General features: G+C 63.3%; 106 protein-coding genes and 1 pseudogene (1 of these 107 cut by a window edge). 58 read left to right on the forward strand and 49 right to left on the reverse strand.

What is annotated here, in order from left to right; genetic code table 11:
• The first annotated feature begins 279 nt into the window (after positions 1–279).
• Together DEIDE_RS08210 and DEIDE_RS08215 are read left to right on the forward strand one after the other, a co-directional pair.
• Positions 280–1,110, forward strand: coding sequence for a CPBP family intramembrane glutamic endopeptidase (locus DEIDE_RS08210; RefSeq protein ID WP_012693490.1), 831 nt, complete (start codon positions 280–282; stop codon positions 1,108–1,110).
• A gap of 162 nt (positions 1,111–1,272) precedes the next feature.
• Positions 1,273–1,923: a hypothetical protein gene (locus DEIDE_RS08215; protein WP_041227181.1), complete on the forward strand. Its 651-nt coding sequence runs from the start codon at positions 1,273–1,275 to the stop codon at positions 1,921–1,923.
• Between the two features lie 986 nt (positions 1,924–2,909).
• On the opposite strand, the gene DEIDE_RS08220 is transcribed toward DEIDE_RS08215, so the two are convergent.
• The 5 genes from DEIDE_RS08220 to DEIDE_RS19375 all read right to left on the reverse strand — a co-directional run bounded on the left by DEIDE_RS08220 (position 2,910) and on the right by DEIDE_RS19375 (position 4,363).
• Positions 2,910–3,146, reverse strand: coding sequence for a hypothetical protein (locus tag DEIDE_RS08220; protein ID WP_041227182.1), 237 nt, complete (start codon positions 3,144–3,146; stop codon positions 2,910–2,912).
• An 83-nt stretch (positions 3,147–3,229) separates the two neighbouring features.
• Positions 3,230–3,514 carry a hypothetical protein gene (locus DEIDE_RS08225; protein ID WP_242402890.1) on the reverse strand — a complete coding sequence of 95 codons (285 nt, stop codon included), beginning with the start codon at positions 3,512–3,514 and terminating at the stop codon, positions 3,230–3,232.
• Position 3,515: 1 nt separating this feature from the next.
• Entirely contained in the window at positions 3,516–3,926 is a 411-nt protein-coding gene (locus DEIDE_RS08230; RefSeq protein WP_012693493.1) for a hypothetical protein, read from the reverse strand.
• A 42-nt stretch (positions 3,927–3,968) separates the two neighbouring features.
• The gene (locus tag DEIDE_RS08235; protein WP_012694513.1) at positions 3,969–4,190 is read right to left on the reverse strand and encodes a hypothetical protein; all 222 of its coding nucleotides are present in this window, start codon (positions 4,188–4,190) and stop codon (positions 3,969–3,971) included.
• A 2-nt stretch (positions 4,191–4,192) separates the two neighbouring features.
• Positions 4,193–4,363, reverse strand: coding sequence for a hypothetical protein (locus tag DEIDE_RS19375; protein WP_193589554.1), 171 nt, complete (start codon positions 4,361–4,363; stop codon positions 4,193–4,195).
• Positions 4,364–4,453: 90 nt separating this feature from the next.
• On the opposite strand from DEIDE_RS19375, the gene DEIDE_RS08240 reads away from it, so the two are divergent.
• Positions 4,454–5,443, forward strand: coding sequence for a polyprenyl synthetase family protein (locus DEIDE_RS08240; RefSeq protein ID WP_012693494.1), 990 nt, complete (start codon positions 4,454–4,456; stop codon positions 5,441–5,443).
• A gap of 158 nt (positions 5,444–5,601) precedes the next feature.
• Here DEIDE_RS08240 and DEIDE_RS08245 read toward each other — a convergent pair whose 3' ends face one another.
• A complete protein-coding gene (locus DEIDE_RS08245; RefSeq protein ID WP_012693495.1) occupies positions 5,602–6,390 on the reverse strand; it encodes an N-formylglutamate amidohydrolase in 789 nt (262 codons plus the stop codon).
• Positions 6,391–6,461: 71 nt separating this feature from the next.
• On the opposite strand from DEIDE_RS08245, the gene recF reads away from it, so the two are divergent.
• The 11 genes from recF to DEIDE_RS08300 all read left to right on the forward strand — a co-directional run bounded on the left by recF (position 6,462) and on the right by DEIDE_RS08300 (position 17,855).
• Positions 6,462–7,553 (forward strand): DNA replication/repair protein RecF, encoded by a 1,092-nt coding sequence (gene recF / locus DEIDE_RS08250; protein ID WP_012693496.1) that lies wholly within the window; start codon positions 6,462–6,464, stop codon positions 7,551–7,553.
• Positions 7,550–8,425, forward strand: a complete 876-nt coding sequence (locus DEIDE_RS08255; RefSeq protein WP_012693497.1) for a DciA family protein — start codon at positions 7,550–7,552, stop codon at positions 8,423–8,425. The genes recF and DEIDE_RS08255 overlap by 4 nt, the downstream gene beginning before the upstream one ends.
• 728 nt (positions 8,426–9,153) lie before the next feature.
• On the forward strand, positions 9,154–9,879 hold the full coding sequence (locus tag DEIDE_RS08260; RefSeq protein WP_012693498.1) for a MogA/MoaB family molybdenum cofactor biosynthesis protein: 726 nt from the start codon (positions 9,154–9,156) through the stop codon (positions 9,877–9,879).
• A 4-nt stretch (positions 9,880–9,883) separates the two neighbouring features.
• A complete protein-coding gene (locus DEIDE_RS08265; RefSeq protein WP_012693499.1) occupies positions 9,884–10,681 on the forward strand; it encodes a hypothetical protein in 798 nt (265 codons plus the stop codon).
• 46 nt (positions 10,682–10,727) lie between these two features.
• Entirely contained in the window at positions 10,728–11,810 is a 1,083-nt protein-coding gene (truD, locus tag DEIDE_RS08270; protein WP_012693500.1) for a tRNA pseudouridine(13) synthase TruD, read from the forward strand.
• Between the two features lie 5 nt (positions 11,811–11,815).
• Complete coding sequence (locus DEIDE_RS08275) at positions 11,816–12,175, forward strand: hypothetical protein (protein WP_041227184.1); 360 nt, start codon at positions 11,816–11,818, stop codon at positions 12,173–12,175.
• Positions 12,176–12,216: 41 nt separating this feature from the next.
• Positions 12,217–12,657: a DUF3293 domain-containing protein gene (locus tag DEIDE_RS18425; protein WP_012693502.1), complete on the forward strand. Its 441-nt coding sequence runs from the start codon at positions 12,217–12,219 to the stop codon at positions 12,655–12,657.
• A gap of 4 nt (positions 12,658–12,661) precedes the next feature.
• Positions 12,662–14,425, forward strand: a complete 1,764-nt coding sequence (locus DEIDE_RS08285) for an AlbA family DNA-binding domain-containing protein (protein ID WP_012693503.1) — start codon at positions 12,662–12,664, stop codon at positions 14,423–14,425.
• 134 nt (positions 14,426–14,559) lie between these two features.
• On the forward strand, positions 14,560–15,822 hold the full coding sequence (locus DEIDE_RS08290; RefSeq protein WP_012693504.1) for an ABC transporter substrate-binding protein: 1,263 nt from the start codon (positions 14,560–14,562) through the stop codon (positions 15,820–15,822).
• 235 nt (positions 15,823–16,057) lie between these two features.
• The gene (locus DEIDE_RS08295; protein ID WP_012693505.1) at positions 16,058–16,990 is read left to right on the forward strand and encodes a carbohydrate ABC transporter permease; all 933 of its coding nucleotides are present in this window, start codon (positions 16,058–16,060) and stop codon (positions 16,988–16,990) included.
• A gap of 13 nt (positions 16,991–17,003) precedes the next feature.
• Entirely contained in the window at positions 17,004–17,855 is an 852-nt protein-coding gene (locus DEIDE_RS08300) for a carbohydrate ABC transporter permease (protein WP_012693506.1), read from the forward strand.
• 282 nt (positions 17,856–18,137) lie between these two features.
• Here the strand turns inward: DEIDE_RS08300 and DEIDE_RS08305 are convergent, their stop codons facing one another.
• From DEIDE_RS08305 to DEIDE_RS08370, 14 genes are all read right to left on the reverse strand, one after another.
• On the reverse strand, positions 18,138–18,560 hold the full coding sequence (locus tag DEIDE_RS08305; RefSeq protein ID WP_012693507.1) for a hypothetical protein: 423 nt from the start codon (positions 18,558–18,560) through the stop codon (positions 18,138–18,140).
• Between the two features lie 249 nt (positions 18,561–18,809).
• Positions 18,810–19,064: a hypothetical protein gene (locus DEIDE_RS08310; protein ID WP_041227185.1), complete on the reverse strand. Its 255-nt coding sequence runs from the start codon at positions 19,062–19,064 to the stop codon at positions 18,810–18,812.
• A gap of 94 nt (positions 19,065–19,158) precedes the next feature.
• Positions 19,159–20,280, reverse strand: a complete 1,122-nt coding sequence (locus tag DEIDE_RS08315; protein WP_012693509.1) for a DUF58 domain-containing protein — start codon at positions 20,278–20,280, stop codon at positions 19,159–19,161.
• Positions 20,281–20,283: 3 nt separating this feature from the next.
• Entirely contained in the window at positions 20,284–21,270 is a 987-nt protein-coding gene (locus tag DEIDE_RS08320; protein WP_012693510.1) for an AAA family ATPase, read from the reverse strand.
• The gene (locus DEIDE_RS08325) at positions 21,267–22,730 is read right to left on the reverse strand and encodes a DUF4129 domain-containing protein (protein WP_162485423.1); all 1,464 of its coding nucleotides are present in this window, start codon (positions 22,728–22,730) and stop codon (positions 21,267–21,269) included. Before DEIDE_RS08325 ends, DEIDE_RS08320 begins: the two co-directional genes overlap by 4 nt.
• Before the next feature lie 160 nt (positions 22,731–22,890).
• Positions 22,891–24,534, reverse strand: a complete 1,644-nt coding sequence (rpoD, locus tag DEIDE_RS08330) for an RNA polymerase sigma factor RpoD (protein ID WP_012693512.1) — start codon at positions 24,532–24,534, stop codon at positions 22,891–22,893.
• Between the two features lie 184 nt (positions 24,535–24,718).
• Positions 24,719–25,927, reverse strand: coding sequence for a class I SAM-dependent methyltransferase (locus DEIDE_RS08335; RefSeq protein ID WP_012693513.1), 1,209 nt, complete (start codon positions 25,925–25,927; stop codon positions 24,719–24,721).
• A 205-nt stretch (positions 25,928–26,132) separates the two neighbouring features.
• The gene (locus DEIDE_RS08340; protein WP_012693514.1) at positions 26,133–27,287 is read right to left on the reverse strand and encodes a phenylacetate--CoA ligase family protein; all 1,155 of its coding nucleotides are present in this window, start codon (positions 27,285–27,287) and stop codon (positions 26,133–26,135) included.
• Positions 27,288–27,349: 62 nt separating this feature from the next.
• Positions 27,350–28,201: an ABC transporter ATP-binding protein gene (locus tag DEIDE_RS08345; RefSeq protein ID WP_012693515.1), complete on the reverse strand. Its 852-nt coding sequence runs from the start codon at positions 28,199–28,201 to the stop codon at positions 27,350–27,352.
• 71 nt (positions 28,202–28,272) lie between these two features.
• A complete protein-coding gene (locus DEIDE_RS08350) occupies positions 28,273–29,460 on the reverse strand; it encodes an ABC transporter substrate-binding protein (RefSeq protein ID WP_012693516.1) in 1,188 nt (395 codons plus the stop codon).
• A 115-nt stretch (positions 29,461–29,575) separates the two neighbouring features.
• Complete coding sequence (locus DEIDE_RS08355; protein ID WP_012693517.1) at positions 29,576–30,649, reverse strand: branched-chain amino acid ABC transporter permease; 1,074 nt, start codon at positions 30,647–30,649, stop codon at positions 29,576–29,578.
• A 30-nt stretch (positions 30,650–30,679) separates the two neighbouring features.
• Positions 30,680–31,576, reverse strand: coding sequence for a branched-chain amino acid ABC transporter permease (locus tag DEIDE_RS08360; protein WP_012693518.1), 897 nt, complete (start codon positions 31,574–31,576; stop codon positions 30,680–30,682).
• A gap of 58 nt (positions 31,577–31,634) precedes the next feature.
• Positions 31,635–33,635 carry an AMP-binding protein gene (locus DEIDE_RS08365; RefSeq protein WP_012693519.1) on the reverse strand — a complete coding sequence of 667 codons (2,001 nt, stop codon included), beginning with the start codon at positions 33,633–33,635 and terminating at the stop codon, positions 31,635–31,637.
• On the reverse strand, positions 33,632–34,432 hold the full coding sequence (locus DEIDE_RS08370; RefSeq protein ID WP_012693520.1) for an ABC transporter ATP-binding protein: 801 nt from the start codon (positions 34,430–34,432) through the stop codon (positions 33,632–33,634). The genes DEIDE_RS08365 and DEIDE_RS08370 overlap by 4 nt, the downstream gene beginning before the upstream one ends.
• Before the next feature lie 250 nt (positions 34,433–34,682).
• Between DEIDE_RS08370 and DEIDE_RS08375 the strand changes: the two genes are divergently transcribed.
• From DEIDE_RS08375 to DEIDE_RS08450, 16 genes are all read left to right on the forward strand, one after another.
• Entirely contained in the window at positions 34,683–36,224 is a 1,542-nt protein-coding gene (locus DEIDE_RS08375; protein ID WP_012693521.1) for an AMP-binding protein, read from the forward strand.
• 33 nt (positions 36,225–36,257) lie between these two features.
• Positions 36,258–37,874 carry a GGDEF domain-containing protein gene (locus DEIDE_RS18000; RefSeq protein ID WP_012693522.1) on the forward strand — a complete coding sequence of 539 codons (1,617 nt, stop codon included), beginning with the start codon at positions 36,258–36,260 and terminating at the stop codon, positions 37,872–37,874.
• A 34-nt stretch (positions 37,875–37,908) separates the two neighbouring features.
• Entirely contained in the window at positions 37,909–38,565 is a 657-nt protein-coding gene (locus tag DEIDE_RS08385) for a ribonuclease HII (RefSeq protein WP_012693523.1), read from the forward strand.
• Between the two features lie 350 nt (positions 38,566–38,915).
• The gene (lepA, locus tag DEIDE_RS08390; protein ID WP_041227510.1) at positions 38,916–40,730 is read left to right on the forward strand and encodes a translation elongation factor 4; all 1,815 of its coding nucleotides are present in this window, start codon (positions 38,916–38,918) and stop codon (positions 40,728–40,730) included.
• 133 nt (positions 40,731–40,863) lie between these two features.
• Positions 40,864–41,937 (forward strand): sensor histidine kinase, encoded by a 1,074-nt coding sequence (locus tag DEIDE_RS08395; protein WP_012693525.1) that lies wholly within the window; start codon positions 40,864–40,866, stop codon positions 41,935–41,937.
• On the forward strand, positions 41,934–42,518 hold the full coding sequence (locus DEIDE_RS08400; protein WP_012693526.1) for a response regulator transcription factor: 585 nt from the start codon (positions 41,934–41,936) through the stop codon (positions 42,516–42,518). The genes DEIDE_RS08395 and DEIDE_RS08400 overlap by 4 nt, the downstream gene beginning before the upstream one ends.
• Positions 42,519–43,680: 1,162 nt before the next feature.
• Entirely contained in the window at positions 43,681–44,538 is an 858-nt protein-coding gene (locus DEIDE_RS18005) for a GGDEF domain-containing protein (RefSeq protein ID WP_162485424.1), read from the forward strand.
• Positions 44,539–44,734: 196 nt separating this feature from the next.
• A complete protein-coding gene (locus tag DEIDE_RS08410) occupies positions 44,735–45,901 on the forward strand; it encodes a pyridoxal phosphate-dependent aminotransferase (protein WP_012693528.1) in 1,167 nt (388 codons plus the stop codon).
• A 399-nt stretch (positions 45,902–46,300) separates the two neighbouring features.
• A complete protein-coding gene (locus DEIDE_RS08415) occupies positions 46,301–47,071 on the forward strand; it encodes an AIM24 family protein (RefSeq protein WP_012693529.1) in 771 nt (256 codons plus the stop codon).
• 94 nt (positions 47,072–47,165) lie between these two features.
• Positions 47,166–48,314, forward strand: a complete 1,149-nt coding sequence (gene murG / locus DEIDE_RS08420; protein WP_012693530.1) for an undecaprenyldiphospho-muramoylpentapeptide beta-N-acetylglucosaminyltransferase — start codon at positions 47,166–47,168, stop codon at positions 48,312–48,314.
• Positions 48,315–48,462: 148 nt separating this feature from the next.
• Complete coding sequence (murC, locus tag DEIDE_RS08425) at positions 48,463–49,797, forward strand: UDP-N-acetylmuramate--L-alanine ligase (protein ID WP_041227513.1); 1,335 nt, start codon at positions 48,463–48,465, stop codon at positions 49,795–49,797.
• The gene (locus DEIDE_RS08430) at positions 49,794–50,675 is read left to right on the forward strand and encodes a UDP-N-acetylmuramate dehydrogenase (RefSeq protein ID WP_012693532.1); all 882 of its coding nucleotides are present in this window, start codon (positions 49,794–49,796) and stop codon (positions 50,673–50,675) included. The genes murC and DEIDE_RS08430 overlap by 4 nt, the downstream gene beginning before the upstream one ends.
• A 27-nt stretch (positions 50,676–50,702) precedes the next feature.
• Complete coding sequence (locus DEIDE_RS08435) at positions 50,703–51,476, forward strand: cell division protein FtsQ/DivIB (RefSeq protein WP_242402891.1); 774 nt, start codon at positions 50,703–50,705, stop codon at positions 51,474–51,476.
• Positions 51,473–52,789: a cell division protein FtsA gene (gene ftsA, locus DEIDE_RS08440; protein ID WP_012693534.1), complete on the forward strand. Its 1,317-nt coding sequence runs from the start codon at positions 51,473–51,475 to the stop codon at positions 52,787–52,789. The genes DEIDE_RS08435 and ftsA overlap by 4 nt, the downstream gene beginning before the upstream one ends.
• A gap of 165 nt (positions 52,790–52,954) precedes the next feature.
• On the forward strand, positions 52,955–54,022 hold the full coding sequence (ftsZ, locus tag DEIDE_RS08445) for a cell division protein FtsZ (protein WP_041227514.1): 1,068 nt from the start codon (positions 52,955–52,957) through the stop codon (positions 54,020–54,022).
• A gap of 288 nt (positions 54,023–54,310) precedes the next feature.
• Positions 54,311–55,465, forward strand: a complete 1,155-nt coding sequence (locus DEIDE_RS08450) for a branched-chain amino acid ABC transporter substrate-binding protein (RefSeq protein WP_012693536.1) — start codon at positions 54,311–54,313, stop codon at positions 55,463–55,465.
• Positions 55,466–55,572: 107 nt separating this feature from the next.
• On the opposite strand, the gene pfkA is transcribed toward DEIDE_RS08450, so the two are convergent.
• From pfkA to DEIDE_RS08470, 4 genes are all read right to left on the reverse strand, one after another.
• Positions 55,573–56,610 (reverse strand): 6-phosphofructokinase, encoded by a 1,038-nt coding sequence (gene pfkA, locus DEIDE_RS08455; protein WP_012693537.1) that lies wholly within the window; start codon positions 56,608–56,610, stop codon positions 55,573–55,575.
• A 68-nt stretch (positions 56,611–56,678) separates the two neighbouring features.
• Complete coding sequence (gene rsmI, locus DEIDE_RS08460; RefSeq protein WP_012693538.1) at positions 56,679–57,518, reverse strand: 16S rRNA (cytidine(1402)-2'-O)-methyltransferase; 840 nt, start codon at positions 57,516–57,518, stop codon at positions 56,679–56,681.
• A gap of 115 nt (positions 57,519–57,633) precedes the next feature.
• The gene (locus tag DEIDE_RS08465; protein ID WP_012693539.1) at positions 57,634–57,864 is read right to left on the reverse strand and encodes a hypothetical protein; all 231 of its coding nucleotides are present in this window, start codon (positions 57,862–57,864) and stop codon (positions 57,634–57,636) included.
• On the reverse strand, positions 57,861–58,289 hold the full coding sequence (locus DEIDE_RS08470) for a hypothetical protein (protein ID WP_012693540.1): 429 nt from the start codon (positions 58,287–58,289) through the stop codon (positions 57,861–57,863). Before DEIDE_RS08470 ends, DEIDE_RS08465 begins: the two co-directional genes overlap by 4 nt.
• Positions 58,290–58,415: 126 nt before the next feature.
• Here DEIDE_RS08470 and DEIDE_RS08475 point away from each other — a divergent pair, with 126 nt between their 5' ends.
• From DEIDE_RS08475 to DEIDE_RS08515, 9 genes are all read left to right on the forward strand, one after another.
• Positions 58,416–58,853, forward strand: coding sequence for a 23S rRNA (pseudouridine(1915)-N(3))-methyltransferase RlmH (locus DEIDE_RS08475; RefSeq protein ID WP_012693541.1), 438 nt, complete (start codon positions 58,416–58,418; stop codon positions 58,851–58,853).
• A 93-nt stretch (positions 58,854–58,946) separates the two neighbouring features.
• On the forward strand, positions 58,947–59,588 hold the full coding sequence (locus tag DEIDE_RS08480; RefSeq protein ID WP_012693542.1) for a GNAT family N-acetyltransferase: 642 nt from the start codon (positions 58,947–58,949) through the stop codon (positions 59,586–59,588).
• A gap of 53 nt (positions 59,589–59,641) precedes the next feature.
• Positions 59,642–60,115 (forward strand): hypothetical protein, encoded by a 474-nt coding sequence (locus tag DEIDE_RS08485; protein WP_242402892.1) that lies wholly within the window; start codon positions 59,642–59,644, stop codon positions 60,113–60,115.
• Between the two features lie 264 nt (positions 60,116–60,379).
• Positions 60,380–61,297 carry a phospho-N-acetylmuramoyl-pentapeptide-transferase gene (locus tag DEIDE_RS08490; RefSeq protein ID WP_012693544.1) on the forward strand — a complete coding sequence of 306 codons (918 nt, stop codon included), beginning with the start codon at positions 60,380–60,382 and terminating at the stop codon, positions 61,295–61,297.
• A gap of 92 nt (positions 61,298–61,389) precedes the next feature.
• Entirely contained in the window at positions 61,390–62,355 is a 966-nt protein-coding gene (locus tag DEIDE_RS08495) for a class I SAM-dependent rRNA methyltransferase (protein ID WP_242402893.1), read from the forward strand.
• An 80-nt stretch (positions 62,356–62,435) separates the two neighbouring features.
• On the forward strand, positions 62,436–63,083 hold the full coding sequence (abxC, locus tag DEIDE_RS08500) for a monothiol bacilliredoxin AbxC (protein WP_041227187.1): 648 nt from the start codon (positions 62,436–62,438) through the stop codon (positions 63,081–63,083).
• Positions 63,084–63,248: 165 nt separating this feature from the next.
• Complete coding sequence (locus tag DEIDE_RS08505) at positions 63,249–64,094, forward strand: hypothetical protein (RefSeq protein WP_012693547.1); 846 nt, start codon at positions 63,249–63,251, stop codon at positions 64,092–64,094.
• A 1-nt stretch (position 64,095) separates the two neighbouring features.
• The gene (locus DEIDE_RS08510) at positions 64,096–64,500 is read left to right on the forward strand and encodes a DUF8082 domain-containing protein (RefSeq protein WP_012693548.1); all 405 of its coding nucleotides are present in this window, start codon (positions 64,096–64,098) and stop codon (positions 64,498–64,500) included.
• Between the two features lie 64 nt (positions 64,501–64,564).
• Positions 64,565–66,223: a HAMP domain-containing protein gene (locus tag DEIDE_RS08515; protein ID WP_012693549.1), complete on the forward strand. Its 1,659-nt coding sequence runs from the start codon at positions 64,565–64,567 to the stop codon at positions 66,221–66,223.
• A 113-nt stretch (positions 66,224–66,336) separates the two neighbouring features.
• Here DEIDE_RS08515 and DEIDE_RS08520 read toward each other — a convergent pair whose 3' ends face one another.
• The 9 genes from DEIDE_RS08520 to DEIDE_RS08560 all read right to left on the reverse strand — a co-directional run bounded on the left by DEIDE_RS08520 (position 66,337) and on the right by DEIDE_RS08560 (position 76,001).
• On the reverse strand, positions 66,337–66,870 hold the full coding sequence (locus tag DEIDE_RS08520) for an SRPBCC domain-containing protein (protein WP_012693550.1): 534 nt from the start codon (positions 66,868–66,870) through the stop codon (positions 66,337–66,339).
• A gap of 105 nt (positions 66,871–66,975) precedes the next feature.
• The gene (locus DEIDE_RS08525) at positions 66,976–67,350 is read right to left on the reverse strand and encodes an ArsR/SmtB family transcription factor (protein WP_012693551.1); all 375 of its coding nucleotides are present in this window, start codon (positions 67,348–67,350) and stop codon (positions 66,976–66,978) included.
• A 186-nt stretch (positions 67,351–67,536) separates the two neighbouring features.
• A complete protein-coding gene (locus DEIDE_RS08530; protein ID WP_012693552.1) occupies positions 67,537–68,514 on the reverse strand; it encodes a hypothetical protein in 978 nt (325 codons plus the stop codon).
• 82 nt (positions 68,515–68,596) lie between these two features.
• Positions 68,597–70,879 (reverse strand): RelA/SpoT family protein, encoded by a 2,283-nt coding sequence (locus DEIDE_RS08535; protein WP_012693553.1) that lies wholly within the window; start codon positions 70,877–70,879, stop codon positions 68,597–68,599.
• A gap of 348 nt (positions 70,880–71,227) precedes the next feature.
• On the reverse strand, positions 71,228–71,959 hold the full coding sequence (locus tag DEIDE_RS08540) for an ABC transporter ATP-binding protein (protein WP_012693554.1): 732 nt from the start codon (positions 71,957–71,959) through the stop codon (positions 71,228–71,230).
• Between the two features lie 115 nt (positions 71,960–72,074).
• Positions 72,075–72,851 carry an ABC transporter ATP-binding protein gene (locus DEIDE_RS08545; protein WP_012693555.1) on the reverse strand — a complete coding sequence of 259 codons (777 nt, stop codon included), beginning with the start codon at positions 72,849–72,851 and terminating at the stop codon, positions 72,075–72,077.
• Entirely contained in the window at positions 72,848–73,870 is a 1,023-nt protein-coding gene (locus tag DEIDE_RS08550; RefSeq protein ID WP_012693556.1) for a branched-chain amino acid ABC transporter permease, read from the reverse strand. The genes DEIDE_RS08545 and DEIDE_RS08550 overlap by 4 nt, the downstream gene beginning before the upstream one ends.
• Positions 73,867–74,727 carry a branched-chain amino acid ABC transporter permease gene (locus tag DEIDE_RS08555; RefSeq protein ID WP_012693557.1) on the reverse strand — a complete coding sequence of 287 codons (861 nt, stop codon included), beginning with the start codon at positions 74,725–74,727 and terminating at the stop codon, positions 73,867–73,869. Before DEIDE_RS08555 ends, DEIDE_RS08550 begins: the two co-directional genes overlap by 4 nt.
• A gap of 113 nt (positions 74,728–74,840) precedes the next feature.
• Complete coding sequence (locus DEIDE_RS08560; RefSeq protein WP_012693558.1) at positions 74,841–76,001, reverse strand: ABC transporter substrate-binding protein; 1,161 nt, start codon at positions 75,999–76,001, stop codon at positions 74,841–74,843.
• 146 nt (positions 76,002–76,147) lie between these two features.
• Between DEIDE_RS08560 and DEIDE_RS08565 the strand changes: the two genes are divergently transcribed.
• The 4 genes from DEIDE_RS08565 to DEIDE_RS08580 all read left to right on the forward strand — a co-directional run bounded on the left by DEIDE_RS08565 (position 76,148) and on the right by DEIDE_RS08580 (position 79,435).
• On the forward strand, positions 76,148–77,179 hold the full coding sequence (locus DEIDE_RS08565) for a homoserine O-acetyltransferase family protein (RefSeq protein WP_012693559.1): 1,032 nt from the start codon (positions 76,148–76,150) through the stop codon (positions 77,177–77,179).
• On the forward strand, positions 77,172–77,960 hold the full coding sequence (locus tag DEIDE_RS08570; RefSeq protein ID WP_012693560.1) for an alpha/beta fold hydrolase: 789 nt from the start codon (positions 77,172–77,174) through the stop codon (positions 77,958–77,960). The genes DEIDE_RS08565 and DEIDE_RS08570 overlap by 8 nt, the downstream gene beginning before the upstream one ends.
• Positions 77,957–78,685, forward strand: coding sequence for a CoA transferase subunit A (locus DEIDE_RS08575; protein WP_012693561.1), 729 nt, complete (start codon positions 77,957–77,959; stop codon positions 78,683–78,685). Before DEIDE_RS08570 ends, DEIDE_RS08575 begins: the two co-directional genes overlap by 4 nt.
• A gap of 120 nt (positions 78,686–78,805) precedes the next feature.
• On the forward strand, positions 78,806–79,435 hold the full coding sequence (locus DEIDE_RS08580; RefSeq protein ID WP_012693562.1) for a CoA transferase subunit B: 630 nt from the start codon (positions 78,806–78,808) through the stop codon (positions 79,433–79,435).
• Here the strand turns inward: DEIDE_RS08580 and DEIDE_RS19525 are convergent, their stop codons facing one another.
• Complete coding sequence (locus DEIDE_RS19525; RefSeq protein WP_242402894.1) at positions 79,436–79,582, reverse strand: hypothetical protein; 147 nt, start codon at positions 79,580–79,582, stop codon at positions 79,436–79,438.
• On the opposite strand from DEIDE_RS19525, the pseudogene DEIDE_RS19865 reads away from it, so the two are divergent.
• Positions 79,547–80,001: pseudogene (locus tag DEIDE_RS19865) on the forward strand (diguanylate cyclase domain-containing protein). The gene DEIDE_RS19525 and the pseudogene DEIDE_RS19865 overlap by 36 nt on opposite strands.
• A gap of 45 nt (positions 80,002–80,046) precedes the next feature.
• Here the strand turns inward: DEIDE_RS19865 and DEIDE_RS08585 are convergent.
• Complete coding sequence (locus DEIDE_RS08585) at positions 80,047–80,535, reverse strand: GreA/GreB family elongation factor (RefSeq protein ID WP_012693564.1); 489 nt, start codon at positions 80,533–80,535, stop codon at positions 80,047–80,049.
• Positions 80,536–80,764: 229 nt separating this feature from the next.
• On the opposite strand from DEIDE_RS08585, the gene DEIDE_RS08590 reads away from it, so the two are divergent.
• The 5 genes from DEIDE_RS08590 to DEIDE_RS08610 all read left to right on the forward strand — a co-directional run bounded on the left by DEIDE_RS08590 (position 80,765) and on the right by DEIDE_RS08610 (position 88,429).
• Positions 80,765–81,337, forward strand: coding sequence for a hypothetical protein (locus tag DEIDE_RS08590; RefSeq protein WP_012693565.1), 573 nt, complete (start codon positions 80,765–80,767; stop codon positions 81,335–81,337).
• A 189-nt stretch (positions 81,338–81,526) separates the two neighbouring features.
• The gene (locus tag DEIDE_RS08595) at positions 81,527–83,200 is read left to right on the forward strand and encodes an acyl-CoA carboxylase subunit beta (protein WP_012693566.1); all 1,674 of its coding nucleotides are present in this window, start codon (positions 81,527–81,529) and stop codon (positions 83,198–83,200) included.
• A gap of 48 nt (positions 83,201–83,248) precedes the next feature.
• Entirely contained in the window at positions 83,249–84,451 is a 1,203-nt protein-coding gene (locus DEIDE_RS08600; RefSeq protein ID WP_012693567.1) for an acyl-CoA dehydrogenase family protein, read from the forward strand.
• A gap of 118 nt (positions 84,452–84,569) precedes the next feature.
• Positions 84,570–87,575 carry an AfsR/SARP family transcriptional regulator gene (locus DEIDE_RS08605; protein WP_012693568.1) on the forward strand — a complete coding sequence of 1,002 codons (3,006 nt, stop codon included), beginning with the start codon at positions 84,570–84,572 and terminating at the stop codon, positions 87,573–87,575.
• 71 nt (positions 87,576–87,646) lie between these two features.
• Positions 87,647–88,429 carry a 3-hydroxybutyrate dehydrogenase gene (locus DEIDE_RS08610; RefSeq protein WP_012693569.1) on the forward strand — a complete coding sequence of 261 codons (783 nt, stop codon included), beginning with the start codon at positions 87,647–87,649 and terminating at the stop codon, positions 88,427–88,429.
• A gap of 66 nt (positions 88,430–88,495) precedes the next feature.
• Here DEIDE_RS08610 and DEIDE_RS08615 read toward each other — a convergent pair whose 3' ends face one another.
• Together DEIDE_RS08615 and DEIDE_RS08620 are read right to left on the reverse strand one after the other, a co-directional pair.
• Positions 88,496–88,987, reverse strand: a complete 492-nt coding sequence (locus DEIDE_RS08615; protein WP_012693570.1) for a CAP domain-containing protein — start codon at positions 88,985–88,987, stop codon at positions 88,496–88,498.
• Between the two features lie 89 nt (positions 88,988–89,076).
• Entirely contained in the window at positions 89,077–91,125 is a 2,049-nt protein-coding gene (locus DEIDE_RS08620) for a M3 family metallopeptidase (RefSeq protein WP_012693571.1), read from the reverse strand.
• A gap of 85 nt (positions 91,126–91,210) precedes the next feature.
• On the opposite strand from DEIDE_RS08620, the gene DEIDE_RS08625 reads away from it, so the two are divergent.
• Complete coding sequence (locus DEIDE_RS08625) at positions 91,211–92,191, forward strand: GNAT family N-acetyltransferase (protein WP_041227188.1); 981 nt, start codon at positions 91,211–91,213, stop codon at positions 92,189–92,191.
• Positions 92,192–92,729: 538 nt separating this feature from the next.
• Here the strand turns inward: DEIDE_RS08625 and queA are convergent.
• Both queA and DEIDE_RS08635 read right to left on the reverse strand, forming a co-directional pair.
• A complete protein-coding gene (queA, locus tag DEIDE_RS08630) occupies positions 92,730–93,791 on the reverse strand; it encodes a tRNA preQ1(34) S-adenosylmethionine ribosyltransferase-isomerase QueA (protein ID WP_012693573.1) in 1,062 nt (353 codons plus the stop codon).
• The gene (locus DEIDE_RS08635) at positions 93,781–94,362 is read right to left on the reverse strand and encodes a LabA-like NYN domain-containing protein (RefSeq protein WP_012693574.1); all 582 of its coding nucleotides are present in this window, start codon (positions 94,360–94,362) and stop codon (positions 93,781–93,783) included. The genes queA and DEIDE_RS08635 overlap by 11 nt, the downstream gene beginning before the upstream one ends.
• A 237-nt stretch (positions 94,363–94,599) precedes the next feature.
• Between DEIDE_RS08635 and DEIDE_RS08640 the strand changes: the two genes are divergently transcribed.
• Complete coding sequence (locus tag DEIDE_RS08640; protein ID WP_012693575.1) at positions 94,600–95,871, forward strand: aspartate aminotransferase type Ic; 1,272 nt, start codon at positions 94,600–94,602, stop codon at positions 95,869–95,871.
• A gap of 49 nt (positions 95,872–95,920) precedes the next feature.
• Positions 95,921–96,409 (forward strand): MarR family winged helix-turn-helix transcriptional regulator, encoded by a 489-nt coding sequence (locus tag DEIDE_RS08645; protein ID WP_012693576.1) that lies wholly within the window; start codon positions 95,921–95,923, stop codon positions 96,407–96,409.
• A gap of 107 nt (positions 96,410–96,516) precedes the next feature.
• Here the strand turns inward: DEIDE_RS08645 and DEIDE_RS08650 are convergent, their stop codons facing one another.
• The 3 genes from DEIDE_RS08650 to lepB all read right to left on the reverse strand — a co-directional run bounded on the left by DEIDE_RS08650 (position 96,517) and on the right by lepB (position 98,420).
• Entirely contained in the window at positions 96,517–97,179 is a 663-nt protein-coding gene (locus DEIDE_RS08650) for a DUF2259 domain-containing protein (protein ID WP_242402895.1), read from the reverse strand.
• Between the two features lie 41 nt (positions 97,180–97,220).
• Entirely contained in the window at positions 97,221–97,727 is a 507-nt protein-coding gene (locus DEIDE_RS08655; protein ID WP_012693578.1) for a hypothetical protein, read from the reverse strand.
• Between the two features lie 66 nt (positions 97,728–97,793).
• A complete protein-coding gene (gene lepB, locus DEIDE_RS08660; protein ID WP_012693579.1) occupies positions 97,794–98,420 on the reverse strand; it encodes a signal peptidase I in 627 nt (208 codons plus the stop codon).
• Positions 98,421–98,550: 130 nt separating this feature from the next.
• Here lepB and DEIDE_RS08665 point away from each other — a divergent pair, with 130 nt between their 5' ends.
• Positions 98,551–98,883 (forward strand): FKBP-type peptidyl-prolyl cis-trans isomerase, encoded by a 333-nt coding sequence (locus DEIDE_RS08665; protein ID WP_012693580.1) that lies wholly within the window; start codon positions 98,551–98,553, stop codon positions 98,881–98,883.
• A gap of 78 nt (positions 98,884–98,961) precedes the next feature.
• Here the strand turns inward: DEIDE_RS08665 and DEIDE_RS08670 are convergent, their stop codons facing one another.
• A complete protein-coding gene (locus tag DEIDE_RS08670; RefSeq protein ID WP_012693581.1) occupies positions 98,962–99,168 on the reverse strand; it encodes a hypothetical protein in 207 nt (68 codons plus the stop codon).
• 103 nt (positions 99,169–99,271) lie between these two features.
• Here DEIDE_RS08670 and DEIDE_RS08675 point away from each other — a divergent pair, with 103 nt between their 5' ends.
• Positions 99,272–100,210: a nucleoside hydrolase gene (locus DEIDE_RS08675; protein ID WP_012693582.1), complete on the forward strand. Its 939-nt coding sequence runs from the start codon at positions 99,272–99,274 to the stop codon at positions 100,208–100,210.
• Positions 100,211–100,219: 9 nt separating this feature from the next.
• Here the strand turns inward: DEIDE_RS08675 and DEIDE_RS08680 are convergent, their stop codons facing one another.
• Positions 100,220–100,657, reverse strand: coding sequence for a M67 family metallopeptidase (locus DEIDE_RS08680; RefSeq protein WP_012693583.1), 438 nt, complete (start codon positions 100,655–100,657; stop codon positions 100,220–100,222).
• Between the two features lie 92 nt (positions 100,658–100,749).
• Here DEIDE_RS08680 and DEIDE_RS08685 point away from each other — a divergent pair, with 92 nt between their 5' ends.
• Both DEIDE_RS08685 and DEIDE_RS08690 read left to right on the forward strand, forming a co-directional pair.
• Complete coding sequence (locus DEIDE_RS08685; RefSeq protein WP_012693584.1) at positions 100,750–103,977, forward strand: FtsK/SpoIIIE family DNA translocase; 3,228 nt, start codon at positions 100,750–100,752, stop codon at positions 103,975–103,977.
• A 176-nt stretch (positions 103,978–104,153) separates the two neighbouring features.
• Entirely contained in the window at positions 104,154–105,773 is a 1,620-nt protein-coding gene (locus tag DEIDE_RS08690; protein WP_012693585.1) for a fasciclin domain-containing protein, read from the forward strand.
• A gap of 60 nt (positions 105,774–105,833) precedes the next feature.
• Here the strand turns inward: DEIDE_RS08690 and DEIDE_RS08695 are convergent, their stop codons facing one another.
• The 3 genes from DEIDE_RS08695 to DEIDE_RS08710 form a co-directional block, all read right to left on the reverse strand.
• On the reverse strand, positions 105,834–106,670 hold the full coding sequence (locus tag DEIDE_RS08695) for a metallophosphoesterase family protein (RefSeq protein ID WP_012693586.1): 837 nt from the start codon (positions 106,668–106,670) through the stop codon (positions 105,834–105,836).
• 225 nt (positions 106,671–106,895) lie between these two features.
• Positions 106,896–108,134, reverse strand: coding sequence for an ABC transporter permease (locus tag DEIDE_RS08705; protein WP_041227522.1), 1,239 nt, complete (start codon positions 108,132–108,134; stop codon positions 106,896–106,898).
• A gap of 16 nt (positions 108,135–108,150) precedes the next feature.
• On the reverse strand, positions 108,151–108,885 hold the full coding sequence (locus DEIDE_RS08710; RefSeq protein WP_012693588.1) for an ABC transporter ATP-binding protein: 735 nt from the start codon (positions 108,883–108,885) through the stop codon (positions 108,151–108,153).
• 300 nt (positions 108,886–109,185) lie between these two features.
• Here DEIDE_RS08710 and DEIDE_RS08720 point away from each other — a divergent pair, with 300 nt between their 5' ends.
• A complete protein-coding gene (locus DEIDE_RS08720) occupies positions 109,186–109,692 on the forward strand; it encodes a transcription initiation factor IIE subunit alpha family protein (RefSeq protein ID WP_012693589.1) in 507 nt (168 codons plus the stop codon).
• Between the two features lie 76 nt (positions 109,693–109,768).
• Here the strand turns inward: DEIDE_RS08720 and pulA are convergent, their stop codons facing one another.
• Positions 109,769–113,443 carry a pullulanase-type alpha-1,6-glucosidase gene (gene pulA / locus DEIDE_RS08725; RefSeq protein ID WP_012693590.1) on the reverse strand — a complete coding sequence of 1,225 codons (3,675 nt, stop codon included), beginning with the start codon at positions 113,441–113,443 and terminating at the stop codon, positions 109,769–109,771.
• Positions 113,444–113,564: 121 nt separating this feature from the next.
• Between pulA and DEIDE_RS08730 the strand changes: the two genes are divergently transcribed.
• Positions 113,565–113,894: a cyclic-di-AMP receptor gene (locus DEIDE_RS08730; RefSeq protein ID WP_012693591.1), complete on the forward strand. Its 330-nt coding sequence runs from the start codon at positions 113,565–113,567 to the stop codon at positions 113,892–113,894.
• 64 nt (positions 113,895–113,958) lie between these two features.
• Here the strand turns inward: DEIDE_RS08730 and polA are convergent, their stop codons facing one another.
• A protein-coding gene (gene polA / locus DEIDE_RS08735; protein WP_012693592.1) for a DNA polymerase I crosses the window boundary here: on the reverse strand, positions 113,959–114,054 show its end. Its footprint extends 2,676 nt past the window's final position; only the last 96 of its 2,772 coding nucleotides appear in the window; the start codon falls outside the window, past its right edge — the gene reads right to left on this strand; its stop codon occupies positions 113,959–113,961.

Raw genomic sequence — 114,054 nt, forward strand, 5'->3', positions numbered from 1 at the left:
GTAGTCTGCCGTGAGAGGTCCAGGCTGGACCCCAAAATGGGGCAGGCTCACGCTGCTGTTTGGGGACCCGGGAGACGAGCGGCACTGCTCGTTCCCGGAACAGAACAGTCACACGAATCAGGCAGAACCTTTCAAGGAAGACACTGGTGTCCAGGGCCAGGATCAGGGTGCGCGCGTCATGGAACACCGACACCTCCGTAAACGCCGCCCAGCAATATTCGTACGCGCAGATGGACGCGCTCAGCAGCCTGCAGCAAGAGGTGCGATGATGGGCTCATCATGAGCGCAGATACCCCGGCCGACGCTCCGGCAGCGCTCCCCTGCTTCCTCGCCGCTGCGCTCGTGTGCGGGTCGGCCATCGCGCTCTACGGCTTTCAGGAGCAGCTCGTCGGTGGCTCCCTCCTGGGAGCCGGGCTTCTCGTTGCTGCCCTTCTCGGCCCCAGCGCCTGGCCCCTGCTGCGACACCTCGCGCTCATCGGAGCGTCGCTGATTGTGATCGGCCTCGTGCCGCTCAAGGCCGAGCTCAGCAACGAGGCGATCCTGCGCTTCGCGGTGGTGCTGAGCCTCGCGGTGCTCATCCCCCTCGTGGTCTCGCGCCATGTCCTGCTCGAGGACGTCATCCGCTTCCCCGTGGGCAACACGCGGTGGACGCGATTCGAGTGGTCGTATCTCGCCGTGGTGGTCACCCTCGGTTACCTCGTGCTGCCCGTGTACTTCATCAGCAGCGGCGCATACCAGAATTGGCCGACGGTCACCGAGCCCGACGAGATCATCCGGCTGTTCGTCGGCGTCAATGCCGTAGGCCTGTGGGACGAGGTGTTCTTCATCTGCACCGTGTTCGCGCTGCTGCGCCAGCACTTCTCGTTCTGGCAGGCGAACGCGTTGCAAGCGACAGTGTTCGTGTCGTTCCTCTGGGAGCTGGGTTACCAGGCGTGGGGCCCGTTTCTCACCATCCCCTTCGCGCTGCTGCAAGGCTACATCTTCTACCGAACGAAGTCGTTTCTGTACGTCCTGGTCGTGCATCTCTCCTTCGACATCATGATCTGGATGATCCTGATTCACGCGCACACGCCACAGTGGTTCGACATCTTCGTCACGTCGCCTCGGTGACGATATGGCTGCGACACGAGCGGTCATCTCGGAGCGCAGATCTCCTGCCACTCTCGGAGACACGGCTCGTGCGGCGTTCGAGGGGTTGTTGCGAGGACACGTCAATGGAGCCGCTCGTGTTGGTCTTCCTCTCGCTGTGGCCAGGGCAGCCTCTTTGCCTCCATGCGCCAGGAGGTCGTTCACCTCGCCCTCTTTGTCGGCCATACGCGCTGCTCGGCATGTGGGGGGACGTTGCGCGTCTTCAGCAACAAAAACGTCAAGAAGAGCGGCGCAGTGACTGAGTACGCGTATTACCGGCGCCGGGGGGCCCGTGCCAGCACGACCCACTTCGTCCGGCAGGGCGGCACGCTGTGGACTCTGCGCAGAATGCGCTCCATTACCGTGATTGATCCGGTGGGCTGGGTGATGTTCTGCAAGCCCATGGCTTCCCCTGCATTCCTCCAGGCGGCTATGGCCCGGACCGCGCCGAATCGTCCGGATCACTCGCCGCGCATCCAAGAACTCAGGGGGATGATGGCGCAGCTGGTGCAGCGGTCGGTCACGCATAACCTGCCGGATGACGTCATGATGACCGCGCTGGAGCCGATGAGGCAGGAGCTGGAGATGCCGGAGCGTGACATGCGGCTGAACCTGACGCTGGCTGACGCCATGCGGAGTTACCTGCCAGGACTGACGAGCCTGGAGGAACGCAGGGTAGCCTTGGACACCTCGAAGGCGCGGTTGCTGATCAGGCTAGAGGGGGCGAATCACTGTTCAGAGCGGTTGATTTTTCTTGTGCCGACTTTAACGATATTCAATATCGTAGTTCGCTAAAGGGACGTTACTCGAAACAGGAAAAGCCCCTCCCTGGCTACCACCCAGGCGGGGTTCTTAGCTGAACATCACCACAAAAATGCCTGTTAAGGCTGCTGGCAGTGAGACGGGATTTATATGTATTTTCCTACTGGTAATCATGTTCGAAAACAAAAAAAGGGTGTCGCTGTCCGGTAAACGGCACCTGCTCACGTTTCGGACAGCCAACATAAAAACGCCCCACCCGCGAGCCACAGGGGCCAGGAGGTGGGGCTTCCCACGGAGCCGCTCCTCTCGGAAGGCTTACCTGAATCTTACGAACCAGAAAATGTGTTCTCTGGCTCCTTATCGCCAGTTTCTTGGACTGCACTTCATGAAATCTGCGGCCACTTCTTTCCCCACATCCTCACGACTCCATATTCAATAGGCGTGGCTGATCACTAGGTATACCTATGGAGAGCTGCCGGAAGAGAACCCTCCCAGATGATGTCTCGGCGTCTTTGCCTGAGTTTGCTGGTACTTCATTTCCCGGAGAAGTACATCACGGCTGCGACTTCATCTCATCACCCGCTTTCCTGTTATACCGATGATGTATACCGATCTAGGATGGGCTCCATCCGTAATTTCTACGGTAACTGGATCGGAAGGTGTCGTCGGGAGCAGACACAGTCAGGGAGCCAGTGTCCCACGTGGCGCCCGAGCCGTTGTCGACTTTGATACACGTAACAGAGGGCTTAAGGACCACACTCCTAATCATGATGCCACACTGGTGCACAGCTACCGTCTTTGTGCCGGAATTTTTATCATGGCGTTTCCTCTTGCTCTCTATCCATCGATTGTGCTTAAGACACGAAGCTATGAACTTACTGACCCAGTCCTACGGAAAAACAGACGAGTCTCAGGGTCTACCAGATCAGCAGCGCCTGGCTCGCCCGCCCTGAAGCAACCGAACTTAAAAAGCCCCCGCCTCGGCACTCGGCCTGGCGGGGGCGTCACATTGAATTGGTTCAGGGATAGAGGTCATACCCGCTTTCATCCAGGAGGCGCTCCAGGTGCTTTTTTGCCGCCTGAATTTCCGGCATGGTGGAGGCCTCGAAATACACCTTGATGGGACGGCCCGGGCGCGAGCGCGCCAGGTCCCATGTCACCCCTGAGATGTCTTCTTCCTCCCGGAGTTTGACCAATGCCGCTTTAACTACCTTCTCCGGGACGCCCGCATGGATTGCCATATCGTCTTTAAACACAGCTCAACGTACCAGGAATTTTTGAGAGTGCTGGATGGAAGAATCACCAAAGCCCTAAAGCACCAGCCGTGCAGCACGTTTCTCTATCCTCTGGAGGCAGGATTTCCAGATTCCCACTGCGCCAGAGCTGCCGAACCGCCGGGTGTCAGCTCGTAGGCAACAGCCGTGCGGCCTGCACCAGCCGAACGCGACACATACCTCAAACGCTCCAGATCCTTCAGCAGCGTCACGCTGAGCCGCCGCCCTCCCAGGGTGTAAAAGGCGCCGCGTTCAGTGCGGGTATGCATGATGAGCGCTGCGCCGTCACGCAACGCACCCAGCACCCGTGCCTGCGGGCCAGTAAGTCCGGCCGTCATCGGCTCCGTCACCTCAAGAGCGTGTGAGTACCAGGTCCGCCTCGACCCCCAGGCTGGTGGCATTCACGACCGTGCAGCGGCCCTCGAACAACGTGCGATTGGTGAACGTACCTTTACAGTCGATGTCAAGAGTGCGGCCTGTGGCCCGCAGAACCCCAGTATTGAGGTTACCACTCACACTCAGCAATTCGTTGCTGAGCCGCACCACATTCAGGTCCCCCACCAGCTGGCCAGGAGCAGGATCAAGGCGCTCATTGAAATTGGCGTTGACGACGAACGCCCCGGCAACCGGATGAGACAGCCGGCCGGTCCAGGTGCCGCTGGCGTCTGCAACAGCGGGAGGAGCAGAAGTCTTGCCCAGAATGGTGGCCGGAGCACAGGCAGTCAGGGCAAGCGCAAGGACAAGCAGCGGAGTGGCGTTCATGCCTCACTCTAGGCAGGACCTCTATGAGAAGGCATGAGGAGCTCAGGAGCTCTTAGACGTAACGGTCAGGAAGCCGTGCGGTCCACTGCGCTCTATACCCATTTCAGCCTCGATGGCCAGGACAATTCGGTTAACGCGGTTGGCCGTTTCTCCCAGTTCCCGTGCGAGGCTGCGGGCAGTCCAGGTTCCGGGCTCGGCCTGAAGCCGGAGCAGAACCCTGACGGCCAGACGTTCCAGACTGACACCCGTGCTGCTGCTCGGCATAACTAGCGGGTCGCCTCGAGCACCAGTTCGGCCCACTCCTTTCCAGTAAAATCCTCCGTGCGTGCACGGGGTTTTTCCAGCAGCAGTTCCCGCATCCGCCGCGCCTGCTCGATCGTCGCCCCGCCCATATGCTGGGCCAGTTCATTCAGATCCATGTGGTCATCTATGCGCATGGGCTCAGGGTGACAGACCAGCTTGAGCCATGGATGCCTGGGGCTTGAGAAAACATGGAGCTGGAGCCCGGGCCGCTACACTGGCCCCTGATGCGTCCCGATCTGCTTTCGCGTGTGCTGTCGCTGCTTCCGGACGGTGGCACACGGCCCGAACTGCGCCAGTTTTCCGAGATGCTGCGCGACTACCCCCAGCGCGGCGGCAAAGGTATTCGCAGCGAACTGCTGCTGGCCTCAGCCCAGGCACACGGCGTTGCGCACGATACCGACGCCTGGGATCAGGCGCAGTGGCTGGCTGCGGGCCTGGAGCTGTTTCAGAACTGGGTTCTGATTCACGACGACATCCAGGACGACAGCGAGGAACGCCGCGGTCAGCCGGCGCTGCACCGTCTGTACGGCGTGCCGCTGGCGATCAACGTGGGCGACGCGCTGCACGCCTACATGTGGGCTGCGGTCCACCGCGCAGGAGTGCCAGGTGCGATGGAAGAGTTCCTGACCATGATCCACCGGACTGCTGAAGGCCAGCACCTGGATCTGAGCTGGGTCGAACACCGCGAATGGAAGCTGCGGGAGGCCGACTACCTGGAAATGGTGCAGCTCAAGACCGCCCATTACACCGTGATTGTGCCGCTGCGCCTGGGAGCCCTGGCTGCCGGCGTGCAGCCCGCCAGTGCCTTTACGAACGCTGGTCTGGCGCTGGGAAGCGCCTTTCAGATTCGTGATGATGTCCTGAATCTGCTGGGCGATCCGCTCAAGTACGGCAAGGAAATCGGCGGCGACCTGCTGGAAGGCAAGAGGACGCTGATCGTGCTGCGCTGGCTTGCCCAGGCTCCAGCAGAGCAGCGCGAGGTGTTTCTGGACCAGATGCGCCGGGACCGCGCCGCCAAGGACCCGGCCGTGATCGCGCAGATTCATCGGTGGCTGCTGGACAGCGGCTGCGTGACCGCTGCCCAGGACTACGCAGCTGCCCGGGCCGAGGAGGGCCTGTCCCTGCTGAGCTCGGCTCTGTCAGGGGCGCCGGGTCAGGCTGCTGTGCAGCAGATCCTCGGCGCCATGCGTGCACTGGCCACGCGGGATGCCTGAAGGGGTCTGTACTGAAGATGATCAGGGTCGGCAGTATGTCACGCGCCATCTCATCTCACGGCGTGCTTCTCCCCTGCCTGCGGCGCGGCTGAGTCCGTCTTCAAGCTCTGCTGAAAGCTTCAATAACTTGCTCCTCGGGCCACGGCGCCATCTGAGCTTCAGATCAGGGCCAGAGCCGCGTCCGCAAACCGGGAAAAGGCGGCATTTAATGCACGCAGCGCATGATCCTGCGGCTGTTCATCCTTCAGGAACAGCCCGGCGTTGATCTCGATACCGAAGGCCGGTACGCCGCTGTGGCGCTGGTGGGTCAGGCTGAGGGTATCGGTAGACCACGGCTCGCCGATGGTCACCCGGGGGTCAGGGCTGCCCGCAACAGCGTCTGAAAACGCCTCCTGACAGGCCCGGCGCAGCGGTTCCCACAGTTCAGTAGGAAAGGTAGGCGCTGCCGGCGTGCCTGGCATCAGGCACAGCGCCGGGCGTGGCGTGCCGGTATCGGGGCCCAGGGCCGGGCCGTACGGCGCCATGCTGTGACCAACAATCATCAGGCGGGTGCCGGGCAGTTCTGAACGGACCTGGGCGTCAAACGGGTCCCAGATCCGCCTGAGGCGGGCCTCGCGCGCCGCTGGGTCAAACTCGAACCCGGCGGGATACAGCGGCTCGCGGTCAAAACCAGTTCGCTTTAACACTCCGTTGTCGCTTTCGTCAGAGCGGTCACGGTTGAGGTCAGCCGCAAAGCGGCTCCAGGAGGCCTGCAGGTGACGGGCTCCAGGCACGTGATAGATCAGCTCCGTGTAGGCGTCCCCGTCCAGAAACACCGCTCGCAGCAGCGCCTCGCGCCGGGGCGTATCGAACATCTCCTCGCCCAGCATGTCGCGCAGCACGTCAGCTGGCAGGGCACCCGAGGGGTGGGGGGTCAGTACGAGCAGGGCGTCGCGGGCTTGGGTCATGGGCCTCAGGATAGGCGGGGTCCGGGGCGAGCGGAGCGCCGGCACAAACATACGGGGATGCGGCGCCTAGAATGCGAGGCGTGCAACTGGAGTCGCTGTCCACCCTCAATTACCGGAATCTCGCGCCCTGTACGCTGAGCTTCCCGGCTGGGGTGACTGGTGTCTTCGGCGAGAACGGCGCCGGCAAGACCAACCTGCTGGAAGCAGCCTACCTGGCCCTGACCGGCCTGACCGATGTGACCCGCCTGGAGCAGCTGGTGCAGTCCGGCGAGGGCGAAGCCTACGTGCGCGCCGATCTGGAATCCGGTGGGAGCCTCAGCATTCAGGAAGTCGGCCTGGGACGCGGGCGCCGGCAGCTCAAGGTAGATGGCGTGCGGGTGCGTGCCGGGGACCTGCCACGGGGCAGTGCCGTGTGGATCCGGCCCGAGGACAGCGAACTGGTCTTCGGCTCCCCTTCGGGCCGGCGGAACTTTCTGGACGCCCTGCTGTCGCGCCTGAGTGCCCGCTACGCCCAGCAGCTGGCCCGTTATGACCGCACCGTGTCGCAGCGTAACGCGGCGCTGCGCAGCGGCGAGGAATGGGCCATGCATGTCTGGGACGACGCGCTGGTCAAGCTGGGCAGCGACATCATGCTGTTCCGGCGCCGGGCCCTGACCCGCCTGTCGGAGCTGGCCGCCGAGGCCAACGAGGCGCTGGGCAGCCGCAAACCGCTCGTGCTGGGTCTGTCCGAATCCACCACCCCCGAAACCTATGCGCATGACCTGCGCAGCCGGCGCGCAGAAGAACTGGCCCGCGGCTCCACCGCCACGGGGCCGCACCGTGACGACCTGACCATGACCCTGGGAGACTTCCCGGCGACCGAATACGCCAGCCGTGGGGAAGGGCGCACCATTGCCCTGGCTCTGCGCCGGGCCGAACTGGAGCTGCTGGCCGAGCGCTTCGGTGAGAAGCCCGTGCTGCTGATCGACGACTTCAGCGCGGAGCTCGACCCCACCCGCCGCGCCTTTCTGCTGGACCTGGCGGCCAGCGTGCCGCAGGCCATCGTGACCGGCACCGAGCAGGCGCCCGGCGCTGCCCTGACGCTCCGTGCCCATGCGGGCCGCTTCACACCGGAACCTGAACCCGTCTCGGCCCAGGTCGCGGTAGACGAGGTGGGCGCATGAGCAGCCACAAACCGCGCGGCCGGCGCATGGGCGGTCCCCGTGGTCTCGGTGAACTGATGGGCGCCACCCTGGGCAGCGCCAAACTGGCGCGCGGCGTCCAGAAGGCGCAGGCGATTCTGGCGTGGCCACAGGCGGTAGGGCCCCAGGTGGCGCGGATCACGCGACCGCGCACCCAGCAGGGGCGGGTCCTGTTCGTAGAGGTACGCGACAGCGCCACAGCCCACCACCTGACCATGCAGCGACACCACTTTCTCAAGGCGCTGAATGCACTGTTGCCCGACGCGCCCATTGAGGAAATCCGCTTCAGCGTGGGGACAATCCGCGCACCACTGGACGCCCCCCGAGCTGCGCCGCTGCCCGCGCCTGACCGCCGCCGGGCCAGGGAGATGGCGCAGGCGGTCACTGATCCGGAGCTGCAGTCCGTGGCCCTGCGCGCAGCCGAAGCGGTCACCCGGGCCCGGCGCTGGCGTGAGGAACAGGGCTGGCGGCCCTGCCCGGTGTGCGGTGAACCCAGCAGCGAGCAGCCCTGCCGGGCCTGCACCCTGACTCTGCAGGACCCCAATGTGAAGCGCGCAGCGCGCGCCCTGCTGCGGGCCCCGGAACAGCTCAATGAACTGCCGGCGGTGCTGGGCGACAGCGGCACCAATGCAGCGCGGTATGTCGCCCTGGGCCTCCTGACCGAACAGATGGAGCTGCTGGCGCTGGAATGTGTGCGCAGCGGCCAGGAGACCGGATACCGGGAGTTTCTGGCACAGCAGGCGGCCTCGTTCCTGGCCCTGACATTCCGCAAACCTCGGCTGGCGGTTGGCCGCGCAGATCGTGCCGCCCTCCCAGACAGGGTGCGCCAGGTCCTCAACGCAGGTCGCGATTAATTCCTTGTATGTGCGGCTTTGCCCCGTCTTGGAGCGGTCTGGGCCAAAAGATCCAAGCCCTTCACCGCCTCGTGAATCGGGCTGCAGTTCTGCTGCTCAGACGGCGCTCAGTTTCCACTGTTCCTTCAGCTGAGGGGCTCGTCATCCCATCAGTTCAAGTGCTCGTCAGGGCCAGGACATGCAACCAAGCCTCTGTCCGGCACAGGAAAACAGACCTCTCCATAATCCCAGAAAATCCCGGAACACAGGAGTTCCAGCGCGCGTGCGGAGGCCTGGCGGGGCAACGGTGTCTTCAACGAGCTGCCGCAAGTTCGAATCAGGGGAACAACACAACAACGACACTCCGTCACCAAGCTGCCAAATGAACCTGGGGGCGGACGCAGGGTTGCCGATAGTGGGAAAGGTAGTACAGCCACTTCTCAGTCACCTGACTGGTCTGTCTAGCTGCGTCACGCGCACGCGCTTGTTTATCTGCAGCGGTGCCCTGCAACGTCAGCATCCGGAGATATGCGGTCCGCTCGGTATGGTCAACGTCATTCGTGATCGTGACTGTCAGAACCCAGCAGCGAGTTGCGTCCGGTGAGCCAGAAGCCGGATCCGGTGACCAGCAGAGCTCCCTGACCTTGCCAGGACTGCAGACCAGCTAATGAGCAGACCAGCTACCTTATGAAACGTTCGGAGCGTCGTCTGACGCTGCACAGCCTTATGGCGGGGCGTATCGTAGGATCATGTCCGACGCCCTACACCGTCCCCAGTCACAGGGTCCTGTCACGTCCTCTGCCGAGCACCGGGACGCTGCGCCCACTTCCGTGCGGGTGGCTGTGGTCACGGTCAGCGATACCCGGACTCCAGAGACCGACACCAGCGGTCAGTATCTGCGTCAGGAGCTGGAAGCCGCTGGGCATCAGCTGGTGGGTTACCGATTGGTGCGCGATGACGCCGTCGAGATCCGTAGCGCGCTGGTGGCCCTGGCGCGCGAGGCCTCCGTGGTCCTGCTGACCGGCGGCACCGGCATGAGCGGCCGTGATGTCACGGTGCCCGTGGTGGAGTCCATGCTGACCAAACCAATGCCAGGTTTTGGAGAACTGTTCAGGATGCTGAGCTACGCCCAGGTCGGTGGCGCAGCCATGTTCTCGCGGGCCGTAGGAGGACTGATCCGTGGCGCGGCCGTATTCGCCATGCCGGGCAGCCTGAATGCGGTTCAGACCGCCTGGACTGGCATTCTGCGCGACGAACTGGGTCATGTTGCCTATGAAGTCGAACGGCACGGGCAGCCAGCCGGACAGATGCCCGGCACGCTGCGCCCTGCGCCTGCAGAAGCCATATCCCCTGCCAGCACACCAGACGTTCTGTCCAGCACACCCCCGTCCAATGGCTCCGGGTCGGTGGTGCCCGGTGGGCTGGGCCGCCATGCCCTCATTGACGACACCGACGAACGGAGACGCCGCAGGTGAACTCATGACGGGTGAACTGCAGTGGCTCGGTCTGCTGGCTCCCATTGCTCAGGTCACAGCCCCGTTCGCGGTGATGGTGTCACTGCTGTCGCTCTACTGGCTGGTGCGTGTGGCACGCGAGGCTCGCATGGGATTTGTACCGCGTGTGGCGTGGTGGGCGGTGCCCGGGGTGCTGCTGCTGCTGCTGACACCGGTCCTGGACGTGCCGGCCCTGTTTGGGGTGGGAGCGGCGCTGCTGCTCCTGGCCGAATTCTGGCCGGGCGCGTATGTGCCGGCGCGTGTGCGGCCCGGTTGGGCCTGGCCTGCGGTGGGACTGGTCACCGGAATGGCCCTGGCCCTGAGTGTGCTGCGCTCGGCACAGGTGGAAAGTGTCGCAGCCTTTGCCGCGATGGGCTGCCTGCTGGCCGGCACAGGGGGAATGCTAGCCGCGGTGCTGGGTCCACGCCGGCCTGCCAGGATACTGGGCTTCGAGGCACGGTGGAAAGCTACAGTCACACCAGAGTGGCCAGATCTCAGCGTCAGCCTGTCTCCACGCGGCGCGCACCTGAAAAATGTGTCTCGCGGGACTCTGCGGGTGGCAGGGTGGTCACCTGCGGGCATCAATGCCTGGTACCGCGTTCGCGGTGAGGACGGCCGGGCCATGAACGTTCTTCAGGCAGGTCAGGTGGCTTTTCTGCCGTTGGACGAGCACGACCGGGGCGTCCGTGTCTGGTATGCCCCCGAACGAGGCCGCGCAGCAACATGCCTGTTCCGGGCCGACTGGACACCGCCAGCTCGAGCGGCGCAGCGCGTGCTGAACTGATGAAGCAGAGCAACGGGTTCTCACGCCCGGGGCGGTCTGTAGGGATATGGTGAGCGGCATTGTGAGTCTGGTGTTTGACTGGTCGGCCCTGGGGTCTCTTACGGCGTCCCCTGGGACTGGCGGCGTGCTGCGTCGTGAACCCGGTGACTTCCGGGTTGAGGAGGTGCCGGCCTATGCGGCCTCCGGTGAGGGCGAGCACCTGTATCTGCAGCTGGAAAAAACCGGCCATACCACCGCTCATGTGCTGCGTGAACTCGCAGCGCAGCTGGGAGTCCGTGACCGTGATATCGGGGTCGCCGGTCTCAAGGACCGCCATGCAGTGACCACGCAGTGGATCAGCCTTCCGGCCAAGGCTGAACCCCGGCTGGCAACCTTCAGCATGGACGGTGTGCGGGTGCTGGAAACCACACGGCACGGGAACAAGCTGGGCCTCGGCCACCTGCGTGGAAACCGCTTTGTGGTGCGTGTTCGCGGCCCGGTCGGGCGCGCTGCGGAGGCCCAGGCGACTTTGCAGGAACTGACCGAGCGTGGGGTGCCGAACTACTTCGGGCCGCAGCGTTTCGGCGTGGGCGGGCTCAACGCCGAAGAGGGCCTGCGGGTGCTGCGCGGCGAGTCACGTCTGAAAGACCCCCGGGTGCGCAGGTTTCTGACCACCAGCGTGCAAAGCATGATCTTTAACGCCTTTTTGAGTCTGCGCCTGGAGCGTGGGGTGTTCGCCACGCTGCTTCTGGGCGATATGGCCAAGAAACACGATACCGGCGGCGTGTTCCTGGTCGAGGACCCTGAAGCGGAAACGCCACGCGCCGAACGCGGTGAAGTCAGCGCCACCGGCACACTGTTCGGCCGCAAAGCCAGACCCCTGACGCTGGATGCCGGGGCACTGGAGGCCAAAGCACTGGCGGCTTTTGGTCTGAGCCCCGAGGTGTTCTCTTCGCGGCGCGGTGACCGTCGCCTGACCCGGGTATTTCCCGAAGGCACACTGGTCACGCCTGAGGACGACGGCTTCACAGTGGCATTTACGCTGCCCAAGGGGAGTTTCGCCACCAGCGTCCTGCGCGAGATCATGAAATCAGACGTGGACAGCGCGGCACTGCACGACCCTGAAAGTAGCGAAGAGGCCGAAGAGTGAGGGCAATGCTTGGGTGGGCGTTGATTGTGCTGCTGGCCGGCAGTGGCAGCAGCACAACGGCCCCCCCTCCTTTGCAACTGCAGCTGACCCAGGGCGGCGCACTGCTGATGGGGAGGCTGAATATCCCACGGGCTGACGAGATTACCGGCGTGTGGTCCGGTCAGGGGCGGGCGAGGTTGCTGCACTGTACGCCGCGCTGCGTCGTCGTCCAGACCCTGCCTCTGGACCGTTCACTGCAGCTGGGTCCGGACGCCCGCTACCGGATCGTCCTGGGCGGAAAATTTAAGGTCGGGCAGAAGGTCAGTCTGGTGCTGCGCCTGCGCCAGACCCCTGTGCTGAATGCCAGCGCCGTGGTGGTGCGCTGAACAGCGGGCCGGATAAGCCGGATAAAGCGGCAGCCCAGGAAATGCGAACCGCCTTTCTGAGGAGTGAGTACGGCACGGCCACCGAACGTTTCCGGCTCTCCCCCACGCGCGCACCTGCGCCGTCCTGGACCATAGCTGGCCGCGGCTGGGGAATAGTGACGGCCTGGAACCCCGGAGCGCGGGCTCAGGACGCTGCACTCAACAGGGCTGCACACACCAGACTCGGTATCCGGACAGCCCAATTGCGCCGCATGGACGCCGTCAATGGGAAAGGCGACTGGCAGGAGGAAGCCTTCCTGCTGCTGGACATCTCCCTGGCCGAAACGGTGAAGCTGGGGCGTGAGTTCGGTCAGGCGGCCGTACTGTTTGCGGTTGGGCAAAGGGCCGCACTGGTGTGGTGTGAGCCTGCCCCGGTTCAGGTGGAACGCTTCTGGGCGGAACTCCACCCTGGTGAGGCTTCCTGCTGCAGCTGTATACTCTGACTTTGTGACGCAAGGCGCCGGACATGCCATTTCACCGCTGGGGGTCCTGCCTCCATCTGGTCCAACTTGCATCCACCTGCCGCTCAACGTGACCCCCCAGGATCTGGCGCGCCACGCTGTGGGTCTGGCCAACGCCCGCGGCGGAACCGTGCTGGTCGGCGCAGATCTGGTGGGCGCAGCCGCTCCTGCTGAACGCGACGCCGGGGAACTGCATCCGCTGATGGTCACCCACGCCATTTTCGAGCTCTCCGGCGGACGGCTGACCGTCAATGTCCAGCACCACCGCCTTCCCGGCGGAACCCGGGTCCTGGCAGTGTTTGTCCCTCAGGCGCCGTATGTCCTGGCCGCGCCCGATGGTGCGGTAATCGCCTGGGACGGCGCACATCTGGTACCGGTGACTCCGGCAGAGGCCGAACCGGTCGCAGATCAGGACTACACCGCAGTCGTGCCGCCCGATGCCTCGCTGGCAGACCTGGACCCGGCCGAAGTCGCGCGGCTGCGTGGCCTGGGCCGACAAGGCGGCGCCGCCAGTCTGCCGGACCTGGACTTCCTGCGCGAGCTGGGGCTGATTGTTCCCAGCGCCGGAGCCCTGCGGCCGACGCTGGCGGCCATCATGCTGGCAGGTACGCCTGCAGCGCTGCGGGCCCATGTGCCTCAAGCCGAGGTGTGTTTTTACCATCACGCCACCAGCGACGTGGAATTCCAGTTTCGGGAGGACCTCCTGCGTCCCATTCCGGCGCTGCTGACCCGTCTGGCCGAGCTGATCCAGGCCCGCAACCGGTTTACGCCGGTGCAGGTGGGCCTCTTCCGCATCGAGGTCTGGGACCAGGACGAGGCGGTCTACCGCGAGGCCCTGCTTAATGCCCTGACGCACCGCGATTACACCCTGCGTGACGCCGTGCATGTCCATCACTATCCCGACCGGCTGGAAATCATGAATCCCGGTGGGCTGCCGGGCGGCATCACCCCGGGCAACATCCTTCGCCATCAGCCCAAGCGCCGCAATCCGCTGCTGGCCGAGGTGCTTTCGCGCCTCGGACTGGTCGAGCGTGCGGGGGTGGGCGTGGACAAGATGTACGGTCTGATGCTCCGTCACGGCAAGGAGCCACCGGAATACACCACCTACGCCGACGCGGTGACGCTGACCCTGCACAGCCCCGGCTTCGATGCCGAGTTCGTGCGTTTTGTGGCCCGCAAGCAGGAAGACATGCAGACCCTGTCACTGGACATGCTGATCGTCCTGAGCCTGCTGGCACGTGAGGGCGAGGCGACCCGGTCGGTTCTGGCGCGCGCCCTGCAACTGCCTGAGGACCGTACTCCCCGCCTGCTGCGCGGCATGGAGGAGCACCGCCTGATCGCCCGGTCCGGAGTGGGCCGCGGCATCGCCTATACCCTGAGCAGCGAAGTGCGCCGGGCGCTGGGCCGTGACGTCCAGGCGGCGACGATGCCACCTGTGGTGATACCGGTGCCGGTTGCGCCAGCGTCTACCCCCGACGTTACCCTACCGGTCAACTCTGCGCCTGCTCTCACGCCTATGAACAGGTCACGTCGTTCAGCTGCCGATGGCACAGGGCCGACCGGGGCCGAGGTCCGTGCCATTGCGCTGGCCCTGGCGCGCGAGCGTGGCCGCGTTCGAAACGTAGACCTGCGACTGACGTGCGGCCTGAATACCCAGCAGGCCTGGCGCGCCCTGCGAAGCCTGGTTCAGGCAGGGCTGCTGCGCAAACTGGGCACGGGAACCCGTGACGCTGCCTATAAACTGTCCTGAGTGTCGGTTGCCAGACAGGTGAATTGACACTGTCTACAGGGGAGTGTAGCCTTACTTTTACAAGAATTCACAAAAGTGTGGAACCGCTTCCGCCGTTGGAACGGACCGTGTAGGACTTTCACACAGGGGGACACATGAAGAAAGCAATTGCCATCTTAGGTCTTACCACTGCTCTTGCCGGCGCCAGCCAGGCCGGGGCTGTTACCGTCACCCTTGCCTGCGGCACTGTGGGTCAGGAACTGCAGCTGTGCAAGGAAGGCGCAGCACGCTGGGCCAAGAAGACCGGGAACACGGTCAAGATCTTTGAGAGCCCTAACCTGACCAACGACCGCCTGGGCCTGTACCAGCAGCAGCTGGCCGCCAAGAGCAGTGACATTGATGTGTACCAGCTTGACGTGATCTGGCCCGGTCTGCTCTCCCAGCACTTCGTTGACCTGAAGGGCAAGATCCCGGCCAGTGAAGTCAACACGCACTTTAAGGGCATCGTGGCGGCCAACACCGTGGGCGGCAAATTGGTCTCCATGCCCTGGTTCACGGACGCCGGCCTCCTGTACTACCGCACTGACCTCCTGAAGAAGTACGGATACAACGCTCCTCCCAAGACCTGGGCGGAAATGGCGACCATGGCCCGCAAAATCCAGAGCGGTGAGCAGAAGACCAACAAGGGCTTTGCTGGCTTTGTATTCCAGGGCAAGAACTACGAGGGTCTGACCTGCAACGCCCTGGAATGGGTTTCCTCCTTCGGCGGCGGCACCATCGTGGACGACTCCGGCAAGGTGACCATCAACAACGCCAAGGCGGCTCTGGCGCTCGATACCGCTGCGGGATGGATCCGCGACATCAGCCCCCGCGGCGTGACCACCTACGGCGAAGAAGAAGCCCGCGGGATCTTCCAGTCGGGCAACGCTGCCTTCATGCGCAACTGGCCCTATGCCTGGGCGCTGGGCCAGAGCGATGACAGCAAGGTCAAGGGCAAGATCGGCGTTGCGCCCCTGCCAGCCGGAGTGGGCGGCAAGCCCGCCGCGACCCTGGGTGGCTGGAACCTCGGCGTGAGCCAGTACTCCAAGAACCAGGCTGCCGCCATTGACCTCGTGCGCTACCTGACCGGCCCCGCCGAGCAGAAGATCCGCGCCATTGAAGGTGCTTACAACCCCACCATTACCACCCTGTACCAGGACAAGGCCATTCTGGCGAAGAACCCCTTCTTCGGCAGCCTGTACAGCGTGTTCACGAACGCGGTTGCGCGTCCCTCGGGCCCGACCAAGAGCAAGTACAACCAGGTCTCCCAGGCCTTCAGCACGGCAGTCAGCAGCGTGCTCAACGGCAACACCAAGGGTCAGGCTGCCGTGGCAAAACTCAATACCGACCTTGCCCGCATCAAGGGCCGGGGCTGGTAAGCCTTAACAGGACGCCATAGGGCGTAGGTCCCTGGGGGACGTCCACAAGTTGGACGTCCCCCCCTCTTATGACATCCATTCAGGTTCGCTCCAGCTGATCTTCATTTCAGCCAGAGCCTGCGGGCGCAGGCTGGAAGAGCCAAACCGACCTTCAGATTCCGTCCGTTCACGTTCTTACCGCGCCGCCTCTGCGGCCCACCTTGCCCGGTCGCCGGGCAGGACAGGGGGCATATTCATGACGACCAAGGTCACATCCACCCCGGTACCCCCGACCCGCAGGCGTGGGACGGAAGCCGCCCGCGCCCGGCAGGCGTTCTGGCTGCTGCTTCCTACCCTGATCGCCATTGCGCTGGTTGCCGGATATCCACTGTACCGAACGATCTTCTTTGCCCTGTTTGAAGCAGACCTCACCACGCCGGACCAGCGCACCTTCCTGGGGCTGGGGAATTTCTGGTTCACCACCGAAGAAGGCGTTGCCCTGGGCTTTCTGCAGGATCCGAAATGGTGGGAAGCAGTCAAGAACACCATGCTGTTTACAGTCGTCAGCGTGTTCCTGGAAACAGTGTTCGGGATGATTATCGCCCTTGTCGTCAACAGTGCCTTCAAGGGCCGGGCTTTTCTGCGCACGGCCATGCTGGTGCCCTGGGCCATTCCAACGGTGGTCAGCGCCCAGATGTGGGCATATATGTATAACGATTCCTTCGGGCTGGTTGGTCGCGGGCTGCTGGGAGGTCAGGCGCTGCTGGCCAACACCGACACGGCCATCTGGGCGCTGATTGCTGTAGATGTCTGGAAAACCACGTCCTTCATGGCCCTGCTGATTCTGGCTGGACTGCAAAGCCTGCCCGGCGACATGTACGAAGCAGCCGATATGGACGGGGCCAGCAAATGGACCCAGTTCTGGCGGCTGACGCTGCCACTGCTGCGTCCGGCGCTGCTGGTCGCACTGGTGTTCCGCAGCCTGGACGCCCTGCGCGTGTTCGACATCATGTATGTGATGCTGGGTGCCAACAATGCCGCAGCGACCAGCATGACCGGCTATGCCCGGCAGGCCATGATCGACAATTCGATGCTGGGTATGGGCAGCGCCGTAGCCGTGGCGATCTTCCTGATCATCATGGTGATTGTCGTCGTTTACGTCACCGCTTTCCGCGTGAAGTTCGACTGAGGGAGACCGCGCCATGAACCTGCAAAAAACCAACCCTACCCTATACTACCTCCAGCGCGGGCTGTTCTACCTGCTGGTCCTCGTCATTTCCGTCTACCTGCTGCTGCCGTTCTTCTGGGCTGTTCTGACCAGCTTCCGCCGTTCGGGTGACCTGTTCCTGAGCCCGATGGAGTTCGTCATGGCGCCCTCCACCGTATCCAACTACGTTCAGGTGTTCGCCAATCCTAGCTTCCAGCGCGGGTTGCTGTTCAGCGTGATTGTGGCTGTCGCAGCGGTAATAATCAGCCTGATCCTGGGCTCCTTTGCGGCCTACGCTCTGGGACGGTTCCGGTTCAAGGGCAAGAGCATGGTGCTGTATATCATCCTGGCTGTCAGTGTCTTCCCGCAGATCGCGGTCTTGGGGGGCCTGTTCACCCTTGTGCGTGCGACCGGCCTGTACAACAACCCGATTGCTCTGATTTTCAGCTATCTGATCTTCACGATTCCGTTTACGGTCTGGGTGCTGACCTCGTTCGTGCGTGACATTCCAGGAGAGCTGGAAGAAGCTGCGCTCGTCGACGGCGCATCTCCCCTTCAGACCCTGTTCAAAGTACTGTTTCCGGTGATGATGCCAGCTCTGGTCACGACCGGGCTGCTCGCTTTTATCAATGCCTGGAACGAGTACCTGTTTGCCCTCACCTTTACCAGCAGCAACCGTACGGTGCCTGTGGTGATCGCCAACTACTCCGGCGCGTCGCAATATGACCAGCCGTGGGGCCAGATTATGGCCGCCAGCATCGTGGTCACGGTACCGCTGATCATTCTGGTACTGGTGTTCCAGCGCAACATCGTGTCTGGTCTGACTGCCGGAGCCGTCAAAGGCTGAAAGCTATTAAAAAAAGGCCGCCGACCTATGTCAGTCGGCGGCTTTTTTATGCCACAGTTTCAGAGATCCCTGCCCCGTTCATGGGCCTCTGCCCTGTTCCTTGAAGGATGGGGCCACGCCTGGGAATGGAAGGCCGTTCGGCCTGCAGCATGCTGAATCATCGGCGGGAGTCAGGCAACCACACGTCCAAAAGATCAACCTGGAAAGTGCGTATGGGCATCCGGTCAACCTGCCGAGAAAACAGCGTTACCTTGCCACTGCGCACCCGTAGGGGCCAAGGGATCAATTGAGCGTGTCTGGGCCACCTGGAAGATCCTCACTGGCATAGGTTGCCGTGAGCTCACGCAGCAGCTGCCGGGCCAGAACTGCCAGATCCTCTTCTGAAACGCTGGTCAGCTGGAACGTTCCGCCCGGCCCGAACTCGCCGTGAAAGGCTGCACCTGTCCACCGGACTCTCACCATCACTTCGCATACGCCCAGGCGCAGCCATCCAACGTGAAAAGCACCCAGTGGAAGGGGCCGTAGTCTGACTTCTGGGTCCAGCGCCATATCGAGCATCACGTTGTTCAGGGGCATCCCCGGCCCACCTGCCGTGCGGAGAGCCTGATACAGCCCGGTCAATACCGTCTCGCAGGCCTGTTGCTCGGCCTGCCGGGCAGCCGCATGCCGGCGTATCACAGCCTGGAGTTCATCGAAGGCGCTCATCGAAGCTCACTCATGATGGATCACAGAGTCAAGGTGACACAGAAAGTGCTGATCCGGAGTAAGACTCTTACCGCGAAGAGGGGGCACCCGAAACCTAAAGCTCTGGTATCCGCCCCCGCTCCCACTATTCTGGATTTGTATCATGCCAACTTAAGCTCAGCTTGCGTTCTGGTCACAAGGAAGACCTTATTCAAAGATGCTTCCTGACCAAAAAAGATACCCATACGGGTACCTGATTTCAGCGGAGCTTCAATGTTCGTGCCTGGTGGTGTCGTCGGCTGGCATGTGAGAGCTGGCAGGATCACTGGTAATCATACTGCCGTTCGAAGCGACATCCTGAGCATCCAGGCCAAGGTCCTGGAACTCGTCGGCCACCTTGGCTTCAGCGGCTTCATCGACGCTCATCGCCGGGCGCGGGTCGGTGCGCCCCATGAACTGCAGGTCCACATTGCTGATTTCTTCGCCGGAATGGGAGGTCTGCTGTTTTTTGTCGTCGTGGGTCATAGCTGTACGGTAGCAGCGGCTTGTCGCAGCCACCTGAGCACTTCCTTTATGCCCATTGCAGGCGGCTTTCACCTGCCTTCACATGCGGCCAAGGTCAGGCACCCAGTCGCAGCACGCTCTGATTGCCGCGGAGCACATACACCAGCACACCAGCTCCCGCCAGGACACCTGCCTGACGCTCCAGCTCCCGGATAGTCTCGGGCGCTCCTGCCCACTGCCGGCGCGGTTTCTCGCCGGGCTCCAAGTAAAATCCTTCAGGCATGGCCACAATGACGACCCGGCTGGCAGTCGCCCGCGCCCGCATCGCCTGCTCGACAAGTGCGGGTCCGGCTGTTGCGGTCAGGATGACCAGATTGCCGCCAGGACGGGTGGATGGGATGATCGGCGGGCCAGGTTCGGGCTGCAGCCGTGCCAGATGCAGCAACGCCGCATGCTGTGCGTCGGCGCCGCGGCCCGCTACAGTCATCCCCCCCTGGGAAGCTACTGCCATAGGCAGGTCCATAGATACAGCTTCCCGCACCAGGCTGGCCGCCAGACGGACAGCGCTCTCGGTATAGGTCGAGCCTCCGGCTGTGGTGTCCAGATACACCGTGAGGCTGCTTGCAGCGGTACGTTCCAGCTCGCGGACGGTCAGGGTGCCGGTCCGGGCCGAGAGGCGCCAGTGGATCCGTCCCGGTGAGTCGCCGGTCTGGTATTCACGCGCACCCCGCAGGCTGATCGGGTCGTCGAGCCCCAGCGTGCGGCTCAGGTGACCCTCGCTCAGAAGTGGACGCAACAGGTCGGGAAGGATCAGGCCATGAGTACCGGGAAAGACTTCCAGGTGGGTTGGCACCGGCAAGGTAAGCTGTCGCCAGAACAGACCCAACGGATCGGCCCAGCGCACGGTGACGGCCGGCCAGTCATAGATTCCACGGCAATTGAGGGTCAGGGACGTATCCCAGGTGTGTTCTCGTGTGCCCATCAGCTCACCACTGAAAACTGGCAGCATATCGGGAATGACACTGCGGGGCAGGGCGTCTTCGACGTGATAACGCACCGGCAGACGACTGCTGATCAGCACCTGCACACCCAGCTGTACGCGTGTACCCTGAAAGCCGCTGGACGGCAGCTCGCGCGTCAGGGTGACCTGAGGCGGGGTGCGGTACAGAACCCAGAGCCCGCCTGCCAGAACTGAAAGCAGGGCGGCCCACAGCACCCAGGTCAGGAAGAGCGACACGGCTCAGCCCCGGACGGGGATAGCAGCAGCCTGGCCCTCGATCCCTTGGTTCTCGACCGGTACCGGCTCGGCTTTCAGCACGTCCTGGACGACGCGCTCCGCCGGGTGGCCCTGCAATCTCGCCTCAATGTTCAGGCTCAGGCGGTGGGCCAGCACTCCGGGTGCCGCCCGCTGCACATCGTCTGGCGTCACGAACTGCCGGCTCTCCTGCCAGGCGAGCGCCTGGGCCACACCCTGCAGCGCGAGGCTGGCACGCGGTCCCCCACCCAGCGCCACCACAGGGTGCTCACGGGTGCGCCGCACCAGGCCGGCCACATAGCGCCGCAGGTCCTCGGATACGAACACCTCGCGGACCTGCGCCTGCGCCTGGAGCAGTTCCGCTGGGGTCGTCACCGCCCCCAGGGTATGAATCGGATGCTCTCCCTGCAGGCGGTCAAGCAACCGGACTTCCTCCTCCAGTGTTGGATAACCCACCGAGAGGCGCAGCAGGAAGCGGTCAAGCTGCGCTTCGGGCAGCCGGTAGGTTCCCTCGTGCTCCACCGGGTTCTGGGTGGCGATCACCACGAAGGGCGCGGGCAACCGGTGCGTGACGCCAGACTCGGTCACCTGCCCTTCACCCATGGCCTCAAGCAGCGCGGACTGGGTTTTGGGGGTCGCCCGGTTGATCTCGTCGGCCAGCAGGACGCCAGTAAAGATCGGGCCGGGCACAAAGTTGAACTCCCCCGTTGCCGGGCGGTACACGCTGACGCCAGTGACGTCGCCGGGCAATAGATCCGGGGTGAACTGGACACGGCGGAAGGTCAGGCCCAGGCTGGCCGCCAGCGCACGCGCCAGCATGGTTTTACCTGTGCCCGGAGCATCTTCGAGCAGCACGTGGCCGCCTGCCAGAACACCAGCCAGGGCCTGACGGGTGACCTCGTCCTTACCAACCAGCACACGGGCAACGTTGTCCAGGACACGGGAGGTAAATGTGGTTGTCTGCATGGTCATAGGGGCTCCTTGAAGTTGTTGGGTGATTCCGGGTGGGGGTCGGTAAGGTCGTCCGGGCCGAGCTGCGGCAGCGTGCTCAGAGCTCTGGTCAGCTCTGCCACAGCCGCTTCAGCCTGGTCAGCGTTGTCGTCAGTCACACGCCCGCCATAGCGCACTGGTCCGTACGCACTTGCCAGGGTCGTCAGGGCATCAGCCAGAACAGGATCACGGGCTCCCAACCTGGCGGCGTAGCCTGCCGGGGTCTCAGCGGGGGACCGCCCTCGCCCAGAGGCCGTCAAGGCCGCCTCCGCGTTACGGTAAGCGATTCGAACGCGGTGCAGCGCCTCCTGCTGGACCGATGTGGCCGGTACAGTGCCTGGATCAGTCACAGCAGAGTTATGCGGAGCAGGTAGCGCGAAGCCGCGCCGCAGCCGGTGAAAGAGTGCCACCAGAAGGAGAGTGGTCAGCGCCAGGGCCAGCCAGATCTGAAGCTGCACCAGAGGCGTCAGCTCCAGGGAGCGGGTGGCCGTCGCTGGCGTCAAAGCGTCTGGCATACGCATCAGCTTTTCAATTAGATTCATACCGTCCATGCCCATGGCACTACTACCACCACTATTGAGAAGCGCCGCTACCACCAGCCAAACCACGCCGGTCAGGATGAGGGTCATAGCAATCAGAACTTCAGCAGGATGCCGGCGTTGACCAGACCCTCGCAGGGTAAGACGCAGCAGCAGAGCCAATCCAGGCAACAGCAGTGCACCGGCAACCAGAAGGAAGGTCAAAGGCGTCAGCAGCCGTGACGCGTCAATCTGTACTTCAAGAGGTTTGGTAATTACGCCTTCGGTGCCTGCCGATCGATTCCCGGAATGAACTGGCTCTGCAGTCTGGCGGGGTCCACCGAGCGTATCCGGGCTGCGCACAGTCTCATTTCCCGCCATGCGGCTGGTCAGCCATGAGGAATTCGCCTGAGGCAGCAGGGCTGAGATCAGCACACCTGCAACCAGCACTGCGAGCGTCCACGACCACACCCGCCGATCTAGTACCCGGTCTGAGCGACGGTCATCCGGGCCCGGCCGGGCTGCGAGTCCGCCGACCAGCGCCAAGAGCAGCAGCGGCTGGGGCGCCACGAGACCAGCCGCCAGCACCGGCCATATACCACGGCGCGCGCCCTCTTGCAGGGTCTGGGCCCCCAGGTTGAGGAATACGCCGGCCAGGGTCCAGACGATGTACGACACGGCCAGCACCACCAGGGAAGCCAACCCGCTCTGAAACGCGGCCGGGACACTGACTATGGCGGTAACAGCTGTCACCAGCAGTGTCAGCGTCAGCCGCAGGGTTGCCCATACGGGACTGCGCACGCCCAGCGCATAGACGACACATAAAGTCAGGCAGCTCCAGACTGGCATGATGCCCAGGAGGGCCAGGGGCAGCAGGGCCAGCCCATACGCCCGCCAGTGTTTAATGGCGGACGTTTCTTCCACAGGCGAAAATGTGCCCGCTGTCATGGCAAGGCTTCCCGGCCAGCGGGGAACGGCAGAAACAGAGGCATTTCCGGCAGTCTAGCGGCTGCACGGCCAGCTCAAAAGCGAAGTTGCCCCAGACACAACAGTCCGGGGCAACAACAGAACGTGGAGGTAAAACTCAGTCCAGGAAGTCGCGCAGTTTGCGGGTGCGGCTTTCGTGGTACTTGAGCTTGCGCAGCGCCTTGTTCTCGATCTGGCGGATGCGCTCACGGGTCACGCTGAAGCGCTGCCCGACCTCTTCCAGGGTGTGTTCGCGTCCGTCTACCAGCCCTTTGCGGAACTTCAGGACCATCGCCTCACGCTCGGTGAGCTTGCTCAGGGCCTTTTCGAGTTCCTCGGAAAGCAGGGTCTTGGCCGCGTTCTCGACCGGGGAGTCAAGGTTCTCGTCGGGAATGAAGTCTCCATAGAAGGAGTCCTTCTCATCCCCGATAGGGGTTTCCAGTGATACCGGTTCCTGGCTGACCTTCTGGACTTCCTCGACCTTGGCAGCGTCCCAGCCCGGGCCCATGGCCTCAGCGATCTCCTCGTGGGTTGCCTCGCGGCTGAGTTCCTGCTGCAGCTGCCGGGCGGTACGGGTAAGCTTGTTAATGGTCTCGACCATGTGCACCGGAATACGGATGGTCCTGGCCTGGTCAGCAATAGCGCGGTTGATGGCCTGACGGATCCACCAGGTGGCATAGGTGGAGAATTTGTAGCGGCGGCGGTACTCGAACTTCTCGACTGCACGAATCAGGCCCTGGTTGCCTTCCTGGATCAGGTCCAGAAAGCCCAGGCCACGCCCGGTGTACTTCTTGGCAATCGAGACCACCAGGCGGAGGTTGGCCTCAATCAAACCCTGACGGGCATTGGCACCGTCTTCCATCTGGCGCATCAGGCGGCGCCGGCCACGGTCGTCGAGTTCTACATCCTCTTCGAGCAGCTTACGGGCTTCCTCACCTTCCTCGATGCGGCGGGCCAGCGCAATTTCTTCTTCCAGCGTCAGCAGCGACACACGGCCGATCTCGTGCAGGTACTGGCGCACTGGATCGTTGCTGACCGCACGGGGCATATCGTCGAAGTATTTTTCCTCGTCGTCGTCGGTGGCCGCGCGGGCACCCGGGACCTCTTCGACCTCGGCATCATCGTCGGTGTCCTCGTCTTCATCCTCGTCGAGGTCCTGCACTTCAATGTTCTGCCCAGCGAGGTACAGCTGCATGTCCTCGAAGGCGTCGGGGCTCTCCGGATCCAGGCCGTTGGCTTCCAGCGCCAGACCCAGCGCCGCCGCGACTTCCTCGCTGGACAGCACGCCTGCGGCGCGTCCGGCCTTGAGCATGTCCTGAATGCTGGGGTGGGCGTAGTACGGCTTGTCAGCCGGACCGCCAGCCTTGGGCGCCACCACCTTGACCGCAGGAGCTTTGGCGCCTTTGGCTGCCTTGGCAGCCGGTTCAGCGTCGCCTTGTGCTTTGGCTGCCTTCTTGGCCGGAGCCTTGGCCGCCTTGTCAGCAGTTTTAGCCGGCTTGCTGGCCGCTTCCACAGTCTTGGGCTGGTCAGCGGCTGGCTTGGCGGCAGCCTTCTTGGCAGCAGGCTTCGCCGTCTTATCGGCAGCTGCCTTTTTGGGGGCAGCCTTGGCCTCTTGCGTCACAGGCTGTTCGGCAACCGCGGTACCAACCGCCTTCACACGCGTGCGGGGCTTGTCCGGGGTGTTGATAACGGGCTCGGCCTTGGGGGCGTCAGCGGTCGCAGCGACCTTGGTACGCGTGCGAGGTTTGGTGGAATCTGCCATGCGGCCTCCTGCGGAACGGGAAACGATCGGAACTTCAGTGCCTCGGCGGTGTCTGGACGGAATTCAAGGGGCCGGGGAGCGGAGCGCGTAATTCTAGCAAACCCGCCCGGTTCGCCGCAGGCCTGGAGTTCAGAGGTCCAGAACAAGCTTTATACGCGGTAGGGCCCCTCCGGGTTCCCAGGCCTCAGGCGGGCCGGGTGGCCAGGAGAACTTTGAAGCCTCCTGCCCGGATCAGCTCACGTGTCTGGCCGACAGCCTGCATGGCCTGCTCATAGGGCAGCGGCTCATTGGCCACCAGATACAGGGCGCCTCCAGGATTCAGGCGGCGGGAAGCGGCCGCAATAAATTCCCGGGCTACGTCGAGCACGACCCCACGTCCCACATGAAAAGGTGGATTGGTCAGGATCACGTCGAAGGTACGGTCCCCCAGTTCGGCGTCCACGTCACTGTGCACGACCTCACCCCCCAGGCCACTGGCCACCAGTGTGGCCTGGGCACTGCGCACACTCAAAAGGTCGCCGTCGACCAGGGTCACGTGCGCTCCTCGCAGGGCTGCCCAGGCTCCGATGAGACCAGTGCCGCAGCCCAGATCCAGCACCGTGCGCCCCTGCAGTTGCAGATCTACAAGGTGATCGAGCATCAGTGTTGTGGCCTTGTCTGGTTTGGCGGCGCTGAACACCCCAGGCAGACCCACCACCTTGACGCCGTAGGCTTCGTATCCTTCGGGTTCCGGATACACCGGTGTCGGTCCGGGGCGGCGGATCAGGCGGGCCACCCGCATGCCACCGTCGCGGGCAATGGTCTCGCCTGATCCGAAGGCACTGCCTGCTGCCCGCACATAGCGGTCAAAGCCTTTGTCGCGGTCGCCCGCCAGATACAGCGTGCCGCCCGGAGGCGTGCAGGCATGTGCCCAGGCCACCTGACTGAGCGCGTAGGCATTCCCCCGGTCACCCGCCAGAACCATTGCGACGGTTCGCGCCCGCTCCGGCCAGCGCTCCGTCAGAGAATCTCCAGGCACCGCGGCGCAGGTGTCGTGGCCGGCCGCACTCAGGACGCTGAGTGCCGCAGCGCTGCCTTCCACCGCCCGGAGCGTCACGCCGCTCAGGCTGCCAATCAATCCTCCCATGGCGGTCAGGTCCAGCACATCGCCGCGCACCTTGTCCTTGCGCATGGTCTGCGCGAGCAGGGCCTGCGCTGCGTCTACCTCCGGAAACCCGCGTACCCCAGGTTTCGTCAAGGCCTTGTGCCGGTCCAGTCGCTCTGGCAGCAGCGCCGGGCGCGGGGTGAAGTACCCCTCTGTAGCAAAAGGCTCACCGGCCCGGCCTGGGGCATGGCGCGGCGGCGCGTCCTGACTGCGCGATATTCTGATCTTCTGTCTGCGTCCACCCGTCATCTGTTCTTTCCTTTATCACACGCACGTGGTCAGGGTCACAGACAGGGTGGGCCGGAAAGGTGAAGGTGACCTTACAGCCGTCCAATGAATCCCAGAAGTCTGCCGCTAAGCTAAGGATGTCCCACAATTATTGCCGACCGGGTGAAGTCGGTTCCACCGCCCCGCACTCCAGGCGGGGCTTTTTCTGCTGTGTTGCCGGATGCGGTCAGTGCCGTTCGTCCTGCACGCCCTGACCTTCGTGGCCGGGGTCGACGACCAGTTCGTCGGCACGGATGGCAAAACGCTTCTGGAAATCCGTCTGCAACGCTGCCATGTCCGGACGTGGATCACCCCGGACGCTCAGGTGCACACGGTCCGTGCCACCGGACGTGGAGATACGCAGGGTGTGCTGCAGATGGTCCAGTCCATGCCCTGCCAACCAGAAGGCAACTTCACGTGGAAACAGCTTGACGCCCTTGACCTTCAGCATTCCGCCGACATGCCCGAACACGCCGCCCGGCAGATAGGTGCCGTCCGTGCGCTGCTCAAGCCGGGTCAGGTCCCCGGTGCGGAAGCGCAGCAGCGGCATGGCCTGTTTACTCAGGTGGGTCACCACCAACTCACCACGGGCGCCGTCCTCAACCGGCTGTCCGGACTCAGGGTCAATCACCTCGACGTACACCCAGTCGTCCAGCACTTTCATGCCGTCCTGAGCGGAAGTTTCCAGCGCAATCAGACCAGCCTCACTGGTGGCGTAGCAGTCCAACGCTGTCCCTCCCAGGGCAGACTGGACCCGCTCGCGCCGACCCTCGATGCTGCTCATGGGCTCGCCGGCGGCGATCAGCAAGTCGACCTGAGCGCCGGCCTCGCCCAGCTTCTGCGCAAAACTCGGCGCACTGACCAGCACCCGGACATTCAGGCGGCGCAGCGTGTCGAGCTGCGCCTCGGTCTCGCCGGGGCCAAAAGGAATGGTCTTGGCGCCCAGCGCTTCGAGGCCGTCTTGCATCAGCCAGCCACCGGCAAAACGGTGGTAACCGAACGCGACCTGCACATGGTCGCCGGACTGAATGCCTGCCCGCGCAAAAGCCTGCGCGCTGGCACGTCCGTGGGCCTCGATATCAGCTCGGGTCGCGTACTCCGGGAGCCAGCCGCCTCCGGGGTGCGGCGTGAGATGCACACGTACTGCGTCCGGATGCAGCAGTTCTCCGGCCTCAAAGGCTACCGTTAGCTGTTCACGGGTTAGAAACGGCACGGCTGTCCAGTCCGCGGAGTCGGGTATGTCCTGCAGCGCCCCGCGGTACAGCGGCAGGCCGCGCAGGCGTGAGAGGAGGGCTGAAAGGCCCTTCGGAGAAGACCGGGGAGAAGGCAGGGTGTTCGTCATGAAAAAACTCCGTCATGGTCGCCAGGCAGCCGACAGGCCAGGTCAGGTGCCGTGCGGGACCATTACATCCAGCGTTTGCGCCGTTTGTAGCTCTTGACCTCGCGGAAACTCTTGCGGCTGCCCTGCTCGGTGACGCCCAGATAGAATTCCTTGACGTCAGGGTTGCTGGCCAGCTCGGCACTATCCCCTTCCATGACGATGCGGCCACCTTCCATCACGTAGCCGTAATCGCTGTTGCGCAGTGCAATGTTGGCATTCTGCTCGACCACCAGCACTCCGACACCTTCCTGGCGGTTGATCTGCCGCACGTTGTCGAAGATCTCTGCGACCAGCAGGGGCGCCAGACCCAGAGACGGCTCGTCAAGCAGCAGCACCTTGGGGTGTGCCATCAGGGCGCGGCCAATGGCGATCATCTGCTGCTCGCCTCCCGAGGTGTATCCGGCCTGTTTGTTGCGCAGCATGCGAAGTTTGGGAAAGTAGGTGTAGATCCGTTCCAGGTCATTCTGCCAGTTGCCGCGGCCCAGAATGGCTCCGGCGCGCAGGTTCTCCTCGACGCTCAGGTGCTTGAAGACCCGGCGACCTTCCGGCACCTGGACCACGCCGCTTTTGACCACGTCGGTGCCGTTCATGCTGGACAGCACGCGGCCTTCAAAGGTGACGGTGCCTTCGCGGATCTTGCCGTTCTCGGGCTTGAGCAGCCCCGAAATCGCACGCAGGGTGGTGGTCTTGCCTGCTCCGTTGGTGCCCAGCAGACTGGTCACGCGCCCGGCCCGGACCGTCAGGGACACGCCGCGCAGCACCTGAACAATGTCGTGGTAAACGACTTCTACGTTGTTGATAGTCAGGTCACTGCCCATCGCCGTATTGACAGGAGGTGGGGTGACGTGGGGTTGGGGATGAAGCGGTGCGGTCAAGCGGAGCCCTCCTTTGGCGGGGAAAAAGGAGGGAAGCGGCCGGAAGAAACGGCCTCCTCCCTCCCTGGGATTTACTTCAGGGGGTGAACAAGCTGGAACATGCGGCTGCGCTGCGCACCTGTAATGGCCTTGAAGTTGCCGGTCGCGTCAGCTTCAAGCAGACGCAGGCTCTCGGCACCCACGTGGTCCTTGGCGCTGAAAGTCACTGGGCCCACCGAAAATCCAGGATTGAAGGCACGGCTGCCGTTCATGCTGGTCAGTCCCTTGTACACGCTGGCGGCCGTGATGTCCTTGCCTCCGCGCTTCATGGCTTCAATGGCGATGGCTGCGGCCAGCATCCCGCTGGTGTAGTGCACGCTGCGGATGGTGTCGATCTTACGGCCCGCCTGCGCGCCGATCTTCTTGACCAGCTGGATGCCGGGACGGTCGCCTTCGTCGTACAGGTAGTAGCTGGTCGCCCAGATAAAGCCCTTGGCAGCGTCACCAGCCAGCTTGGTGAGGTCTTCCCCGCCGGTGTAGTGGGCACCCATGAACTGCATCTTGCCCAGCAGGTTCAGGCGCTTGGCGTCCTTGAGGATGTTGGCCACTGGCCCGGCGGTGTTCTGGTTGATCACATATTTCACGCCCTGTGACTCCAGGCGCTTGAGCAGCGCGGTGTTGTCGAGGTTGTTGCCGCCAACTTCCTGCACGTCGGTGATATTCAGACCCAGACGGGTGGCGGCCTTGCGGGCGTCTACAACCGGATCACGGCCGAAGGGGCTGGGGTTGACCACCAGAGCGACTTTGGCGCCTCGTTCCTTTTTGGCCACCCACTCGAGCAGCGCCACCATGTTCTCGCTGTAGCTGCTGACTGGCAGGAACATGTACTGGTTGTTGGGCGGATCAATCAGGCCGATGTGGTAGCTGGCGGGCAACGTCGGAATCTTCGTTTCCTGCACCACGCCCTTGATCTGCAGCATGGCACCGGTGGCGTAGCCCAGGAACACCGGAACGTTCTGGCTGCCCACGAACTCCTCGAAGATTCGCTGGGTGTTGGCATTGTTGTACTGGTCGTCACGCACCACACAGTTCAGCGTCACGGTCAGCATCTTCTGGCTGTTGGCGTACTTACAGTAGTCCTCCACGCCTGCGGCGTAGCTGGACCCGGCGTCGCTGGTGGGGCCGGTGATGGCGCCCGACCACACCAGGGTGGTGGCTTTCTGCGCAGTGGCAAAGGAGGCCAGGGAAACGAGGGCAGTCAGGGCAAGAAGTTTTTTCATGGGCTTACCTCCGGGGTAAGGAAAGAGACGGCTGGAGAGGGGGATTCAAAGGGTGAAAGTTGGAAAAGAAGGTCGGTCTGGCTGCTGTTGTGAAGCCTTTTCTGCGCGGGCAGTCTCAGAACTTGTACGGCCATTTCTTGAAGTACATCCGCACCAGACGCCACCAGTTGGCCAGGCCGCGCGGCTCGAACATCAGGAACAGCATGATCGCCAGACCGAAGGCCAGAGGTCTCATTGCAGTCGCAACGTCGATGCCCTGCGGAAAGATGTCCTTCTCGCCCAGCCAGGAGCTGGCGCTGCCCATGAACCGGTCAAGCGCCACGATAAAGATCGGACCCAGAAAGGAACCCGGCAGGCTGCCCAGCCCTCCCACGATGGCCATGGCCAGCAGCTGCACACTGGTATGCAGGCCGTAGTCCTCGATAACCACGGCTTTCTGGAAGTACGCGAAGAGCCCGCCTGCAATGCCGGCGTAGAAGCTGCCGATCATAAAGGCCGTGAGTTTGGCCGTGCCCGGGTTGATGCCCATGGCCGCCGCCGCGCGATCATTGTCGCGTACGGCAATCATGGAGCGGCCGTGCCGGGTACGCAGCACATTACGCCACAGCAGGGCCATGGCCACCAGGACCGGCAGGATGATGTAGTACCAGAACATGTTGTGATTCAGGAAGGTGTCACGGATGCCGAAAATCTGCACAGTGGGCATACTGATCGCCCCGCCCTGAGCCAGCAGCGGCGAGTGTCCCACGGTCCATTCGAAAATGATCTGGAAAGCCAGCGTAGCCACCGCCAGATACAGGTACTTCAGGCGCAGGCTGGGGAGGCCCACGAAGGTTCCGACCAGGGCGCCGGCCAGCCCGCCCAGCGGAATGGCGAGGAAAAACGGCAGGTTCAGCCGGGTGGCCGCCAGTGCCGTGGCATAGGCTCCCACACCCATGAAGGCCGCCTGACCGATGTTGATCAGTCCGGTGTAGCCGGTGGTCACGTTCAGCCCCAGCACCGCCACGGCGAAAATCATGATCATGTCCACGTCGCGCAGCATGGTCTTGGGGATCAGCAGCGGCAGGGCGAGCAGCAGCAGCACGCCCACGATCAGGCTGGCCTGCTCGGCGTAGGTGGCGAAGATTGTCTGGTCCTGCTGGTAACGGACGCGGTAGTTGCCGGTCTGGGTAAAGCGTGAGGCGGGCATCAGCGGACCTCTCCGGAAGGGACGGCAGGCTTACACACGCTCGATCTCCTTGGTGCCGAACAGACCGTAAGGGCGCAGCAGCAGCACCGCGATCAGAATGATGAACGGAAAGACTTCGCGTGTGCCGCCGCCCGGCACCAGGCCATCGAGATACCCGGCCGAGAGGTTTTCCAGCACGCCGATCAGCATGCCGCCCACAATGGCCCCGACCACACTGTCGAGCCCACCTAGAATCACGACCGGAAATACCTTGAGGCCAATGCCCGCCAGCCCACCCAGGGTCAGGCCGCTCATCAGCCCGAGAATGACACCAGCGGCCGCCGCAGACAGGCCAGCTGCTGCCCAGGCCAGCGCAAAGACCCGCTCGACACTGGTGCCCACCGACATGGCCGCCATCTGGTCGTCAGCCACGGCGCGCATGGTGATGCCCAGGGTGGACTTGTTGAAAAAGTAGGTAAAGCCGGCCAGCAGTCCCAGCGCCGCAAGAACCCCAGCAATCTGAGTGCGTGACAGTTGCGTGCCCAGGACGCTCAGGCCGTCGCCGGCCAGTACAGCGGGCGTGGTGAAGCTGAAGCTGCCGGCACCGTAGGGCGTGAGGTGAATCAGACCCTCAATAACGCTGCTCAGGCCGATGGTCACCATGATCACCGAAATGATCGGCTCTCCCACCATGCGGCGCAGGAACACCCGTTCGATCAGCATGCCCAGCAGGAAGGTGGCGACCATGGCAAGCAGCCCGGCCAGCCAGAAGTTCATGCCGCTCTGCGTCAGTGCGAAGGCGATAAACGCCCCGGTAGCGATGATCTGTCCGTGCGCAAAGTTAATCACGCGGCTGGACTTGTAGATCAGTACGAAGCCCAGCGCGGCCAGTGCGTAAATGCTGCCGATGACCACGCCGGCGATCAGGAGTTGGGGAAGAAGATCCACGTGCACGTCCTTTCTGGGTGAGAGGGCTGGTGTTTATGACGAGACGGAAGGACGGAATTCAGGCGCTGACGGGAGTACCCGGAGACCTGGCAGGCGGGAGCGTACTGGGCCCGGCCTCGCCCGGCACGTCATGAACCTGTACGGTGGTGTGCACACGCTGTTCCTGGCCGTCCTGGTACTTGAAGACCGCCTCGACCTCGCGGCTGCGGCTGCCGTCGTACAGCGCCTCGATGATGGGGACGTATTTTTCCCGGATGGTCTTGCGGCGGACCTTGCCGGTGCGGGTCAGCTCGTCGTCGTCGGCGTCGAGCAGCTTGTACAGCAGCACAAATCGCTTGATGCGCTCGTGGGGTTCCAGGCGCGTGTTGGCTTCCTGAACCTCGCGCGCGATCAGCTCGGCAATCTCCGGCTTGCTGCTCAGGTCCATGTAGGTGCTGTAAGCCAGCTTGTGTTTCTCGGCCCACTGTCCGGCAGTCATCGGGTCCACGTTCAGGATGGCTGTGACCTCGTCACGGCCATCGCCCAGCACCACGGCTTCCTTGACGTAGGGGCTGAACTTCAGGCGGTTCTCGATGAACTGCGGGCTGAAGCGGTCGCCGCGGGCGTTCTGCATCACGTCACTCAGGCGGTCGATAACCTGCAGGTGGCCGTCGGCGGTCAGGCGCCCGGCGTCCCCGCTGTGCAGCCAGCCGTCCCGGATGGTCTCGGCGGTCGCCTCGGGCTTCTTGTAGTAGCCCTGACACACTGCTGGGCTGCGGCTGAGAATCTCGCCTTCAGGAGTAATGCGGACTTCGCCACCCGGCAGAATCTTACCCACCGTGTCGAACCGCACGTCGCCGTCACGGTGCACGTAGGCGATTCCGATGTTCTCGGTCTGTCCGTAGATCTGTTTCAGGTTGACGCCCAGTCCGTGGTAAAAGCGGAACACATCCGGTCCCAGCGCCGCGCCGCCCGTATAAGCGTGCGTCAGACGCAGGAAGCCCAGCTGATCAAGCAGCGGCCGGGTCAGACCCCAGTAGGCCACCCAGCGTTTGAACGCCGCCAGACCGCTGGGTTTGCTCCCGCTTAAAGACGCGTCGGCGGCGTCGGTGCTCCACTGCAGCAGCTTGCGGTACAGCACCCGGTTCAGCCCGTAGGACTCCTGCATGCGGATGAACATCTGGCTCTGGATGCCTTCCCAGATGCGCGGCGGCGCAAACATGAAGTGCGGCCCGACTTCGACCAGGTCGTGCATGGCAGTTTCGGTGCTTTCCGGAAAATTCACCGTAATTCCGTTGGACAGCGCCACGGCGATGGTCATCATCTGCTCGCCGATCCAGGCCATGGGCAGGAAGCTCAGGTAATCGCTGCCGGGCTTGAACCCCTCGACCCGCCCCAGCGACTGCCCCATGTACAGCAGGTTGCGGTGCGACAGCATGGCGGCCTTGGGTTGGCCGGTGGTGCCCGAGGTCAGGCTGAAATGGCAGACGTCGTCAGGATGGCCCAGCGCAGCCTCCTGTCCAAAGATGTCCCCAGGCTGCTGTCGGCCAAGTTCGAGCAATTCCTCGAAGCTCATGAACCAGCTGTCGTGAGCATGCTTGCTCATGCCGCGCGGATCCTCATAGATCACCTTGCGGACCTTCGGCAGCTCATCGCGGTGTTCGAGCAGCTTGTCGACCTGTTCCTCGTCCTCGGCCAGCACGACCACGGCGTCGGTGTAATCGACCACGTAGCGGACCTCAGCCGCCACGCTGCTCTGGTACACCCCGACACTGATGGCCCCCAGCGCCTGCGCGCCGATCTCGGTAAACACCCACGCCGGAATGTTCTCAGCGATGATGGCCACCTTGTCTCCGCGGCGTACTCCCAGGGCATGCAGCCCGGCGGCGACTTCACGGGACCGCTGGAGGTACGTGGCGTTGGTGGTCTCGTTCCAGATGCCGTATTCCTTGTGCCGCAGCGCTACGCCTTCGGGAGACAGTTCGGCGCGGCGGGCGAGCAGCTGCGGGATCGTCAGCGTGGTGACGTCACCCAGAAGATTCGTATTCTCAAAAATTGATGTGCCGGCTGGGGTGCTCATGCTCCTACCCCCAGCGGCGCAGGTGCAGGCGAGTGTTCAGCAACGCCCGTGTACGCTTCGATCACGCGGGGGTTGGCGCTGACTTCCGCCGGAGTCCCCTCTGCAATCTTCTGCCCGAAGTCCAGCACGTAAACCCGGTCAGAAATGTCCATGACCACGCCCATGTCGTGCTCGATCAGCATCACGGTAATGCCCTGCTCGCGCTGGATATCCAGGATGAAGCGCACCATGTCCTCTTTCTCCTCAACGTTCATGCCGGCCATGGGTTCGTCCAACAGCAGCAGCTGCGGAGCCAGCGTCAGGGCGCGGGCCACCTCCACGCGCTTCTGAATGCCGTAGGCGAGGGTACCGACCGGATGGTGACGGTGCGCCTCAAGCTCCATGAAGTCGATCACGCGTTCTACGTAGGCGCGGTTCTCGGCTTCCTGCCGGCTGGCCTTGCCGTAGTAGATCAGGCTGTCCAGCAGGCCGTATTTCAGGTGGGTATGGCGCGCCAGCAGCAGGTTTTCCACCACTGACAGTCCCCGGAACAGTTCCAGGTTCTGGAAGGCGCGGGCAATGCCGTAACTGGTCACCACGTTTGGCGCCGAGCGGCTCAGGTCATGGTCGCCGAAGGTAATGCGGCCCTGCGTCGGGTGGTAAAAGCCGCTGATGCAGTTGAGCAGGCTGGTCTTGCCGGCACCGTTGGGACCGATGATGCTGACGATCTCGCCTTCAGGGACAACCAGACTTACGTCCGTAAGGGCTTTGAGGCCACCGAAGGCCAGGGTGACATGTTCGACATGTAGTTGCGGCATTGCACCTCCAGCAGGGGCAAACGTAAGCAGGAATGACCCCGGCAGTCGGCAGGGGCGAACGAAGGTCTACTTATGAGTGTTCCGATTATGAAGCGCGGACCAGATTCCGACTTGATGAGTTGTCTAGCCGGGTGTCTGGATTGAGGTCATTTTGCTTCCTGTTGTATAGACAGAAGGAACGGTAAGGAGCCTGTCCTCTCCAGACTGACGGCACCTTCCTCACCTCTCATATCTCTCCACAGGACGCGCCTTGAATACGCCGCTGACACCCCTGGAGCCCATGCTCCGCACCTTCGCCGTCTATCCAGACCGGCCTGCCCTGATTCAGGACACAGCAGTCATCTGCTACGCGGAACTGGCCGACCGGACCGCACGGCTGCTCACCCTGTTGCGGGAAAGTGGACTACAGCCAGGCGGCCATGTCCTGCTGATTTCGCCCAACACGCCCGACGCCCTGCTGGCATTTCACGCCGTGCCGCTCGCGGGAGGCGTCATTGTGCCTCTTAATCCGGCGTTTGGGGACGAAGCCCTGAATTTTCTGAGTGTCCACGCCGACCCTCAGGTGGCCCTGATTGATGCTGCGCATCTTCCACGGGTCCAGACCACCCTGGAGACCTTGAATATCCCGGTGATTGTGACGGGTGATTCTGATCTGGCCGCGCGGCTTGGAGCCCTGCGTCCCTCTCCGCTCAAGGTGCCCGAAAACCTGGACGAGGACTCCCCGATCAGCATCAATTACACGTCAGGAACCACCAGCGACCCGAAAGGCGTGATGTTGACGCACCGCAACGCCTTTCTCTGCCTGGGCAACCTGCTCTACCACCTGAATCTGCGCCCACACAGCGTGCTGCTCCATGCGCTGCCTCTGGCGCACGGCAACGGCTGGGGCTGCGCCTGGGCGGTCACGGCAGCCGGAGCTACCCACGTTCCCCTGCCTGACCCACGTGGCCTGCGCGAGGCCCTGTGCGTGCAGGGGATCACTCACCTGTACGCCTCCCCTGCCCTGCTGACCTCACTGACCGATCCGGCTGCGGCAGCCACCCTGCCGCAGCCGGTGAAGCTGCTGCTTGCGGGCACCAGCCCCAACCCACGGGTGCTGCGAACCCTGCAGCAGCAGGGGTTCGAAGTGCTGCATGGCTACGGCCTGACCGAAACGAGCGCCGTGATGGTCGTCACGGACGAGGCTGATCTCGGGGGTCTACCCGACGCACCCCAGGTTCTGGCGCGCCAGGGTCACCCCATGATCTTCGGAGGACAGCTGGACGTGGTCCTTGACAGCGGCGCTGCTGTTCCCCATGACGGGCAGACTCCTGGCGAGATCATTATCCGCAGCAACTTGGTCATGAAGGGCTACTACAAAAACCGCTCAGCAACCCGGCGCGCCATCAAGCATGGCTGGCTCCACACCGGCGATCTGGCCGTCGTGCACCCCGACTGCCGGGTGGAAATTCTCGACCGCGAGGGCGACCTCTTGAAAGTCCAGGGCCAGCCGGTCTCCAGCGCCCAGATCGAGGCCGTGCTGTACCGGCACCCCAGTGTGCGCGAAGCGGTGGTGGTGGCGGCGCGCAGCAGCGAGGGGGACCTGCCGGTGGCCTTCGTCACGCTGCATCCAGGCGCCCAGGTGCTGGGCCGGGAACTCTTGGGATTCTGTGCGCCGCATCTGCCTGCCCATGCCCTGCCGCGCCGGGTGCAGCTGGTGCCCGAACTTCCTAAAACCGCCAGTGGGAAAGTGCTGAAGCATGTGCTGCGAGCGCAGGTCCGCGAGAAACAAGTAGTTCAGCCCGCCGACTGACGACCCGCACTCGGACCCGGTAGTTTAGGTGACATGTCTGACCCTCTGATGCAAAAGCTGGAGGACGCGTGGCGGTGGCGCGAAAGCGACCCAATGCGCTGTCAGGCCCTGCTGGACGAGGTATCTGGCACTCTAAACACTTTCGCCACAGAAGACTGGCTTATCCGGACGGCCCGTCAGGTGGTGCATGCCTACCTTGCTTTTCGTGATGCCTGCCAGGCGGAGGCCCTGTCCGCAGCGACCGAAGCCCTCCAGGTCCTGAACAGCCAGACCTCCTCATGGTGGTATAGCCGGGCCCTGAATGTTCGCAGCTGCGCCCTGCTGGAACTCGGCGAGTACGAGCAGGCCACCCTGTCCCTGCGCGAGCAGCTCCGCGTCAGCCGCGACAATGGGGACGTTGAAACGGAAGGTTCCGGCCTGCATGACCTGGGCGTTATGTATACCCGGACCCATCCACAGACTGCAGAAAGCTACCTGCTGTCCGCAAGGGCGGTCTTCGAGGCGCAGCGAAATACGGTGGGGCGCGCCTTCTGCGCTTACAGTCTGGCAGACCTGCGTGAAGCCCAGGGAAACAGCCCTGAAGCCCTGCAGCTGTATCACGACAGCCTGAGGCACGCCCGGAGTGCCGGGCATCAACCGATGGAGGTTCTGGTGCTGTCGCGTCTGGGCGAACTGGCCCTGAGCCGTGGCGAGGCACAAGCTGGCGAAGACTGGCTGCGGCAGGCTCTGGAGCGGGAGACTGGACAGGTGGGCAAGCGGCCGCTGTGGGTCGCGGTACCGCCCCTGGTCCGGCTGATGCTTCACGGGGGTCGCCTGACTGAGGCCCGCGACATGCTGCTCCAGCAACAGGCCCGGGCACAGAAGGCCGGTATGGTGGTGCCTCTCGTGGCTGTCCATGAGCTGCTGGCCGATGTCTACGAAGCCCTTGACGATCCGCGGCGGGCGCTCGAACACTTGCGCGAGTACCAGCGGCTGTTCCGACAGGAGAACAGTGACGAACAGGCCCGGCGGGTGCGTGCGCTGGAAGTGCTGCACCGCACCGAGCTGGCCCAGCAGGAGGCCGACAATCAGCGTCAGCTTAATGACAGACTGAAGCAGGCTCTTTCCGAACTGGAGACGCTGCACCGGCAGGTGGCCCGGGCCAGCATTACTGATGAGCTGACCGGTGTGTTCAACCGCCATTTTCTGATGACCCAGGGAGCGGCGCAGGTTCGTCAGAAGACTGGCCAGTGCGCCAGCGTAGCCATGCTGGACATCGACCATTTCAAGGCTGTCAACGACACTTACGGGCATAGTGGAGGTGACCAGGTGCTGCGGTCTTTCGCTCAGTTTCTGCAGGCGCAACTGGGAAGCGGGACCCTGCTGTGCCGTTTTGGTGGAGAGGAATTTGTGGTGATCTTTTCGGATATGCCGCCAGAGCAGGCCCTGCTGCACCTGGACCAGCTGCGCCTGCGCCTGACGGACATGGCGGTACCGGAATTCCCTTCCCTGCAGGTGTCGTTCACGGCCGGAGTGGTTGCCTGCAAGGATGGCGACCTGCCGGAGGCCTTACGGCGGGCAGATACATTACTGCTGCGCGGCAAGCGTCAGGGGCGCGGGCGCATTCTTGGAGATCAGGATCTTCCGCATCAGTCTCGGGCTCTGCCCTGACGCAGCTTTCCTCACCCTCTGGTACCTTCGCCCTATGGCCTCTCCTTCCGTGACTCCTGATTGGGCCTACGAACGCGAACACTGGCGCCGGGGCTACTTCCGCGTTGCCGGGGTCGACGAAGCCGGGCGAGGTGCCTGGGCCGGACCAGTCACTGTGGCAGCAGTGATTCTGCCGGGGCTCGCTCAGGAATACCCTTTTCGCGACAGCAAACAGCTCAGCGCCTCGCAGCGGGAGGCATGTGCACAGGAGGTCCGCCGCGTGGCCCTGAGTTACGCCGTTGAACATGCCTGGCCCGAGGAAATCGAGCGGCTGAATATTCTGGGAGCGACTCACGCAGCTGCGGCGCGCGCCCTGGCCCGGCTGGACCCGGCGCCTCAGGCCCTGATCACTGATTACCTGAAGTTGCGCACGAGCCTGCCGCTGTCCGCTCCGCCCCGGGCTGACGCGCTGAGCTACACGGTCGCCGCCGCCAGCCTGCTGGCCAAGACCGAACGCGACCACCTGATGCTGGAGCTGGACCTCCAGCACCCTGGCTACGGCTTTGCAGGCCATAAGGGATACGGGGCCCCAGCGCACCGCGCAGCCCTGGCGGAACTGGGGGTCAGCCCCGTGCATCGGCGCAGTTACGCGCCTATCCGGGCCCTGCTGGAAGCACCGACGCCGCTGCTTACGCTCCCGGGGCCCAGGTGACCAGGTGACCAGGGCGCGCAGATGCACTCGGTCAGCGTGGCTGCCCGGCGCCGATTGCGCAGCCCATGATCTGGCAGCGGTCCGGGTGGTGTATCGAGGGAGCCGGACGACGGCGCAGGCCCTACAAGTTTTCAGCATGACCTGCGCCTGACAGCTGTGGCGAACATGTCACAGGCAGTGAGCAGCTCCTCAGGGAGCCGGACCGGCCAGCACCAGGGCAAGGAAATCGTTCCTTACTGCTCCTAGAGGATAAGTGGGCAAGGCGCGGCGCCGGAGCGTACGTGGACCCCCTGTGGGTCTGCTCAACAGAAGGTATCTGTGGAGACCAGTCCAGGCCAGCCGTGCGTTTCATTCACCACCCCGCTAGACTGCAAGGTGTGAACGTTAGGAATTTTTCCATCATCGCGCACGTGGACCACGGCAAGTCCACGCTGGCCGACCGCATCCTGGAGCGGCTCGGCGCGATGGGTGAACGTGACAAGCGCGACCAGACGCTTGATACCCTGGAGCTGGAGCGCGAGCGCGGCATTACCATCAAGTCCACCCCAATCCGACTGGTCTACCGCCGTGAAAATGGCGAGGAATACGTCTTCAACCTGATTGATACTCCTGGTCACGTGGACTTCAATTACGAGGTTTCGCGTTCGCTGGCCGCCTGCGAGGGCGTGCTGCTGCTGGTCGACGCCTCTCAGGGAGTCGAGGCCCAGACCATCGTCAACGCCTACCTGGCCATCGACAACAACCTGGAAATCATTCCGGTAATCAACAAAATCGACCTTCCTGCTGCCGATCCCGAAGGAGCAGCGAAGGAGCTTGAAGAGGTCATCGGGATTCCGGCAGACGGTGCGGTGTTCGCCTCGGGCAAGTCGGGCATCGGCATTCCCGAAATCCTGGAAGCCGTGGTCGAGCGGATTCCCCCACCTCCAGGCGACCCGGAAGCGCCCCTGAAAGCGCTGATCTTCGATTCCTTCTACGACGCTTATCAGGGCGTGATCCTGTTGGTGCGTGTGCTTGAAGGCACCCTGAACCCCAAGGACGAAATCCGGCTGATGAACGCAGGTAAGGACTTCGAGGTCGACAAGGTCGGTACCTTCAGCCCTGCCCTGGTGGTTGGCAACTCACTGTCTGCAGGCGCGGTCGGCTGGGTGGCAGCCGGGATCAAAGACATTGCCGACGCTCAGGTGGGCGATACCCTGACCGGCAAGGACCGTCAGACCGACGAACCCTTCCCCGGGTTCAAACCGGCGCAGCCGGTGGTGTTTTCGGGTCTCTACCCCACCGACACTGAGGATTACCGCAAGCTGCGTGACGCTCTGGAGAAGCTCAAGCTCAACGACGCGGCGTTTTCCTTCGAACCTGAGACCTCCGAGGCGCTGGGATTCGGGTTTCGCTGCGGCTTCCTGGGCCTGCTGCACGCTGAGATCATCCAGGAGCGCCTGGAGCGCGAGTACGACCTCGATCTGATCGCCACAGCCCCGGCCGTGGTTTACCGCGTTACGCTGACCAACGGTGAGATCTTCGAAACTCAGAACCCTGCGGAGTTCCCCACCCGCGACCGCATTACCAGCGTGGAGGAGCCGTACATCAAGCTGTCGATCATGCTGCCCGAAGACTACGTCGGTCCGGTGATGCAGCTCCTCCAGGAGCGCCGCGGTTCCATGATCACCATGAACTACATGGGCAAGCGCGTAGAACTGCTGTATGAAGTGCCGTTCGGGGAGATCCTGTATGACTTCCACGACCGCCTGAAGTCCATCAGTCGCGGCTACGCCAGCATGGATTACGAGCAGATCGGCTACCGCGAGGGCGACCTGCGCAAGGTAGACATCATGGTGAACAACGAGGTCATTGACGCGCTGGCCGTCATTGTTCATGAGACCAAAACCTATAGCCTGGGCCGCAAGATTGTAGACAAGATGGCCGAAGTCATTCCCCGGCAGATGTTCCCGGTCCCAGTGCAAGCAGTGATCGGTGCGAAGATCATTGCCCGGGCTACCGTCAAGGCCTTCCGCAAGGACGTGCTGGCCAAGTGTTACGGCGGCGACATCTCACGTAAAAAGAAACTGCTGGATAAGCAGAAGAAGGGCCGTGCCCGCATGAAGCAGTTCGGAACGGTAGAAGTGCCGCAGGAGGCCTTCCTGGCTGTGCTCAGCACCGAAGAATAGTTTTTCACTTCCTAAAAGGACGCCCCCAGAATCATTGGGGACGTCCTTTCTGCTCCGGGGGTGGGGATTGACACTGACTTTGTCTCGTCTCCCGTAACGGTTCTGTCATACCTCCCGACATAGCTTGAGAAGCATGAGCCGCCTGCCATTTCTGGTGCGCCCGGTCCCACAACAGGGTGCCGTGCGGCTCAGTACGCTACGTACCCAGTTCACGCTGGTGATTTTTCTTCTGGCCTTTCTACCCAATCTGGTTCTAACTCTCAGCGCACGGCCAGCCTCCCCCAGCCCAACGCTGCTGGCGTGGATGCTGCTGGTGGCGGGCCTGTGCGGCTTGCTGGGCTACCTGCTCAGCGGTGCGCTGCTGCGCCCATTGAGCAGATTGGAACGGGAACTGGAACGTGGCCGCCTGACCGATATCCACGACGACGATCCAGCTGAAATTCGTGCATTGCGGGAAGCCTTTTCTCACTTGCTCAGCCGGCTCAGCACTGAGCAGACACGCCGCAACGCATTCATGGCAACCCTGGTTCACGACCTGAAAACTCCGTTGATTGCTACCAGTCACCTGACCCATGCCCTGGCCACGCTGCCCCTGCCTGAAGAGGAACGACGTGAAGTAGGTCAGCATATCCAGGCGGAAACCGGCCGCCTCCTGGCACTGGTACAGCAGATGGCCGACGCTCATCGGTTCGAGCGTGAGGACGTAAAGATCCATCCTGAGCTCACCGACTTGCGGTCCCTGCTGAGTGCCGTCGCGCAGCGTCTGGAGTCCCAGGCCCAGGCCCAAGGGGTGGCCCTGAGTGTGCACGGCGCGGGAAGTGCCTGTGTGGACCGCAGTGTGTTGGAACGGGCCATAACCAATCTGGCTGACAACGCCGTGCGCTTCGCCCGAAGCCAGGTGCAACTGCACGTCACGAGTCATGGTCTTGCCGTGCTGGACGACGGCCCCGGTCTGCAAGCCCCTCTTGAGGACCTGGCTCAGCCGTTCAATTCACAACCCACCATCATTGCCGGCCAGCAGTACACCGCCGGTACCGCTGGCCTCGGTCTGTACATCACCCGCCGTGTTGCTGAAGCCCATGGTGGTCACCTTCTCTACGAACGCCAAACCCTCCCCCTGCCCAGTTCCGACACATCCGCAACCCTGCCCTCACCTGCAGCGGGTCATACCGCTCTGTTCATCGTTCTCCCGGAGGTTTTGCCATGAGACTAGTAATTGCCGACGACCATCCCCTGTTCCGCATGGGCCTCAAATACGCCCTGATTCAGCAGGGATTCGACGTGGTGGCCGAAGCGGCTGACGGCGTCAGTGCCCTGGAAGCCTGCCGCCGCCTGGTGCCCGACGCGGCACTGCTGGACGTCAAGATGCCGGGGATGACGGGCATTGAGGTCTGTGAGAAGCTGCGCCTGACTCATCCGGAAGTCGTAGGCGTGCTGATCACGACCTTCTCCGAGCCCGCTATCGTCCAGGCGGCCCGCAGCGCCGGGGCACGCGGGTACGTCAGCAAGGAGACGGATCCGGAAAGTCTGGCCCGTCAGGTCCGCGACATTGTCATGCACCCGGAAATCGATCGCCTGCCTCATGTGGATGTCCCCCGTCTGACTCCCCGCGAATCCGAGGTCCTGCCGTTACTGGCTTTGGGATACAGCAACAAGGAAATTGCCAAGAACCTGGGCGTGAGCCCAGATACGGTCAAAGACCACCTCGCACGCCTGTATTCCAAGCTTGATGCCGGTGACCGCACCGAGGCAGTCAGCCGCGCACGCAGTATCGGATTGCTGAGCTAAGGGCAATGGGAACCAGCACCGGGAGGCACCAACCTCCCGGTGAACCTTTGTAATCACCAACCAGGTGCGGAGCGAACCTGAGCTTTGGGGAATTGAAAGAACACGGTGATGTCTGCATATCGTCGTGACCGGAGGATAAGATTCAGGACGCAATCACTCGTGTTTCCGACGACCATTGAGACTCCAAAATCCGGCAGGTAACCGTTGAGCTCAAAGGCGACGATCTTATCATCCAGATTGCCTGGTCGAATCGCGTACTGACGACTTGTCGCTTCGCTAAACCTCAGGCCTGTGGTTTACAGCTCGAGTAGTCGCATAGACCGCACATCCACCACGATGCGGAGGAGGCACATCATGTCCTTTCTCTGGGACAGCATTCCAGCAGCACCATCGAAGTCCTCAACATTTCCGGCACTTCACAGGTGGAATCACAAGGTCTCAAACTGTTCATGGTTATTCTATTTGTAAGGGTTCCCTGAGTGCAGCTGGTTCGTTGAGGCCGGTCTTTGGAAGGTCCACCAGATAAACGGCAACGGGTACTGAAAACTTACCGAGACATAAGCCATGGATCTGAGGAGTTCTGATGCCTGCAGGTCTGAGGGCCCAAAAATGCTCCTGAGCCCGGTAGAACGTACGACGAATCTTTTCACAAGCTAAACTATGGTGGACTTGGAATCTTAGCATGCTCGTCCCATTTTTTTATTGTCCTGCCGAACTTAATACTTAAAAAATTCACTGGTATCAAAGAATTGTCATCGAAATATTACAACTGCAGCCCTTTAGTTTACTGGCCAGTCACTGAAGAAAGCACCGCCAACCTTCCTTCTTATATCTTTTTTATATTTTAAATTGAGTTAAGCGTTAAACTTATGACTGATCTTGAAGTTTGTAGAAGCGTTAAATCGCCAGGGCATTTCCTGGTTTTAATTAGCCGTTCAAGCAGGGTATTGTATCGAAATTAATATGTGCTTACTAGGATCAGGCAGCACGCAGGAGCCAAATATTTTTTCGGAAAATTTCTTCTAATTCGAAGACTTGGGCTGACTTCATGAGAAAAAGCTATTGAGTTTCTTCATTCATCAGCGTCCTCCCTTAATATTGAGAAATTTCGTGACAAACAACCTCATGGCCTCTGGTATTGGTAGCTAAACTTATGACTCCTGTGCTTGTTCCCCAAGAAGTACCAACCCCGCAGCCTGAGGAAGGATTGCTGCTTAGGCTGGTTGCTGCAAGGACTAAGCAGGAAGTACTTCATCAGCTCCTGGAAGGCATACCCGGTCTCCGTGGTCTCACTTTATGGGGCGAGGACGGCACAAGCCTTATTGCATGGGCCGGTGAGCGCCAGGAGCAGAACGGTGAGCGCCTGCCCCTTTCAGAAGATCCGGAATACTGGCTGAGCTCAGAACCCGTTATCAAATTTCCACCTGAGATTCTGGCGGTCGCGGAACTCCGACTTCTTTATCTTGATGCTCAGGACACAAGTGTCCGTCTGGGAAATAAACTCGCCACGCTGACCGCCGCAGCCAAGACGGACGCGCTGACCGGATTACCCAACCGCCACGCACTTGAAGCAGACCTGAAACGCCTTGATGCTTCGAATAACGCGTTTGCAGTGGTGTTCATTGACCTCGACGGCTTCAAGGCGATCAATGACCGGTATGGTCACGCCCTGGGAGACTCCTTGCTGAAGGGATACGGACTCTGGCTCTCCCGGGTCACCGGGCCGTGGGGTCGGGTCTACCGGATGGGGGGAGACGAATACCTCCTGCTGATGACAGACTTTCCAGGATCACCAGAAACGTTTCAGGAGTGGGCCCATGAAAGGCTTCAGATTCCTTTTGTCGATGGTGTCAGCGCAAGTATCGGTATAGCGTGGCGTCACGAAAACAGTTCAATCAGCGAGGTTATGCGGCTGGCCGACCAGCGCATGTATCAGGCCAAATCCGAACGATCTGGGCTTCCGCCCTCACGGCGTACAGACCGGCGAACCACCTATAAAATACCTACGCAGAGCAGTTAAGCCGAAAAACCCCACGCAAGAGAGAATCAGGACAGGCGTACCTTGGCTCCTGACACAATATCTACCCTTTGAGTGACTTTGAAGGCTTAAAAGCGGAGAGTTCTGGCTGCAATTCATAGGGAAAAGCCCTTCAGACGTACGCACATACTTAGCCCGGGATGACCGGTTTACCCGCTGATACCTGTACCTTCAGAGGATGAGCGGTCCTTTTACCCTGTCCCAGCGTGCCCTGAGCCTGAAGCCATCGGCAACTGTCGCCGTCACGAGTCGTGCGCTGGAACTGCGCCGGGCAGGCGTAGATGTCATCAGCATGAGTGTCGGGGAACCAGATTTCGATACGCCTGAGCACATCAAGGCAGCCGCTATTCATGCCATCCGGAGCGGGCAGACGAAGTACACCCCTGTCAGTGGAATTCCGGAGCTTCGTGAGGCCATCAGCGACAAGTTCAGGCGCGAAAACGGACTCGACTACGCCCCGGACGCCGTTACGGTCACGAGCGGTGGCAAACAGGCTCTGTTCAACGCCTTTTTCGCGCTGCTCAACCCTGGAGATGAGGTCCTGATCCCTGCACCCTATTGGGTCAGCTACCCGGAGATCGTCGCCCTGACCGGCGCGGTGCCGGTGCCGGTGCAGACGTCACCGGACAGTGGCTTCCTGCTGGATCCCGAAGCACTGGAGGCGTGCGTCACCTCCCGCACGCGAATGATTGTTCTGAACAGTCCCGGCAACCCGACCGGCGCCGTTTTCCCGCCAGAGGTCTTGCAGGCCGTGGCCCGGATTGCCCAGCGTCACAACCTGATCATCGTGTCCGACGAGATGTACGAGCATCTGGTTTACGATGCCGAGCAGGTAAGCATCGGCCGCTATGCTCCGGAGCACACCCTGACGGTCAACGGGGCCAGCAAGGCTTATGCCATGACCGGCTGGCGCATCGGCTATGCGGGGGGTCCAAAAACAGTTATTGCTGCCATGAATGCCCTGCAGTCTCAAAGCACTAGCAATGCCAGCAGTGTCAGTCAGGCTGCTGCGCTGGCCGCCCTGGTTGAGCATGAACTGACCAGGAAGTTCGTCGACGGTGCCCTGCTGGCCTACCGCCAACGACGCGACGTGATCGTCGCGGGCCTTATTGACCTGGGGCTGCAGACGCCCACCCCGCAGGGAGCTTTCTACGTAATGGCCAACACCACATCCATTCACGCTGATGAACTGGAAGCCGCCCGCATCATCCTGGATCAGGCCAGGGTCGCAGTGGTCCCCGGTACCGACTTCTCGGCGCCGGGCCAGGTCCGCCTGAGCTACGCCACCAGTCTGGAGAACATCCATGAAGTGCTGCGCCGCCTGCGCACCCTGACGCGCCCCTAAAGATCTCAGCACGTACAGCAGAACTTCATCAAACCGGTCATTCTCAGGTGCTGCCGCTTACGTGCAGAGTGTAGCGTTCAGCGTGAAATCATAGAAGTCCAGGTGCTCTGTCACGGTTCCAGATTGAACTGGAGAACATGTTCCTGTTTCACCTTATTGTCCGGCGTGAGCACGTCCGCCAGCTCTTGCCGCCCAGGCTATGAAGCCGGCTCCCGTGAGGTTCCCGACGAAAACATGTCGGAACTACCGCTTAGTCTCATGCCCTGGGCGCTGCCCCCACATTACGCTCGCTATGAGCGGTGCCCTGCGCCACTTACAGCCCGCAGGCATCTGTGTTCCCTGCTGACTGACAGGGGCAACCCGGAACCTCAGCTCCTGTATGGGCGTACTCTGGAGCGTATGACGAATATGCAACCCGGCAGTGACGGTACGTACAGCCTCCGAGAATTTCTGGCCCAGACCGCCGAACGTGACAACCCCGGCGAGGTGTTTGAGCTCGAAAGCAGCAAGATGCTCGAGGTCAAGGTCAATGGCCGCATCTGGAGCAAACTTGGCGCCATGGTGGCCTACAAGGGCAACCTGAGCTTCAAGCGTGAGGGCACCCTGGAAGGCGGTCTGATGAAGGCCCTCAAGCGCGCCGTGAGTCAGGAAATGAGCCCGCTGGCCAAGATCGAGGGCCGTGGCGTGGCCTATCTGGCCGACCAGGGCAAGGAGGTGCAGATTCTGCGTCTGGCCGGTGACAGCCTCAACGTCAACGGCAATGACCTGCTGGCCTTTGAGGACAGCGTGAAGTACGACATCACCATGCAGCGCCGCGCGGCGGGAATGGCAGCAGGTGGCCTGTTCAGCGTGCGCGTCCAGGGTAACGGTCTGGTGGCCATCCTGAGCCACGGCAAACCCCTGACCCTGCGCGTGACGCCGAACGAGCCTGTCTTTACCGACCCCAACGCCACCATTGCCTGGAGCGGCAACCTGCAGCCTCAGCTCCGCATGGACGCCTCGCTGCGCAGCATGTTCGGCCGGGGCGGCGGCGAGACCTATCAGATGGTTTTCCAGGGTGACGGTTTCGTGGTGGTGCAGCCCTACGAGGAGTTCGAGCAGGGCCTGGGCGGGGACAGCGACGGTCACGGCGGCGGCATTGGCCGCACCATCGGCGATATCTTCGACTGAACGGTTACCGGACACCGATTGACGGGGCGCAGCATGGGACGTGCTGCGTCCCGCTGCATGTGCCAGCACCAGTCAGGCTCTACACTCGGCCTCAATGAGTCTGGTTGTAATGGCAACGGGAGGCACCGGCGGGCATATCTATCCGGCGGTGGCAACAGCGAGGGAGCTGAACGCACGGGGACACGAGACGCTGCTGCTCGGCCAGCGCGGCGGCATGGAAGAACGGGTGGCCGCCGAGCAGGGTCTGTCCTTCGAGGGTGTGGACGCTGGAAAGCTGGCCCGCAGTGGGCAGGGCCGCCCCGACCCGCGCGAACTGTTCCGGGCAGTCCGTGGCGTGGTCGAGGCACGGCGGGTGCTACAGGCCCGGCGCCCGGCCCTCGTGGTCGGATACGGCGGCTTTGCCAGCCTGCCCGGCGTCCTGGCAGCGCAGAGCCTGGGAATTGCCACGGTGCTGCACGAGCAGAATGCCCGGCTGGGCCTCACCCAGCGCGTAGCGGTCGGCCGCGCCCGGGCTGTAGGCACCGCCTATGAGCAGGTGCTTGGCCTTCCAGCAGGCGAGGGCACGCTGGTCGGCATGCCAGTCCGTGAAGAGCGGCTTTCGCGTGAGGAAGCCCAGCGGCGCCTGGGGCTGCACTCCGGACCGCTCACTGTTTTTGTGATGGGCGGCTCACAGGGATCGTTGTTCCTGAACAATAGTGTGCCTGACACGCTGCGCAACATTCTTGGCAAGGAGGGCCTGCTGAGTGGCCTGGGCAGCGAGGCTGGGCAGATCGATCTGGATTTCACCCACCCACGTGCTGGCGGCGCTGCGGTGCAGGTGCTGCACTCGACGGGTCCACGCTGGCTGGCCGACGTGGCCCCCCGCGTGCACGATCTGGAGTGGTATCACGCAGTCGGGTATGTGGACACCGTGGCGGCCTGGGCCGCGGCTGATCTGGCCATCACCCGCGCCGGGACCGGCACGCTGGCCGAAGCTGCCTTTCATGGCGTTCCCCTGGTGATGGTGCCTCTTCCGGAATCGTCGGAAAATCATCAGTATCACAACGCCCTGAGTGTCCAGCAGGCGGGCGCCGGACGCGTGGTAGAGCAGAAGAACGTTCAGGAGGCGCTGGGGGCAGCGGTGTTAGAGTGTGCCGAGCCGGGCACCCGCATGGCTATGCGCGATGCGGCACTGGCGCGTGCCCAGATAGGGGCTGCCGCGCGTTTTGCGGACCTCATCGAGCAGCACCTGCCCCGCTCCTGACCTCCCCATGACTGACTCCCCCACCAACCTGACCGACTCCCACGAGGCCACCATGTCCGGTGCATCTGGGACCTCCCAATCCGCTGCGGCGGCGGTGACTGGACCGTCGTCCTCCACCCAGGGCGACCCCTCCCTGCATTACCACCTGATGGGTGTGGGCGGCATTGGCATGAGTGCCTTTGCACGCCTGCTCCAGGCCCGGGGATACCAGGTCAGCGGGTGCGACGAGACCGCTTCTGACCTGACCCGGCAACTGGAGCGCGAAGGCATTTCAGTTGCGCTGGGTCATGACGCTGCGCACATGGCAGACGTGGACGTGCTGGTCGCGTCCGAGGCCGTCCCAAAAAGCCATCCCGAGCTGGTTGCCGCGCGCGAAGCCGGGGTGCAGGTGCGCCCCCGAATGGGTCTGCTCGACGAACTGCTGCGGGCTGGCCCCAGTGTGGGGGTCATCGGCACGCACGGCAAGACCACCACCACCAGCATGATTGCGGTGGCCCTGCAGGGCGCTGGCCTGGATCCTTCGGCCTTTGTCGGCGGCATTGTTCCTGAATTTGCCAGCAATGCCAGGATTGGCAGCGGGCCATTTGTGGCCGAGGTGGACGAGTCCGACCGGGCCTTTGCAGAACTCGGCTGTGAGACCGCAGTGTTCACCAATGCCGAGGACGATCATGTGGGAGGCAATCAGGCCACCTACTGGGAAACAGTTGAGGAGCAGCACGCTGGCTTCGCGCGCTTCGTAAGTCAGTCAGACCGCGTGCTTTTCTGTGCGGACTGGCCAGGTCTTGAAACCCTCTGCGAAGGTGCCGCTGAGCGCCTCACGTACGGTCAGGCCGAGGGAGCCGATTACCGGGCGGTGAACTTGCACCCCGACGCCGAAGGCACGTCGTTTACCGTGCATTGGCGCGGGGAGGAGCTGGGTCAGGCCCGCGTGGGGCTACCGGGAGTGCACAACGTCCTGAACGCCCTGGCCGCCCTGGCTGTGGCTCATCTGTACGGAGGCAACTTTACGCAGGCCGCAGGCGCTCTGGCCAGCTTTGGTGGCCCTGGCCGCCGCTGGCAGCGCATCGGTGAATTGAACGGCGCCCTGATTATCGACGACTATGCCCATAACGCCACCAAGGTCGCAGCGGCGGTGCAGGCTGCGCGGCAGACTGGCCGGCGGGTTCGGGTCGTGTTCCAGCCTCACCGGTATCTGCGGACCCAGCAGAGCTGGCCCCGGCTGGCTGACGCCCTGATGGACGCCGATGAGGTGCTGCTGCTGGATATCGCGGCCGCGTCCGAAGCTCCCATCGAAGGCATTCACGCCACCCTGATCTCCACGCGGATGACCGAGCAGGGCCACACGGGCGTCCATTACCTGCCGGACCGTGCAGACGTGTTGCAGCTCCTGCGAGACACCGCTGCGCCAGGAGACATCATCGTCACCATGGGTGCTGGTGACGTCTGGAAGCTCTCGCGGGAACTTGCCGGGGTAGCGCTATGAGCGCCGTGTCACCCAGCCGGACGGGCGCCCGGGTCGAGCGGCAACCCCTCTCGCGCTACACCACCCTCGGCGTCGGCGGACCGGCGGAGGTCTGGTTCGCAGGTGACCACGCACAGCTGGCCGAGGCCATGGAGGCTCCCTACCGCATCCTGGGGGGCGGCAGCAATCTGGTCATCTCAGACCAGGGTGTGCCTGAACGGGTGATCCGGCTGGTGGGCCCATTGGCCGAACGGGACCTGGACCCAGACCCACTTCTGAGCACAGATGATGAGATCGTGACCGGCTGGGTCGGGGGCGGCGTCCCGCTGCCCGGTCTGGTGCGCACGCTGCAGAAATCAGGCCTTTCCAACCTGGAGGGCACGGTCGGAATTCCTGCGCAAGTCGGCGGCGCCGTGTGGATGAATGCCGGCACCCGATACGGCGAGATGTTCGACGGCCTGCACACCATCGAGATCGTCACGCCCCAGGGTACCCGTCAGGTCTCGCCCGACGAGCTGCAGTGGGGGTACCGCAACAGCGGCATCCCACGCGGCCACGTGGTCTCAAGGGTGCGCCTCAAGCTGCGCCGCAGCACGCCGCAGGCAGTGCTGGAAAAAATGGACGCAGCCGATCAGGCGCGCAAAGGACAGCCCAAGATGAAGACCCCGGGATGTGCTTTCAAGAACCCCGGTGGGGTGAGCGCCGGCAAACTGATCGACGAGGCTGGGCTCAAGGGCACCCGCATCGGGGACGCGATGATCGCGCCGGAGCATGCCAACTTCATCGTCAATCTGGGAGGAGCCACCGCCGCAGACGTGCACGCGCTGCTTGACGTGATCCGGGCGCGGGTGGGCATCCCCATGGAACTGGAATACGAGCTCTGGCCGGAGCAGCTGTGAGATGTCCATGGCTCTGAAGAGGTTCGCGTGACCGTGCCCCCCCCAGACAGGTCGAGTGGACGCCGGGGTAACCGCCGTAAGCCGTCCTCCTCTGATCCCGCAGCTCAAGCAGAAGGTCCCTCCCCAACAGACCAGGAGACTGGACCAGCCGCCTCTCCTCCAGACCACGCTCCTTCTCGCACACGTCGCCGGCGGCTCCCCTGGGCCCTGATCCTGGGTGGACTGACGCTGGCCGGGGCCCTGGTCGCCTCCTGGGTGCTGCTCCCGATCCGGCAGGTCACCGTAGGCGGCAACGAGCGCCTGAAAGCTGCGCAGATCCGCCAGCTGGCGGGCGCCACACCAGAGTTTGGCTGGCTGTATTACGGCTCATGGCGTGCGCGGGGCCTGCTGAACAGTCCCTGGATACAGTCGGCAGTGGTTACCCGGCGCTTCCCGGACCAGGTAACGATTCAGGTCACCGAACGTCAGCCCGTCGCTCTCTGGAAGCGCACCGACAGAGAAACCGTGATGGTCGCGGCAGATGGCACAGTATTGCCTCAGGCCGGGGCTCCAGCCACGTTACCGGTCATCCAGGGGTGGGGCCCGACGCGGCTCCCGGATGCCCTGACGGTGCTGCGGGCACTCGGCCAGTACAATGTGAAATCGGTTATGTATTCGCCGTCTGGCTTCAAGGTGAAACTCGCGGCCGGATCAGTGTGGAGTGGCGACGTGCAGGCCCTCCTGAAGTATGCTGGGAGCATTAGCATGTACCCAGACAAAAACATCAACATCTACCCTTGGGGGGTGAGCGTCCAGGAATGAAAGACAATCCGATCATCGTGGGCCTGGACATCGGCACTACCAAAATCACTACCGTGATCGGCGAACTCGCCGAAGGCGGTGGTGTCGATATCATCGGCGAAGGAACCGTCCACAGCGAAGGTATGAAGCGCGGAAGCGTCGTCAACCTGGAACGGGCAACACACGCCATCCGTCAGTCGATTGCCGCTGCCGAGCGCGTCAGCGGCGTTCAGGTCGACTCGGTGTATGTCACCGTTGCCGGCAACCATGCCAAGGCCATCACCAGCCACGGCCTGGCCGCCATCCGCCGCAATCAGGAAATCAACGTTTCAGATGTGGACCGCGCGATCGAGAACGCCCGCGCGGTTCCGCTTGATCCCAATCTCGAAATTATCCACACCCTGCCGCAGGAGTATGTCGTCGACGGCCAGGAAGGCATCAAGAGTCCAGTGGGCATGCACGGCGTACGTCTGGAAGTGGACGTACACATCGTGGCCGGCACTGCTGGACCGCTGCTTAACCTGCGCCGGTGTGTGCAGGAAGCCGGCGTACAGGTCGAAGGCTTTGTCCTGCACGCCCTGGCGTCCGGACTGGCCACGCTGGAAGCCGCCGAGCAGTCTCAGACTGTGATCGTGGTGGATATGGGCGGCGGTACCACCGATATCGGCGTGTTCAAGCGTGGGAACCTGGCCCATAGCGCCAGCATTCCTATCGGCGGAGAGCACGTCACGGCCGACCTGGCCCAGATCCTCAAGATCCCCATGGAGGAAGCCGAGAACGTCAAGCGCAAGTATGGCGCGGCTATCCCCGAACTGGCCGACCAGGATCTGACGCTGGAAATTACCACCGCATCGGGCAGCACCCATGCCATCAGTGCGTTCGAACTCTCGCGGATCATCAAGCCGCGCCTCTCGGAAATTTTCAGCCTGATCCGTGACGAAATCGACCACACGCTGGGGCCGGTCGAACTGGTCGCCCAGGGTGTGGTGCTGACCGGTGGCGCCGCGCTGCTGAGAGGGACCAGTGATCTGGCGCGTGACCGGTTCCGCCTGCCTGTGCGCCTGGGTCGTCCGCGTGGGATCGGCGGCTTGACAGATATCGTCCACGGTCCTACCCACGCGGCCAGTGTGGGGCTGGTGCTGTACGGCATCGGCGAGGACGGCAAGGTGCCGCATATCGTCTTCCAGGACGAGCCTCTCAGTGCACCTCAAGTAGACCTGCCGGCTCCTCTGCCTGCGACCCCACCCGCGCCCGCACCTGCCACGTCAGCGCCGAAGAAGGAAGGCGTGAGTCTGGTAGACCGCCTTCGTAACGCCTTCAAGGACTGGATGTAATGTCCTGACCGCACAGCCCCTGGTTCCCTGGCCAGGGGCTTTCACATTCGGCCGGGTGACACGGCAGCAGGCAGTTCGGTAGGTAGGGTATCGTGCGCTAAACTACCCAAAGTTGAAATCCGGCGGGTTCCCTTTCCAGGGTGCCCCTGTGACGAAGGAGACATGATGCAAGCGGCCAGAATTCGCGTGATTGGCTTGGGCGGAGCCGGCAATAATGCCGTGAACCGAATGATTGAATCGGGACTCGAAGGCGTAGAGTTCATTGCCGGGAATACGGACGCTCAGGTGCTCGCCAAGAGCCACGCCGAGATCCGCATTCAACTGGGAGACCGGCTGACCCGTGGTCTGGGCGCTGGCGCTGACCCGGAAGTGGGCGAGAAAGCTGCCCTGGAAGACCGTGAACGCATCAAGGAATACCTTGATGGCACCGACATGCTGTTCATTACGGCCGGCATGGGCGGTGGCACCGGCACCGGCAGCGCGCCGGTGGTGGCCGAGATTGCCCGTGAGATGGGCATTCTGACGGTCGCCATTGTCACCCGCCCCTTCAAGTTCGAGGGGCCCAAGCGTCTGCGCGTGGCCGAGGAAGGCATCAGCAAGCTCGCAGAGCGGGTTGACGGCATGATCGTGGTGAACAACGAGAAGCTCCTGACCGCAGTGGACAAGAAGGTCTCGTTCCGCGAGGCCTTCCTGATTGCCGACCGGGTGTTGTACTACGGCGTGAAGGGCATCAGCGATGTCATCAACGTCGAAGGCATGATCAACCTCGACTTTGCCGACGTACGCAACCTGCTGGCCAACAGCGGCACTGTCCTGATGGGCATCGGCGCCGGGCGTGGAGAGAAGGTTGCGGAAGAAGCAGCCATGAGTGCCATCCACAGCCCGCTGCTGGAGCGCGGTATCGAAGGGGCGCGGCGCATTCTGGTCAACGTGACCGGCAGCTACGACCTGAGCATGACCGATGCCAACGAGATCGTCGAGAAGATCCGTGAAGCCACCGGCTTCGAGGAGCCGGACATTCTGTTCGGTATCACGCCTGACGAAGCGGCGGGTGACGAGGTCCGCGTCACAGTGATCGCTACGGGCTTCAACGACACGCCCGTAAGCATCGCCAGCGGCATCGGTGGCCGGGGCAGCAGCCTGGAGACCATCGTGACTGCCAAGCGGGGCAGCAGCAGCAGCTACGATCCCAAGGACTACGACATTCCAGCATTCCTGAGGAATATCGACTGAGGAGCAGACACAACCGGGAAGGCGGCCACGTACTCAGTCGTGGCCGCCTTCCTGTTTAAGCTGAGTTGTGAGGAGCAACAGGCCTTCACCATGTCCGCGATTTGGATTGAGATGTTCGATCAGAATGTAAAAAGGCTCGTTGCGTAATCTGGCCCTTCCTATCACCTGGTGATGGGAACGATGCATAGACGTGACAGTTGCCGGCAGAACTTGTCCCTTCATTCTGTACTGCGTTGTCGCACCAGCCACACTGGCTCCCCGACCCGCCATCTCAACTCTGGAGGATCCATGCACCGCACCCCCCTGACCCTTATGCTGCTGAGCGCCCTGACCCTCGGCAGCGCCAATGCCCTGACCACCGTCAAAATCGCCAGCCTTGCTCCGCTTTCCGGCGGCCAGAGTGCCATCGGAATGCAGGCGCGCAACGGCATTCAACTGGCGGTCGCCGAGTACAAGCCTCAGTTCAGGAAGCTCGGCTTTGACCTGCAGTTCGTACCCTTCGACGATCAGGCCGATCCGGCGACCGGCACCGCAGCCGCGCGTAAGATCGCTGCTGACAGGCAGATCCTGGCTGTTGTGGGTGCCATGAACAGCGGCGTCACCATCCCCGCCAGCGCCGCCCTGCAGGCCAGCCGCGTGGCGTTGGTCAGCCCGGCCAGTACAGCCAACAACGTCACCGACCGCGGCCTGAGCAACATGAACCGCATCGTGCCCCGTGACGACGCGCAGGGCCCAGCTGGTGCCCAGTTCCTGAAGACCAACCTGAAAGCCAGGAAGGTCTACATCCTGAATGACAAGACCGCCTACGGCGAAGGCCTGGCCAAGGAAGTCGAAAAGACCCTCAAGGCCAGCGGCGTGAGTGTGATCACCAACGAAGGCACCGAGGAGAAGAGTGACTTCTCCAGCATTGTCGCCAAGATCCGGCTTCAGAAGCCCGATGCCATCTACTTTGGCGGCATCTACAACCAGGTCGGCGTGTTTCTGAAGCAGTTGCGTGAATCCGGTGTCACTGTCCCAGTTGTCGGTGGAGACGGCCTGGACAGCCAGGACCTTCTCAAGATCGCCGGCAAGGGCGCGCAGAACGTATTCTTCACGACCGGTGCGGCACCGGTCGAGGCACTGCCTGCCGCCAAAGCCTTTGCAGCGGCCTATCAGAAAACCTTCAGGCAGCCAGCTCAAGGATTCGCCGTCTTCGGCTATGACGCCGCCAAGGTGACCCTGCAGGGCATCCTGAATGCGGCCCGCAGCAACGGCAACAAGCTGCCCAGCCGTACCCAGGTCGAGCAGGCTGTCCGCAAAGGCACCTTCAAGGGCCTGCTGTCCGGTACCACCAGCTTCAACAGCGTCGGTGACCGCAAGGCAGCCACCCTGTACGTGATGAAGGTGGGCGACGGCAAGATCAGGCTCAGCACCTCCGTTCCTGTCAAGCCACCCAAAAGCTGAGTACCGGATCAGTAGAGAGGAGAAGGGCTCCGGCATATCAGTGCCGGGGCCCTTTTCCTCTCTGTACGCGGCTCGAGCCGCCTTCCTCGCGTTGACCCCTGGACGATCTAGATGCTGAGGGTCATGGCGCAGCGGTACAGGTCGCGGCTCACGTCCTTGCGCTTTTCCCAGGTCTCATGCAGGGGCGTGTAGATCACGCCGCTGGCCCCACGGCCCACCATGACGCCTTTGCGGCCTTCCATCAGGGCATAGACGGCGGCCTCACCCAGCCGGCTGGCCAGAATACGGTCACTCGATACCGGTGATCCGCCTCGCTGGATATGTCCCAGGATGCTGACCCGGGTTTCCAGGCCGGTACCGGCCTCGATGGCGTCCGCCACGCCCTGCGCGCCGCCCTCGTACCCTTCGGCCACGATGATGATGCTGCCGCGTTTTCCCTTGGCTACGCTGTCTTTGACGATCTCTACAACACCCGCGACCGGCTTGTGGTCCTCAGGAATAAACACCTCTTCGGCGCCCCCGGCCACGGCGACATCCAGCGCAATATGCCCGGCGTGCCGGCCCATGACTTCGATCACAAAAATCCGCTCATGAGAGGCTCCGGTATCGCGCAGTTTGTCCACGGCGTCCAGCGCCGTTTCCACAGCTGTGAAATAGCCGATGGTGTGGTCGGTCCCGTAAAGGTCGTTATCGATGGTTCCTGGTATGCCGATGACCGGAATACCGTGCTCTTCCTGCAGGTAGTGGCCGCCGTGAAAGCTGCCGTCGCCACCAATCACGATCAGCCCGTCCACGCCCCAGTCCCGCAGCACCTGGGCCCCGCGGGCACGGCCCTCCGGCGTGCGCCAGGTCCGGCTGCGCGCCGTCAGCAGAATGGTGCCGCCACGCTGAATGATGTTGGCCACGTCGCGCGCTCCCATCACCACAAGTTCACCGCGGTGCAGACCGGAAAATCCGCGGCGAACGCCGATCATCTCGATGCCCTGCTGGGTACCGGTACGCACCACGGCGCGAATAGCGGCATTCATGCCGGGAGCGTCGCCGCCGCTCGTCAGTACAGCAAGCCGGCGTACTCCGGCAGGGTTTGGGCGGGCGGTCGTCGCAGGAACAGCTGTAGGGTTGGGGGATGTCGGATGATCTGTCATGGTGACACTCTCTTTTCAGGGATGAGGTAACGACGGAAAAACAGCACGCCACTCTCCGGGGGCAACAGTCAGTTCTGGGTGGCCTGCAGCGCCAGGGCGTAAGCGTCATTCTTACGCAAACCCTGCGCGGTGAGGCGGTCACGTATATCCCTGACCCCCAGTCCCGCCTGAGCCCATTCCCGTGCCAGCTGGGCAGGGTCCGTCACAGGCTGCGATGGATCAGGCTCACCTTCGGGCCTGCCCTCAACAACGACGACCAGTTCTCCCTTGACCGGGCCAGAAAAATGCTGAGCCAGGTCCTGCAGGGACCCGCGGCGGGTTTCCTCGAAACGCTTGGACAATTCGCGGGTCACGCTGGCCGGCCGCAGAGGTCCGCAGGCTGCCGCCAGATCCGTCAGCGTGGCCAGCAGGCGGTGAGGGCTTTCATACAGCACGCTGGTCTCTGCACGGGCCGCGATCAGGGCAAGGCGTGATTTTCGTTCGCGGCCTGACCGCGGCAGAAAGCCTTCAAAGGTGAACCGGGCACCGGGCAATCCCGAAAGCACCAGCGCGGGAACAAACGCCGTGGCTCCTGGCAGCACCTCCACTGGAATGTCAGCGTCCAGGGCGGCACGCACCAGTTCGGCGCCCGGGTCGCTGATTCCCGGAGTCCCGGCGTCACTGACGTAAGCCAGCCGCGCATGACGCTCCAGAACCTGAGGTGCGCGGTGCATGGTGTGGGCGTCAAGCCGCACCAGGGGCCGGCGGATGCCCAGGAAAGCCATCAGGGCGCCGGTCCGCCGGGTGTCCTCACACGCCACCGCATCGGCAGCACGGAGAACGTTCAGGGCGCGCAGGGTGATGTCACCCAGATTGCCGACAGGTGTGGGCACCAGCCAAACGCGGGGACCTTCCGGGATGGGAGACATGGTCCCTGGCAGGTCCAGAGCGGTCACCCCCGGAGTGCCCGGCTCCTCACCGGACTCCGCCGTTTCAGGCCACTCCAGCTCAGGCAGGTCGGCACCGGGCTCACTGCCTGCAGATTCAGTCATGGTCTCCGGGCGCCTGACTGCCGTCCAGACCTGCTTCCATGGCTAGACCGGGCGTAGGCTTGAGCCGGACCCTGATCTTGCGGGGACGCTTGAGCACACTGGTAATTCTGGCCCGCAGCAGTTCTCCCTCGCCCACGGTCACAGTGACCACCGTGCCTTCCGGAAGCCGTGCACCGATCACCACGACCACGCCATTTTCCACGATGCCCTTGTATGCCCTCATGCTTCCCTCCCCTGCGCGCGGCGCTGCCGACGCTCGGCGCGTGACAGTGCCTCGTGCAGCGCAACAATTTCTGACTCGCGTGCGCCACCCAGCCGCGAGTAGCGGTCAATCACCTCGGCTGCTTCCCGCCGCCTGCCCTGGCGCAGCAGCATAGCCCCCAGGTGCTCTCCGCGTACGAAATATGAACGGGGATTGTCCGGGTCGGCGCGGACCTGTGCGCGGGCAGCCTCCAGCTGCTCAAGCTGATGGCGGTGATGGCGCACCTGCCAGCGCACCAGGTAGGCAGTGGACGTAAAGGTCAGCAGCGCACCCAGTGTGGTGGCCATAATGGCCTCTGGCACGCCGACCTGAACTCCCAGCCGCACCGTCAGCGGAAAGCAGAAGGAGAGCACTACCAGCACTGCCAGAGTGGCCGCGTAATTCAAAAGCACCTCCAGCAGGCTGCGCCGCAGCCCAGGGCCGGGCACCAGATGCAGGTGGCAGTCTTCATACGACACAGTTTAGCGGTGGGGCAGCTCCGGGTGGGACAGGGCTTCATATAGCATCTGTATGTGCGGCTGCACCTGATCACCGTGGGAGAACCCAAACTGACCTATGCCCGGCTGGGCTGGGAGGAATACGAAAAACGGCTGCGGCGCTACCACAAGCTGCAGGTCACCCGTGTCTCGGGCCGCACACAGGCCCAGGAAAGCGAGGCGGTACGCCGTGCGGCGGGAAAAGCGCCACTGGTGCTGCTTGATCCGCGTGGCCGGCAGTTTTCGTCCCCGGACCTGAGTGCCTACCTGGACGCGCAGGCTGTCGGCGGAGTTGGGGAGCTGGCGTTTGCCATCGGCGGCCCGGACGGGCACACCGACGAACTGCGTTCTTCCGCTCATCTGCTGTGGGGCCTGGGACAGCTGACCCTGCCGCATGACCTGGCGATGGTGGTGCTTGTGGAAGCACTTTACCGCGCGTCGACCATCAGCGCTGGAGAGCCGTACCACCGCTGAAGGGCGAGTCGAGACGAGCTTTCCGGCGCGCAACGCTCGCCTATGCCCAGGGCGAAGAGTCAGAGGCTGTGGCGGCTGGCTAGAGTAAATGGCATGAGCAATAGCCCCCTGGTCTTCCCCGCCAAGCCCGCACCTACCGAGGAGTGGTTCCGGACGCCCGTTCTTCCTGGCCGGTTCATTACCCTGGAAGCTCTGCATGAGGAGCATGCCGAGGACCTTAGTTCTGGAGCCGACGCTGACACCCTGCGGTTTCTGGCGCGTGGTGGCCCGGAAGACGCCAGTGCCGAAGCCTGGGCCTCGTATATAACCCGCCTGAACGCTCTGCCGAACCGGGTCAATTTTGCTGTGCGCCTGAATGACAGCGGCAAGGTCGTGGGACGGATCAGCTACAGCGAGATCAGGGTGGCCGACCGCTGGGCCGAGATTGGCACCATGCTGCTGCCCGCCGCGCAGGGCACCGCCGTGAACCCGGAATCCAAACTCTTAATGATGACCCGGGCCTTTGAAGTGCTCGGCGCTGGCCGGGTGCAGTTCAAAGTAGACGTGCGCAACACGCGTAGCCTGCGTGCCATGGAAAAACTGGGGGCAGTACGTGAGGGCACGCTGCGGCAGTATCAGCTTCTCCCGGACGGACGTGCCCGCGACAGTGTGGTGTTCAGCGTGTTACAGGCCGAGTGGCCGGAGGTACGCGCGGGGCTGGAGGCCAGAGTGGCACAAATGATGAGGCGAGAATGAAGTTCATCATAAGAATGCCAGAATCCGGCTGGTAATCTGGAAAGGTGATACCTGTGAGCCGCGCCCTGATTGCCCTTGTGCCAGCCGCTCTCCTTGGAGTATCCGGCATGGCGGGCGCCCTGGTGGTGCCGCTCAGTGGCTGGACCCCAGTGAATGGAAACGCCCAGGAGTGGATCGATCCAGCAGGTGCGTGCGTGCTGCGCGAGGAACGCCACGGCCAGGCGTTTCCCGCTTTCCGGTCTATAGCCGAAGCCCGCACCTTTGCCGGAAAACTCCAGAACACCCTGATCCGCCGGGGCAGCGAACAGAGACTTACCGAAGTCGTGGCGCAGCCCGTGGACCGCGCAGGAGTCTGGAGTGTACTGGCGGCTTACAGCTTTGAAGCGGCAGGCGTGAAGTACCGCGTCTCGCAGCTGTACCTCAGCGATAAGGGAATTCTTCGTACCATCACGGGAAGCAGCGCCGAGCACGAGGCCAGCGCATGTGTGAACAGCATGCGCGACTTTATCCGTTATCTGGCGAACTGAGCCTTCATCCCCCAGGTCTAGGCCCGCTGAAATCAGAAGTCTCCCTGGACGCCAACCAGCATGTGCGGAGCACTCAGCACTACTCACCCCAGTACTGTCCTGAGGTGATCGTCACCGTGTCAGAAGGCTCAGCAATAGGGGTCACGGCGGTACGCATCAGACGTGGGGAAGCGGACCGGGCGCATCCACCGTCCGGCGGGGCGTGGTAACCTCGCCGATTGAGATGAGGCATGCATTCGTAGGTGCGACGCAGGTGGCCACACAGTGTTGATGGTCGCAGCGCTGCTGTCGTGGTTCCTGGTGGGCTTGTTTATTCGCGCTAGCAAGGCGCGCGGCTGGGGTCAGCCTGTGCGCAAGGACGGGCCTCAGACCCATCTGGTCAAGGAGGGCACGCCCACAGCGGGCGGCGTGGCGTTCGTGCTGGCGATGGCGCTGGTGTTCTTTCCGCTGTACCTGAGTGGCCACGCAGGTGGTGAGCGCGAACTGCTGATCATGCTCACGGCGCTGGCCATGGGTGTGGTGGGCGGCGTGGACGACTGGCTGAAAATTCAGTCGCGGATGCGTGGCCACGGCAAAAAGGAACTGCTTGCGCGCGAAAAGTTCCCGCTGCAGTTTCTGGTTGCGCTGGTCTTTGCATGGTTGGCGGCGCCGCTGGCCAGTCACGAACTGGTGCCCAGCCTGGGCCCGGTGATGGACGTGGTCCTGATCGCGCTGGTGATGGTTGGCAGCGTTAATGCCTTTAACTTCACTGACGGTCTGGACGGCCTGCTGGGCGGTGTGGCGATCATCGTATTGCTGCCACTGCTGGCCCTTTCGCCGGTTTCGGCGCTGCTGGTCGCCGTGCTGCTGGGCTTTTTGTGGTTCAACGCCCATCCGGCCCGGGTGTTCATGGGAGACATGGGCTCGCACGCCATCGGTGCGGTCGCAGCCGGGGCCTACATCCTGTACGCAGACGTCTGGCTGCTGCCCATTGCCGCGATTATTCCGGTGGTTGCCGTGCTGAGCGTGATGATTCAGGTGATCTCCTTTAAGACGCGCGGCAAACGCATCTTCCGCATGAGCCCTATTCAGCATCACTTCGAGCTGAGCGGCTGGCCGGAAACCCATGTCACCATCCGGTTCTGGGTGATCACAGCGGTAGCGACAGCGGCGGTGTGGTGGCTGTTGGGCGCCCGGCCCTGATCGCGGCTCCAGGGGTCCGGCGGGCGTGAGGTTCTCCTTACGCCCGCCGCCTTTTTGCGGAACCTCAGGCCCGCGGGCATAGAATCGTCGGTGTGCTCATCCCCGCTGTGCCTGATCTGGTCTCCCTGCTTGCCCGCCGTGCCCACCTGAGCGCTCAGGGCACGACCATCTACCGGGGCATTCACACCACTGAAACGGACGGTGTCTTTGCACTGGATGTTGCTGGGGACGCCGGGATTCTCAGTCTTTATCAGGACCTGAGCCCTCAGGAGGAAACCCAACTCGCGTCCAGTTGTGGTGAGGCGACCGGACTGGCGGGAATCTACCTCAAGCGGCGGCCGGTGGAGGCACGTCACGCAGCAAACGTGGCGCGCGAGTGGCTGTCACCCCCGGAACCGGTCTGGGGAGAATCCCGGCCCGAGGTGACCGGGCTGGAAGGCGGCGTACCCTTCGTGATCCGCCCTGGAGGGGACCTGAGCACTGGCCTGTTTACAGATGCCCGGCCAGCCCGCGAGTACGTCCGGGCGACCGCCCCAGCCCGGGTACTGAACACCTTTGCGTATACCTGCGGTTTTGGCCTGAACGCGGCGCTGGGCGGCGCTGAGACCATCAAAAACGTGGATCTGTCGCGCCGTGTCCTGAGCTGGGGTCAGGAAAACTATGCCCTGAGTGGTCTGAACGCCCCGGATACGGACTTTCTGTACGGGGACGTGTTCGAGTGGCTCTCCCGCCTCCACCGGCGCGGCGACCACTTTGACCTGGTCGTGCTGGACCCGCCGAGTTTCGCGCGCAGCAAGGCCGGCATCTGGCGGGCCGAGAAAGATTACGCACGTCTGGTTGCCCTGGCTGCCGCGGTGGTGGCTCCGGGCGGGCGGGTACTGGCCCTGCTGAATCACGCAGGAGTCAGCCCAGATGCGTTTGGACGCATGATTCACAGCGGGCTGAGTCAGACTGGCCGCTCCGGGGGCGTCTCTGCGCGCTTCACCGCCGGAGAAGATTATCCGGGTGCATGTCACCTGAAGGTTCAGGTCTGGACCCTGGACCAGTCAGGCGTCTGAGAGGTCGCCAGTTGGTACGCAGCAGACAGCTTCGTGCCTCGCCTCACTTCATTTTCTAAAGCGGCAGGTATGCTGTGGACATGACGCAAGCCACCCAAGCCGAGAACCAACAGGTGCTCGTTCCACTGACCACACCCGAAGAGGTCGACCAGTTCCTGACCGAATACCCACTAGCTGCGGTCTTTAAAGCCGGGACGTGCCACAAGACCATGCAGGGCTTTGGCGTGCTGGAAACCTTCCTGCAGCGTCACGAACTGCCGGTCGGTTTCATCCGCGTGGTGGACTGGCGTCCGGCCAGCAACCATGTGGCGCAGCGCACCGGCATCGTGCACCACAGCCCGCAGTTCATCCTGTTCCGGGACGGAGAGGTTCAGTTCGAGGTGAACAACTGGGACATTACCCCCGAGGCGCTGCGTCCGGTCTTCGATTCGCAGGTCCCCCAGCGCACGGGAAGCGCCGCCATTGCCACCGATGACAATGTGGAGCCCTACCGCCGCCTGATGCGTGATTTCGTGGACGGCCGCCTCAACGAATGGGCCTTTCAGGACCAGTACGTGACGATGTTCCGCGACGACGCCAGCCTGCGCAGTCAGCGCGAGTTCGAGCTGCTCTCACGTCTCTTCGGGGATCCGGACGCCTACCATGGTGGGCTGCACCAGTTGGGCGCCCCACAGGACCGTGGAGACCTGCGCGCCCGGGTACAGGCCCTGCTTCAGGAGCTTGGCTAAACACAACCAGATTTCGCAGCGCCGCCTTCCCAGACACGGGAAGGCGGCGTGACATTTTCGATGTATGTAAGCCAGCGGTAAGAGTAAAAAGAGTCAGATGAAGGTGCGATACATCAAGCCCGTGATTTCCTCACCTCCTCTTCACGACCCTGGACCTACCGACGCATGGCTGAAACTACACTTCTTTCCCCTTCCCTGAGCCGCTTCCCGATCCCGGCAGACCGCGCCGTGTACCGTGATCTGTCGACCGACCACTATCCCTGGACTGAAGTCAGTGCCGACTTCGAAGCCCGCCAGGACGAAGGCTTCAGCGGACTGCTGGATATCTGGCAGGGTGAACGCTGGGCACGTTTTGCACTGGTGCAGGGTGTAGCACGCTCCGGCTTTACTCAGGGTGGCCATGAGGTCGGCTGGGCAGCTGCGATGCAGGCCATGCCACGTGCACACGTCACGCTGTCTCGAATGGACAGTGTGATCTGTGACCTGATCTGGTCGCTGCGCGGCGCAGACACGCCGATTCCTCTGAAAGTCCCGTGGCCAGCGGCCCAGCATGAGCTGCAGCGGGTGCACTTTACCGGAGCGCTGGTTTCCCAGGGCAGCTGCAGCTACTGGAAAGGCGGGCAGCTGCTGGAAGGCACCTTGCCCCAGAGCGGGGCGGCGTGTCACATGATCTCGACGTACCGGTCCAACGACCGCGAAGGCACCCTGAACTTCTGGCAGGAGCTGCTGCGTACCGTAAACTCGCACGTTCCACTGGCCGAGCCCTGGCGACAGGCCACCCTGGCCCTGTCCGATGAGTACCCGTGTCTTGATCCCTTTGCACAAGAGGTCGTGTTGACCAACGGTATCCTGGAGGTCGAACCCGAACTGGAGTTGCAGGAACTGCGCCCCGCGCTGAGCGCGGTCCTGCTTCAGATGATGAACCGCGCAGGTGTACGCCTGGCAGATCTGCCGCTTGGTGCGCTGCGGCAGCGACCCGAGTGGGCTTCTGCCGAACTGGAGGTGAGTTGAGATGCCCGATGTCAGATGGCCCGAGGGGCTGACCGATCAGACACCGCTGCCTTACGGCCTGTGGAAGATCATGACCCATGTCGACGGTGTGCGCGATAGCGTTCAGGTTGCAAGAATGGCAGACGTCAGCGACGCTGATGTGCTGGCGGCAGTTCAGCAGTCGCAGCAGTGGATCGAGCGTGCCACGGCTCAGCAGCGGCCAGTATCGGCCGCCCTGGAAGCAGAACTCACCAAAATCCTGGTCAGTGTCGTTGGTCCGATGGCCACCCTGATGATGGACGATGCTATGGAGGATCTGGGCGAGGGAGCCACACTCACTGCAGTGCTTTCGGCCCTGGCCAACGAACTGGACCCCAGTCAGATGGACGCCTTTGTCCGGCAGGTCCGGGCAAAGGGCTTTCTGTGAGTTTCAACACCGTCTCAAACCCATCAGCTCACCCCGCGCCGCGCGGATGTAAGGGAGTCAACGCATGAAGTACACAGTCGTCATCCGGCAGCCTGTGCCGGAAGAATCGCTGCCCGCACTTGAAGGACAGCTCACCGAACGGTTCGGACTGAACCCCGAGCAGGCCAAGCGTCTGGCTTCACGCCGCGGTGGTCGCCTGATGAAGCCCACTGGCCGCGCACGCGCTGAGTTGCTGCTCAGCGTGTTCGAAAGCATCGGCGCACAGGTGGTCCTGGAGGAGGTCCGGGAAGAAACCGGCCTGCTCAGCGAGCCATTCCAGGGCGTGGCCAGCCGGGCCCCTACTTCTGCCTTTGCCATGGCGGGTGCCTCAGGGGGCAGCACGGCTGTCCTGGACGACGCACCGCTGGCTGCTCCGGTTCGGAGCCAGCCGGAGCCTATCTGGGCGTCGGGCGCCACAGCATCCTCCAGTGCCTCGATGGCCGGATGGAACGAGGAACCGACCAGCAAGGTCAGTGCGTTTTCTGAAGCGTCCATGCCGGCAGCCACCACAGCTGATCCCTTCAGCGCTGTTGCGACGGCTACTCCTGCTGCCCCCTTCCTGCCGGACGCCGGCAGCGCCGAACAGGTGCCGATGGTCACCACGCCTGCCGCTGGCCAGACCACGGCTGAGCCACAGGGCGTTACGCCCACCGCGGCTCCTGAGACGGACGCGTGGTCTGACTTTACAGGTGCCCTGACCATTTCCGACAATACGCCGGCCAAAACTGTGGCCGAGCCCGCCGCCGTCATCACGGCCCTGAACGAGGAGCCTGGTGGCGTCAGCACCAAGCGCCGCCGCAGCCTGGCCCAGCAGCTGACAGTGAGCACCCTGACACCACTGCTGCTTTCGACCGGTCTGACCCTGGGCCTGCTCAGCCTGATTCTGCCAGGGCTGCAGCGTCAGCTGGTACAACAGAACGCACAGGCCGTGGCCGTGGCCGTGGGAACAAGCCTCGATACCCGTAACCAGGAGTCGGTGAACCTGCAGCTTGACACCCTGCTGTCCCGCTCGGCCGTAGGTTTCGTACGTGTGGAACTGCCGGACGGCACGACCTACTTCCGTAGCCGCAACCCGGCTGTGGACAGCATCATGCAGGCACGCGTGGCTGAGTTCGTGCGCGAAAACCCCAACAGCGGGACCTTCCAGTCCAGCGGCAGTGCGGCTGACGCCTACCGCGAGCAGCTCAAGCAGCTTGAAGACGTAGGCGCCGGTGAGAGTACCCAGGCCCAGGAACTGCGCGCTGCCATTCAGGACCCCTCAAACAGCAAGGCAGACCGCACCGCCTACGTCACGAGTCGTCTGGGCGTGGTTGAGACCGAGGACGGCAGCCGCTCCACAGTTACAGGCGCTACTGACAGTGAAGATCTGCTGTACCGTATCTCTGTAGGGGTGCCGAACACGCAGGCCGCGACCAACCTGCGCAACACGCTGCTGCTGGTGCTGGCCGTCTCGCTCCTGGCACTGGGTCTGGCCGCTGCGCTGGCTCTGCGCGCAGCGCGCCGCGTGGTCGAGCCGATTGAGCGTCTGGTGAAGGTTGCCGACGCCATCAGCATGGGCGACCTGACCCACCCGGTACAGGCCGAACGCAACGATGAGATCGGTGACCTGGCAAACGCTCTGGAGCGCATGCGCCTGAGCCTGGAAGCCGCCATGGAACGTCTGCGCCGCCGTAAGCGCAGCTGAACCACGCCTCAAAGAAGCGCCGCCCACGGTACTCCGTGGGCGGCGCTTCTTTGAGGCGTCGGAAGTGCCTGCCTGTGCCCCGTAGCCGCACGATGCGGAATCCGGGCGGACCCTCAGGCGTGCTGGGCCTGCTGCGATTCCAGGTGCTCGGCCAGGCGGTCCCACGTTTCCGTAATGCCCTGAAGCATGCCCATATCCATGACCGCCCGCAAGCCATCTTCTGAAGCGTAGACCGCCCGGTTCACGACCTTGGTGCCCCCTTCGACGTCTTCGAAGGTCAGGATCGAGAGAGTAGGCGGCATCTGTTCGTTGATGTTCGCTTCGGCATCCGAGAAATAATCGGTATACACGATGCGCGAGGGCACTTCGATCTCCTGATAGATGCCCAGACCCCAGGATTCCATTCCATAGAACTGACCCTGAGCCGTGTCCACGCATTTCATGCAGTAATGCCATTTACCGCCAGGACGGAAGTCCACGGCGCAGTAAGACACGTCCCATCCCCGGGGGCCCCACCATCTGCTGAGATGTTCGGCTTTTGAAAAGGCCTCGAAGACCAGTCCACGGGGCGCCTTGAACACACGCTCAAGGACGAGTTCTTTGCCTGATTCGATTCGTGAAGTCATGGGAGAAGCTGCGCTGGTCATTGGAAAACCTCCTGGGAGTGCTGGAAGAAACGTAACGTACCGGTGGCCGCATGGATCAGTTGAAGTTCACTGGGTCATAACACGTCTCCTGGGGACTGATGAGCATTACGGCGTGGCTGGATCAGCAGGCGGTTGGGGCGGAGGATCAGGCACGCCAGATTCCTCGCCCGGGTGCTGAAGCTGCTGCAAATAGTTGTCAAGCTGCTCGAACCGTTCGGACCACAGCCGGCGATAAGGCCCGAGCCAGCTGTCGAGCTCCTCAAAGGCCTCGGGACGAAGCCGGCAGATGCGCCGGTTGGCCACCGCCTGGACCTCGACAACGCCCGCATCGCTTAAAACCCGTAGATGTTTGGACGCCTGAGGCTGCCGAATCTGGAGGCGTGTGGCAATTTCCCCTACGGTCAGGGGCTGCTCTTTTAACAGCTCAACAATCTGGAATCGGTTTGGTTCAGCCAGTGCGCTGAAGGTGGTGACATTCATGCTGCCAGCTCCTATGAGACGTGCAACGTAACCATCTTCACTTCGTAATATAACACACAAGGAATATTCCCGTAAAGGCATGTTCTTAGCGTGAACGCCGGCTCACTGAGAAGCTCTCTGCTTCCTGGAAGGCAGGAAGTTCCGGGTCAGAGCCAGGGCGAAATTGAGTCAGCAGCCCAGTCCGGCTTAATCTGCCGTGTCCCGCACAAGTTCAAAAGGCTGGTCCAGACCGGCCCTGGCTGCGTCGAGCGCGACGCGCGGAGCGTAGGAAAGCGCCAGCACTGCGCGGTAGGTCCTGAGCGCCAGATCACGGTCGCCCATAGCGTCGCGGACCTGACCCAGCCGCGCCAGGGTCAATCCAGCGAGGCTGCGCGGCTGATCATCGTTCAGTGCGTGTACGGCACGTTCCAGCAAGGTCCTCGCATCGCCCAGCTGACCCACAGCGAGATAGATGCTTGCTGCGGCCGAGTCCAGTTCTGCGCGCGGCGTTACCGCGTCGCCACTTTCACGGTCCAGCGCCGAGAGCAGGGCGCTCAGATCATCTTCCTCGCGCAGCTGCCAGGCTCGGTCAGCCAGGGCACGGACACGGCTCATCTCCCCTGCACTGAACGTGGAAACATCAGCCCAATCAGCACCAGGCAGGCGGTCCAGCAGCTCCGGAAGGTCATCAAGCGGCGCAAGAACAACCCCCTGATGGTCCTGCAGCTGCGAAGCGATCTCGTCAAGACGGCGCACCCGCCAGCGGGTCCCCGGCCCTTCATCCAGGGCGGTTCGGAGGTCAGCGTGATACTGACGGGCTGTGTCCAGGAACTCTGCGCTGAGCAGGTGCGCCGCCGTCAGCGGGCCTTGCAGATGGGCCGCAAACTCGCGTTCGGCCCGCGCGGCCGTATTCAGACGTTCGCGCCCCTGTGGATACTGGCCCAGAAAGCTGCGGAGCTGCTCATGCTCAGCATCAGCCCAGCTCCAGTCGGACAGGTGAAGGTCCTGGATGCTGATGCGGGCCGCCGGCAGCGCGTCTCGCAGCGGATGATCCGGGTCATTGGACGTCGCCCACAGGACCCTGGCTGCCCCCAGATGCCGCAGCAGTTCTACGACCGTGCCTGCGTTGTACTGCGGGTGCAGGCGCAACAGGTCACTCAGGTCAGGGATCAATAGCAGGCTCATGCGGCTCCTCTGGACACAGGAGGCTCAAACCTGGGGCACCGTGCTGTTCGGCCACAGTCCATGCTACCGGTCACCATGAGCCTCACGCACTGGCTCCGTTGCGCGCGCGCCCACCGTTACGGCTCTTGCCCGCCCGCACCAGATCCGTGACACCGTCAACCCGCAACAGGGCGGCGCGCAGACGTTCCAGGTCTGAGTTGCCCGCCATGGCCAGCCGCAAATGGATGGTCGCGGTATTGTCTGCGGATACCCCGGCCTCCAGCTTCATCGGGCTGCGTTTCTCGGCCGCCAGCACACTCAGCACATCGGCCAGCAGACCGCTGCGGTCCTGCGCGATGACGTCCAGGTCCATGATGATGTTGCCCGGCGTTCCGCTGTTCCATGACGCCGCCACACAACGCTCGGGTTCGTCCTTGAGCAGCCGGATCATGTTAGGGCAGTCGATACGGTGCACGCTGACCCCACGCCCGCGTGTCAGGTAGCCCATGATCTGATCGCCGCGGATGGGATTGCAGCACTGGCTGAGCTTGGTGTTGGTGGTAAAGCCCTCCACATACACTCCACCCGGCTCCGGGGGGCGCGGCACCGGAGCTCGCCGGCCCGGAGGCACAGAGGACTGCTCCTGCGCCAGGCTGGGAGACAGGACGCGGGCCACGGCACTGGGCGTGGTTTTGGCCGCGTGCAGCGCCAGATACAGGTCGTCGGGATTGCGCGTACCCACCAGCTTGTGGGTGGCATCTTCCAGCAGTTTGGTACGCATCAGCTGGCGAACCGGCAGCTGCCGCTTGCGCAGGTACCGCTCCAGCAGATCGTGACCGCGCTTCAGGGCATCCTCGCGCTCCTGAGTCCGGAAATGGTGACGGATCTTGGCCCTCGCCGAGCGGGTGACGGCAAAGTTCAGCCAGTCCTTGCTGGGCTTGCCGTTCTTGCTGGTCACGATCTCGACCATGTCACCGTTTTTCAGGTGGTGCGAAAGCGGCACGATGCTGCCGTTGACGCGCGACCCGACAGTGGTTTCCCCGATGCGGGTGTGGATGTGGTACGCGAAGTCGATGCTGGTACTGCCGGCAGGCAGGCTGATGGCCAGACCCTTGGGCGTAAAGACCCGCACACGCTGCGACAGGATGTCGGACTTTACGGCGTCCATGTAATCCGACGCATCGTTGATCTCGTTTTGCAGTTCCTTGAGCTGCGAGATCCAGTTCTCGCGGTCGCGGGCGGCCAGCTGCGCGCCCTGCTTGTACATCCAGTGGGCGGCCACCCCATACTCGGCGACCTCATGCATGCGCCGCGACCGGATCTGCACCTCGATCGGCTGCCCGCTCTGACTGATCACGGTGGTGTGCAGGCTCTGGTACCCGTTGGGTTTGGGCACTGCGATGTAGTCCTTGAAGCGCCCCGGCAAGGGGGTCCACATGCTGTGCACGATGCTGACCGTGTGATAGCAGATGCGCTTCTCACGGGTCTCTTCGGCCCGCTCACGGCGCTTCTCGTCGGTGCCGGGCGGCACGATCAGATCCTTGGGCGTCAGGATGACGCGGATGGCCAGCAGGTCGAAAATCTGCTCCAGCGCCTTGCCCTCGCGTTTCATCTTGGTATGGATGCTCCACAGGTGCTTGCTGCGTCCCGCAATGTCGATCTCGCCGACCCACTCGGGCAACTCCAGGTCATCTTCCAGGGCTTCACGCAGCTGCTTGACTGCACCCTGGATCAGCGCGTCGCGCTCCTCCTGACGGGTGCGCAGCCGGGACTGCAGGTAGGCGTAGTCGTCGGGCTGCAGGTACTGAAAGCTCAGGTCCTCCAGTTCCCACTTGATCTTCCCGATGCCCAGCCGGTGGGCCAGCGGCGCGAAGATCTCCATGGTTTCCCGCGCAATACGCTGCTGCTTTTCGGGCTTCATGGAACCCAGGGTCCGCATGTTGTGCAGCCGGTCCGCCAGCTTGACCACGATGATGCGGATATCGGCCGTCATGGCAATCAGCATCTGGCGCAGGTTCTCGGCCTGCATGTCGCGCCCGGTGTGGGCCACTTCAGCCTGCTGACTGCCCTGCTTGGACAGCTTGCTGACCTTGGTCTCCCCTTCCACGATGCGGCGAACGTCGGGGCCGAACAGCTCCTCGATGCTCTCGAAGGTCACGCCCTCGACGTCCTCCACGGTGTCATGCAGCAGCCCGGCCATGACGCTTTCGGTGTCCATGCCTAGCCTGGCCAGAATGACCGCAACCGCGACCGGGTGGGTGATATAGGGCTCCCCACTCTTGCGGTTGACACCCTCGTGGGCATCACGGGCGAATTCGTAGGCCAGTTCTATACGGTCGCGGTCGGACTGCAGGCGCCCCCCGACCAGCGCCCTGAGTTCGTTCATTCCATGATCCGACGCTTCCGGCACGACCGCAAGAATAGCGCCTGCCTTCCATGTCACACCGTGGCCGTCTGCGCTACTTGGGGGTATGGTGCACCCTCTGGCATGACAGTCCAAGAAAACGCCCACCCCAGGGGGTGGACGGAAGGTGAGTGGGTTGAAGTGGGGCCCGTTAGCGCCTTTGACGCACGCGGACAGGCACCGGTTGAGGCTGTGGCTGCGACGCGCCCTTGAGCACCTCACGGAGCCATTCGATAAATTCTCCGAGGCCCTTCATGGACTTAGTTTAACGTCCAAAGTCTGACGGATATGGCACGCGGCTGACCATATGTTTACCCTCAAGGGAGGGGCTCACAAAGCCAGATACGCCTCGCGCACACTTGGATCAGCCAGCAGGGCAGCGCTGGTTCCCTGATTCACCACCTGGCCGTTTTCAAGCACGTAGGCACGGCTGGCCAGTTTCAGGCTCAGACCCACATTCTGCTCCACCAGCAGTACGCTCACGCCCTCAGCATTGACAGCTTTGAGGGCACCAAACACGGTCTGGGTCATCAGCGGGGACAGACCCAGGCTGGGCTCGTCCACCACCAGCACACTGGGCTTGGCCATCAGCGCGCGCCCGACCGCGACCATCTGCTGCTCGCCGCCCGACAGGGTGCCGGCCAGCTGACCAGCACGCTCGCGCAGACGCGGGAACAGGGTGTAAACCCGCTCTAACGTCTCGGCCTGCGCGGTACGGGCCTCAGGACGCATGGCCGCGCCGAGCTCCAGGTTCTCGCGCACCGTCATCAGGGCAAACAGTTCACGTCCTTCCGGCACGTGGGCCAGGCCCATCCCCACGATCTGCGAGGGCGTGGCGCGCGTGATGTCCTGTCCTCCCAGCCCAATGCGCCCGCCGGACGGCCGGAGCACGCCGCTGACAGCGCGCAGTGTGCTGGTCTTGCCTGCACCGTTGGCCCCGATCATGGCCACGAACTCGCCCGGACCGACCCGGACGCTGACGTCCCACAACACCTGCACCTTGCCGTAGCCTGCCGCAAGATTCTCGATGACCAGTTCCTGGCCCTGCGTGTGTGGTGTCATCAGGCTGCCCCTTCATTCCAGATCGTCCCGAACCTTAGGGGCCACCCTTGCGTAGCTAGCCCAGGGCCATACCCAGTCACCCCGCCAGGAAAAAACAATGGCTGATGTTCGCGCATCATGCGTGCAACTCCGTCTCGGTGCCCAGGTAAGCGCTGACCACCTGGGGGTTGGCGGTGACCTCGCGGTAGGTGCCCTCAGCGATCACCTGTCCCTGGTCCATGACCACCACGCGGTCGGCCAGATCCCGCACAACCGGCATGATGTGTTCGATAAACAGCACGCTGACTCCACTTTCCTGCACGCTGCGTACCAGCGCGACTGCTTCCTGGGCCTCGGCGGGGCGCAGTCCGGCCATTACCTCGTCCAATAGCAGCACCTGCGGCTGGGTGGCCAGTGCACGCGCCACTTCCAGACGCTTGTCCTGCAGCAGGGTCAGTTCATGGGCCGCCTTGTCGGCGTGGGCGGCCAGTCCCGTGCGTTCCAGCAGATCGTAGGCACGCTCCCGGGCCTGAGGCAGGTTCATGCCGCGCTTGCCGAACAGCGCGCCCACGGTCACGTTTTCATGCACGGTCATTTCCGGAAAAGGACGCACGATCTGAAAGGCGCGGCCCAGCCCGGCGTGACAGCGCGCTTCCATGGCGTGCCCGGTGACGTCGTTGCCCAGCAGCCACAGCTGCCCACTGGTAGGCCGGTAGACCCCTGAGAGCAGGTTGAGCAGCGTGGTTTTCCCGGCGCCGTTCGGACCGATCACGGCGAGGATCTCACCGGCGTACTGGGTGAACGACACGTTCTGCACAGCCAGCAGGCCGCCGAAGCGTTTGCTCAGGCCCTGGGCGCGCAACACGACGTTGCCCTGGTCCGGTGTGGTGCGAGCAGGCATGACGGCGGTCACAGGTCACCTCCATGTTTGCCACGGCGGAGCAGGCCCATCAGGCCGCGCGGCAGCCACAGAATGCTGAGCATCAGCACCAGGCCGTACACGACCAAGTAGCCGTTCTTGACATTGTTGTGCAGGATTTCCTCGGCCACGCGCAGCACGGTAGCGCCCAGCACCGGGCCCAGCGTGGTGTACAGCCCACCGAAGATGCTGGTCGTCAGCGGCGCGATCGAGTTGGCTAGACTGAAGGTCTCCAGCGGGTTGATAAAGAAGGTCTTACCGGCGTACAGCACACCCGCCAGCGCGGCCAGCACACTGGAGATGAAAAAGGCTGCGAGCTTGTAGCGCACGATCGACACGCCCAGCACCCGGGCGGTTTCCTCACCCTGACGGATGGCCGCAAAAGCGTGGTGCAGGCGGGTCAGGCGCACGGCCAGGCTGACGCCCACAGTGAGCAGCAACAGCGAAAGCGCCAGCAGGTACTGACCACGTGAGTTGCCTCCAAGCAGAGCGGGCACCAGCATGCCGTTGGCACCACCGGCCACGCTTTCCGGGAGGTTCTGGATCACGGTCCGAATTACTTCGGTGAAAGCCAGCGTGGCAATCGCGAAATACATGCCGCTCAGGCGCATGGTTACGGCGCCCAGCACCAGACTGAACAGTCCAGCCAGCAGCGCGGCCAGCGGCATGGCGGCCAGCCAGGGCAGGCCTGTCTTGAGCAGCAGGGCGTAGGTGTAAGCGCCCAGCCCGTAAAAGGCGGCGTGAGCAAGACTCACCTGCCCGCTGCGCGCCAGGATGTCCCACGACAGCGCCATGATGCCGGCCACCAGCGTGAAAAAGCCGATCTGAAGCAGGAATTCTCGTTTGTCACCCAGCGGCAGGAAGGGGAAAATCAGGGCCAGCGCAAAGAACGCGGCCAGCGGCCACAGCTTGAACAGGGTGAAATCGGGGCGGCGGGTCATGGTCCGGCCCAGTACACCTTTCTCGGCAACGTCCGCGAGAACCGAGTCTGCGGCCTTTTGGATCTGGCTCATCTGGCCTCCCGGTAGGAACGCCAGACCAGCGTTCCGAAGATCATCAGGAAGAACACGGCGTCGCTCCAGCCGCCGCCGCCCGGCACGTACGTCTGCACCAGCGCTTCGGAGACGCCTAGGATGACCGACGCCCACAGCACGCCGGTCAGGTTGCCCAGACCTGCCATCACGATGATCGCAAAGGCCTTCAGGGCAAACACCAGTCCCACCGTCGGACTGGCAAACAGCAGCACACTCACGAGGACGCCGGCAATGGCAGCCAGCCCGCAGGAGACTCCAAACGCCAGCAGGTACACCTTGTCCACATCGACACCGATCAGCTGGGCGCCGCGGCGGTTCTGGGCCACGGCGCGCATCTGGCGGCCCAGCGTGGTGCGGTAGAGCACGAAGTACAGCGCCGCCAGAATGACCACAGCAAAGCCGAAGGCAATTGCCTTGGGCCCGCCCACGCTGAGTTCGCCGAAATTCAGGCTGGCGGCCTGATAGGGCGTGCTGACGGTGCGGGTATTGCCGCCCAGCAACATCAGCGCCAGGTTCTGCAGCAGGATGCCCAGGCCGAAGGTCAGCAGCATCTGGTTGAGCTCGGGAGCCAGCAGCACGTGGCGGATGCTGACACGGTAGGTCAGCGCGCCGATGGCGAATACCGAAAGCGCCACCAGCGGCAGCGACAGCAGCGGGTCCACGCCCAGAACAGCGCTGGCAGCCCAGGCCAGGAAGGCGCCGATCATCAGGAACTCGCCATGCGCGAAGTTCACGATGCCGACCACGCCCACTGCCAGGGCAAGGCCGGAGGCCACCAGAGCGTAGATGCCGCTTTGCAGCAGGCCGTTGAGCAGAGTTTGTAAAAAGAGTTCCATATCACCTCCGGGGGATTGGAGGCCCACCATGACTGTCAGGGCGCAAATAGCGGGCCGCCCCTGTGGTTCGGGCGGCCCGGTAGAGTCCCGTCAGACGCGGCGGGCGGTAGGGTTCAGCGGGCCCAGACGGTGGTGTTCTTGGCGAACCTCAGTGGGAAGACCGGTGCGCGTGCGTCGCTCAGGTACTGAAAACTCAGCCAGCTGCCGGCCTTGAAGCCCTGGTACTGGGTCTTGTTGCTCTTGGTAAAGGTCAGCGGGCCGAAGGGCGTGGGCATGTTGGTCTTGGCCATTTCGGCGGCAACCTTGTCCTTGTCGGTGCTGCCGGCCTTGTTGATCGCAGCGGCCAGGGTTTTGAGGTTCACGTAGGCCAGCGGCGCAAAGTACTCTTCGGTCACGTTGCCGAACTTCTTGCGGTAGGCGTTGACGAAAGCACGGCTCTGCGCGTTGGGGCTGCTGGGCAGCCACAGACTCAGGCCCGCGACGTTGTCAGCCAGCTTGTTCTTCTCGAAGCCCACCGGCCAGCTGGGCGGCGTGCCGTAGATCAGGCCGACGTTCAGGTTCTGCTGCTTGGCCTCGGTGACCAGCGGCAGGGCGTCAGTGTCGTAGCCGACCCAGTACAGGATGTCGGGCTTGGCGGCCTTGGCCTTGCTGACCAGCGGCCCGAAGCTGCCGCTGCCGGTCTTGAACTTCTCGGTCATGACGACGTTGAAGCCCGCCTTCTTGAAGCCTGCGACGGTCGCGTCGATGCCGGCGCTGCCGAATGGTCCGTCCTCGTAGGCGATAGCGATATTCCGGGCCTTCTTGGTAACGCGCAGGTGTTTGAAGTAATCCAGGATGGCTTCAAAGTTGTAGTAGGACCATGGGTGATAGTGGAAGAAGTACTTGTGGTCTGCGAATGCATCCTCGACCGGCACCGCGGCAGCGCCGATCCAGGCCATGAAGGTGTTGTACTGCTTGGCTGGGCCGCTGATGGCGATGGACGTGGCGCTGCTGACGCCGCCGGCCATGAAGTCCACCTTCTCCACGGTCACCAGTTTGACGAATTCGGGCACAGCCTTGGCCGGAGCGCTGCCGTCGTCTGCGAACTCCAGCTCCAGAGGTTTACCGAGCACGCCACCGGCCCGGTTAATTTCGTCCAGCGCCAGCAGGTAACCGTTCCTCGCGGCCTGGCCGGTAACGCTACCCGCCCCGCTGAGAGGAAGCAGCACGCCGACCTTCACCGCACCAGCTGCGGAAAGCGCCATCAGAACGCCTGTCAATAGCATCTTTTTCATGTACGTTTCGAGTCTAGGACGGGGGCATTACAGCGGCGTTACACCACAGGTCACAATTGCGGGTGTGACCGGGCCGTAACGCAGGCCTCCTACGCTGGGCAGCAATGCAAGACAAGGGGTTAAGGTCAGGAGAGGGACCGCCTGGCGTGTTCGAGCTGAACACCGAGGCGCTCCTGGGTGGTGTGCGCGTGCCGGTGCGGCTGGGCGCGCAGTCATGGGGCACACTCAATGCCGCGCGGGACAATGCCGTGCTGGTCTGCCACTACTACACCGGCACCATGCGGGCCGCAGGACGCAACCCGGACGGCACACCAGCCTGGTGGGACGCACTGATCGGCCCGGGACGGGCGATCGACACCAAGCGGTTTTTCGTGGTGTGTATGAACACCCTGTCCAATGCCCAGTACCTGGACAGCGGTGTCATTACCACCGGCCCGGAGACTGTGCACCCGGACGGACAGCCCTGGGGTCCGCGCTTTCCGGCCTGGGGCTTCGGCGACCTGCATGCCCTGCAGCTGGCACTGATGCATCAGCTACAGGTGCCGCGCTGGCACGCTGTGGTCGGTCCCAGCCTGGGCGGCACTCAGGCGCTGCACTGGGCGGCGCGCACGCCGGAGCTTGCGCCGCGGGTGGCGGCTGTGACAACCAGCCCCAAGGCCGGCCCCGTCCTGCGAGACGCTTTCGAGCCGATGCTGCGTGACGCAGCGGCCAGCGGTGGCGTCGAGGCGGCGCTGCGCCTGATTTCTTTTTTTGGCCTGGGTTCAGACGGCCTGGAGCGCCAGTTCCGGGAAGCGAACTTCCGCACCTATCTGCGTACCCGCATAGGCACCTGCAGTCTCAGCCACGTCCTTGACCTGGGACGCCTGGTGGCCACGCACGACTTGGAACAGGTCGCACCGACGCCGCAGCTGTTCGAGCGCTGGCGCGAGACCGGACTGCAACTGCTGAGTGTCAATGTCACGGTAGACCAGTTTTTCCCAGTGGCAGAAATGCGCCGCTTCGCCCTGGCCTCCCAGGCGGCGGGCGTAGCGCACACCCATGTGGAATTCGACTCGCCCTACGGACACCTGGGCTGTCTGCAGGACATTCCACGGTACGCTCACCATCTGCAGGCTCTGCTGGACTCCCCTTCGCCGGATCTCGCCGTGCGCCTTGCGCAGAAGAACGCCCATGCCTGAAACGCTGATAACTGAACAGTCACTGCACCAGGGCACTCTGGTCGCCTTACATGGAAACCTGGCGTCCAGCGCCTGGTGGGCCAGCCTGCTGGCCGAGCCGCCGGTGGGCTGGCGAGTGCTGGCTCCAGATCTTCCGGGCTTTGCCGGCAGTGCACATATGGGAGAGGTCAGTATCAGCGCCTACGCGACGTGGCTCCGGGACTGGCTGGCGAATCACCTTGATCCCGGTGAATGCCCGGTGCTGCTGGGCCACTCGCTGGGAGGCGCTGTAGCCCTGGAATATGCCGCCCGCCAGCCCGCTGAGATCAGTGGGCTGGCCCTGGCCGCCAGTGCTCCCCTGGACGGCCTGATCACACCAGAGGAGCACTACCCGCTGCTGGAACTGCTGCGCGAGGACAAGTTCCTGCTGGAGATGCACATCGGGGCGCTGTTTCCGTCGCAGCAGCCGGCCAACTTTACCCAGCTGGTGCATGACGCCAGCCGTATGGCCAGGACGCACTACAGCGGCAATGCCCGGGCCCTGTCCACCTGGAAAGTTGATCCCGCAGCCCTGGCGGGCCTGCCAGTGCTGGTGCTGGGTGGTGAGCTGGACCGGTTGACCACCCCTGACATGGTCCATGCTCAGGCTGCTGCCCTGGGCTGCCGGGCCACCATTCTTAGCGGCCTCGGCCACGGCTTCCCGCAGGAGGATGCGCTGGCCTTCCTCCAGCACCTGCAACCCTTCCTCAATCAGCTGCCTAACGATCGTTTGGACAGTTACGTTACACTGGAGACTACATGAACAAGGTGTATCCGAGCGCAAGTGAAGCGCTGCAAGACATCGTGCACGACGGACAGACGGTTGCCGTGGGCGGCTTTGGTCTGTGCGGCATCCCCGAACAGCTGATTCTTGCCCTGCGCGACAGCGGCGCCCGCAACCTGACGGCCGTGAGCAACAACGCGGGCGTGGATGGCTGGGGCCTGGGCCTGCTGCTGGAAACCCGGCAGATCAGCAAGATGATTTCCAGCTACGTCGGCGAGAACAAGGAATTCGAGCGTCAGTACCTGGCCGGTGAACTGGAGCTGGAATTTACGCCGCAGGGCACCCTGGCCGAGCGCATGCGGGCGGGGGGCGCCGGAATTCCGGGGTTCTATACCAGAACCGGGGTGGGCACCGTGGTCGCCGAGGGCAAGGAACACAAGGACTTTGACGGCGAGACCTTCATCCTGGAGCGCGGTATCCGGGCTGACGTGGCTCTAGTCAAGGCCTGGAAGGCTGACAAGTCAGGCAACCTCGTGTACCGCAAAACCGCGCGCAACTTCAATCCTATGGCTGCCACCTGCGGCCGGATCACGGTGGCCGAGGTGGAAGAAATCGTGGAAGTCGGCCATATTGATCCGGATGACGTGGACACGCCCGGCATTTTCGTGCAGCGTGTGGTGCTTAATGCCACGCCCGAAAAGCGCATCGAGCAGCGCACCGTGCGCAAGGCAGCGGCACAAGCCGGGACCAGCGAGGAAGGCTGACATGACAGGCCTGAACTTCAGGGGCCTTCTCTTGCCGCGCCCACTGCGCGTTCAGCGGCCACTCATGGCACTGCGCGGTTCGTTCTTCTTGGCGGAGACTTCGGGTCTCCGGAGGTTTTGATGCCCTGGAACAGAGATGAAATGGCTGCCCGCGCGGCCAAGGAATTGCAGGACGGCTACTACGTCAACTTGGGGATCGGCCTGCCCACCCTGGTCGCCAACCACATCCCCGAAGGGGTCAGCGTGATGCTTCAGTCCGAAAACGGCCTGCTGGGCATTGGGCCCTTTCCGACAGAGGACGAGGTGGATCCCGACCTGATCAACGCCGGCAAGCAGACCGTCACGGCCCTGCCGGGCGCCAGTTTCTTTTCCAGCGCCGACAGCTTTGCCATGATCCGTGGCGGTCACGTCAACCTGGCCATTCTGGGCGCCATGCAAGTCTCGGAAACAGGTGACCTGGCCAACTGGATGATTCCCGGCAAGATGGTCAAGGGGATGGGCGGCGCGATGGATCTGGTGGCCGGCGTGCAGCGTGTGGTGGTCCTGATGGAGCATGTGGCCAAGGGCGACGCACACAAGATCCTGAAGGAATGCAACCTGCCCCTGACCGGGAAAGCTGTGGTGGACCGGATCATCACCGATCTCGGTGTGCTGGACGTCACCCCGGACGGCCTGCAGCTCGTGGAACTCGCGCCGGATGTCACCCTGGATGAACTGCGCAGCAAAACCGGAGCCAGCATCCGGGACTAGTCACCGCCAGTACAGCCAGGGCCGGAGGCCTACCAGGACAACCAACGCCTGCTTGCACAGGTGCAATATCAGGCACACCACGATGCTCTGACTGGACTTCCCAACAGGCATCTGTTCGAGGATCGCCTGCAGCAGGCGGTGTTGCATGCACAGCGCTCCTTTGAGCACTTTGGAGTCATCTTCCTGGATCTCGACGGTTTCAAAGAGTCAATGACTCCCTGGGACACGATACCGGCGACGAGCTGCTCCGGCGCGTCGCAGCACGCCTGCGGGCCACAGTTCGGGCCAGTGACACTGTCGCGCGGCTCGGCGGGGATGAATTCACTCTGCTGGTAGAGCGACTAAGCCGCGCCCAGGACGCAGTCACCATCGCTGACCAGCTGCTGGGTGCCGTGCAGCGACCTGTACTGCTGATCGGAAAGGAAGTTTCCGTCAACGCCTCAATAGGAGTCAGCCTGTATCCACTGCACGGCCGGGACGGTCCCACGCTTCAAAAGCAGGCTGACGCTGCTATGTACAAAGCCAAGCACGCAGGCAAAGGAGCGGTCTGCCTCTGGGGCAGCTGACCTGGACCGACTCAGTGTGCCAAATCCGGTTCCGGTCCCCCTGCCTCAGGGAGCGGTGACGCTCCTCACCGTGTACTGCACACGACCAGCCTCAAGCTCGACGTCGAAGGTCTCACCCTCACGCCGACCCATCAGGGCTTTTCCAACCGGACTGTCGTCACTGACCTGAGTCACACCCTCGGTCATGGCGCTGATCTCCACCGCACTGACCAGCTGAACCTGCAGCTGACGGCCATGTTTATCATCTTCGAGCATAACGACTGAGCCCACGGCCACCTGACCGCGGGGCAGATCCTCCTCCTCGACGATCACGGCGCGCGCCAGTACATCCTCCAGTTCCAGAATCCGGGCCTCAATGGCGATCCGTTCCTGCCCGATCTGCGCGGCATTCAGGCTGCGGTTCTCCAGGTCCATCGCGTCGTCTACGGTATTGGCCAGGCTGGTAATGGTTTCCTCCAGACGCTGGCGTTCCTTCTCGAGAGACTGCTCCAGACGCTCATAACCTTCTCGGGTCAGCTGAACTGCATCGGGCATGTGTGGCTCCTTTTGGACCTGGGGTGAGAAATTAACAGTGGCGGGAACGTTACCTGACTGGCCATCAGCCTGGGGGTTCATGATGAGGACGAGTCCGGGCGGATGCATAAGGGAGACCCCAACCTTCCTTCCGGAAGCTTTCATCGGGCCTGCAAGGTCAACCGGTCTACTTCGGATGCTCAGCCCTTCCGCTCTGGTCCAGAGACGGAACGGCGCCAGGAGGAACACGATGACCAGAAAAACCAACGAAGATCCTTCCAACAGCAAGGGAACGGCAACCGACGATCAGGGGCAGACCTCTGCTGATCAGGATCTGGCGGGTACCCAGACCGTGGACTATTCCCTGCCTGAAGACGACCTCCCGGAAAACCAGGACGATCAGTCCAATGCTGAGCGGATCAGAGGAGCGCAGGATGACCTCGACGACCTTCCAGTCTCCGGGGATGTCACCGGCGGCAACCACAGCCCGGGCACGGACGCGCTGGCTGGTGCCGGAATTACCTTTGATGACGGCATCGATCCGTCTATTCGCACTGAGATGCTGGACAATGCCGCCGCCTACCTGGATGACGCGCCTCCCGGCAATGTCAATGACGAACCCAGCTTTGATGACGGCGTGCCCAACAGCATCTCGGACTTCAGCGTGATCACCCCGGACAATCCGGGAGGCACAGCACGGCTGGCCGACCCCAGCCTCGACGCTGGCGGTGAGGCCAAAGGCGCGCGGGTGGGCGGCTCAGGAGCCTTCGACGGCGGCCCTCCCCGCACCACGCCCTTACCAGGCAGCGACGACACCGAATAAACCCAGTCTCCAGGGCTGTTGTTTCTCCTGCCAGGGCCCCATGAGGCCCTGGCACACTTCTGACTTGCCAGCGTTGAGCGAGGCGCGGTCTGTTCACCCAGGCCAAGCGAAATGCGGTTTGCGTTCCGACTCTGGTTCCCACGTTCGACCCACCATTCCAAACGAGCGTTTGTTAGACTGTGGGTACAGATGACCCAGCCTGACACCCGCGCTCCGGCGCCCTCTACTCCTGGTTCTGATGCCTGGACCGACGCTCTGGCACGCCTGCAGGCGGATCAGGCGCGTGTCCGCCTGGGGGGTGGCCCCAAAGCACAGCAACGCCAGCACGACAAGAACCGTCTGACTGCCCGCGAACGCATCGCCCGGCTCGTGGATTCTGAAGCCCCTTTCGACGAACTGATGACTTTCGCCGGCTACGGCATGTATGAGGACGTCGGTGGCTGCCCCAGCGGCGGCACGGTGACAGGCATCGGCCTCATCGCCGGGCGGCCCTGGATGATTATTGCCAACGACGCCACCGTGAAAGCCGGGGCCTTCTTTCCGATCACAGCCAAGAAGGTGATCCGGGCGCAGACCATCGCCCTGGAAAATCACCTGCCGGTGGTGTACCTCGTTGATTCCGCCGGCGTCTACCTGCCGATGCAGGATGAGATCTTCCCCGACCAGGATGACTTCGGGCGCGTGTTCTACCTGAATGCCCGTATGAGTGCCAAAGGCATTCCGCAGATCGCGGCAATCATGGGCAACTGCGTGGCCGGGGGAGCCTACCTGCCGGTGATGTGCGACACGCTGATCATGACCGAGGGCTCGGGCCTGTATCTGGCTGGCCCGGCGCTGGTCAAGGCTGCCATCGGTCAGGTCGTGGACAGTGAAGATCTGGGGGGAGCGGGCATGCACGCCAGCATCGCCGGCACCGTGGATTACAAGGAGCCGGACGACGACGCGGCGCTTGAGCGGGTGCGCGCCCTGGCCGATCTGTATGCGCAGGGTGAGGTGGCGCCCTGGGCCCGCAGGCGAAGCGAGGTGCGTGACGCTCCTGCCCGCGACCTGACGAACCTCGTGGGCTTCGACGGCAGCAAAACCTACGACGTGCGCGAGCTGATCACCTCCATTACTGACGCGGGCGAGTTCCACGAGTTCAAGGCCGAGTACGGCGAAACGCTGGTGTGCGGCTTTGCGCGTGTCGGCGGCTACCCGGTGGCGTTCGTGGCCAACCAGCGCACCGTGATCAAGAAGAAGCTCAAGGCCGGAGGCGAACCAGGGCTGCGCACCCGAATCGAGGTCGGGGGGGTCATTTACGGTGACAGCGCTGACAAGGCCGCGCGCTTCATCCTCGACGCCAACCAGGCCGGCGTTCCGCTGGTGTTCCTGTCGGACGTGACCGGCTTCATGGTCGGCCGTGACAGCGAGCAGGAAGGCATCATCCGGCGCGGCGCCAAACTGGTGAACGCCGTGAGCAACAGCGTGGTTCCCAAGATCACCGTCATCACCGGCGGGTCTTTCGGTGCAGGCAACTACGCCATGAACGGCAAGGCCTACGGCCCCCGTTTCCTGTTCGCCTGGCCCAGTGCCAAGTACGCGGTCATGAGCGGCAACGCGGCGGCCAAGACCCTGCTCGACATTCAGCTCGCGGCCCTGAAACGCAGCGGTCACGAGCCGGACGACGAGGAATTGCAGCGCCTTTACGACGAAGTTAAGGCCAAATACGACACTGAACTCGACCCCCGCTACGCCGCCGCCCGCCTGTGGGTGGACGAGATCATCGAGCCCAATGACACCCGCGAGCGCCTGATTCGCGCCCTGGAAGCCTGCGCTCAGAACCCCGAACAGGAAGCCCTGCGCGTGGGCGTGTTCCAGGTCTGACCGCTTTTCCTGTTCCCACCAGCCCACCAATCTCCCGGAGGATTCACCATGACCAGCACCCTTGACCGTCCCACCAGCACCTTTGTCAATCCCTTGAACGACGACCAGCGCACCATTATCGGCGCCCTGAAAAGCTTCCTGAAAAACAAGGTGGAGCCTGGCGCTGCCGAGCGCGACCAGACCAGTGAGTTCCCGTTCGAGATCGTGCGTGAACTCGGGGAGATGGGCATCATGGGTGCACAGACGCCCGAACAGTACGGCGGCTCCGGGCTTGACACCGCCACCTTCGCCATGATCATTGAGGAAATCGCGGCGGTCGACGGCAGCCTGTGCCTGACGGTCGCCTCGCACAACAGCCTGTGCCAGGGCCACATTCTGATCGGGGGCACCGAAGCGCAGAAGGCCAAGTTCCTGCCTGATCTGGCCAGCGCGAAAAAACTCGGCGCCTGGGGCCTGACCGAGCCCGGCAGCGGTTCGGACAGCGGCGGCATGCAGTCGCGCGCCGTGGAGCAGCCCGACGGCAGCTGGATTCTGAACGGTTCCAAGAACTTCATCACGCAGGGCAGCGTGGGCGGGACCTACGTGGTGCTGGCCCGCACCGACGCCGCGCGCGAAGGGAAAGGCAAGAACGACGGCATCAGCGCGTTCGTGTTCAACCGCGACGAGGTGCAGGGTTTCTCTATCGGCCGCAAGGAAGACAAACTGGGCCTGCGCAGCAGCGACACCGCGCAGCTGATCTTCGAGGACATCCACCTGCCGGCCGACGCCCTGCTGGGCGAGCGCGGCAACGCCTTCAAGGACGTCATGAAGGTGCTTGACGGCGGCCGTGTGGGCATCGCCGCCATGGGCCTGGGACTGGGACGCGCCGCGTTCGAATACGCCGCGAAGTACACCATGACCCGCGAGCAGTTCGGGAAACCCATCGGCCACAACCAGAACCTGGCCTTCCGCCTTGCCGACATGGACACCAAACTTGAAGCTGCCCGGCTGCTGATCCGCAAGGCTGCCGACCTGAAAGACGCGGGCCAGAACTTCACGGTGCCCGTCGCACGTGCCAAGCTGTTTGCCACCACAGTGGGCGTCGAGGCCTGCGACGAAGCCATTCAGATGCTCGGTGGCTACGGCTACATCAAGGAGTACCCCGTCGAGCGCTTCTGGCGCGATAACCGGCTGACCCGCATCGGCGAGGGCACTGACGAGGTGCAGCGCCTCGTGATCAGCCGCGACGTGCTCAAGCGCTTTGCCGATTGAAAACTGAAAGTGTTTCGGGGGCGTGCCTGCGGGCACGCCTTTTTTCGTCCTGGCGCGCTGGCCTCCCCCACCGGGTAACACCCCGCGCCTTCTATAACCGCTGTAGCATGCCCTAGAGATGTCCCTCAACTGGCGTGATCTGACCTCCAGCCGCCGCGCGCGCTGGCCCATCGTGCAGGGAGCCGTTGCCCGGCCACGCCTGCGGGCCCTGCTGACCCAGGCGCGGGTGCTGTTGGTGGTGGCCCCGGCAGGGTTTGGAAAAACCACCGCCCTGGCAGCCGGCGCGCCTGGCCTGGGCGGCCCGGGTGCCTGGCTGACCCTGGACGCCGACGACGCCGACCCTCAGGTGTTGGCCGGTGGGCTGGCCCTGGCTGTGGAGGACCTCCCGGGCGGTGCAGGTGCGGCAGCTCTGCTGGATGCCGGAGCCTCACCACGGCGGGTGGCCGCCCGGGTAGCCGACGTGCTGGACGCCTGTGGAGCCCTGCTGGTCCTGGACGAGGCGCAGCATCTGACCGGCTCGCTGGCAAGCGACGTGCTGCGGGAACTGGTTTCCGGTGGGGCGGGACGGGTGGCGCTGCTTTCGCGTGTGCCGCTGACACTGCCGGATCTGACCCGTCTGGAGACGCAGGGCGACGTGCAGCACCTGTCAGCCACCGACCTGGCCTTTACCGCCGACGAGGTCGGTGAATTGCTCTGTACCCTGAATGTGCCCGCGACAGGCGCAGATGTCCGGCTGGCGCACGCGGTGACCGAAGGCTGGCCCATTGCCGTGCGCTTCCTGGCCCAGGCCGCCGCCCAGGGCCGTGTTCACCTGCGTCAGCTGGCCGATCTGGATGGAGGTGAGGCTCAGCTGGGTACCCTGTTCACGTATCTGGCACAGGAGGTCATAGGGCCGCTGGACCCAGAGCTGCGTGTCCTGCTAACCCGCTCCAGCGTCTTTGAAGAGCTGACTCCTGAGCTGCTGGAGGCTGTACTGAACCAGCCGCAGGCCCGTGAACTGCTTGATGCACTGGCAGGAAGCGGCATCTTTCTGACCCGCGTGGGCGATGAGGGGTACCGGGCCCATCCCCTGCTGCGGGCCCATCTGCGCGCCGGACTGCCGGCCGCCGAGGTCAGAACTCTGTCTGCCCGAGGCGCGGCCTATTTCGAGGCCACCGGGCGCCCACGCCGGGCCATGGCGGCCCACCTGCTCTCCGGAAACGCACAACGGGCCGCGCAGCTGCTTTCGGCCTACGGGAGGGTGTGGCTGCGGATAGGGCGGGTCACCCTGATCGAGCGCAGCCTGGGCCGGCTGCCGAAAGAGGCCTGGACTCCTGATCTGCATGCGCTGGCCGGAGACGCCCTGCGCCTCTCGTCGCGTTATGGGGAGGCGCTGGCCGCCTATGCCCAGGCCGCACCGCTGGAACGTGCCCTGGGTGAAGTCCAGGTGGCCCTCGACACGGTTCAGCCCGACCTGGCCTGGGAAGCGCTGGATATTGCCGAGCAGCTGGCTCCAGCAGAACAGCGCGACACGGTCCGGCGCCTGCGCGCTGAGAACCTGCTGAATGCCGGCCAGCTGGCCGAAGCGGTCAAGCTTTCGCCGTCTCTGGCTGGCGGGGTGCGCTACGCGCTGCGTTCGGGTGACCTCTCACGCGCCCTGACACTGGCCCTGGAAGCTGCCCGGGGTGAGGCGGGCGGTGCCCGGGCCGCACAGAACCACCGTGAGGGGCTGCTGCTGGCCAGCTTCCTGCATGCCCTTCTGGGTGAGCCGGATCTGGCCATCCGCCGCGCCCGGGAGGGACTGGCCGAAGGAGCCAGGCTGGAAAGCCCCTTTGTGCAGGCCCTGGCCCTGGCGAGGCTTGGTCACGCGCTGGTCGCAGCTGGACAGACCGAGCAGGCCCGGCAGGCCTACGAGGACGCCCGCGTCCTGGCCCGGGGAGTTGCAGGGCGCCTACAGGTTGAGCCCCTGATGGGTCTGAGCTACCTGGCCGGCCTGTCCGGGGACGTAGGCCGGGCCGCGTCTCTGCGCGCCGAAGCCGTGATGCCTACTGCCGGAGACAGCTATATGCAGGCGCTGCTGCACCTGACGTCCGCGCTGGGCACCTTGCATGCCGAACTGAGCAGCGCCGTGGACCTCACGGAGGCCCGAGCTGCTTTTATGACCTGCGGAGACCGCTTCGGGCTGGCGGCCGTTGCGCTGGCGGCATTTGCCGCCGGTCAGGGAGATGCGGCGCCGGCAGCTGCCGCAGCCGCGCAGTTTCCATTCCTGCTCGCGCGGCGCACTCTGCTCTCTCCATATCCCGACCGCGCCCGCCGCGCAGCCCTGCTGGCCCGGCTGGTCGCGGCAGTGCCGGATACCGCAGGCGCGCTGCGTGCCGCCGCCCGCGATCTGGGGTATCCGGACGTGCCGTCCCCCACCGACGCCCCGGGCTTCGAGGTACATGTGCAGGTGCTGGACCGGCTCGCCGTCACGCGAGGTGACGACCCCAGGCCGCGTGACTGGGGCCGCGCCAAGGCCCGTGATCTCCTGGCGCTGCTGGCTGTACACGAAGACGGACTGGCCCGTGACACCGCGCAGGAGACGCTGTTTCCTGAGGCGGACCCGGGCGTGGGCGAACGCAATTTCCGTGTCACGCTGCATGCCCTGGGACAGGTTCTTGAAGAAGGCGCGCCCAGCGGCGCTTTTCTGGAGCGTGGCGAATGGCTGCGGCTGCGCAGGGGACCAGATCTGCACATTGACCTGCATTCAGCGCGGGCCCTGCTGGCCCAGGCTACAGGCACCCCGGGACGCCTTGACGCGCTGCTGCGGCTGCCTGCGCAAGTCGCTGACACCGAACTGGCGGTCGTGCAGCAGGAGGCCGAACGCTACGCCGCTCGGCTTCCCGAAGCACTCAGCGCCGAGGCCATATGTGCCCTGGAACTGGGCCACCCGGACCGAGCCGCAAAAGCAGCCGAGCGCGCCCTGAGCCTGGACCCCGCCCATGAGCCGGCTGCCCGTGTGCTGATGCGCGTGTGCCACCTGCGGGGAGGGGCCTCGGCACTCCGGCGCGTCTACGCCAATCTGCGGGCTTCTCTCTGCGAAATGGGCCTGGAGCCGCTGCCAGACACCTCGGCGCTGTACCGCGCGCTGGGCGGCACCCTGTAATACACCAGCAGTGACGTACCACCATGCCGGTCAGTAACCAGCGTGTCACGCTCCACTTCTAGACTCTGCACATGACATCTGAGGGCACGACATCACACGAGGGAAGAGCTGCTCTGGTAACCGGCGGCACCAGTGGCATCGGACTGGCCATTGCACAGCGGTTTCAGCAGGACGGCATGCGAGTGGCGGTGCTGGACCTCGACCGTCCACAGTCCCGAGAAGTGGCTGAAACACACGGACTTATCTTTATTGCCGCTGACCTTACCCGGCGTGAGGACTGCCGGGCAGCCATAACAAAGGCTGTTCAAGTCCTGGGCGGCCTGGATGTGCTGGTCAACAATGCCGGCTTCCAGCACATTGACCCGGTGGCCGACTTTCCCGAGGACACCTGGGACGCCATGATTCACGTGATGCTGACGGCGCCGTTTCTGCTTTCCAAGTATGCATGGCCCTACCTGACCCGCAGCGGGCAGGGACGAATCATCAATGTGGCCAGCATTCACGGGCACGTGGCCAGTCCCTTCAAGAGTGCCTATATCAGTGCCAAGCACGGCGTCATTGGTTTCACACGAACCGCAGCCCTGGAAGCGGGCGAACAGGGCCTGACCGTCAACGCCATCTGCCCAGGCTACGTGCGCACACCACTGGTAGAGGGGCAGATCGCCGATCAGGCCCGCACCCGCGGCATCAGTGCTGAGGAAGTGGAGCAGAAGGTCATGCTGGAGCCCGCCGCAATCAAGCGCCTGCTTGACCCTGCTGACGTGGCTGCACTGGCAAGCTACGTCGCCAGTCCAGCAGCCTGGGGCATGACTGGAGCGGTGCTGGACCTGGACCTGGGCTGGACCGCCCGATAGAGACAAAAAGTACTCCGGGCGGTCTTTCTTTGTAACATGCAGAGAAAGACCGCCCGGCCCTATATTTCAGCGCGGCTGACTGCTCAGCACGATCACGTAGGCGGTTCCCCGTGCGCCCTGAATAATGCTGGCCCCCGCGTGGGTATAGCGGCCTTCGGTCATCCAGTAACAGTGCACGGGGCTGTTCAGCCACCACTGCATTGCCGCTTCCGGGTTGACGCCACGCCCCATGAAAATAATTTCCGTGACGCTCACGGCATTCACACCCGTACTGGCAGCGCGGATCTTGGGCGTCGTTCCCCCCGCCCCCGTGTGAGAAATACTGCCGGAACTGCCCATATGCACTGCCTGAATTCGGGCGGCCTGCGCGTGCTGACCGCTTTGCACCAAGCCGCCCGCCACTGGACGCCGCCCATTCCCCGGACAGTTCACGCCCTGCGTCCGGACCTCGTTAAGGCGGGAAAGCAGCGTAGCTTCGGCGGTGGATTGCGCCTTCACGGGAGAAGACAACAGCATGGCCCCAGCCATGACAGTACCCAGGACTCCTCGTAATTTCATGTGCTGTTCATCCTAGCTCAAGCGACCCTTGAAAAATATGAAAAATCGGACGCCCGACCACAATCGCCGGGCGTCCTTTGCAGGTCAGATCAATTGTCGAGCAGACCGCTGCGGCGCAGCAGGGCTTCCGCGTCGGGATCACGACCCATGAAATCGCGGTACAGCTGAGCAGGATCGTCACTGTTGCCGCGCGACAAAATGGTGTCCACGTAGGCACGCCCGGTCTCGCGATTGAAAATTCCCTCCTTGGCGAAGCGGCTGAAGGCGTCAGCGTCCAGCACCTCAGCCCATTTGTAGCTGTAATACCCCGCGCCGTAGCCGACAGGGCTGCTGAACAGATGGCCGAACTGAGCGACCTGCGCATAGTTCTCCGGCAGCGGATAAGCCGTAAAGGTTCCCATGATCTCGCGGGCCACGGTGATGGGATCAGCCTCGCCGTACGGGTCATATTCGACGTGCAGGGTCAGGTCGGTCAGGCCGAAGGAGTACTGGCGCATGGCCGTGTTCGCGGCGCGGTAGTTCTGCGCCGCGCGCAGACGGTCATAGAGATCCTGCGGCAGCTTCTCGCCGGTCTCGTAGTGTGCGGCGAACAGGTCCAGGGCCTCGCGTTCCATAACCCAGTTCTCCATGATCTGGCTGGGCAGTTCCACAAAGTCCCAGGGCACCTGGGTGCCGCTGAGGCTGCGCACCGGGACCCGGCTCATGGCGTGATGCAGCAGGTGACCGAACTCGTGGAACACGGTTTCCACTTCGCGCACCGACAGCAGGCTGGGCGTGTCCCCACTGGGAGCCGTCATGTTGCCGCACATCAGGCCCAGGTGCGGCTCGACCCCGTTCTCCCGCGGGCCACCGGTCACAAAGGCGTTCATCCAGGCGCCGGCGCGCTTGCTGTCACGCGGAAACCAGTCGGTGTAGAAGCTGGCAATGTGTACACCCGCCTCGTCATGGATGTCGTAATACTGCACTTCGGGGTGCCAGCTGGGCGCCTGAGCCTCGGTCACGGTGATGCCGAAGACCCGGCGGCAGATTTCGAACAGGCCCGAGAGCACGCGCGGCATGGGAAAATACGGGCGCAGCGCTTCTTCGTCGAAGTCGTACTTCTCCTGACGCTGCTTTTCAGCCCAGTAAAGCCCGTCCCAAGGCTGCAGGTCAGGAGCCTCGGCTCCGGCACGAGCCCGGTAGAAGGCCTCCAGCTCCGCGTTTTCGCGCTCGTATGCAGGGCGGGTCCGGGCGTCAAGGTCGCGCTCGAACTTCAGGGCATTCTCGCCGCTGCCAGCCATCCGGTCTTCAAGAACGTAGTCGGCGAAGTTGCGGAAGCCCAGCAGCTGCGCCTGCTCGCGGCGCAACTGCAGAATCTCGCGCACCAGCGGGCGGTTGTCACGGCCCTCCTGCTGGCCGACCATCAGCTGAGCTTCCCACAGTTCACGGCGCAGGTCCCGGTCGTCAGCGTAGGTCATCACCGGGGTCACGACCGGCTGGTGCAGGGTCAGGCGGTGGCCTTCCGCGCCCCTGCTCTCGGCGTCGCGCCGGGTGGCGTCCAGAACACGCTGCGGCACACCAGCCAGACGCTCGGAGGGCACGTACAGTTCGTAAGCTGACGTTGATTCCAGCACATTCTTGGAATAGGTATTGGTGATCTGGGCCAGCCGGGTGTTGACCTCGAGCAGGCGGGACTTCTTGTCTTCCGGCAGGTCAGCGCCCTGACGACGGAATTCATCAATGGTCAGCTTCAGAAGCCGCGCCCGGACCGGGTCCAGAGCGCGGGCCTGCTCGGAGTCGGCAAAGGTTTTCAGTGCCTGCCACAACCCAGGGTGCAGGCTCAGCTGGGTATAAAACTCGCTGGTCTTGGGGATGATTGCCTCGACCGCCGCCTTCCATTCATCACTGCTCATGACGCTGTTGAGGTGCCGCACGATGGTGTTGACCGTGTCAAGCTGCTCAGTGAGCGTATCGAGGTCCAGCATGAAGTTCTCGAAGTTCCGTTCAGCAGCTCCTGCCAGGGCTTCGAGCTTCCGACTGGTCACCTCCAGCAGCGTGTCCACCGCCTCTTCAGCGTGCTCAGGACGGATCTGATCAAAGGGAATCCGGAAACCTACATTAAGCAGCGGGTTGCCACCCGGTACAGTTGCGTGAGTCATCCCTGCGAGTATAGGCGCGTCGGCTCAGGCCTTCCTACGCCGCCTGGCGCATTTCACCAGGACGCGCTCTGTGCTTTTCTGCGCCATGCAAGTACTGCCCCCTGCTGACCTTGCCGGCATCACGTTTCAGGCAGCCACGCCCACCGACCTTCCGCGCATCGCAGCATTTCTGAGCCGCGCTCATCCGGATTCTCCAGTCGGGACGGCCGACCTGGAACGCGCCGACAGCTTCCGCCTGCCGGGTGAGGTGTTCCGGCGCACGCTCGCTCTGCGCGGGTCGGAACTGGTAGGTATGGCTGAGGTCAGTGTGCCTCGCTCTGAGAACTACCCCGGCTGGCTGGTGCTGGAGGTGGCCGCGCTGCCCCACGAGGCTGCAGGTGATCTTCCGGGCGTCCTGCTGAGGCTGGCAGAAGAATACGCAGTGAGCCAGGGCGGCACCACGCTGCTGGCCCGCGTGAAGGAACACTGGCCGGAGCGGGCACTGTACGAGAGGGCCGGTTACAGCGAACACGACCGACTTTGGCCCAGCACGCTGGATCTGCGGACGCTCGACTTCGAGGCCTTCGCAGCCGAAGTAGCCCAGGCGGCAGCCACGGGTGTGCGCCTCGTGCCACTGAGCGACTTTGGACCTCTGGATGAGCCTTTGCAGCGCCGGCTGTACGCCCTGATTGCCGCTCTGCTGCGGGACGTGCCCAGCGCCACACCAATCAAGGTGTGGCCTTTTGAACTGTGGCAGCAGCGCTACGTGCCCACGCTGAAGCATCCGGAAGGGCTGTTTCTGGCCGTCGCACCGGACGGTCAATGGGTGGGAATCAGTGAACTTCATATGCCCATTCCTCAGCGGCCTGGCACCCTTCACAACGGCCTCACTGGCGTACTTCCGGACTGGCGCGGTCAGCGGCTGGCCCTGGCGTTGAAGCTGGCTGCGGCGCGCGCCGCGCTTTCAAGGGGATTTACGCAATCGCGGACCAGCAATCACAGCATCAACCGGCCAATGCTGGCGATCAACGAGCGGCTGGGTTTTGTGCGGGAAGCGGCGATGGTGACGGTGAAGAAGGATGTTTGAAGGGGGGTGGGTGCTTGTAGTGCCGGCTTTACCCCGCCCCCCAGCCCCCTACTCCAGACTCGAAGAGCTGCGAAGCAGAGGGGCAGGGGGAGCTTACGTTGCACTGGGCAAGAGGTTTGACTGGAGCCGAGGCGCTGCCTTGTTCGTTGACGTGTCCGGCTCTGACGCCATCTTTCTATCCACCTGGAAGAGCCCGCGCGCTGCGCGCACGACGGCTTCGGAGGCTGAACCGTGAAGGGGTAAGGTAGGAAGTCAAAAGGAAAGGAACTGTTTTTTCTTTTTGAGTAGAACCTTTCTGCGTGCACCAAAATGCCCTGCCCCAATAGCTTCTTAGAAACCCAGGCCGTCGTGCGCGCAGCGCGCGGGCCATTGCGCGATCTCGGAGCATGGCGCCAAGGCAGGAACGCTAAAAGGAATAAGCAACCCCACCACCCTCCCTCTCACCTTGCCCAGTGCAAAGTAAGCTCCCCCTACCCCAAAGGGGCAGGGGGCTGGGGGGCGGGGCAATCCAGCAACAACCAAAAGAAAACCCCAGGTTTCAGCCCCTCAAGTTCTCCAATAACATCGCGTCCCCCAGGGAATAAAACCGGTACCCTTCAGAGAGCGCCGCATCGTACGCCGCCCTGATCCGTTCTTCGCCAGCAAACGCCGCCACCAGCAAAAGCAGCGTGCTTCCCGGCAGATGCAGATTGGTAATCAACAGATCCGGAACATTCACAGGCCTGCCCGGTGTAATGAAGATCCGGGTCTCCCCTTCACCTGCGCGCACCGCATTCCCGTCCCAGGCACTTTCCAGGGTGCGCACCGTGGTCGTTCCTACAGCCACCACCCGGCGGCCCTCCCGGCGCGCCCGGTTGATGGCGTCCGCTGCCTGATCACTCACCATGTAACGTTCGGCATGCATCACATGATCCGCAACAGAACCGGTGATGGGTTTGAAGGTACCGGCGCCCACGTGGAGGGTGACACTGACCCGCTCGACGCCACGGGCGTCCAGGCGTGACAGCAGCTCAGGCGTGAAGTGCAGACCGGCCGTTGGCGCCGCGACGCTGCCGGGTTCCCGGGCGTACACGGTCTGGTAGCGCTCGCGCCAGACTTCGTCGCTGCTTCCGGCATCTATGTAGGGCGGGAGGGGAAGTCGTCCGATCTCATCCAGGTGGGGCTTGATGTCGTACCCGAAGCGCAGGAGGCGGGCCCCGTCTTCAAGCTGACCCACCACTTCAGCCCGGTGCTCGCCGAGCCATAATTCATTGCCAGCCCGGCGCGCGGGTTTAAGGTATGCGCTCCAGACGTGCGGTCCAAGGTCCAGCGTCTCTTCCTCGCGCAGCAGCAGCACTTCCACCTGGCCGCCACCCAGACCATTGACCAGCGGCTTGCGGGCCATCACGCGCGCCGGGATCACACGCGACTCGTTGAACACAAGCAGGTCGCCGGGCTGCAAAAGCTCCGGCAATTCGTGGAAAACCCGGTGAGCCAGGGTCTCCCCGACCACCATCAGGCGGGAACTGTCGCGCGGTTCGGCGCCGGTCTGCGCGATCCGGTTGTCGGGCAGGTCGAAGTTCAGTCGCGCGAGGGCCGCGTCAGCTGAGTCAGGCGTCATCGCCGCCCTGTTTCGGGGTGTTGGGGACGGGGGTGTTGGGAACGGGTTTGACCCGGGCAGGCATCAGGGCACCTTCGAGGTCCGGCAGATGCATAAAGCGGTCAGCAGCGTCGATCAGCTTCTGAGCCGTGTGCTCGCGAAAGGCGATGACCTCCACGCGCTTGCCCCGCTCCTGCAGGACTTCCACAATTTCGGTGTAGTCGCCGTCGCCACTGCCCAGCACCACAATGTCGAGGTGGTCCATCAGCCGCACCATATCGGCCACGATGCCCATGTCCCAGTTGCCCTCGTAGATGGCTTTGCCGCCGTCAGTGACGTGGTGCAGGGTCAGGTTCATGCGCCGCACCTTGTAGCCCAGCGCCGAAAGCTTGTAGATGAACGGCCGCGCGGTGGCCTCGCCTTCCCGCTCCACGGTGTAGCTGATGGCGTGAACCAGTTCACGGCCTTCGGTGGCGACATTCAGGATGGTCTCGAAGTTGACGGTGCGCTCCAGGAGGTCCCGGGCGGAGTGATAGAGGTTCTGCGTGTCTACAAAAAGGCCCACGCGCGGGCGTTGCACGACGTATTGCATTGAGGTTCTCCTGTTGGGCTGATCCGAAAGAGGGTGGGGCACAGTACGGCCGGGCAAAAAAGAAGAGTCGCAATCAGAACGGTGCTCACACCGGAGCACTGGCAGACCGGAGTCTTCGGAAACAAGTGTACGGTCACGCCAGAGAAGGTCAAGGGCGGGAAGTGACTGGGCGTGTAAAAGCAGGTAACTCAAACAACCCGCCCTGCCGGGCGGCTGAGGCGCGCTACGCTGATCACCATGACCAGTGACGCTCTGACCCAGGCCCGCGCCGCGTACGACGACTTCAAGGCCCGTGGCCTGAAGCTCAACATGCAGCGTGGCCAGCCCAGCGACGCCGACTTTGACCTCAGCAACGGCTTGATCACCGCGCTGGGCGAGACCGACACGCATATGGACGGCCTGGATCTGCGCAACTATCCCGGTGGCGTGGCCGGGCTGCCCAGCGCCCGCGCCCTGTTTGCCCAGTACCTGGACGTCAAGGCTGAGAACGTCATCGTATGGAACAACAGCAGCCTGGAATTGCAGGGAATGGTGCTGACCTTTGCCCTGCTGCATGGCCGGCGCGGCAGCGACCAGCCGTGGGGGCGCCTGAGTGACGGCGCGAAGCCGAAGATCATCGTGACCCTGCCTGGCTATGACCGCCACTTTCTGCTGCTGCAGACCCTGGGCTTCGATCTGCTGACCGTGGACATGCAGCCCGACGGCCCGGATATCGACGCCATCGAGCGCCTTGCCGCCGCCGACGCCACCGTCAAGGGCGTGCTGTTCGTACCGACGTACAGCAATCCTGGCGGCGAGAGCATCAGCGCTGAAAAAGCCCGCCGGCTGGCGGCGATCCAGGCCATGGCACCTGACTTCACGATCTTCGCCGACGACGCCTACCGGGTGCATCACCTCTCGGACGACCAGCAGGACACCCCGGTCAACTTCGTGGCCCTGAGCCGTGACGCCGGGTTTCCGGACCGCGCCTTTGTGTTTGCCAGCACCAGCAAGGTCACCTTTGCCAGCGGCGGCCTGGGTTTCGTGGCCAGCAGCGAGGACAACATCCGCTGGCTGAGCAAGTACCTCAATGCCCAGAGCATCGGTCCCAACAAGATCGAGCAGGCCCGGCATGTCAAATTCCTGCAGGCGTACCCGGATGGCCTTGAAGGCCTGATGCGGGATCACGGACGCCTCATCGCCCCGAAATTCAAGGCTGTGGACGAGACCCTGCGCACGGAACTGGGCGACAGTGGCGAATATGCCACCTGGACCTCGCCGCGTGGGGGCTACTTCATCAGCCTGGACACGGCCGCTCCGGTTGCAGACCGGGTCGTGGAGCTTGCCGAGGCCGCCGGGGTCAGCCTGACACCCGCCGGGGCCACCTACCCTGCGGGGCAGGATCCTCACAACCGCAACATCCGGATCGCCCCGACCCGGCCTCCACTTGACGAGGTCTATACCGCTATGCAGGGCGTGGCAGCCTGCATTCGGCTGGCCACCGAGGAGTACCGCGCTGCAAAGCGCTAAATCTGCAACCAGTGAATGTTGAAATGTATTACACTGCCGCCCAGTTTATATGCCTACCCGTTATGCAGGTCTCCCCGAGGAACGCGCCGCCCTGGACGCCTATATCAAGCTGTGGCGTGCCGCTCACGCCGTGGAGGTCAGCGCCAACCGTCACCTGAGCACGGATGGCCTGACGGTCAGCCAGTTCGGCGTCATGGAAGCGCTCTACCACCTGGGACCGCTCAGCCAGCGGGCACTGGCCGACAAGATTCTGCGCTCCAGCGGCAACCTCACGATGGTGATCGACAACCTGGAGCGCGACGGCCTGGTGCGCCGCGAACGCGACGAAAAAGACCGCCGGGTCATGAAGGTCTCGCTGACAGCTGAGGGACACGCTCTGATCGAGCGGGTGTTGCCACGCCATGTGGAAGGGATCCGTCAGGTGTTCGAAGTTCTGAGTCCTGAAGAAATGGCGCTGCTCACCGCGCTGACCCGTAAATTGGGGCTGGCTTCACAGCCTGACTCCCAGCGGTCCGCGCAGCAACGCCGGCGGTCCTGATTAACTTTTCACTGTTTTCAGTGGAAGAGAACATGCCGGAAGGGTGTGAGGACGGTCTCTGATAAGGAGAGACCTGCACAGCGTTTCGGCAAGCTGTTCCATATCCATCAGCGCACCTTGCCGGCCAGCACCAGGGGCTCGGCATTCGGACCCTCGAATCCGGGGGTATAGGCACGAACTACTGCCACCACCCGGTTCCCCTGCACGTCCAGGCGTTCCAGAGCGTAGCTGGCTGCGCACTGACGGTCCACTGGCAGTTGCCGGTCCTGATAGAGGAGCTGACCGTTGATCCGCAGAGCTATACCGGCAGCCCGGCCGCCTTCGGGCCACAACTCCTGATAGGGGCATCTGGACGGCAGAGCAAAGGAACGAAGCTCCACGGGGACCGGCCGCGACCACAACCGGGCCTGTGCCGTCTGGCTCTGACCTGCACGAACACCTTCAGACCAGACCGGAGCCAGAACCGGAAATACCCGGCGGTACACTGGTCTGGAGGTCCGGCCGGGCCAGAGTCCGAAACGCTTGAGCGCTGCACTGTGCTGGCCGGTCAGGGAGGCCACGGTTTGGGCCACACTGGCGTGGTCCGATCGGCGCTGGGCCCGTAATACCGTGGTACCGCCGTTCGTCTCCAGAACCTGGAGTTCAGCAGCACTAAAGCCACTTCCGTCCAGGCTGCCTGCCGTCACCACGAGCACATGGGTGCCCGGCACATTGAACGCCACCCGCTGGACTTCCAGACGGTTTCCAGCCGCCGCACGCGGAAGCAGCATCAACAACAGTAGAGGCAAGAACCAGCGCATGACCGGTGCCGTTACTTGAATTTCACTGTGGCCAGCACCTTACTGAACAGTGCACTGGCCTGGGCGTATCGGGCAGGTGAATCGGTCAGCTGGAACGAATACAGATTCTTGGCTCCGTTGCCGTACCACACCCGCATCTGGACCTTGCCCTTGGGGTGTGAAAGCAAATATTCCCGTTCCAATCCACCGACACCGCCGTACTTCACCTCACGACTGGCGGTCTGTTTGAGTGTCATGCCGCCGCCCTTGATCCCGCCTTCAAATTTCTGGAACTCCTGCTGAGGCGTAACGGCCATACCTCCCTTATTGACAAAGAGCAGCCGCATCAGCGTTGCCGGAGGTTTCTGGCCCGACACCAGGCTGACCCCACTGGCTCCGTCCTCAAATTTCACCCCAAGCCAGCCTTTGGGCAGACTGACCGTAAAAGGCAATTTGGCGTCCTTGAAGGGGGTCAGCGTCTGGGCGCTGGCCGACATGGTCAGAAGCAGGGCAGGGAAAAAAAGTCGGCAGGCTCTCATGGTCCGCACCGTACCAGCCGAATGTGAGGATCATCCGCAGCGCCCCAGTGTTCCGGGGATCAGCCGTCAGTTTCCGGGAGCGTCTGGTCCCACCAGGCCGGGACGGGGCCACAGGCGCAGGTTGGCTGGTCCCGCCGAATCCCGCAGATGCACCATTCCATAGGCGCGGCTGTCCAGACTCGCACCAAGCTGGCGGTTGTCTCCCAGCACCCAGACCTTCCCGGGAGGCACTTTCACAGAGGGTTGGTCATTCATAAAGCCCTCGCTGGCGTAGGGGTCAACCGCCTCCCGGCCATTGACCACCAGCGTGTTGTCTTCAATAGCCACCGTATCACCGGGAAGCGCCATCACACGTTTGATGTTGTAGGGCCGGTGGCGGACGCCCCAGAGCGTCTCATAGCTGTAGGGACTGTCAGCCGGTCCTTTAAAGATCAGGACGTCACCCCGCCTCGGATACGGCGTGGGCAGTCCCCAGGCCTGCATCCAGCGGGGATACTTCAGCAGCACCAGCAGGTCACCGTGCTGCAGCGTGTCCTGCATGCTCTGGCCATCTACACGCGCCAGCGTGCCCACAAAGGTGGTGAGCAGATACACGGGAAGCAGCGCACCCAGAATCCAGGTCCGCCAGGCAGTCCGCAGCTCTTGACTGAAACCCTGCTGCGCAGGCTGAGAGGCTGGAGGCTGAACCGGCACGGCAGGCAGGCTAGCAGAGCCAGCAGCGGTGCAGCACGGACGAGCCTGCCTCCCGACAACAAGGTCAGAGTCTTCATGCAGGCTTCAGACTGGGTCGCGCCGCTGCAGGGAGACAGGTACTCTGACCGGCATGACCGCTGAAGGACTGATTGTCGAGAAGTATCACGAGGGCACTGGCCCTGCCGCTCAGGCCGGAAAAATGGTGCGGGTGCACTACACCGGGACGCTGGAAAGTGGCCAGAAGTTTGACTCCAGCCGCGACCGGGGCGAGCCCATCGAGTTCCCCTTAGGCGTGGGGTACGTCATCCCCGGCTGGGATCAGGGCATTGCCCAGATGCGTGTGGGCGACAAGGCCAAGCTGACCATTCCATCCCACCTGGGCTACGGAGCCGCAGGCATACCCGGAGTCATTCCTGGCGGCGCCACGCTCATTTTCGATGTCGAACTGGTCGACGTCCGCTGAAATCAGGATCCCGAAGTTGAGGGCCGGACATACTGTCCGGCCCTCAACCTTTGCGGGGAGCCAGCTTTGGCTGCCGTATTACTGCTCCTCGTCGTCCGGGGTAGTTTCACCTGTGTAGTTGCCCTGCTCGTCCAGCAGGCCCTGCTGATCCGCTGTCATGCTGGTCCCAGGACCGTCCTGAATGACGCCGCGGTCACTCTGGGGCAGGTGGGCAATGTCCTCCGAATCGGTGCTGCGCTGCCCTGCGGGACGGTCGGGGTATTCGTCGCTGTGGCGTCCAGTCATGTCGGTACCCTAGGTTGTCTGCACGGCGGCCGGGGTGTGCGCGGGGTCAAGGCATATTTACGCGGCGGCTCCCAATCAGCCGCTCACCCCTTAGACTCCGCTGGTGACCAACACTTCCCTGCCTGTCATTCTGGATGGAGATCCCGGCCTGGACGACGCCGTGGCATGGCTGCTGGCGCTGGCCAGCCCTGAACTCAGGGTCTTGGGCGTGACCACTGTGCACGGGAACGTGGGCCTGCCTCTGACCACCCGGAACGCCGGCGTGACCCTGGCCCTGGGCGGAAGCGCGGACGTTCCTGTGTACGCGGGCGCTGATCGTCCGCTCATCCGTGAACTTATGAGTGCCTCGGCAGTGCATGGAGATACGGGGCTGCCCGCCAACGAACTACCTGACCCACAGCGGGAGCCGGAGACGGAGCACGCCGTCAACTATCTGATCCGCACGGCGCGTGAGCAACCCGGAGAAGTGACACTGATTGCGACCGGGCCGATGACCAATGTGGCGCTGGCCTTCCGCATGGACCCGCAGTTACCGCAGCTTCTGCGAGAGGTGGTGTGGATGGGCGGAAGCACTGCACAGGGGAACCGCACTCCAGCGGCCGAATTTAATGCACTTGCCGACCCGCACGCCGCAGCCGTAGTGTTTACGTCCGGTGTGCCGCTGCGGATGGTCGGCCTGAACGTCACCATGCAGTGTGTGGCCACGCCTGACCGTGTCGAGGCCCTGCAGCAGCTCGGCACGCCGGTGGGATTGGCCTGCGCCCAGATGCTGACGTTCTATGCGGGGGCCTACCGTCAGCGCTACAACCTCAGCGGCGGCGCACTGCACGATCCACTCGCTGTGGCTGCGGTGCTGTGGCCGGAACTTCTGACCTGGCAGGATATGCATGTGGCCGTGGATACCCATGAAGGTCTCAATTTTGGTCGCACCGTATGCGACCTGTACAACGTTTCCGGCAAGCCGCCCAATGCCCGGGTGGCGGTGGCCGTGGATGACCCGACCTTTTTCGGCCGCCTGCTTGAGCGCCTCTCGCGGCTGTAAGACAGTCGCTCAGGGAAGAGGGTTCCCGACCTGAGGACCGTCATGGACCCCCAGGTGCAGGGGCACACGCGTGCCTTCCGGAAGCAGGTAGGCACGCAGCACCTGTCCGGGCACATCTGCAATCAGGTAAGGCACCGGGTAGGCCGCCAGCCGCGTATCGCTGAGACTGGGAGTCGCTGGCCCACGCGGATGGCTGTGGTACAGGGCCACCAGGTGCAGGCCCTCTCGTTGCATCGCCCGCAGGGCGCGCAGCAACTGGCCTGGATCTGCCAGATACTCGCGCTCGGGATCCACAGCGATGTTGGCCAGTGGATACAGTGCTCTGGCCTCAGCCACCTCCGCATGCACGACGCCGCCCAGCGCCCCCACGCATTCTCGGGGCGCGGCATGACGCGCCTGTGCCCACAGGGCGTCGGCCAGGACAGAAGGCAGCTTCAGAGCCAGCATAGGGTGCGCACAGTATGCCGCGCCCTGGACAACAAGCGTGAGAAACCCCGTGCTGGCCGATGTGGGCCAGCCAATAAGGTACACTGCGCCCCATGGCGAAGGCTCGTGCAAAAGCGGCTCCTCCGGTAAACAGATTTGATGGAGAAGCGCTGGGCCTGGTGCTGTTTGCGCTGGGTATTTTTCTTGGGGTTACCCTGCTGCTGCCTCAGGGCGAGGCAGGCGGGTTCATGACTCAGGCCAACCAGATGCTGACCGGTCACCTGGGCTGGGCGGCGTTCGTGCTGCCGGTCGTGCCGGTGGCGTTTGGCGTCCTGGTATTTCTGGGACGGGATCTGCGCAACCTGACGCGGCGGGTCCTGGGCGGCGCGGTCGTGGTGCTGTCCCTGCTGGCGCTGCATGAGGTGGTGCAGCCGGGCGCCGCCGGGCAGCTGGCGGCACAGGCCATGGCTCCGTTGTTCCGGGCCCTGAGCTACGCGGCGGCGCTGTTTCCACTGGTGACCCTCACGCTGGGACTGGAACTGATGCTGCACCTGCTCCCCCTCAGTCTGCTCAAAGGCTTTTTCCGTGGAGTCAGTGTGCTGCTGGGCGGCGCCAGTGCCAACGTGCAGGGGGCCATCGAATCCCGGCAGGAAGGCCGGGATTCGGCGCGTGCGCGCGGCGGGGTCCGTCAGGGCCTGGCAGCGTACGCCCGGGATCTCGAAACCCTGCGCCGGCACTATCCACTGGCCCGCGAACTGCGCGATCAGGCCCAGGAGGTCCGGGCCGCCCAACGCGACCTGCGCAGCCTGGATGAAGCCGGACTGAAAAATCTGGAACGCGATCTGGCTGGCTGGCGTGAGGTCACCACAACCTTTGTGGGCAACGCTGCCCGGGACCTGCGTGAACTGGTCAGCGCCGAGGCCCCAGATGCCGGCGCCGATGCCGAAGCAGTCGCCAATGAACTGCGTGCAGGACGGCATGAGTTGAGCGTCGAACTTCCCAGTACCATGGCCAGCGCGGCCCTGGAACGCCTGCGCCGCTCGATGGTCCTGGACATTCAGCGGCTCGCGCAGCGGGCAGGCAAGCTGGAGCGTGAGCGCAAGGCCGCTGAAAAGGCCCTTCAGAATGCTGACATCGGGGTCCTGATCCGTGAGGACCCGGCCTACCGCGAGCGCGTCCGCGCGTGGCAGGAACTTGCCGAGGACTTCACCGCGTGGCGGTCACGCGCTCAGGACTATCCTGGGTGGCCGGACCTGAGCGCGGCCTTTGACCGCGCCCCTACCGAAGTGGCGGCGATGCTGGCTGAAGCCCTTGCCGCCGACCCGGACGGAACTCTGTCCCAGCCGGAGGAATGGCGCGCCCGCCTGGCGCGCGCCCAGGATGAAGCCCGCCGCCGCGCCGAGGCTATGACTGCGCAGCCCAGCGTGACCCTTCTGACGCAGGCACCCCCTGCCCTCGACTTTGATTTCAGTGATCTGACCAGCCCGGAAGTGGCCACAGCCATGCCAGCTTCAGGAGCCTCTCTCCCTGAAGCCTCAGAAGCTTCTCTCGCTGGAATGGTGGCCTCCGCTGCATCGCCAGCTGGCTGGACAGCGCCAGTCCAGAAAGGCCAGGCCTTCCCTGAGCCGGCCACGGCCTTCGATCCTTTTGCAGATCTGGACGAGGATGAAGATCTGCCTTTTGGGCCTGCGGGCTCTCCCCCACCCCGGCCGCAGGCTGCTCCTCGCATGGCCGTCGGAACCTCGCCGGCAAACAGCAGGCAGACCAGCCTTACAGGTGCAGGAACCACGGGCGCAGCTGCTCAGAATGCAGCGCCTTCCAGCACGACGACTGCTGACGCTCCCTGGGCCAGCGCCCAGCCCGAGCCGCGCCCCACGGTTGGAGCCGTGGACCTGGCCCTGCCGGGATACTCGCTGCTTGACCCCGTACCTGCCGCCGCCCTGAATACTGCGCAGCTCGATATCTCTGCACGGCAGAGGGCGGGGCTGATCGACGAGACGCTGCGACATTTCAATCTGCAGGCCCGGGTGGTCGACTTTGCCCGGGGACCAACCGTGACACGCTACGAAATCGAGCCGGCTCCCGGGGAAAAGATCAGCCGTATTTCCGGGCTCAGCAACGATCTGGCCCGGGCATTGGCGGTCGGGGGCGTCCGGGTGGAAGCGCCGGTACCGGGCAAGAGTGTGATCGGTCTTGAGGTTCCCAACGCCGAGCGCGAGCCGGTGACATTTCATCAGGCCGCCGCCGCACCCAGCTTCCGCGCCACCCGCGCCAAGCTGCCGATCATTCTGGGCAAAAGCATCGACGGCGAGCTGATGGTCGGAGACCTGGCCAAGATGCCGCACCTGCTGGTGGCCGGCAGCACCGGCAGCGGCAAATCGGTGTGTGTCAATACATTGATTACATCACTGCTGTTCAAGTACCTGCCGACCGAACTGCGCTTTCTGATGATCGACCCGAAAATGGTGGAGCTTACGCCCTATGACGGCATTCCGCATCTGGTCCGCAGCGTTGTGACCAACCCGGTCGATGCCGCAGGGGTCCTGCTGGGCGCGGTGGCTCACATGGAACGGCGTTACAAAATGATGTCGCAGGTCGGTGCCAAGAACCTGGAGCAGTTCAACGCCAAGATGCGCCAGACAGGAGAAACCGAGCTGCCCCACCTGGTGATCATCATCGACGAGCTCGCCGACCTGATGATCACCTCTCCCAAGGAAGTGGAATCGGCCATCATGCGCCTGGCCCAGATGGCGCGCGCCACCGGAATGCATCTGATTCTGGCCACGCAGCGGCCCAGCGTGGACATTCTGACCAGCCTGATCAAGGTCAACGTCCCGGCGCGCATTGCCTTCGCTGTGAGCAGCAGCCACGATTCGCGGACCATTCTGGACACCATGGGCGCCGAACGGCTGACCGGGATGGGCGACATGCTGTTCTATCAGCCCGGGCTGATCAAACCGGTGCGTCTGCAGGGACCGTATATCTCTGAGGTGGAATCGGCACGGATCACCGACGAGCTGCGGCGTCAGGTCTTTGAAGACGCCTTTGTGGAGGCGTACGGAGCGGATTTCGAGGGTGGCATCGAGGCCAGCGGCCCCATTGCGGACAAAAGCAACATGGATTTCAGCGATCCCCTGCTGCGTCAGGCAGCCCAGATCTGTATCGAAGAGGGTCAGGGCAGTGTTTCCCGATTGCAGCGGCGTCTCAGTGTGGGTCATGCCCGCGCTGGCAAACTGATGGACATGCTCGAAGCCATGGGCATCGTGAGCAAGCACCAGGGCAGTAAACCCCGCGACATTCTGGTGGCAGAAGCGGACCTGGCGGAATACTTTGGGCGGTAGCCATCGCTGGAAAGTTACCACTGCACAAGATGAGTTCTAAATGAGTCGACCCCTAACTTAGGGGGTCTTTTCATTTAGCAGATCTGCTTGAAATCTGGTTGATGTTGCATTTCGAGGGACCATAGGCAAGATTAAGGACCGGCATTTCAATTCAAGTCTTTACACGAGGTGAGTTCATGAAAAAGCAAACTAGCCTGATTACCCTTGGTTTGATGCTCGTCACACCCGCTCTGGCCGGTGGTGGCACAGCACCTGCAGCCAAGCCTGCTACAGCCGCATGCCGCAGCATTGCCCAGATTGTTATGACCGACCCGAACTTCAGCACCCTGGCCACTGCGGTGGAAGCGGCTGGTCTGTCCCAGACCCTGATGAGCGGGCAGTACACGGTGTTCGCCCCAACCAACGCCGCATTCGCCAAGCTGCCCAGTGACGCTCTGGCAGCCGTGTTGAATGATCCCGAAATGCTCCGCAGCGTCCTGACCTACCACGTGGTCGCAGGCAAGGTGACCGCCAAGCAGGTCATGGGCATGAAAGCAGGCAAGACCCTCAACGGCGCCAATGTCAGCGTCATGACCAGTGGCAACCGCGTGATGGTCGGTGGCGCCAACGTCACCCGCGCCGACGTGATGGCCTGCAACGGCATCATTCACGTGATCGACACCGTGCTGATGCCCCCCATGGCTGCCGCGCCTGCTGCGGCCCCGGTGGCAGCTGCGCCCGCACCAACCACCACCACGACCACGACCACCACAGCTCCGCTGGCGTTTGACATCACCAAGATTCCCGCCACGCCCCTGAGTGGCGCAACCACCAGCACCAGCACAACGACCACCACGGAAACGGCGACGACCGAGACCACCACGACGGAAACGGCCACGACCGAGACCACGGAAACGACCGAAACCACCATGGCCAGCGACACGCTCTATGACGTGATTGTTGCCGATGAACGTTTCAGCACGCTGCGCGACCTGCTCAGCGACGCAGAACTGACCGAGACGCTGACCACCGGTGAATTCACTATCTTCGCCCCGACCAACGAGGCATTTGAGGCACTGGATCAGGACCAGCTGGCCCTGATCGCCAGCAATCCCGAAACGCTGCGTCAGGTGCTGCAGTACCACGTCGTCCAGGGCCGCGTGACCGCCGAGCAGATCTCGGGCAACCAGGCGCTGACGACCCTTCACGGCGGCACACTGATGCCGGCCCAGGGTATCAATGGTCAGCCTCTGACGGCCAGCAACGGCACCATCTACGTGGTCAACCGTGTGTTCCTGCCCCAGGGTCTGGTTATTCCTACGGCGCCCGCTGGTGAAGCGACCACCACCACGACGACGACGACCACGACCCCTGCCACCACGACCACCATCACCATCACCACCAGCAGCCAGCCCATCTTCGCAAGCCTGGTGACCAACCCGCTGTACACCACTCTGGTTGATCTGCTGCGCACCGCTGGTCTCGAGCAGATGCTCAGCAGTGGTGACTACACCATCCTGGCGCCGACCAATGAAGCGTTCGGCCGTATTCCCGCTGCCGACCTTACGGCCCTGCGTGCTGACACTGCCCGCCTCCGTCAGGTGCTGCTGCGTCATATCATTCCTAGCCGCGTGACCGCCACGGCCCTGTCCACCGTCACCGAGCTCAAGACCTCCCAGGGCGCGACCCTGACGGTGCAGACCTCCGGAACACCTGCGGTTACCCGCATCGGTGACGCCACCGTGCTGATGACTGGCGCTGTGGAAACCACCAGCGGCCCGATCTACAGCATCGACACCGTGCTGATGCCCCGCTAAACTCCAAACACTACGGCCCCCAGGTCCACCACAGGCCTGGGGGCCGTCTGCTGTAGGCAGCTATTCGAATTGCCGCAGAAATAAAGCCCATGTTGCAGGCGTGCGTGGATGATTACCCTCTTCGGTCCACTGCCAGAACGGGGTGTAGAGGCTACGGGCGCTGATCACCTCGTCCCGGAAGATCTGTGCACTGAGGCCAGTGTCCAGGAGCCCACTGGTCTCGAATCTCCGCAGTACCCCCTGGCGGTCATAGGGAATGGCCCTGAACTCCGGTATCCAGCCCTGTGCAGATGCGCTGAGCATCAGATACTGAGCCCGGGGATCACGGTTGGCAGGCGCACCCACAGCACCGGTATTCAGGACAAGTGTGCCGTCAATAATGGCCTGCGCCGGACGGTGAATGTGTGACCCCACCAGCACCCCGGCTTCCCCCGCCCCCTGCGACCGAAGCACCTGCACCCGGGCCACAGGCGTCCTCTCACTGAGGCTTTCGCGGTAGTGGTCAGCGGTGCCGTGCGCGATCCGCACATCAGGCATACCAGGTTGAGACACGGTCAATACCATGGGCCACTGGTCCGGCACGTGCAGCAGTCCCGCAGCGTCGAGCTGACGAGCGCTCCAGTCGGTGGCACCCCAGACAGGATCTGCGAACCAGTCGAGAGGCAGCTGTCCACTGCGCGCGTCCCACAGCCGCAGCAGGTCGTCGTGGTTCCCCAGGCTGAAGGACACGTCCGGCCAGTCAAGGAGGGTCTCCATCACCTCAACCGAGTCCGGTCCACGGTTAACCACATCACCGTTGACGATCAGCCGGTCTACGCCCTGCTGCCGAACATCTGTCAGCACGGCATTGAGGGCATCGGCATTGCCATGAATATCTGCAATGATCGCCAGGCGCATCTCACCTGAAGGTAGCAGGCGCACGGAACAGACAATGGGTACCAAGAGGCAGGGGCCCCTGCTCTGGCCTCCACTCCTCGATCCTGATGCTCCTACGGGCCGCCCTTCTATCACCGCTTTCCTGGAAAAGCGCCAGGAAGTCAGCGTTACGGCCGGAACACGGGGCACTTCTGGTGTTCCGGCCGAAGTTCACCACTTCAGGAAAATGATCTTCCTGAAGACGCATCAGTTCCTGAAGATGACCTCTTCTCTCTTAAAGCTGCGCAAGGCCAGAACGCTGAGTATCAGGGCACCCAGCAGGTTGGCTGCGATGGCCAGCAGCACGTGTGGGGCCGTGACCGCCCCACGAACGGTGTCCAGAATGGCTAGCATGCCGCCGAACAACGGAAGAGCGTACAGCCCGCTTTGCAGGTCCAGGAATTCGCTGAACTGCAGCATCACCGCAGGAATCACGATGGCCATGCTCAGCGGTGCAATGTAGGTTTGAGCCTCCTTGAAGCTGCGCGCGTAGATGCCGATTGCGATCAGTGCTGCACTGATCAGCAGCGCGGCGCTGATGCCCACCCCAAGCAGAGCCAGCGCAGAACCGGGCGTCAGGGACAGCTGCCCACCCATGGACTGCACGATTTCAGCGCCTATACCTTCCTGACGGTCAGTGAACGCCCGCACGGCCACACCACTCAGCAGAAATCCCACCACGCTGAAGCACGCGCTGGTCAGGGCGGTAATCGTCGTCGCCACCAGCTTCCCTGCGACCACCTCCGAGCGGCGGACCGGGGCCACCAGCAGGCTCTCCAGGGTGCCCCGTTCCTTTTCCCCGGCAGTAGCGTCCACTGCGGTAGCCATCGCACCAGCCAGGATGAACTGCAGCATCAGCATAGGCACCAGAAAAGCAAGTTGTCCGCTGCGCTGCGCCTGTTCCAGGCTGGCGTCTACCGGCCGCACCGTGACCGGAGTCAGGGTCTGTTCACTCAGGCCCAGGGGCCTCAGACGCTCCAGCGTGAGCTGGCGGTTGTAACGGTCCACCACCTGGGTCACCTTGCCCAGGGCGCCGGACTGTGCGCGGATGCTGCCCAGCTTGGCATAGACCTCCAGCGTTCCACTGCCTTCTCCTGCCCGCGTGGGCAGCGGCTCCGGAGCCCGCAGGGCAGCCTCGACATCCCCCGCCTGCACGGCCAGCCGGGCATTCTTGACAGGCACCAGGGTCACGCCGGCGCGCAGCACCTGCCCGTCAGGAGCCTTCTCATCGCGCACCAGTTCGCTTCGCAGGCCCGCCGGCAGGACACCAACCACGCCAACCTTCTGCCGCTCCTGCTGCTGACCGCCGATAAAACTTCCCAGCATCAGCGGCAGGCCCAGGGTGAACAACGGAATCAGAATCAGAGGCATCAGAATGGTGGCGTTCAGCGTCCGCCGGTCACGCAGGGTGGACAGCAGGTCGCGCAGGGCAATGCGCCAGACCATCGGCCAGCGCAGGGCTTCAGACCGCACGGGCGTCCTCTCCCTTCACCAGCGTGAAGAAGGCCCGCTCCAGGTTGCTCTGGCCGGTACGGGCCAGGATCTCAGGAATAGTCCCCACCGTCACAAGCTGACCCTGGTGCAGGATGGCTACGCGGTCACAGACTTCCTCAGCCTCGCTCATCACATGGGTGGAGTACAGCGTGAGTCGCCCAGGGGCGCGCGTGGCCTGCACGAAGTCCAGCAGGGTGCGTCTGGCGAAGATGTCCAGGCCACTGGCGGCCTCATCCAGAATCAGGACCGTCGGGTCATGGATCACTGCGCGGGCGATCACGACCTTCTGCTTCATGCCGGTGCTGTACTCGCCGGCGCGCACATCCAGCGTGCGGCCCAGGTCCAGCTGGGCATCAAGCTGGGCAATCCGCGCTTCAGTGGTCTCCCGGTTCAGGCCATACAGACCGGCAAACGAACGCAGCACTTCCCGGCCAGTCAGCCGTGCGGGCAGTCCCATGCCCCCGTTGACCACCCCAATCAGACGCCTGACCGCTTCGGGGCTTTCCGTCACCTCATGTCCGCCCACCCGAGCATGACCGGAGGTGGGGCTCAGGAGGGTGGCGAGGATGCGTAGCAGGGTGGTTTTCCCTGCTCCATTAGGACCCAGAAGGCCGAAAACCTCACCTTCGCCAGCAGAAAAGGACACTCCCTTGAGCGCCGTAAATTTTCCATAAGTTTTGGTGATGTCCTGAATATCCAGCATGAAGCTCCTTGCAAAGTCAAAACGTGAACGGAGGAAACGTGGACTGTAGCCTCTTGCGTTACGAACTGCACACTCTGAAAGTTCCGGTTTTGCATTTCAGAGCGCATTCGTTACATGAACATCTGGAGACCAGAACTGGCCGTCGCCTCATGCAAAATGAGAAAAAACCTGAATATAATAGGAAAGTTGCACGCACGGGTCCCAGCGAAGGAACCCGCGGCGCTCCCGCTTCTCTTTTCCCCTTTTTCTGCGTCCGAGCCGAGTTTGAGTGGCTTGGTCCGTAGTCCCCCGGAGGCTTTCATGTTTAACCCCCCTACCCTGGAAGACCTGCAAGAAACCCGGCGCGCCAATGAAAAACTGGTGCTCAAGGCGCTGGAAAGCAAACCCGAATGGGTCGAAACTGAACTGGCCAAGACAACCGGCCTGGCCCTGTCGCACCTGCGCGCCGCACTGGCCAGCCTGCTGGATCAGGGCCGTGTGCGCCGCCTGCCCGGAACCGGTACCCGCGCCGTCTACGGCCTGGCCGATCCTGGCCTGGCAGACGTGCCTGCCACTCCGCTGACCGCCGACGCCAAGCGGATCCGTGACTATCTGGAGGGCCGCGCAGACAGCGCCCTGTACATGAGCGAGCAGCTGCGCATGAGCCGCGAGGACATCATGACCGCGCTGAGCCTCCTGAACGCCCACGGCATGATCACCTGCACCTTCGTAGGCAGTCTGGTGATTTTCCGTCTGAAGGAAACCCAGGCCCTGGGTCAGGAGCAGAGTGCTCCCGAGAAGGCCACCAAGAAAAAACAGGTCGCCTGAGCGTCCTTTCTTAAAGCGCAGGAAGCCAGCCCGCCCCTTAGCAGGGGCGGGCTGGTCGTTTGGCCTGTCGAGCTGCTCAGCGGCCTACAAACACCGCAGTGGTCAGGGCCGGCACGGTCACGCTGGTGCCGGAAGCCTGACTGCTCTTGACCACAGGGTCTGTGCTGGCCGCCAGCACAGGATGCAGGCGCAGGTTCAGACCGGCAAGCTTCGGATCGCTGAAGGTCACGGTCTTGCCGGTGGCATTGAAGACAACCACCAGGTGTGGGAAGGGATTGGTTGCCGTTACTGCGCCGCTGAGCTTCATGGCAATCAGGCCCGGAGTCTGCTGCGGCCCCACGTTCAGGAACGTTAGGTTCTGCTGGACCTCCTGAGCGCTCGCCATGCGGAACAGGGTCGAGGAGTAGCGCACCCGCAGCATCTCGCGGTAGTGGTCCGAGGCCCGGGCAATGTCAGACGGCGTGACTTTCATGGCGGGGTTGGCCAGGATCGGCCGGTACAGGTCCCAGTTCGCCGCGTTCTTCTCGGCGGGCGGCAGGCCCTTGCCAAAGCCGTTGGTCTGGCGGGTGAAGTCCAGCGTATTGAACCAGTCACCGCTGTTGTAGCTGTCGGTATCGAAGGACTTGCTCCGGAGCATCTCGTCGCCGGCGTAGCTGAAGGGCAGTCCCTGCCCCAGCAGGATCAGACTGTGTGCCAGGTTCTGCATGCGGACGCGCTGGGCCGTTGTGGCGTTGGCCGGAGCCTTGAGCAGTACTGCGTCCCACAGTGTCTGGTTGTCGTGGGCACTGGCGTAGTTGACTGTCTCGCGGGGCGCGGCGGCGTATCCAACCGGGGCGGCGCCGTAAGGCAGGTCCGCGCCCTTCACAGCCTGCCCCGAGGCGCCGGTAAAGCGGTAGTCTCTCAGGTTTCCGGTCAGGCCCACGCGGATATGGTCGGCCAGACGCAGAGCCGCGTCGCGGTTGGTGTTCTGGGGCAGGCCGTTGGGCAGGGTGAACAATCCTGTTGCAAACCCCTGGTCCCGCAGGCCACCGAAGGGATTCCCGCCCCGGATCGCGTCGCGGATGCGGTCGTTGAAGGTTCCGATGCCCTGGCCGAACAGGTTGAGCTGCGTAGCATTGACCCCGCGCCGGTTCTTCTCGACTTCGCCAAAGTCCCAGCCCTCGCCGTACAGGTAGATCTGCCGGCCGTCTACGCCGTCTTTCTGAACCGTCAGTGCGTCCAGTGCCTGCCGGGCGGCCTGCATATCTGCAAGCATGTGGTGTCCCATCAGATCGAAGCGGAAGCCGTCCACCTTGTAGGCGCGGGCCATCAGCACCAGCGTGTCCACCATCAGCTTGCGCATCATGGTGTGTTCAGTCGCCGTGTTGGCGCAGCAGGTAGAAGTCTCTACGGCACCGTCGGCGTTCAATCGGTGGTAGTAGCCCGGCACGATACGGTCGAGCACGCTGCGCTCGGCCTGCCCACTGGCGTTGGTGTGGTTGAATACCACGTCCTGCACCACCCGCAGCCCGGCGTTGTTGAGGGCCATAACCATCTGACGGTATTCCAGCGCCCGCTGGTCCGGACGCACCGCGTAGCTGCCTTCAGGGACCATGAAATGGTAGGGATCGTAGCCCCAGTTATAGGGGTCAGCGTCCTTGATGGCCGTGATAGCTTTCTGCTGCTCTTCGCTGCCCGGCGCCAGCCGGCTGAGGTCCGGGGTGAACTTCCACTGGCCCTTGTCCTCGTTGATGGTGGCAATGTCGAAGGTTGGCAGCAGATGCACGGCCTTGAGGCCCGCGTCGGCCAGGGATTTGAGGTGCTTCATGCCGTGGCTGCCTGCCTGGGTAAACGCCAGGTAGGTACCGCGCTGTGCCGCCGGCACGCTGGCGTCGGCCGCACTGAAGTCCCGCAGGTGCAGTTCGTAGAAGCTGAGGTCCGACACTGACCTCAGCGCCGGTTTACGCAGGGCTGCCCATCCGGCCGGCGTGTGCGCCGCGTCACCCAGATCCACGAACAGGCTGCGGGTGCTGTTCAGGCTCAGGCCCACCGAGTAAGGATCGGTCACCAGATTGGTCTCGATCTTCCCGGTGCTCGGGGCAAACACCTTGACCTCGAAGCGGTAGCCCATGCCCTTCCAGCTGGCGTCACCGCTGGCAGTCCAGACACCCTGGGCGCTGCGCGTCATCGGCACGGTGCGCTCACCGGTGCCGTCTGCCTTCGAGATGCGCAGAGCCACGTTCTGAGCGGTCGGAGCCCACAGACGTACTGTGGGAATAGCGCCCTGCCAAGTCACCCCGAGTGGTCCGCTGTAGGCATAGAGGTCGTCGAGCGCCCGGGCAGTCTGCACGCTGGTGGCGCCAAGCACGGAACCGTCTGGCATCACCGAGGACACGGCCAGCTGCCCGCGCAACGCTTCGGGCAATCTGGCCCGGTCCTCTGCGCGCACCTGCAGCAGCTTGTAGTTCGCCAGATGTGGTGTTCGGGCACGCTGCGCGGCACTGAGGCCCGCCGGGACCTCCTCCAGCGTCAGGGCGTCGCCCCCCTGCACCCCTGCCGGGGTCAGGGTCAGACCGGCCGTGGACGACGCATGCAGGGTCAGCAGAGCCCCAGGCTGCACCATGTCGGGCTTTACGGCAATCAGGTCACGCGACACCATGATCGCCTGCTGGCGGGTCAGGTCCCCGACGCGGCGGACGCTGGTGTCCGGACGGGTGGTGTGCAGCGTCGGCTGACCGCTGACGATCCAGGCCTGCTGGCCCTGCTCGCGGTTCAGGAACATATCCGGGCCCGGGTCCTTCTCATCGCCCTTGTGAATAATCAGCCCCAGCTTTTTCCAGTCGGTTTTCATCGGTACGTCCCAGTACACCCCAAAGCTGCTCTGGCCAGTCTGGTTCAGCGGAGCCGTCCAGGTGGTGGGCTGAGCAGCGTCCTCCCAGGTATGAAGGCCCCAGCCCTCGTACTTTCCGTCCGGACGGAAGTAGTTGATGCGGGTCGCGCCCGCCGGCACAGGCGGGTCGGCACTGACATACGCGAAGTCGGCCTTGCCGCTGGTCACCAGCACCTCCCGGCCCTTGGTCAGGTCGGCGAACATGTCGGCACCCGGGTCCTTTTCGTCGCCCTTGTGCACGATAAAACCGACCTTGGACGCGCCAGCCTTCAGTGGCAGGTCCCAGTACGCGCCGCCGGCATCCACGCCGGTCGGCGTGAGCGGCTTGGTCCACTCGACGCTGGCGGTCGTGTCTTCCCAGGCGTGCAGCCCCCAGCCCTCGTATTTTCCGTCCGGGCGCAGATACCGCACCCGCAGGACGCCCTGTGGTACTCCTTGTGCAGAAGTTGCTGTGGCCGCCTTGGCTGGCGCTGCCTGGACCACCGGCGCCTTAGCGGCGTCCACATTCAGTGGTGCCCCTTTGGCATATGCCACCAGCGTGCTCCCGGATTTTACGAACAGTTCCCGGCCCCGGGAGAGGTCGAACCAGAGATCCACGTTGTGATCCTTCTGGTCTCCTTTGTGAACAATAATGCCGACCTTCTGCGCCCCTGCTTTCAGCGGAATATCGAAGTAAGCGCCCCAGTCGCTGCGGCCAGCCTGAGCAATGGGTTTGGCCCAGTCCACGCTTACGGCCGTGTCTTCCCAGGCATGCAGTCCCCAGCCGGCGTACGCATGGTCGGCACGCTGGTAATGCACCCGGGCCACGTTGGCCGGCAAGGGCGTTTGCGCCGCAGCCGAGGCTGCCAGCGCGACCGTCAGCAGGGTCGCCAGTTTTTTCATAGATGCCTGGAATTGTAGGGCTTTCAAAACCTCCTTTGGCTACAGTCTGCCCAAGGGCTCTGCACCGGTTGGGAGGAATGAGTTCTACAGCACTTTCTGGCCCTCTGGTATGCTCGGACACATGAAGCTTGTGCTGGCCGTAATTCAAGACGCCGACGCCACCGCTCTGGTGCGTGTTCTGTCCGAAAACGCCTTCGAGGTCACCAAGCTCGCCAGTACCGGCGGGTTCCTCCGTGAGGGCAACACCACCCTGATGATCGGGGTGACCGATGAACGCCTGGAAGAACTCAAGCGCCGGGTTCAGCAGACCTGTCGTGCGCGCACCCGGCTGGTGGCTCCCAGCATGCCGATGGGCGAACAGCATGAAGGGCTGGCCAGTGACCCGGTCGAGGTTCCGGTCGGCGGCGCCGTGATGTTCGTGATGGAAGTAGCCGAATTTGTAAAGGTGTAAAACGGCGCGGCCGGGCCGCTGACAGCGACCTGGCCACACCAGACAGCAGCCTGTTATTCAGCTGTTATTTCGTGTCGTACCAGTTGGGCCCGGTACCCACCTCTACCGCCAGCGGCACGCTCAGTTTCGCCGCCCCCTCCATCACCTCACGGGTCAGCCG

It is taken from the genome of Deinococcus deserti VCD115, from assembly GCF_000020685.1.
In the GTDB taxonomy this organism is placed as follows: Bacteria; Deinococcota; Deinococci; order Deinococcales; family Deinococcaceae; genus Deinococcus; species Deinococcus deserti.

Bases quoted from the DNA above. Each gene is read 5' to 3' on its own strand.
- DEIDE_RS08210 (WP_012693490.1), top strand. From the start codon at position 280: ATGAGCGCAGATACCCCGGCCGACGCTCCGGCAGCGCTCCCCTGCTTC.
- DEIDE_RS08215 (WP_041227181.1), top strand. From the start codon at position 1,273: ATGCGCCAGGAGGTCGTTCACCTCGCCCTCTTTGTCGGCCATACGCGC.
- DEIDE_RS08230 (WP_012693493.1), bottom strand. From the start codon at position 3,926: ATGAACGCCACTCCGCTGCTTGTCCTTGCGCTTGCCCTGACTGCCTGT.
- DEIDE_RS08235 (WP_012694513.1), bottom strand. From the start codon at position 4,190: ATGCCGAGCAGCAGCACGGGTGTCAGTCTGGAACGTCTGGCCGTCAGG.
- DEIDE_RS19375 (WP_193589554.1), bottom strand. From the start codon at position 4,363: ATGCGCATAGATGACCACATGGATCTGAATGAACTGGCCCAGCATATG.
- DEIDE_RS08240 (WP_012693494.1), top strand. From the start codon at position 4,454: ATGCGTCCCGATCTGCTTTCGCGTGTGCTGTCGCTGCTTCCGGACGGT.
- DEIDE_RS08245 (WP_012693495.1), bottom strand. From the start codon at position 6,390: ATGACCCAAGCCCGCGACGCCCTGCTCGTACTGACCCCCCACCCCTCG.
- recF (WP_012693496.1), top strand. From the start codon at position 6,462: ATGCGAGGCGTGCAACTGGAGTCGCTGTCCACCCTCAATTACCGGAAT.
- DEIDE_RS08255 (WP_012693497.1), top strand. From the start codon at position 7,550: ATGAGCAGCCACAAACCGCGCGGCCGGCGCATGGGCGGTCCCCGTGGT.
- DEIDE_RS08260 (WP_012693498.1), top strand. From the start codon at position 9,154: ATGTCCGACGCCCTACACCGTCCCCAGTCACAGGGTCCTGTCACGTCC.
- DEIDE_RS08265 (WP_012693499.1), top strand. From the start codon at position 9,884: ATGACGGGTGAACTGCAGTGGCTCGGTCTGCTGGCTCCCATTGCTCAG.
- truD (WP_012693500.1), top strand. From the start codon at position 10,728: ATGGTGAGCGGCATTGTGAGTCTGGTGTTTGACTGGTCGGCCCTGGGG.
- DEIDE_RS08275 (WP_041227184.1), top strand. From the start codon at position 11,816: ATGCTTGGGTGGGCGTTGATTGTGCTGCTGGCCGGCAGTGGCAGCAGC.
- DEIDE_RS18425 (WP_012693502.1), top strand. From the start codon at position 12,217: ATGCGAACCGCCTTTCTGAGGAGTGAGTACGGCACGGCCACCGAACGT.
- DEIDE_RS08290 (WP_012693504.1), top strand. From the start codon at position 14,560: ATGAAGAAAGCAATTGCCATCTTAGGTCTTACCACTGCTCTTGCCGGC.
- DEIDE_RS08295 (WP_012693505.1), top strand. From the start codon at position 16,058: ATGACGACCAAGGTCACATCCACCCCGGTACCCCCGACCCGCAGGCGT.
- DEIDE_RS08300 (WP_012693506.1), top strand. From the start codon at position 17,004: ATGAACCTGCAAAAAACCAACCCTACCCTATACTACCTCCAGCGCGGG.
- DEIDE_RS08305 (WP_012693507.1), bottom strand. From the start codon at position 18,560: ATGAGCGCCTTCGATGAACTCCAGGCTGTGATACGCCGGCATGCGGCT.
- DEIDE_RS08310 (WP_041227185.1), bottom strand. From the start codon at position 19,064: ATGACCCACGACGACAAAAAACAGCAGACCTCCCATTCCGGCGAAGAA.
- DEIDE_RS08320 (WP_012693510.1), bottom strand. From the start codon at position 21,270: ATGACCATGCAGACAACCACATTTACCTCCCGTGTCCTGGACAACGTT.
- rpoD (WP_012693512.1), bottom strand. From the start codon at position 24,534: ATGGCAGATTCCACCAAACCTCGCACGCGTACCAAGGTCGCTGCGACC.
- DEIDE_RS08335 (WP_012693513.1), bottom strand. From the start codon at position 25,927: ATGACGGGTGGACGCAGACAGAAGATCAGAATATCGCGCAGTCAGGAC.
- DEIDE_RS08340 (WP_012693514.1), bottom strand. From the start codon at position 27,287: ATGACGAACACCCTGCCTTCTCCCCGGTCTTCTCCGAAGGGCCTTTCA.
- DEIDE_RS08350 (WP_012693516.1), bottom strand. From the start codon at position 29,460: ATGAAAAAACTTCTTGCCCTGACTGCCCTCGTTTCCCTGGCCTCCTTT.
- DEIDE_RS08355 (WP_012693517.1), bottom strand. From the start codon at position 30,649: ATGCCCGCCTCACGCTTTACCCAGACCGGCAACTACCGCGTCCGTTAC.
- DEIDE_RS08365 (WP_012693519.1), bottom strand. From the start codon at position 33,635: ATGAGCACCCCAGCCGGCACATCAATTTTTGAGAATACGAATCTTCTG.
- DEIDE_RS08370 (WP_012693520.1), bottom strand. From the start codon at position 34,432: ATGCCGCAACTACATGTCGAACATGTCACCCTGGCCTTCGGTGGCCTC.
- DEIDE_RS18000 (WP_012693522.1), top strand. From the start codon at position 36,258: ATGTCTGACCCTCTGATGCAAAAGCTGGAGGACGCGTGGCGGTGGCGC.
- DEIDE_RS08385 (WP_012693523.1), top strand. From the start codon at position 37,909: ATGGCCTCTCCTTCCGTGACTCCTGATTGGGCCTACGAACGCGAACAC.
- DEIDE_RS08395 (WP_012693525.1), top strand. From the start codon at position 40,864: ATGAGCCGCCTGCCATTTCTGGTGCGCCCGGTCCCACAACAGGGTGCC.
- DEIDE_RS08400 (WP_012693526.1), top strand. From the start codon at position 41,934: ATGAGACTAGTAATTGCCGACGACCATCCCCTGTTCCGCATGGGCCTC.
- DEIDE_RS08410 (WP_012693528.1), top strand. From the start codon at position 44,735: ATGAGCGGTCCTTTTACCCTGTCCCAGCGTGCCCTGAGCCTGAAGCCA.
- DEIDE_RS08415 (WP_012693529.1), top strand. From the start codon at position 46,301: ATGACGAATATGCAACCCGGCAGTGACGGTACGTACAGCCTCCGAGAA.
- murG (WP_012693530.1), top strand. From the start codon at position 47,166: ATGAGTCTGGTTGTAATGGCAACGGGAGGCACCGGCGGGCATATCTAT.
- murC (WP_041227513.1), top strand. From the start codon at position 48,463: ATGGGTGTGGGCGGCATTGGCATGAGTGCCTTTGCACGCCTGCTCCAG.
- DEIDE_RS08430 (WP_012693532.1), top strand. From the start codon at position 49,794: ATGAGCGCCGTGTCACCCAGCCGGACGGGCGCCCGGGTCGAGCGGCAA.
- ftsA (WP_012693534.1), top strand. From the start codon at position 51,473: ATGAAAGACAATCCGATCATCGTGGGCCTGGACATCGGCACTACCAAA.
- ftsZ (WP_041227514.1), top strand. From the start codon at position 52,955: ATGCAAGCGGCCAGAATTCGCGTGATTGGCTTGGGCGGAGCCGGCAAT.
- DEIDE_RS08450 (WP_012693536.1), top strand. From the start codon at position 54,311: ATGCACCGCACCCCCCTGACCCTTATGCTGCTGAGCGCCCTGACCCTC.
- pfkA (WP_012693537.1), bottom strand. From the start codon at position 56,610: ATGACAGATCATCCGACATCCCCCAACCCTACAGCTGTTCCTGCGACG.
- rsmI (WP_012693538.1), bottom strand. From the start codon at position 57,518: ATGTCTCCCATCCCGGAAGGTCCCCGCGTTTGGCTGGTGCCCACACCT.
- DEIDE_RS08465 (WP_012693539.1), bottom strand. From the start codon at position 57,864: ATGAGGGCATACAAGGGCATCGTGGAAAATGGCGTGGTCGTGGTGATC.
- DEIDE_RS08480 (WP_012693542.1), top strand. From the start codon at position 58,947: ATGAGCAATAGCCCCCTGGTCTTCCCCGCCAAGCCCGCACCTACCGAG.
- abxC (WP_041227187.1), top strand. From the start codon at position 62,436: ATGACGCAAGCCACCCAAGCCGAGAACCAACAGGTGCTCGTTCCACTG.
- DEIDE_RS08505 (WP_012693547.1), top strand. From the start codon at position 63,249: ATGGCTGAAACTACACTTCTTTCCCCTTCCCTGAGCCGCTTCCCGATC.
- DEIDE_RS08510 (WP_012693548.1), top strand. From the start codon at position 64,096: ATGCCCGATGTCAGATGGCCCGAGGGGCTGACCGATCAGACACCGCTG.
- DEIDE_RS08515 (WP_012693549.1), top strand. From the start codon at position 64,565: ATGAAGTACACAGTCGTCATCCGGCAGCCTGTGCCGGAAGAATCGCTG.
- DEIDE_RS08520 (WP_012693550.1), bottom strand. From the start codon at position 66,870: ATGACCAGCGCAGCTTCTCCCATGACTTCACGAATCGAATCAGGCAAA.
- DEIDE_RS08525 (WP_012693551.1), bottom strand. From the start codon at position 67,350: ATGAATGTCACCACCTTCAGCGCACTGGCTGAACCAAACCGATTCCAG.
- DEIDE_RS08530 (WP_012693552.1), bottom strand. From the start codon at position 68,514: ATGAGCCTGCTATTGATCCCTGACCTGAGTGACCTGTTGCGCCTGCAC.
- DEIDE_RS08535 (WP_012693553.1), bottom strand. From the start codon at position 70,879: ATGAACGAACTCAGGGCGCTGGTCGGGGGGCGCCTGCAGTCCGACCGC.
- DEIDE_RS08540 (WP_012693554.1), bottom strand. From the start codon at position 71,959: ATGACACCACACACGCAGGGCCAGGAACTGGTCATCGAGAATCTTGCG.
- DEIDE_RS08550 (WP_012693556.1), bottom strand. From the start codon at position 73,870: ATGAGCCAGATCCAAAAGGCCGCAGACTCGGTTCTCGCGGACGTTGCC.
- DEIDE_RS08555 (WP_012693557.1), bottom strand. From the start codon at position 74,727: ATGGAACTCTTTTTACAAACTCTGCTCAACGGCCTGCTGCAAAGCGGC.
- DEIDE_RS08560 (WP_012693558.1), bottom strand. From the start codon at position 76,001: ATGAAAAAGATGCTATTGACAGGCGTTCTGATGGCGCTTTCCGCAGCT.
- DEIDE_RS08570 (WP_012693560.1), top strand. From the start codon at position 77,172: ATGCCTGAAACGCTGATAACTGAACAGTCACTGCACCAGGGCACTCTG.
- DEIDE_RS08575 (WP_012693561.1), top strand. From the start codon at position 77,957: ATGAACAAGGTGTATCCGAGCGCAAGTGAAGCGCTGCAAGACATCGTG.
- DEIDE_RS08580 (WP_012693562.1), top strand. From the start codon at position 78,806: ATGCCCTGGAACAGAGATGAAATGGCTGCCCGCGCGGCCAAGGAATTG.
- DEIDE_RS19525 (WP_242402894.1), bottom strand. From the start codon at position 79,582: ATGCAACACCGCCTGCTGCAGGCGATCCTCGAACAGATGCCTGTTGGG.
- DEIDE_RS08585 (WP_012693564.1), bottom strand. From the start codon at position 80,535: ATGCCCGATGCAGTTCAGCTGACCCGAGAAGGTTATGAGCGTCTGGAG.
- DEIDE_RS08590 (WP_012693565.1), top strand. From the start codon at position 80,765: ATGACCAGAAAAACCAACGAAGATCCTTCCAACAGCAAGGGAACGGCA.
- DEIDE_RS08595 (WP_012693566.1), top strand. From the start codon at position 81,527: ATGACCCAGCCTGACACCCGCGCTCCGGCGCCCTCTACTCCTGGTTCT.
- DEIDE_RS08600 (WP_012693567.1), top strand. From the start codon at position 83,249: ATGACCAGCACCCTTGACCGTCCCACCAGCACCTTTGTCAATCCCTTG.
- DEIDE_RS08605 (WP_012693568.1), top strand. From the start codon at position 84,570: ATGTCCCTCAACTGGCGTGATCTGACCTCCAGCCGCCGCGCGCGCTGG.
- DEIDE_RS08610 (WP_012693569.1), top strand. From the start codon at position 87,647: ATGACATCTGAGGGCACGACATCACACGAGGGAAGAGCTGCTCTGGTA.
- DEIDE_RS08615 (WP_012693570.1), bottom strand. From the start codon at position 88,987: ATGAAATTACGAGGAGTCCTGGGTACTGTCATGGCTGGGGCCATGCTG.
- DEIDE_RS08620 (WP_012693571.1), bottom strand. From the start codon at position 91,125: ATGACTCACGCAACTGTACCGGGTGGCAACCCGCTGCTTAATGTAGGT.
- DEIDE_RS08625 (WP_041227188.1), top strand. From the start codon at position 91,211: ATGCAAGTACTGCCCCCTGCTGACCTTGCCGGCATCACGTTTCAGGCA.
- queA (WP_012693573.1), bottom strand. From the start codon at position 93,791: ATGACGCCTGACTCAGCTGACGCGGCCCTCGCGCGACTGAACTTCGAC.
- DEIDE_RS08635 (WP_012693574.1), bottom strand. From the start codon at position 94,362: ATGCAATACGTCGTGCAACGCCCGCGCGTGGGCCTTTTTGTAGACACG.
- DEIDE_RS08640 (WP_012693575.1), top strand. From the start codon at position 94,600: ATGACCAGTGACGCTCTGACCCAGGCCCGCGCCGCGTACGACGACTTC.
- DEIDE_RS08645 (WP_012693576.1), top strand. From the start codon at position 95,921: ATGCCTACCCGTTATGCAGGTCTCCCCGAGGAACGCGCCGCCCTGGAC.
- DEIDE_RS08650 (WP_242402895.1), bottom strand. From the start codon at position 97,179: ATGCTGCTTCCGCGTGCGGCGGCTGGAAACCGTCTGGAAGTCCAGCGG.
- DEIDE_RS08655 (WP_012693578.1), bottom strand. From the start codon at position 97,727: ATGAGAGCCTGCCGACTTTTTTTCCCTGCCCTGCTTCTGACCATGTCG.
- DEIDE_RS08665 (WP_012693580.1), top strand. From the start codon at position 98,551: ATGACCGCTGAAGGACTGATTGTCGAGAAGTATCACGAGGGCACTGGC.
- DEIDE_RS08670 (WP_012693581.1), bottom strand. From the start codon at position 99,168: ATGACTGGACGCCACAGCGACGAATACCCCGACCGTCCCGCAGGGCAG.
- DEIDE_RS08680 (WP_012693583.1), bottom strand. From the start codon at position 100,657: ATGCTGGCTCTGAAGCTGCCTTCTGTCCTGGCCGACGCCCTGTGGGCA.
- DEIDE_RS08685 (WP_012693584.1), top strand. From the start codon at position 100,750: ATGGCGAAGGCTCGTGCAAAAGCGGCTCCTCCGGTAAACAGATTTGAT.
- DEIDE_RS08690 (WP_012693585.1), top strand. From the start codon at position 104,154: ATGAAAAAGCAAACTAGCCTGATTACCCTTGGTTTGATGCTCGTCACA.
- DEIDE_RS08695 (WP_012693586.1), bottom strand. From the start codon at position 106,670: ATGCGCCTGGCGATCATTGCAGATATTCATGGCAATGCCGATGCCCTC.
- DEIDE_RS08705 (WP_041227522.1), bottom strand. From the start codon at position 108,134: ATGGTCTGGCGCATTGCCCTGCGCGACCTGCTGTCCACCCTGCGTGAC.
- DEIDE_RS08710 (WP_012693588.1), bottom strand. From the start codon at position 108,885: ATGCTGGATATTCAGGACATCACCAAAACTTATGGAAAATTTACGGCG.
- DEIDE_RS08720 (WP_012693589.1), top strand. From the start codon at position 109,186: ATGTTTAACCCCCCTACCCTGGAAGACCTGCAAGAAACCCGGCGCGCC.
- pulA (WP_012693590.1), bottom strand. From the start codon at position 113,443: ATGAAAAAACTGGCGACCCTGCTGACGGTCGCGCTGGCAGCCTCGGCT.
- DEIDE_RS08730 (WP_012693591.1), top strand. From the start codon at position 113,565: ATGAAGCTTGTGCTGGCCGTAATTCAAGACGCCGACGCCACCGCTCTG.